Genomic DNA, 112,871 nt, shown 5'->3' with positions numbered 1-112,871 from the left:
CCATCACCGGCAAACTGTAAGCCGCCGGGTACAGGCCTTTGAGGTTCAAACCGAATTGCCCGAGGTGCTGCAAATCCTTGCGCGATACCCAGGCAATCTGCACCTGGCCGCTTTCATTACGAGAACTGTGGGCGATGTGCATCTCGGCGCTGTCGCCGAGCATCAAGGCCTGCGCCGCACACTGCACAGCCGCAGCGGTTTTGTTCGCAGGCAGCGGCGGCAAATCAATGCTCGCCAAGAGGCTGTCCGACGGGTGCAGAAAGCACACCAGCGGCTGTTTCGGCAGTGCATCGAGCCGCACGCGCTCCTGGCGCACGACCTGCCCCTGACGATCCAGCCAAGCACAATCCACTTCACTGTCGAGACTCAGCTCCGCCAGCGGCGGCAAACTCACGCGCAACTGGCTCATACGCCCACCCGCGACCAGATCACTTGCGGCAAGCGGTCTTCACTGCGATGCAACAACGCATCGAGGCTGACCCGCCGCTGATCACGGCGCGCCTGCCCGCGCAGGCGGAACCAGTCGCTGGTGATGCCGACCTTGACGCTGGTGATCTCCAGTTGCGGCAGTCGCAGGCGATTGACGAAATCCCCGCGATTGATGAACCAGCGCCCGGCGTCGCGCTCATTGATCAACGCCTGCGCCCGCTCCAGCGACAGCCCCGGCACATAAGCCGCCAGCACCGGCGCGGTGGCCGTGTTGCCGTTGAGCCAGGTGGTCGCCGGAATCACCGTCAGGTACGGCGCCAGTTTCGCCAACAGCGCATCATTGACCCCGTCGACACTGCGCAGATCGTCAAGCGTGCGCAGCATCGGCAAGGTCGGCGATTGCGGTTTGCGCGAAGCGGACGGCGACGTGGCGCGCCCGCTGTCGAACGTATTTTTCGCCACAGGCTTGTCCACCACTTGGGCATTCAACAGGTGCGGATAAGAGCCGATCACCCGCTGACTGATGCGCCGGCTCAAGCCGCTGCTGACGCCGATCAACTCGCACAAGCGTTCGAACGCCTGCACCTGGGCGTCATCGATCCGCTCGTTAGCCACCAGATTGCGCAGGTTGAACTTGCCCTGCTCGTCCTCCAGCCGCCCCTCGAAACCCTGAGTGTTCAAGCGCTGCGCCCAGGGTTGATCGAGCCGGGTCAACGGATCTCGCTGCCGCGCATCCCACAGCAATTGCCGGCTGATCTCCAACCCGCCGTGCAACAGCCAACGGCCCTGCACGCGCAGTTGCTCGGCTTCCAGCGCCCGGGTCGAAACGCTCTGGCGCGTCAGCATGCCGGCGGCGATCACCGCGACCACCGCCGCGATCAGCAGCGCACTGATGATCGCCATCCCCTGCTGGTTCGATTGGCTGTTCATGACCGGCCTTACAACTGCCAGGAACCGATGTCGGCATTCACGCCGTCGCCGTCAGGCTGGCCGTCGGCGCCGAGGGAAAAGATGTCGATCTCGCCGTTGGCACCGGGATTGAGGTACTGATAAGGACGACCCCACGGGTCATTCGGCAGGCGCTCCAGGTACGAGCGCCAGTTGGTGTTCTTGGCATCGGCCGGCCGCTCCACCAGCACCTTCAGGCCCTGGCTCTGGCTCGGGTAAGTGCCGTGATCGAGGCGATACAGCTTCAGCGCCTGCATCAACCCGCCAATGTCCTGCTTCGCCGCCGTGGCCCGCGCCTGATCCGGCCGGTCGAGCACCTTGGGCACCACCATCGCCGCCAGAATCCCGAGAATCACCACCACCACCATGATCTCGATCAGCGTGAAACCCTGCTGCCCACGGGGCATCCGGCTCGGTCGATTGGGCTGTTTGAATTGCGCGATATCCATCTCGTCATTCCCTGGCTTGATTCGATTCGACGCGCAGTGTTGCAAGAAGATATGTCAGGGATGTTGAAAATCCTCGGGTGTTTTCGTCGTCAAGCCGTCAAGCACGGGCGTTAGCGTCAAGGGCTGCCCGACTGCCCGAGCCCCCGATGCGCACCCCCTCCCCGCAAGCCGGATTCACCCTGATTGAAGTGCTCGTCGCGCTGGCGATCATCGCCGTCGCCATGTCCGCCGCCGTGCGCGTGGCGGGGTTGATGACGCAGAGCAGCGGGGTTTTGCGGGATCGCTCGATTGCGATGATTGCGGCGCAGGGTCGGATGGCTGAACTGCGGTTGGAGGGGCGATTGCCGATGGGGGTTAAGGCGGTGGAGTGTGATCAAGGGCGGTTGTTGTTGCGGTGTGAGCAGGTGATTGGGGGGGTGGAGAATGGGCGGTTGTTGAAGGTGGGGGTGCAAGTCTTTGATCGCAGCAAGGAGGCGCCGCCGCTGGCGAGGCTGGAGACGTTGTTGAGCAGGCCGCAGGAGTAAGGCCAGTGGCGATTTGCCTGTCTAATCGATTTCCTGAGAGCCTGTTTTCTGAAAGTATGTGGGACTACGTTTTCCGTGTCCTATCGACACCTTTTGGATCAGGACGAACCTCATGGATTTTGATCACAACCTGCCTCAGCCCGGTGACATCCTGCTATTGAGAGGAAAGAGCCTGTTTACCAAGCCGAATATGGTGATTCAATCGATCACACGGTTACAAATATCAAGCTATTCACATGTCGCCATTGTTACCGGGCAAAACATGATCATGGATGCAACGCCAGGCATTGGCATAACCATGCGGCAATGGGATGAGGTAAGTCATTCCTACGACGTCGCCAATTCGTTGTTGGTTAGGCATAGAACCGCTGACCCGTTGGCGACTGAGGATCTGGTTCGACGAGCAAATTACTACTACGGCCAGAAGTACAACCTAATTGCCTTTATAGGGAATGAACCGACATTTTCAGACAACAAAGGAATTGTATGTTCACAGTTCGTCGCGCAGGTATTCCAGGACTGCAATCTACGTTGCTCAGAAAAGCCATGCCGTAAAACTCTCCCAACAGATATCCATACCTTTGTCACGTCAAACCCAGAGTGGATTCAACGTCCGCTCTCTGAAGTCGAAATTGGACTAAGCCATTACACTGATGAGATCAGCCACTCCATGGCATATTCGACTCACCAGTTGGATAACTTTGTCGCCGCTTCTGTTAAGCAGGCATTTGATTTTAGCCGGATGTTTCATAAATTAACTGCGCACATAGCGGATCTGACAGACACGGTCAGCTTCAAGAATGGTAGTTTGATACCCGTTACCCTAAGGATGGCCACCTCCTCCAAGACCGACATTTCCATCGAACATCTCACTGCTTCATGGCGCCAATATTTTCTTGAGCCAAAAGCCAAGGCCACATTCCTTCATGAGGACGGTCCGGCTGCTGATAAGCAGATAACTGTCTTTATTAAAGTATGTGAAATTGCAAAGCAGCATAATAATGCAGCGGATGACGCATTGAATCAGCTGAAACTTTTAATAAGCACATTTGAAGAGCTAGCAAAGTCCCTGCCTCCCGACCCTACTGAAATCGAAATTCGCACCTGGATTGCTAACCATCATGAGTTCAGGAGAAATACACAGCATCAAATAGATATTCTGGACTGGATCTTCACCTCCAACCAAAACAATATTGATTTCGCCAAAAATTTTGATTTCCAGGCACTTATGGAGGAATACGGTAAAAATCCGAGACCCGACTACAAGGAAGCGCTAGATACACTCTCTATCATTACCAACTATTGTCTTCTTTGCGATTGCTGGATAAAGCAGCGCCCACACTATTCCCAAGTAATGAGCGCTCACGATGCTGCGGATGATCTGACGAAGCAGTAGATCCTCATTTTTTTGATAAGAATCGAAATAAAACCTCAGAGATCAGCGGAAACGCCGAGGAGATTGGTGGAGTAAAGCGCAAGGGCTGCGAGTAGTTGGCGACCTATAAACAATAGAAAGGGAACGGATCTATTGTCCAAAAAAATAGATCCGTCCACTTTTTTGAAATGAATCAGTCTCCTTTTCTCTTCGGATTCAAATCGAAGGCTGGGCAGAAAAACTTATTTATCGAGCTTTTTGGCAACCGCGATGGATATTGCGGTTGTGACCGCGACCATGCCGAGAGAGCTAACGGTCGACATGATCCCTTTCGTGCATTCAGGGCAAAGCTCATCATCATACAACTTGCCGTTCTTGACATAGTGATCGCAACCAGGCGCTCGACAGACGTACATCGTTTCCTTGCAGCTAGGGCATTTACATTTGTCTCGCCTAAGGGTGTTTTCCTCGATAACGGTCCCGTTTACTAGTTCTTGACAGTAGGGGCAAATTCCTTTCGCCTTGATGGCCATCGTCAATTCTTCCCATAGGTACTGACAGCGCCGCACGCTGTATTTGAACAATGGTTATTAAAAACTGTGAACTTGCTGCACAGGCCGCAGAGTTTCCCCTTCCCCCCTTTGCCTTCGTTGGCTGGCCGGCGGGCGACGAAGCCACATTGGCTGCATTCGCGCTTCATGTCGTTGCCATGGAACGTTAGGCGACTACATTGTGGACACATCTTCCCTGCCATCTTACGACCCCTGCGTGTGTATATATGTGTGTATCTAGGGTGCGGATCATATGGTGCCTATGCGCCACTATCAAGCATCGAAAGCTCAGCTCTGCAAGTAGATCTTTCAGGGTAATGTCCGGAAAGAGTGCCCGAAGGGAGGCGGCTGGCGTGCTTGCGGCGGGGTGTTTGATAACAAAGGGGACTGATTTATTTTATGGAAATATATCAGTCCCCTTTTTTGCGATTGAAGTGCTCATCGCGCTGGCGATCATCGCCGTCGCCATGTCCGCCGCCGTGCGGGTGGCGGGGTTGATGACGCAGAGCAGCGGGATATTGCGGGATCGCTCGATTGCGATGATTGCGGCGCAGAGTCGGATGGCTGAACTTCGGTTGGAGGGGCGGTTGCCGATGGGGGTTAAGGCGGTGGAGTGTGATCAGGGGCGGTTGTTGTTGCGGTGTGAGCAGGTGATTGGGGGGGCGGAGAATGGGCGGTTGCTCAAGGTTGGTGTGCAAGTCTTTGATCGGGGGCAGGAGCGGCCAGCGTTGGCTCGGATTGAGACGTTGCTCAGCAGGCCCGAGAATCCCTAGCCGTCCCGAGGACTCGGACCATTAAGGACACCTACTCCTACAAAAAACCTCTGTATTTCCCGTAATGCCAAAGCACCGCAGTCCCGCCGCATACAAAGTAGCCGACATGAAATGGACGCGTCGCCCAGAACCTGAGTCCTCTGGGAAGGCGTTCAACGGCGTCGATCAGCAACGGTTCCTGCCGTTGGATACTCTTGGAGGTAATCAACCGGCTGACCTCTGCCATTCGAAGAGTTCTCCAGTGAAAACTCCCACCTGAAGAACGCCAGTCCGTAATCAGGTATAGCCACTCGTCAAAGTGGTTTTCCAGCGCTTCGAGTTTTGTATAAACGGCGTAGAAAATCATTGCGCAGTTGATGATGCCCAGCAGGATCAGCGCTCCAAAGGCCCAGGCAAATGCTGATTGGGTGATTTCCATTATTCGGAATACTCGTAGATTTTTTGTCCTGAAAACTCACCACAGTCAGTCATCTTTTTTCTGTCTCAACGGCACGCTACCGACTCGCGATAGCCCTTTTATAGAGGACCGCCTCTCAACGGCGCTTACTCGAGCAGCCCTAGATATTCCGCCCAACCATACAAGGCCAGAATTCCCAGCAGAGAAAATGCATTCAATCGATATGGAATTTCGACCCACCGCCGCAAATTCAGCGGAAGGCGCCGGACATCTTCGAGGGCGTTCGGATTATCCAGCAACAGGCGCGAAGGACGTTTACGAAGCAGAGCAGTGATCAGATTGAGCCTGTACCTGCGCGCCCAAAAACCGGAACGTCCCTTCTGCGGGCAGTTATGGAGCAGATAACAATTTTCAAGGTGCGACTCGATTTCGGAAAGCTTGAAATACCCGACATAGATCATCACCAGAACGTTGGAAATGATCAGCACCAATAACCCAATGCCAGTGGCGGCGAACAGAAGTTTGATTTCAATCATTTGAGGTAGCTTCGTAAACGATCTCACCGAGGACATCGCCAATCTTAGATCCCGTATTACCTGCTACAGAAGCTGTCGCGCCGCTGATGACGAGGACGCAAATAACGCCGCCGATGCCTCGTGTTTTTAGTGCAACACCTGCGCAATACTCCATTGTGAGCGGTGCGGTATATGTGGTTGCCGCGACAGTTGTTCCAACGTTACCTGCCAGTTTGCTGCCTTCGATGAATTTAACCTTCTGGCATTCTTGATCAGTGCCGGTACGGCACACTTCGTTGATTCGTAGAGTTGCCGCCCCTGTTGCTAAACCAATTCCGACGTAACCTCCGATTTGCATGAACTTTGCCGCCCGCGCAACGCCAACGATGTTGGACGCATATCCCGGCAACTGAGTGGGGCCTCCCGCTTTATCCCAACGGTGAATGGTTCTTCGAGTCGACAAACCCAGTGCTCTCTTGAGCTTGGGGTGATCGGCAATTCCGGTTCCCTTGCGTACCAGCGACCCAAGGCCACTATCAAGCTTCGTCAAGATACGTTTGCGCTGTGCAAAAAAATCCGGCGAGCGAAGATGCCCGTACTGCCGATAGTGCTGCTGGTGCAGTTGTTCCATATCCTGCAAAGCTTTTTTCAGCCCATCCAGATGCTGCCCGATCATATAAGAGGCAACCCCCAGTGACCCCGCCGACACCTCCAGAAACGGCTCAATGACTTCGTGATGCTCAACCATGAACGAAGCCTCTTCATCCGAGAGATCTTTCAACGCCTCGTTCACCTTCTCCGCAGCGGCCATCATCTGTGCTTCTTCCCGCCGGCACATGTAGTTGCGAGAGTCGCTGAACAAGACCATTTGCCCAGGCTTGACCTGCGCACCGAGATGTCGATTGAGTGAGCGGAATTCGCGACGCAGTGAGTCGCCGGGCCTGATTTCGTACAACTCCCGTTCAAGCGCTTCGAGCGTTATGGGCTTCTGAACGATGTGAAAACCCGATTCAGTGGGTTGCGGCAAGGTGTAGGCGTGTTCCTCCACCAGGTGTTGTGCGGGAGGTGGCTCGGGTTTGGGGTTGAAGACGTTCCAGGAGGCACCGCCGTTGTCTGTAGCCATGCGTGGCTTCACCAGTGCCCACTCACCGTTACGCACAGCATCGATGAGTTTTCGCTCATTCGCGCCTTGCATGTAGTTCGAACGATGCAGGCCCATGGCGTTTAACAGGTCGTCGAATCCGGGCAGCTCGTCCGGGCGATTCAATGCCTGTCGGAAGTCTTCCATAGCTTGGTAGGAATCGAGGATTTGGTCGCGCTGGCCATGGAGTTCGCTTCGCGGGATGAGTCTGGTCACGTCCGTGTCCCGTTCTGAAAACGGGGGACTTTGGCGAACGGACTCAGGTTTGAATGCAGGATGGATCGGTGTTCGTTGTAGGGGAAATCCGGATTTCTAAACAAAGGGGACCGATATATTTTCTGGAAATAGATCAGCCCTTCTTTTTCCCCTGCCTTTCTAGTCTCCAGTGGTTGAATTACCGGTAGTTGCCAGGACGGCTATGCTTTCGCCTTCCTCGGCCGAAAACTCGTCAGCCGATGCAGTTATAGGAAGCAATGGAGTGCGGGATGAAAATCATCGCTTTTGTAGCTATCTATCTCGCAGGCGGAGTTGCCCTGTTTCCCTTCCTCGACCTATTGCGTCCGGTGGGTATTTCTCTCGACCATTTCTATTCGGAATTTTTCCTGAACTCCGGCGTTGACGTGGCACAACGGCTAAGCCTGAGCTTCATCTACGCAAGCGCGTTTCATATGGTGTGGTCTGCCTTGTTTTCTGAATCCGCAAAAAGCTGGGTGTACACGACCAACGTCATAGACCTCTGCTATCTCGCCTTACGGTGTTTGAGTGCTTTTTGCATCAGCCTGATGAGCCTCGGACTGGTTGGGAAAAGCACACATAAAGCGCCCTATACGGACTTTCATCAGTATTTTACTTTTCTGGTTATCTGCATGCTCGCGGGCGCTTGGGCGTGGGAGCTCAAGCACTTTTTGATAGCCGTCATTTATTACGCCGCAAGAAAAATCAAGGGAACGACTGAATGAAAGAGCGCCGACTTGGTTTCAGACAGGGAAAATGGCTTTGTTTTTTCACCTGTTTAACCACCCCAAAAATCCCCGTTTAAAAGACACCGCCCGTTACGTCCTCAAGGCTACAACGCCTTGCGTCATTGCCTACGACTACGCCAGAATCCGCCGGCTTGTGCGTCTAGGGTGCGGGTCTTATCGTTTCCGGGTCACTGAAAAACAGTGATCGGGTTTGGTAGCCCGCAGCGCTGACGCATCGCGTCACCTCATGCAGTTGCATTTATGCGACTGGATTTATGGTGGCCATGCTCAGGGCTTCTTCGGAAGCGCCGGTTCCAGTGCTCCGGTCTACCAACCTGCGTATGGTCGCCACCCCCTCGTTTGGTAGCGAGAGTGGTTGACTCCAATTCAATCAGTACTGGAGTTACATCAATGATCAAACCAACACCCAACCCACCAGAAACCGATCCGGTTTCACCCTACAAATTCCCCGACTCCCGAACCCTCAACGAAGCCGCCGAACGCGCCCTCGACCACTACCTCACCCCACAACAGCGCATCATGGGCAGCCACACCAAACACGACCCCATGTTCCTGGCCAACCCCGCCTACAACAGCGAATCCCTCCTCGCCAACGCCAGCGAATCCCTCGGCTCCGCCAGCGAAATGCTCAGCAACTTCGCCGCGATCCTGGAACCCGCCCACCGTAAGACAGCGCTGGGTATTGCTCAGGTGGTTATGGTTGCGGGGTTGGCAGTGAATCAGGCGTTGGATCATGTTGAGGTGAATACGTAAGCTGCTGATTGCTGTCGCTCAATAGCCGGAAAGAAAATGGCCGAGGTTGTCAGGTGTGACTGACAGCCTCGGCCAAATGAGCATTTCTATTTTTTGCGGCACATCTCGACGTCATCCTGAGTCTTCAAGTCTGTGTCGATTCCCAAGCGATACTTGCAGTAATCAATAATCCACCCCCGCTCCTCTGCTGTCAGGCGCTCTACATTCCTAATCTCTCCGTCGTTGGCGTGGATGTTGTAGAACTTCATCTGAATCGTGGGGTACTTTTTGATGAAGGCAATCGTCTCGACGCCCCCATTTCGAGGGTTCAGAGGGGGCTGATTTACTCTCAGAACAAATGTCATCCCCTTTTCCACTACTTCAAGCTACGTGCACTGATAGTGCACCTAAAAAAATCTCCACCCTCCTACTTTTTAGTCTTTACTGCCTATCAACTATAAATCGCACTTTTCGGCAATCTCTATTGTTCTACTCGCTCAGACGTCAAAGAGGCTCTCACGATGAGTACATGTGTCGATCATGGACAGTATAACGGGCCATCGTGTCCGTCTTGCGCACCTCAAGGCCAAATCCTGCGTGTCGTCAAGCTGCCAGAATATATGGAAGGGGCTATTGGGGCCGCACTGACTGCTTACAATCTTCCGGCTGCCTTGCGCGTTCGAGTGCTCGGGACGGTGGCTCCGCCAAGCGCCCACCCATCCATACTTGAACGCGGCCTGGTTCCCAAAAGCAAGATTGTGTCGCCCCCGACTGGACTGACGCCGAAGATTGCCGAATTCGTGAAAGATGCTGCGCGACGTGTTTACCTCGGTGGATTCGTGAGTTCTACGGTGTACTCAAACATGCAAATGCAATCCACGCTTAATCCTGACTGGGCCAAATTGGTGAAGAACGCCCGTTTCCAGTATGCGTTTTTGTTCGTTCCATCATTTAAAATACTGCGCACTCCTCTCGTCGCTATTGTTCCTGAGAATTTGTATATCAAGAATTTCATGAAGGACGATTTCTCGATCGTCAAAATTTTTGCCAAACGGTATTTTGGCTTTCAAAACAAGGTGCAAATTCCTGGAGCAGTGAAGAGTGTGGAGGGCTTTGAGCTTGCGCCAAAATACTTTGTCGCATCTACGCACTTTAGCCCAACGACAATCATGTCCGAAGCTATGCGTGGGCAGGCCTTAAATCCCATACGCTTCCTACGCGGACTGACCTTCGCCGGGATCGGCCCTGTCTTGATATACAGAGAATACTCGAGGCGCACAGAGGAAACGGAGTAGAAGCCACAAGCTCAACAGCATTCAAAGGGAACGTATATATTTCCTGAAAATATACCCGCTCCCTTTTTTGCACTGGCTCGACTGGAGACCTTGCTAAACCAACCGAAAACTGACTCAGAGCTTCTTCGAAAGCGCCGGTTCCAGTCCCCTTTGCTTGTTCAGTTAAGCAAACAAAGGAGCAAACAAAGGGGACTGATTTATTTTTTGGAAATAAATCAGTCCCCTTTTTCAGACCAATATGAATTTGCTCAAAGGATTACCCATATGGACATCGAAGCAGAACTCAGCTCCGTTTTTTCCCAAAGATCATCCGGACCATTTTTGTTTTTGGGGTCCGGCTTCTCCCGGCGATACATAGGACTTGAGGATTGGGAAGGGTTGCTCAGTCGATTTTGTTTGACCGGAAAACCCTACGCTTACTACAAAAGCAGTGCTAATAATGACACGCCTAAATCGGCTCAGCTAATAGCTGATGATTTTCACGACTTGTGGTGGAGTCATGACGACTATGGCAAAAAGAGAGAAGACTCGGCAAATCTAATTAACGATAGAACTTCACCACTCCGGCTAGAAATATGTGACTACCTACAGCACAAACACCTCGCTGAAATCTCCCCGGCCATATTAGAAGAAATCAATGCTCTGAAAGAGTGCGACGTCGATGGGATAATCACCACGAATTGGGATATGTTTACTGAGAGCCTATTTCCAGACCACACCGTATACATTGGACAAAAAGAGCTTTTGTTTTCCAACACCATGAACATTGGAGAAATCTATAAAGTCCATGGTTGCTGCAGCACACCGGAATCTCTGGTATTGACGGACTCCGACTACCACGACTACAACAATCGCAATGCGTATCTAGCCTCAAAATTAATCACTATATTTGTAGAGCACCCAGTTGTTTTTATAGGCCACTCGATCTCCGACACAAACATCAGAGAACTTCTAAAATCTATTTCTCTATGTATTGGCAGGGAAAATATTGACAAACTTAGAGACAATTTAATTTTCATTGATAGAAATGAGCCTCTTGGCGGGCCAACAATTGAAACTTCCTACCTTCAATTTGACTCCATTCAGATACCAGTCAAGGTTGTTAAAACAAAAAATTATACTCCCGTTTACGATGCCATTGCACAATTCGAACGCAAACTGCCAGCCCGGGTATTAAGATTTTGCAAAGAACGCGTTTACGAAATTGTCAAAGGGCAGAATCCCGACAAAAAAATTGCTGTCGTCGATTACGACCAAGTCCAAGACAAGAACGACATTGAGATTGTATTTGGACTTGGCGTTATAGGAAAGGTGGGTGAAACCGGCTACAAAGGGATTTCCATCGGAGATATTTTTGAAGACCTCATTTCAAACAACAAGAATTTTGACGCCAGAAAACTAGTTGATACAACCTTATCTCTACTTCCGAGCCAAACAAAATTTGTTCCCGTGTTTAAATATCTGAGAATGCTTGGCATTAATTCTAAAGCCGACTATGACAAATCAGGGCTAAAACTTGATCGACTCGCAAATCGAAAAGCAGAAGATTTCGCAACCGCAAGCGCACTCCAAACTGCGAGATACTCTAAAACACCTTTTGCGGAATTCCTTGCAACAGCAACAGAGTCTGAAATAGTTAGCATGACCCCACTGCTACCGCTCGCAGACCAAAAAATTCTAGGAGAATACCTTCACGCTAACTATGACCATCTAATCAGCTGCAACAACAGATACCATTTTCGTCGATTGATGGCATATTACGACTGGAAGCGTTATGGATTTTAAGAAACTCAAAGGTACTTTACACGAATGGATTTAATCCGGCCTGCGTGAGCCGAGGAATGCGTAACAAAGGGAACTGATCTATTTTCTCGAAATAATCAGTCCCCTTTTCACTTTTGACGATACGAGCGTACTAACGCGTGGATAGATGATCTGAGGTATGCAACTTGCTCGGAAAAGGCAGTCTTCGCTGAGGAGTTGCGCCTGATGTATCTAGGCCGCGATAGCAAACCGTATCTCGAATTGCACGGGCCGCGGCGTCTTCTGCTGCATCACCACAGCTCTTGGTGATACACGATCGCTATGGGCGACGTCGCGCACGCGAAGCTTGATTAAGTCGCAAGCCCGAAGCTTGCTGTCGATGGACAAATTGAAGAGTCCGAGATCACGGGTTCGTTCTGCTATTTGAAGCCTTACCCGGATAGCCCAGATATCTCTCAATTTGAGTGGAGCTTTCTGACCGACCAGTTTTCCTTTGTTCCAGGGCTGATCGCTGCGGGCAGCGATGATGTTCATGACATGTGCTCCACGTATAGAATGACAAGGATGGCTAACCAGAGTGAAGGTCGTTAGTCGGCCAGAAGAGAAGGGAGGAACTCGGCCTCAGTTCCCTGTTCAGAGAAAATTCCCCAATATGCTCAAAAAAGCCAATGGCTATTTATTGACATAAGAAATAATGATGCTTAGCTGTGAGTAATACGTGATTAACCCGAGGGAGCGCCATGGCCGAACAGGGAGTTGAAATCGCACAAATATCTTTTTTTCTCGCAAGAGAAAATAAAACAGCCGACTCAATATTTGATCAAAAAAAAGACGTTTTAAAAAATCTATCAGCAAGAGAGTTTACGTTCTCAATCAATGGCACAGATTGTCAATTTATATATTTTGAAACCTCGACGACAAAATCAAACCCACCATGGCTAAATTTCATCAACGAAAAACTTCCTTCAGGCGAGGGACTACTCTTTAGTGCAAAAAGCAAAAGCCCAAATGGGATTTTATTTTTAACCGTGAACGGTAGAGTTTTTGCTGCAACCTTTGGACGGAGTGCAGTAAGCTATCTTGATCGCGAGGCTTTCGAACCAGACTTTGGTATAAAAACAGCAATGAATATGTGTGGTAACGAAGAAATACGTCAGACAAAAAGTGAGAGCCACGCGATAACCCCAACACATATTGACAGGCAGGTGAATAAGCCGGTTGACTCCTTCGCTTTTGGACTCAGCGAAGCAGAAGACCTGCGGTATATTTCAGCCCATATGAAAGATCACAAAAATATAACCCTTCAAGGTCGGAATAATTTAACAATAAAAATTATCGGAAAAGAGAAGCTAAACTGGCAGACACTAGTCGAGTATTGTGAGGATTTTTTACTGGCTTATGCTAGCAAGGAGTACACCAAGTTATTTCCCAATTACAAGCATTTTGACGAGGCAACGGAAACAGAAAATAACGCACTAGACGAGCTTTTAATCACTCAGTTGCGCTTAAAAAACACGAGCAATATTAGTCTTGGCATTCCAGAAGTCCTAATCGATCCGGATTATGGCTTTACCTATTCGAACCATAAAAAAATCTCTGATAGGACTTATGCATACTTAGACATATGCCAAATTTTTGAACACATGGCATTTGACAAAATAACACCCGCAAAACTTAAATCAAAATTTATTTATGCATACTCATATGAAGAAGATCAGGTGTTAGGGTACAAAAGATGGCCCCTGTACAACTGCCTATCTTTCGAGCAGAGCCTAGGAAGTAAATATTTTGTATTAAGCGACGGAAAATGGCTTGAGGTAGATAATGACTTCTATACTGAAATAACCAACTTCACCAAAAATATACTCCATGAAGAGACAAGCGAGGAGATTTATAGAGGGATAGACATCAGTGATGACGTAAAAATGCAAAATAGAGAGAGCATATTTAACAAAAAAATATGTGCAATACGACCATCATGCGTACTATTTGATCAAGCAAAGCTTCAAATCGGCTCAGGTCGTAAAGACAAAGAATTTTGCGACATTCTAGATCTTACCAACGCTAGTTTTATTCGAATCATCCATTGCAAGCCATATAAAAACACCTGCTCAACAAACTACCTATTCTCACAGGCTCAATTCTACTGTCACGCATTTATTAACGATCAAACTTTCCTGAGCGAGATTAGGGCTCACATAGGCTTGTCCAACAGTACAAAAAAATCAGAATACTTAGATTATATAAAATCAGATATAGCAGACATACATGGCAAGGACTATGTTATTTGCCTTTGGCTGCTATATGATCAACGCTTGACTGCCCCCACTAAAACTGAAATACCACTAATGGCGCAATATGAGTTAAAACTGATGCATGAGCATTTGCGCAACATGTGTAAGTTTCGCGACGTCATAATAAGATTTATTCCAGTTATTAAGAAAAATTATGTCAAGGACATTTCCCATCAGTAAGAGACTGAAGGATTCGATCATTAGAAGTGACCGGAAGGTCGCTATTTACCGAATGCGGAGCCGCTATGAACTTCTGCTAGCCCGTTAGCGGTCGCTTCCGAGTGTCCGCTTATGGCCGAAAGCGTTCAAGGTCATCCCCGGCGATCCATTACTTTCCACCTGCCTGAAACGCCAACATCACGCTCCCTCTTTAAAGTTACGGCCTAACCAACCTAGGCATCTCCACCCCCTCCCCCAACCTCTCCACCCCCAACCGCACCCTCTCCCCACCCTGCTCAATCACCACCCCATCCCCCTCCACCGCCACCAACTTCACCCCAGGACTCACCCGTTCCCCCTGCAAAAAACTCCTCGGCGGTCCGTCGTTGAGGCTGAGTATCGCCACCGCCCCCCGACTCCCCGCCATCACGCCGCTGACCTTGATCTCCACCGGCGCCGTGCGGTTGGAAAACCACTGCAACGCGGGGTTATCGCTGCGTGCGGCGAGCAGTTGCGGCGTAGCAGCCGGGGTGTGGGATTCGGCGGTGGTCAGGAGCAGGGATGACCAGGTGGCGATGCCGACCAGGGCGGCCAGCAGTGCGGCGGCCTGGATGAGTTGGGGGGGTGAAAAGCGTGCGGTGAATCTCATGGGCTGAATCTCCTTTTAGTCCCGGTGACCAGACTACGCGGCAATTCTCACGGTTTTATTTCACACGCCTTACATGTTGGCCGTGCAGGATGGTTTTTTGGGACGGGGCTGGACGCAAGGGAGTGCGCATTCGATGAACCGGTGCAGGCAGCAGGGTTTTACGCTGATCGAGTTGATGGTGGTGCTGGTGATCATCGGCATCGCCAGTGCGGCGATCAGTCTGAGTATCAAGCCCGATCCGTTGCAGTTGCTGCGCAAGGACGCTGAGCGCGTGGCGCAGTTGCTGCAGATTGCCCAGGCCGAGGCCCGCGCCGATGGTCGGCCGATTGCGTGGTTGAGCGATGGCAAGGGGTTTCGGTTCAGTCGGCGCAGTGACAGTGGCAAGGGCTTTGATCATTTCGATCGGGACCCGCAGTTGCGGCCGCGTCCCTGGCAGAGTCCGAAGCTGGAGGTGCGGGTGGAGCCGAAGCAGAAAGTGGTGCTGAACGCGGAGTGGATCAATCCGCCGCTGCAGTTGACGCTGTCTGACGGGCTCAATCGGTTGAGTGTGCTGCGCGATGCTTCGGGCCGGATTAGCGTGCAATGAACAGACAACAAGGTTTTACGCTGATTGAGGTGATGGTCGCGATTCTGTTGATGGCGGTGGTCAGTCTGATTGCCTGGAAGGGGCTGGACAGTGTCACCCGCGCCGACAGCCATTTGCAGGCCAGTGGTGAGCAGAGCGACAGCCTGTTGCGGGCGTTGAATCAGATGCAGCGGGATGTGGAGATGCGCGCCGGGATCGAGCTGACGGAACCGAAGAAGGTCGGCACGGAGGATGAACCGGCGACGGCCCCGCCTGCGCTTACGGTGCGCAGCAGTGACAGCAAGGGGTTTCGACTGGACATCATTCGTAGTGCGGCGGATCAGCCGGGGGCTTTGCAGCGGGTGCGCTGGTGGCTCAAGGGGGACACGCTGTATCGCGCGGTGGCGCCGGCGCGCAGTCGGTATCCGTTGCCGGCGCCGACGGCTGGGGTGGCGGTTTTGGGTGAGGTCAGTGATTTGCAGGTGCGGGTTTGGGAGGCGGACAAGGGGTGGCGGCAGTTGAGTGGGAATCGACGGGAGGATCCGTTGGGGTTGGAGGTGCGGTTGACTCGGCAAACACCGCAAGGGCCGGAGAAGTACCGGCAGGTCATGGGGCCCTTGCAGTGATTAGCTGAGGACGACCACGCCGCCCGGCAACTCGGTGCATTTGACGCCGTAGGCATCGCGGATCAGTGCACCTACGCCGGCCAGTTGATCGAGGGAGAACCGCGCCTGCACCCGGCGCTGGCCGAGATCGCGATTCAGCAGCAACAACATCCCCGGGCGATAGCGGTTGATCTCATCAATCATCTGACTCAGGGTCGCACCGTTGAACACCAGCACTTGCTGACGCCAGTTCATCACCGCCGCCGTGTCGACGCTTTGCACCGTGCCAACCTGTTGCGCGTCATAGGTCAATTGCTGGCCCGGTTCCAGTCGCAGGCTGCGGCCTTCAACTTCCACTTCTACTGCGCCATCCAGGCAAGTCACACAGACCTGTTGATCGAGGTTGCGCAAGTTGAACCGTGCCCTGCTCGCCCGCAGCCAGCCGCCACCCGCCTGCATCGCCATCGGCAACCGCGCTGTCTGCACTTCGACTTCACCGCTGACCAGTTCAAAGCCCTGCACTCCCTCATCCACCGAACGCTGGTTGATGCGGGTCTGGGTGTTCAGTTCCAGGCTCAAGCCATCGGCCGGTTCGACGCGGCGTTGCTGGCCGACTTCGGTGATGTAATCCGCGCCGAGCCCGGAGAACCCGCCCGGGATCGTGCCGCGCACCAGCAGGAACGCTGCCGACGCAGCAATTGCGCCGCCGAGAAAGGCCCGGCGTCCAAACCGGCGTGGTGCCTGCGTCGCTTCGGCCGCCGGTTGCAGCAGGTGCCACAAGGCTTTGCACTCTTCGAAGGCGCGGGCGTGTTCGGGGCTTTGGGCGCACCACTGGCGCAGCGCTCGGGCGTCGGCGACCGTGGCGCGGCCGGAGGTCAGCAGGATCAGCCAGTCGCGGGCTTCGCTTTGCAGACGCTCGGCAGGCGTGGGCTCGGCAGGTGTCAGACGGAAGATGTTCAAACGCGCAGGTACTCGACGGGTTGATCGGGAGCTTCATTCACTAGACGGTTTTCCGGCCCCGCGACCGAACCGCTGAAACACTTTTCTTTCCAGTTTGGCCGCGCAGTGTCCGAGGGCAGCCTTGATTTCCTTCTCGACCATGCGTGTGGAGATGCCGAAACGCTGGGAGATTTCCAGGTGCGGCGCTTCTTCCAGTCGTGCGGCGATGAAGATTCGACGACGCCGGGCCGGCAGTTCGTAGAGGGCGCTGAGCAGCGACTGGATCTCCTTTTGGCCGCCGACCACACGCATCGGGTCGAGCGCTTCGTCGCTGACTTGCAGCAGTTCTTCGACTTCACTGCCGGTGAGCAGCCGCGCATCGGCCTGGCGGCGGTCGGCGGCGATGTTCAGGGCCATGCGATAGAGGTAGGCGTTGGGCCGCAGCAGGTTTGGCGGCGCTTCCATGCGGTCGACCCGCAGGTAGGTTTCGTGCAGCACGTCGTTGGCCAGGTCCTCCGAGCCGAGGCGGCGTCGCAGGCGCACCCGAAAGTCCTCGTAGGACGTCAGGAACAGCTGGACCATCGAACTTTGTCCGGCGTCTTTCATCCCCCGGAAACTCCTTCCCATTGTGTGCATTCCATGCGCTTTCCTGACGATTCGGGTAACAACAGCAAGGTGACTGGCTGGCGCAATGCGCCGGGTGTCGGCCGGTCGATCCTGAGCGTGTGAAAACTGTCTACCAGCGCTGCATCGCGCCGAACATCGCCGGTGGTGGTGACCAACCGGTTGTGCTGCACCACGCCGTCGCGGCCGATCCACAGCTGCAACACCGCGCGAAAACTGCCGGGCCGGGTCAGCGGCGAGCGGCACAGGTTGCGTTCAATCGCAGCCTGCACCGCCGTGGCGTAACTGCGGTTGACCGCTGCGCTGGCGGGGGTTGGTTTCTCCGCCGGCAATGGCACTTCCTCGACTTGCGCCACCTGCAAGGTGAACGCGTCGTCGCGGCTGTACTTGGCCATCAACCCGCTGCCGCCGAGCATCCGGCGCAACGCTTCGGCGGCGGTGAATTCGCCATCCACCGCCAACGAGCGGCGACCGCGACTCAACTGACTGTCGACCAGCACCGCCATGCCGGTGGCGCGGCTGAACTGATCGAGGGCGCGGGCCAGTTCCTGGGCCGGGATGTGCAGCGTCATGCGCATCGACGCCGGCACCGGGTCGGCGCTGGCACGGCTCAGAAACAAGCCAAGCAGCAGCCCCAGACAGAGCTGGCGCACGAGCGCTGAGCGCACAACATCCTCCCTGGCACGGCCTCGCTGCACGGCTGATGTATCCCTGAAAACCGTCATCCTGAGGGCTGTTTATGAATCTGGTGTGACGGCCACTGCAAAAAAACCATCACGGGATCAGTGCCGCCGTTGCACTAGACTCTTGAGCTAGAGCGGCCCCTTCGGGCCGGCCAGGAGGCCAGCATGAAATCACTGTGGACATTGGCGCTGAGCGGGCTGTTGTTGACGCTGTCAGGCAGCGTGCATGCCGAGCAGGCAGTGGGTTGCGTAGAGGTAACCGTCGGCGGTTACAAGGCGCCGAATTACGACTGCCTGAGCCAGCAGATGGGCAACAACCCCGACGGCGCGACGGCTGCGCAGAAGAATCAGGAAGCGATGAATGTGCCGGTCAACAAGCGTCCGCCGAATCAGGTGGGGCTGGCAACGCCGGCGGCTACCAGTACGCGGATGGGCAATACGTTTGGTACGTCGGTGAAACCGCAGCGGCCACCGAACTAGCTTTGATCGTTCCCACGCTCCTGCGTGGGAATGCAGCCCGTGACGCTCTGCGTCACTGGACGCGGAGCGTCCCCAGAGGCATTCCCACGCGGAGCATGGGAACGATCGAGGTCCGGAGTTCAGTCACTGGGAATCTGCCGAAAACTCACCGCCAGACGATTCCAGCTGTTGATGGTGCTGACGGCCATGGTCAGGTCCACCAGTTCCGTCTCGTTGAAATGCTCCCGCGCCTGCTGGTAAACATCGTCAGGCACCCGGCTATCCGCCAGCAGCGTCACCGCCTCGGTCCAGGCCAGCGCGGCCCGCTCGCGCAGGTTGAAGAAGCCGCTGTCGCGCCAGACCGCGATGGCGTACAGCCGTCGATCCGTCTCCCCTGCCCGCCGCGCTTCCACCGAATGCATGTCGGTGCAGAAGGCGCAGCCGTTGAGTTGCGAGGCGCGGATCTTGATCAGGTGCAGCAACGGCGCCTCAATGCTCAGGCTGCTGGTCAGCGCTTCCAGGGCAATCATCGCTTTCATGGCTTTGGGTGAAGCGCTGTAGTAATCCAGACGCGGGGACATGGGCGAGTCTCGGGCAGCAGAAGAGTGATTCCACGGTAAGCGCTGGTGCGCCAGGGTTACAGCCCCAATTCCACGGAAAACCGGCAGACCACTGATCCTTGACCAATTTCCGGTTTTTGCTCCACGCAACTTCTGCCCCGCGTGCATTCGGGAGTAATCTGGCGGGCGCACAATCCGCCTCATTCGCCCCCAGGAGCCCCGTCGGTATGGAACTTCATGTCGTGATCAACGGCCGCAAGGATCTGGCCGGTCAGTTGTATCAGCAACTGCGCGGCGCCATTGAATCCGGGCGTCTGGCCGCCGGCACGCAGTTGCCGCCGAGCCGCTTGCTCGCCGAGCAACTGGGGATTTCGCGCAAGACCATTTCCGACACTTACGCGCAGCTGACTTACGAAAACTTCCTCACCGGGGTGATCGGCAAAGGCACTTACGTCAACGCTCGCGCCACGCCGGTGCAGCGCAAGCAAAGTCATTCCGAGCTGGCCAGTTCCGAGGTGATCGAGAGCTGGTGCAACCTGCCGGTGTTCTTGCGCCATCCGACGCTGGAAGGCTCGCTGCGCTACGACTTCATCGGCGGTGCCACCAGCAAGGGCCAGTTCCCCCACGATGACTGGCGCCGCTGTGTCTCTCACGCCATGCGGCAAATGGCCGGCTCCAAAGGTTTTTACAGCGTGGCGGAAGGCTTGCCGGCGCTGCGCAATGCGATTGCCCGGCACATTGCGTTCTCTCGAGGCGTGAACTGTCAGGACGAAGACATCGTGGTGTGCAACGGCGCGCAACAGGCGCTGGACCTGATCGCCCGGGTGCTGCTGCGTCCCGGCAGTCTGGTGGCGATGGAAGATCCGGGTTATCCGCCGGCGCGGCTGCTGTTCGGCACTCACGGCGCCACCGTGGTCGGGGTGCCGGTGGATGCGGAAGGGATTCAGGTGCAGCACATTCCCGACGGCACGCGGTTGATCTATGTAACGCCGTCGCACCAGTTCCCGCTGGGCATGTCGATGAGTCAGGCGCGGCGCGAGGCGTTGCTGGCCCGGGCCTACGAGCTCGGCGCGATCATCATCGAGGACGACTATGACAGCGAGTTCCGCTACGAGGGCCGACCGACGGATTCGCTGCACAACCTCGATCAGCGCGGCATCGTGGCTTACGTCGGCACCTTCTCCAAGACCCTGCTGCCGGAGCTGCGGCTCGGTTACGCGATTCTGCCGCCAGCGATCCTCGAAGCGGTGATCCGTGCCAAGCAGCTCACCGATCTGCACGCTTCCACCCTGCCGCAATGGGCGCTGGCCAAGTTCATCGCCGAGGGCTGCCTGCTCAAGCACATTCGCCGCTGCCACACCATTTACGCCCAGCGCCGCGAGCGGATCCTGGCGCGCATGGCCACCGACCTCGCGCCGTGGCTGGAGGCTGTGCCGGCGAGCGCGGGCTTTCATATGGCGGTGTTCTGCCGGATGCCGATCGACTTGCCGCTGGTGATCGAACTGGCGAAAAAGGTCGAAGTCGGGCTGTACGCCATCGACGGCTTCTATTACCAGCAGCCGGCCAGAAGCGGAATGTACTTCGGCTTCGGCGCCATCGAGACGCTGGACATCGATATCGCGCTGGATCGCCTGCGCGACATTCTGCAACAGGTCGCCTGATAGATTGGTCTAACGGATTACCCGCCGATTGGTTATTGGTGATCCGGGGGTGCAGGCCTATTCTGCACAGGCGTTATCCCTCAATGAGCAGGATTCGTCCGGCCTGATTCAGGAGTGTGAGCAATGTCCAACGAAGTGATCAACACCGTACAGGTGCAGGCTGCTGCCGGCCGCTCCGAGGAGCTGGGCAAGCAGTTGCAGAAGATCGTCGAAACCCTGCGCGAAACACCGGGCTGCGATTCCTATATGGTCGACCGCTGCCCCGACGACAGCCACCGCTGGACGGTCAGTGCCCATTGGCAGTCGGAAGCGGCGATGCAGGCGCATTTCAACCGGCCTGAGGCGCAGGGGTTTATCGATCTGATCGACAGTCGGCTGGCCAACAGCGTCGATTTCAACTCGTTTCCTATCGTTTGAAACTCAAGAAAATTGCAGCCTTCGGCAGCCTCGGGGAAACCCGCGGCGCTGCCGAAGGCTGTGGTTTTTCTGGTGTGCGGGGAATCCGGATTGGTCACCCGATCTTCCCGAATATTGGCCGTTTGATTAGACCGGCACGCGGACTACTGTGAAGACCGACTCCCCCACTTCACAGGTGACCCACCATGAAACTCCTGCACTGCTTCGCCGCCGCGCTTGCCCTGAGCATCTCCGTTCCAGTTCTGGCCCACGATGCCTCCGAGAAAATCTCGGTCTTGCAGGACCAGATGCTGAAAAATGTCCCGGGCAAAAAAGCCATGATGATTGAAGTCGACTACAAACCCGGCCAGTCCTCCATCGCCCACAAACACGACGGCACGGCCATGGCCTATGTACTCGAAGGCGAAGTGACTTCCCAGGTCAAGGGTGAAGAGGCAATCACCTACAAGAAAGGCCAGTTCTGGTACGAGCCGGCCGGTTCCGAACATCTGGTGTCGAAAAACGCCAGCAAAACCAAGCCAGCCAAGTTGCTGGTGTTCATGGTGCTGTCGCCGGACGAGCAAGTGCTGATCCCATTGAAAAACTGATGGTTGTTTAACCAGCCATAAATAAAAGGCGCAAATCGTTGATTGGCGCCTTTTTTATTTCCCGCGGCAATTAATCAAAAACGCTTACAGCCAATAAAACTATTGCATGACAGTCATTCAGCAAATTGTCAGGTTGTTTTCAGTTTCGCGGGAGTAGTCTGAGGCAACTGTCGCCGGTTCCATTTAATCAACCCCGACACCTCTGACTTTCCGACTGAAGTTGCTTCACGGGAGACTCACCATGAAACTTGCCTTTGCCAGTACCTTGGCGATATCAGTTTTAGCGTTGTCCGCCTGTTCCGTTCCCACCGCTCCAAAAGCGGTTTCTTCCCTCGACACGCTGTTCACCCAACCGGTCGGCCGCAGCAGCGCCGCCCAGGTCAAAAGCGGTCCCGGTGTCTCGCTGGGCGTCGTCTACAGCCCGAGCACCCAGACCAACCGCGAATACCTGCGCGACTATCAGGCCAACGCCGGCACCGGTTTCGGCCAGGGTTTATTGGTGCAGCCGATCCATGACGCCTACGTCGCCACTTCAAAACCGGACATGGCCGTGGACTGGGTGAAAGCCTCGCTGCAACGCCAGTTCGGCTCGGTCACGGTGTACCCGGACATGCAGAGCGTGCGTGCGGCCAACCCGGATGTGGTGGCGATCGTCGACACTCACAGCCAGTTGATTACCTCGCGCAGTTCGGACATCAAGGCGGATGTGAGTGCGGACTTTTATGACGGGAAGTTGAACTACATCGGGACGGCCAAGGGGTCCGAGGCGAAAGAGTTGACGCCGGTCTGGGCGGACTTCAAGCGTTCGGAGGAGATTGTCGCGGATATAAATCAGCAGCAGGAAGTTCAGGTTCGCGCGTTGCAGAAGTTTGACCAGTCGCTCAGTAATTTGTTGACTGGGTCGGCAGGTAAAGTGTCGATGCTTGATAGTAAACAACTACATAAGTTGCAGTGACTGTCAGGCCGCAGCCCTCACCCTAGCCCTCTCCCGGAGGGAGAGGGAACTGATCGAGGTGTTTGTTAGAGTTACGCCGACGTGAAATACCGAGTCGAACTCAAGTTTCAAAAAACACACAAATCGGCTCCCTTTCCCCCTCGCCCCCCCTGGGGGAGAGGGCTGGGGTGAGGGGGAACGGTTTAAGCTACACCACCGCAATACCGCCAAGCACAGGCAAAAAAAAGCCCCCGCATCTCACAATGCAGGGGCTTTTTCATTCAACGGCTACTCAAGCAAGCTCAAGCTCCGCAGTCGCCGCAGCAGGCACAACGGCCTGACCGCTCAGCGCCACGTCGTTCAGCTCGCGGTTGGCCACCGCGTACATGGCGTAGTCGGTGCCGCTGGCGGCACGGATTTCCACCAGCATGGCGCGCCAGCGCTGGATCATCGCGTCGTGTTGCGCCATCCACAGCGCGAGACGCTCTTCCACGTCCAGGTTGCCGCCGCCCGCTTGCAGAACGGCGATGGTGATCGCGCGTTGCTGCCAGTCGACGTCGTCGCGGAACGCTTCACGGGCCAGGGCCTGCCAGTTGTTTTCAACCGGCAAGGCGCTGATCTGCGAAATGTACCAGGTGATGTCCAGCGCGCTGCCCACGGCGAAGTACGCCTTGGCCACTTCGGCTGGGTCCTGACCGGTCACGTCGGCAGCCTCGATGATCGGCAGCAGCGTGTAGAGGTGGGTAGTCCCTGCCACCATACGCGCCAGCAGTTCCGGTACACCGGCTGCGACGTAAGCCTGATAACGCGCCTGCCAGTTTTCGCGGATTTCGCCGCTCAGCAGTTCGTCCAGCTTCAGACCCAGCTCCTTCAGGTGCGGACCGAAATGCGCGACGTCACGGGCAGCGTTCTGCTCGTTGCGACGGGCACGCAGGAACCAGCGCGTAGCGCGACGGCCCAGACGCATCAGCTCGTCCATCAGCTCCAGTTGCACGTCAGCGGAGACCTGATAGTCCAGCGCTTCGATCTGACGGAACCAGTGCGGGAGGTGGAAGATGTCACGCACGATCACGTAAGCGCCAGCCACGTTCGCCGGGGTCATGCCGGTGGACTCTTTGAGTCGCTGAACGAAGGTGATGCCCATGTGGTTGACCAGATCGTTGGCGATCTGGGTGCTGACGATTTCGCGCTTCAGACGGTGACGGCGCATGGCTTCGGCGAACTTGCTGACCAGGGTCGGCGGGAACGCGGTTTCCATGTCGCGGGTCAGGTAATCGTCGTCCGGCACCAGGGAGCCCAGCAACTGCTCCTTGAGGTCGATCTTGCTGTACGAGATCAGCACCGACAGTTCAGGACGGGTCAGACCGTGGCCTTCGGCAACGCGTTCAGCCAGTTGCTCTTCGGTCGGCAGGAACTCGATGGCACGATCCAGCTTGCCACGGCCTTCCAGGTCGCTCATCAGACGCTTGTACTCGGCGATGCGCGCATAAGCGCGACGGGCCGCCAGGGACAGGGCCTGAGTCTGCTTGTAGTTGTTGCCCAGCACCAGACCACCGACTTCGTCGGTCATGCTCGCCAGCAACTGGTCGCGTTGCTTGCCGGTCATGTCGCCAGCCTGAACCACTTCGTTCAGCAGGATCTTGATGTTCACTTCGTGGTCGGAGCAGTCCACGCCACCGGCGTTGTCGATGAAGTCGGTGTTGGAACCGCCACCATTGAGACCGAATTCCACACGACCCAGTTGGGTCATGCCGAGGTTACCGCCCTCGCCCACGACTTTGCAGCGCAGTTCGTTGCCGTTCACGCGCAGCGCATCGTTGGCCTTGTCGCCGACATCGGCGTGGCTTTCGGTGCTGGCTTTCACGTAAGTACCGATACCGCCGTTCCACAGCAGATCCACCGGCGCCTTGAGCAAGGCGTTCAGCAGTTCGGTCGGGGTCAGCTTGTCGGCCTTGATGTCGAAGCGTTCCTGCATCTGCGGGGAGATGGCAATGCTCTTCGCGCTGCGCGAGAAGATACCGCCGCCTTCGGACATGATGCTGGTGTCGTAGTCGGACCATGCCGAACGCGGCAGGTCGAACATGCGCTGACGCTCGACGAAGCTGGTGGCCGGGTTCGGGTTCGGGTCGATGAAGATGTGCATGTGGTTGAACGCAGCAACCAGTTGCAGCTTGTCGGACATCAGCAAGCCGTTGCCGAACACGTCACCGGCCATGTCGCCCACGCCGACCACAGTGATGCTGTCTTCCTGGACATTGATGCCGCGCTCGCGGAAGTGGCGCTGTACGCCAACCCACGCGCCCTTGGCGGTGATGCCCATTTTCTTGTGGTCGTAACCGGCCGAACCACCGGACGCGAACGCGTCACCCAGCCAGAAGCCGTAGTCGATGGCGATGCCGTTGGCGATGTCAGAGAAGGTTGCAGTGCCCTTGTCCGCCGCGACCACCAGGTACGGGTCATCGTCGTCATGACGCACGACGTTGGCCGGCGGTACCAGTTTGCCGTCCTTCAGGTTGTCGGTGATGTCCAACAGACCCGAGATGAAGATGCGGTAGCAGGCGATACCCTCGGCCGCGATCTCGTCACGGCTGCCGCCCAGTGGCAGGCGACGCGGCAGGAAGCCGCCCTTCGCACCCACCGGCACGATGACCGAGTTCTTCACTTGCTGGGCTTTTACCAGGCCGAGGACTTCGGTACGGAAGTCTTCTTCACGGTCGGACCAGCGCAGGCCGCCACGAGCGACGTTGCCGAAGCGCAGGTGCACGCCTTCGACGCGTGGCGAGTAAACGAAGATTTCGAACTTCGGAACAGGCTTCGGCAGCTCAGGGATCAAGTGCGGGTTGAACTTGAAGCTGAAGTACGACTTGTTCTGACCGTTGGCGTCGGTCTGGTAGAAGTTGGTACGCAGGGTCGCTTTGATCAGGTCCAGGTAACGACGCAGGATGCGGTCTTCGTTGAGGACTTGAACGTCGTCCAGCGCGGTCAGGATCGCTTGTTCCAGACGCAGTTGCTTGTCGTCCAGATCATCGCTGCCCAGCTTGCGTGCCAGGTAGAAACGGGTTTTGAACAACCGGGTCAGTTCGCGAGCGATGTCGGTGTGGTTGTTCAGGGTGCTGGCGATGTAGCCGAGGTCGAAGCCCAGACGGATCTGCTTCAGGTAGCGAGCGTAGGCACGCAGCAGCGCGACGTCGCGCCATGGCAGGCCGGCGGTCAGCACCAGACGGTTGAACGCATCGTTTTCGGCGTCGCCGCGCACGATGTGGACGAACGCGTCCTGCAGGGTGTCATTGAGCTGCTGGATGTCCAGGTCCATGCCTTCAGCGGCAGTGAACGCGAAGTCGTGGATCCAGAACTCGCGGCCGTTGTTGTGACGCAGGCGATACGGGAACTCGCCCAGCACGCGCAGGCCGAGGTTTTCCAGGATCGGCAGCACGTCGGACAGTGCCAGCGGGGTATCGGCGTGATACAGCTTGCAGTGCAGCTCGCGCGGGCCGGAAGCCAGCGGCTGGTAGAAGCTCATGGCCAGCGGCTTCTTCTCGCTCAGGTTGAGCAGGTGCTGCATGTCGACCACGGCCGAGTGCGCAGCGAAACGCTCGCGGTAGCCGGCCGGGAAGCCTTTCGGGAAATCGGCCAGCACGTTGGTGCCGTTGGCTTCGCCGAAGGTTTCAACGGTCAGGGCGGCGTAGTCGTCCTGCCAGCTGCGGCAGGCCTGGATCACTTCGTTTTCCAGTTGCAGCGGGTCGATGTCGATGCGGTTTTTCGGGTCTACGCGCAGGATCAGTTGCACGCGGGCCAGCACGGACTCGGAGAAGAAGGTCCAGAACTCGCAGTCGGTCGCCTTCAGGCGCTCCATCAGCACTTGCTGGATTTTCTGACGGACTTCGGTGGAGTAGATGTCGCGCGGCACGTAGGCCAGGCAGTAGCAGAAACGACCGTACGGGTCTTTGCGCAGGAACACGCGGATCTTGTTGCGTTCCTGGATCTGCACGATCGACATCACGGTGCTGAACAGTTCGTCGACCGGGGTCTGGAACAGGTCGTCACGCGGCAACACTTCCAGAACCTGTGCCAGTTCCTTGCCCAGGTGAGCCTTGGACTGGAAGCCGGAACGGCGCTCGATTTCTTCGACCTTGCGGCGGATGTACGGGATGACACGTACGCTTTCGCCATACACCGACGAGGTGTACAGGCCCATGAAGCGGTGTTCCTTGATGACTTTGCCGTCGGCATCGATTTCGCGGATCGACACGTAGTCCGGGTAAGCCGGACGGTGGACGCGGCTCGGGTGCGCAGCCTTGGCAAACGACAGCAGCGTCGGTTCGCGCAGGTAGTTCACGGCGTAGTCTTCGATGTGACGGTCTTCGTTGGTCAGACCGGTGCGCAGCATCCGGGTCAGGCCGAGGAAGGAGTTCTGGTCGTATTCGATATGGCCGCCATCGGCCTGATCGACAACGGTGAACTCTTCGTAGCCGAGGAAGGTGAAGTGGTTGCCCACCAGCCATTCCAGGAAGCTCTTGATTTCGGTCTTCTCGTCGGCTTCGACGGCGAATGCGCTGTTATCGAGCTTGGTGAGGATTTCCTGCACCTTGGCCTTCATCGGCTCGAAATCGGCAACCGCGACGCGGACTTCACCCAGGACCTGTTCCAGTTCCTTGGTCAGCACATTCAGTTCGGCCGCGTTGGCGCAGCGGTCGATTTCCAGGTACATCAGCGATTCGTGTTGTACGCCTTCGCCGGTCGAACCTTTAGGCAGGATTTCCAGCAATTCGCCCTTGCTGCCACGACGCACGCTGAGCACGGTGGTCTGCAGGGTATGGATGCTGTAGCCGCGGCGGTTCAGCTCGGTACGCACCGAGTCCACCAGGAATGGCAGGTCGTGGTGCAGCACTTCGACCGCGGTGTGGGTCGACTGCCAGCCGTGACGTTCGTAATCGGGGTTGTAGACGCGCACTTGCGGTTGCGCGTGATCGAAGCGCTCAAGCAGGCGCCACGCAGAAAGAGTACAGCCAGCGAGGTCGGAGAGGCGACGTTGAGTCAGCTCGTCCAGGGAAATGATGCCGAAGAATTGTTCAGAGAACAGCGCCACTTGTGGCAGTGCCTGTTCACTGATGTGCTGCGCCAGTGCCGCTTGCAGTTGGTGCTGGAAGTCGGCTTTGCTGGCTGCGGTGAAGAACGCCATCTGTGGTACTCCGCTTGGGCTTGTTATTGATGGAAAGCGTCGCGTACAAAACCCCTTTCGGGGCGTTCTGTCGCCCTGTTCCTGAATCTCGGGCAGAGGAAACAGGGTGACAGGTGGGTGAAGCTGGACGAGACACTCAGGTCACATTCACCTTCCATGAATGGGCATCTGCAAAAACGACTGTCCGGGCTGCCGACAATGTCTTTACGGGTGCTCATCCGTTGCGCAGCTTAATGGGTGCGACAATGTGTCTGCTTGCGGTGCTGCGACATATTCGGTCATTGGCACGTAAACCAAGGCAGGCGCATCGGTAAACACTAGCATTCATGGGGCAGAACGCCGGTCTGAATCCCCGGTTTTACGGTACATGCGTGCCAGAAATGACCATTGACCTGCGTCGCGTTCACGACACATCCTCTGACACTCAGGCGAGCAGAAATTCCCGAGGGCTGGCAGAATCGCGCTTTATTGCGACCACCGAGCCCGCCGAGGCAGGAATTTCCCATGCAAATGACCACCGCCCTTTTGATCGTCAACCCGTGCGACGACGAAGAAGACAACATGGCCATGCTCTGCTGCCACAGCGACAAGGGCGACATGTTTCTGATGAGCCGCTATCCGGACGAGGATGAGCTGGAGATCACGCTGGATGGCGAGCCGTCCACCCTCGATGGCGTGAAAGTCACCTTGACCAAGACCCTGCTGAAAATCGAAATCGCGGCGGCGGATGCCGATGCGTTGAATGGCGATGATGTGCTGGAAATCACCTACAACCCGGACATGGTGGATCTGGCCGAGGTCGAGGAAACCCTGAAGAACATTCTTGACGGTACTGGCACCTTTATCAGCCAGATTTGATGGCGTCTGGGCCGGCCCTTTCGCCTGCGAAAGGGCCTCAAAGAACACCGCATCTCCCCCGCCCTACAAAATTCCAACAATTGCCCCGGTCATTTCCCGCACTTTGCGCAAAATGCCGTTAGTCGCCACCCCCTGCGATGGATTAAAGTAACGCCCCCAGCCCCGGCGTTATCCGAACGCCTGTGGCCACCCTTTCCAGGAACAGTCATCGATGGAACATCGTGAAGCGCTGCTGGCGCTGCGAACCTTTCTTTCAACGCAGATTCTCGGCCAGGAAAAACTCATCGAGCGCTTGCTCATCGCCCTGCTCGCCGACGGCCACATGCTGGTCGAAGGCGCTCCGGGTCTGGCCAAGACCAAAGCGATCAAAGAGCTCGCCGAGGGCATCGAAGCCCAGTTCCATCGCATTCAGTTCACCCCGGACCTGCTGCCCGCCGACATCACCGGTACCGAGATCTATCGCCCGGAAACCGGCAGTTTCGTGTTCCAGCAAGGCCCGATCTTCCACAACCTGGTGCTGGCGGACGAAATCAACCGTGCCCCGGCCAAGGTCCAGTCGGCCTTGCTTGAAGCGATGGCCGAACGTCAGGTCAGTGTCGGGCGCAGCACCTATGAGCTGTCGCCGCTGTTCCTGGTGATGGCCACGCAGAACCCGATCGAGCAGGAAGGCACCTACCCGCTGCCCGAAGCGCAGCTCGACCGGTTCCTGATGCACGTAAAAATCGGTTTTCCGGACGCTGCCGTCGAACGCCGAATCCTGCAACAGGCCCGGGGCGAAGCCCTGAACGGCGAAACCAAGCCAGAACGTCGGGTCAGCCAGCAGGCGATCTTCGCCGCACGCAAGGAAATCCTCGGTCTGTACATGGCGGACGCCGTAGAGGAATACCTCGTGCAACTGGTCATGGCCACGCGCAACCCGGCCAAGTTCGACCCGGAAATGGCCGAATGGATTGCCTACGGCGCCAGCCCCCGTGGCTCGATCGCCCTCGACCGCTGTGCCCGCGCTCACGCCTGGCTGGCCGGTCGCGACTTCGTCAGCCCGGAAGACATCCAGGCGGTGCTGTTCGACGTATTGCGTCACCGCATCATTCTGTCGTTCGAGGCCGAAGCCGCCGGTATCGACCAGGATCGGGTGGTGCAACGGATTCTCGACGTCGTAGCCGTCGCTTGACCCCGATGAACGCCTCTCTGCCGTCCGAACCGGGTATTCGCGTCAGCCTCGCCGAGCTGATCGAGATGCGTCACCGCGTGCGCGAAGTGCAGCTGTTTTCCACGCCGAGCCAGCGCAGCCCGCTGATCGGCCTGCACCACTCGAAATTTCGTGGCCGTGGCGTGGACTTCGATCAGGTGCGGGTCTATCAGGCCGGCGACGACGTGCGCACCATCGACTGGCGCGTGACCGCGCGGACTCAGGAGCCGCACACCAAGCTGTTCCATGAAGAGCGCGAGCGGCCGATTTTCATCATGGTCGAGCAAAGCACGCGGTTGTTCTTCGGTTCCGGGCTGATGTTCAAATCAGTGCTCGCGGCGCAGGCGGCGGCGCTGATCGGCTGGGCCGCGCTGGGCCACAACGACCGGGTAGGCGGGCTGGTGTTCGGCGACAACGAGCATTACGAAATCAAGCCGCGCCGCAGCAAGCAGAGCCTGCTGCAACTGCTCAACCGGCTGGTGAAGGTCAATCAGTCGCTGCACAGCGAGCGGGAGCCGGATCGCGATGCGTTTGGCGTGGCGTTGCGCCGGGCTCGTGAAGTGCTGCGCCCTGGCAGTCTAGTGATCGTGATCTGTGACGAGCGCGCACTGACCGACAGTGCCGAGCAGCAATTGAGCCTGCTGTCGCGTCATTGCGACCTGCTGATGCTGCCGCTGTCCGATCCGCTGGATCACGCCCTGCCCGCTGCCGGGCTGCTGAGATTCGCTGAACGCGGCGCACAACTGGAACTCGACACCCTCAACTTCGACCTGCGCCAGACCTATCGCGCCCAGGCCGAAGCACGCATCGCCCGCTGGGAACTGCTCGCGCAGAAACTGCGGGTGTTGCTGATGCCGTTGAGCACCCAAAGCGAAATGGTCGAGCAGATGCGCGAGTTCCTCAACCCGCAGCGCCCGGGGAAGGTTCGATGAACGGCCTCGAACAACTGCAACCGCTGATTTCCCCGCCACCGATTGCCTTCTGGCCGCCGGCGCCGGGCTGGTGGTTGCTGCTTCTGTTGCTGCCGCTGATCGGCATCGTGCTGTGGCGTCTGCGCCGTTTCATTCCGATCAAGAAGAAACCCATCGTGCGCGCTGAATTGCCGCTCGACCCGGTGCGCATCGCCGCACTCGCCGAGCTGGCGCAAATGGTCAAGCCTTACGACGGCGCCCCGGCCGGCGCGTGGCTGCAACAACTCAACGGCCTGCTCAAACGCCTGTGCCGCAACCACTATCCCTACAGCCAGAGTCACACTCTCAACGGGCGCAAATGGCTGGCGTTTCTCGACAACCGCTGCCCTGCCGCTGGCCTGACTCGCTGGATGGTGCTTGTCGAGGGCGCGTACAAACCCGAGTGCAAACTGGACGACAAGGCCATCGCCGGCCTGACGCAAGCCGTCGACACCTGGATCCGCAAGCATGTTTGAGTTCGCCTGGCCGTGGATCTTTGTGCTGTTGCCACTGCCGTGGCTGATGCGCCTTGTGCTGCCTGTCGCCGACAGTGGCGAGCCGGCGTTGAAGGTGAGTTTCCTCGGTGACCTGGAAGGCCTCGCACGCCGCCGTGCCCGCGCCAATCTGCCCGCCTGGCGCCAGCAGGCACCCTTCATGCTGTTGTGGCTGTTTCTGCTGATCGCTGCCGCCCGCCCGCAATGGCTGGGCGAACCGTTGCCGATTGCCGCCAGCGGTCGTGATCTGCTGGTGGCGGTGGACGTGTCCGGCTCGATGGACTTCCCCGACATGCAATGGAACGACGAGGACGTCAGTCGCCTGTCGCTGGTTCAGCATTTGCTCGGCGACTTCCTGGAAAGCCGCGATGGCGACCGGGTCGGTTTGATCCTGTTCGGCAGCCAGGCTTACCTGCAAGCACCGCTGACGTTTGACCGACGCACCGTGCGCGTGTGGCTCGACGAAGCGCGGATCGGCATCGCCGGCAAGAACACCGCCATTGGCGACGCCATCGGTCTGGCGCTGAAACGTCTGCGCATGCGCCCGGCACAGAGCCGTGTGTTGATTCTGGTCACCGACGGCGCCAACAACGGCGGCGAAATCGATCCGCTGACCGCCGCAAAACTGGCCGCCAACGAAGGCGTGAAAATCTATCCGATCGGTATCGGTGCCGACCCCGAAGAAAGCGGCGCCACGGCACTGCTCGGCGGCAATCCGACCCTCGACCTCGACGAGCCGGCACTCAAGGCGATTGCCGACGCTACCGGCGGCCGCTACTTCCGCGCCCGTGACGGCAAAGAACTGCAAGCGATCAAGGACACCCTCGACCAACTGGAACCCGTGGCTCAGCAACCGACCCAGGCACGCCCGGCCCAGGCGTTGTATCAATGGCCTCTGGCGCTGGCGTTGCTGTTGAGCATGTTGCTGGTCACCCGCGAGTTGTGGCCGGACAACCCGTTGCAACGGCTGTTCACCAAGGAGCTGTATCTGCAAAGCCCCCTGCCTGACTGGCGCGCGCGCCTCAAGCGTTTGCGTCTGCGGAGGCGCCGATGATCGCCCTCTGGCCGCACTGGTTCCGTCCGTGGTGGTTGCTGCTGTTGCCGCTGCTCGGCTGGCTGATCTGGCAGCTCTGGCACCGGCAGAAACGCGCCGGACGCTGGCAGATGATTCTGCCGCCAGCGTTCCATGCCGCATTGCTCAGTGGCGGCAGCGGTCGCGACAGCAAACTGCCGTGGGTTGCGTTGGGCGTTGCGTGGTTGCTGACGATCCTGGCGCTGCTCGGGCCGAGCTGGGAGCGCGTCGAACAGACCAGCCAGAAACCGGCGGATCCGCTAGTAGTTGTGCTGGAGCTGACCCCGGAAATGCTCGCCACCGACTCGCCGCCCACGCGTCTGGAGCAAGCCCGGCGCAAGCTGTTCGATCTGTTGAAGGCGCGCAGCGATGCGCAGACCGCCATTGTGGTTTACGCGGGCAGCGCTCATACATTGGTGCCGCTGTCGGATGACCTGGCGACCAGCCGCAATCTGCTCGACGCCCTCAAGCCGTCGCTGATGCCAGAGAGCGGTCATCGCGCCGATCTTGCGGTGAGCAAGGCGCTGGCCTTGCTGGAACAGGGGGCGCTGGGTCAGGGACGCATTCTGCTGATCGGCTCTTCGCTGTCCGATGAGGAACGCCAAGGCATTCGCCATGCGTTGAGCGGGCAATCGGCGCAGTTGCTGATGCTCGGCATCGGCACTGCCGAGGGCGCGCCGATTGCTCAGGAGGACGGCAGTTTCCTCAAGGACGCCCAGGGTGCGATCCGCGTGCCGCAACTCGACAGTCCCGGCCTCGGCGCCTTCCTCAATTCGGTGGGCGGCGAGTACCACAGCGCACGGCTGGATGAGTCGGATCTGGGCAGCCTTGGACTGCTCAATGGCCCGCGTAGCCTGCGCAACGACGGCCAGACCCTGCGCCTCGATACCTGGGCCGATCAGGGTTACTGGCTGCTGTTGCCGCTGTTGCTGCTTGCCGCGTGTGCCGGGCGGCGTGGCTGGTTGTTCTGCCTGCCGCTGCTGTTTTGCCTGCCACAGCCGAGCTACGCTTTTGATTTCGAAGACCTGTGGCTGCGCCCCGATCAACAGGGTTTGCACCTGCTCAAGCAGAAGCGTCCGGCAGAGGCGGCGAAACACTTCGAAGATCATCAGTGGCAAGGGCTGGCGTTGTACGAGGCCGGCGACTACAGTGGCGCCGCCCAGCGTTTCGCCGAAGGCAGCGATGCCCGCGCCCACTACAATCGTGGCAACGCATTGGCGAAAAGCGGTGAGCTGGAAGCGGCGATCGATGCCTACGAACAGGCTCTGGAGTTGCAGCCGGATTTGCGTCCGGCGCTGACCAACAAGGCGCTGGTGGAAAACCTGCTCAAGCAGAAAAACACGCCGCCGCCGACCGAACCCGAGAAGCAACCGACGCAGCAGAACGTGCCGGGCGACGAACCACCGCCCGCCACTGCACCGCCACCGGCGGTCAAGAATGATGCGCCAAGCGAAGCCCAGCCCGCGGAGTCGGCCAGTGAACCACCGCCGGCCACCCCGCCGCAGCCAGGCCCCAACGAAGTGCCCAACAGCGCGCCGGACGAAGAACAGAACACCAGCCCGACGCTGCGCCCCAGCGAAGACAACGTCGAAGGCGAGCAACGCCAGGCACTGGAACAGTGGCTGGGCAAGATCCCGGATGATCCGGGCGAACTGCTGCGACGCAAATTCTGGTACGAACAGCAACAACATCAGGATCAGGAAAACACTCGATGACCCGTTTCACCGCTCTCTTGCTGCCCCTGCTGATCTGCACGGCCACCGCCCAGGCGGCCGGGCTGACGGCCAGTGTGGATCGCAGTCGCCTGAACTCCGGCGAGACGGTCGAACTCACTCTCGAATCCAACGATGTCACGCAGTTCGGCAAACCTGATCTGACCCCGCTGGAACCGTTGTTCGAAGTGCGCGGCACGCGCCAGGTCAACCAGCTGAACACCCTCAACAACGAGAACCGCGCCACCACCCGCTGGATCATCACTCTGTTGCCGAAACAGAACGGCAGCGTGGAAATTCCGCCGTTGAAACTCGGCGAAACCGAGAGCCAGCCGATCACCGTGCAGGTGGTCGAAAGCGACGTTCACGAAGAAAAGAATGCGCTCGACCCGGTGTTCATCGAGTCCAGCCTCGACCAGTCCAGCGTCTACGTGCAGGCCCAGGCCGTCCTGACCCTGCGCATCTACCATTCGGTTTCGCTGTACGACGACAGCAGCGTGACTCCGTTGCAGATCGCCGACGCGCGCATCGAGCAACTGGGCGACACGCGCACCTACGAAAAAGACATCAACGGTGTTCGGCATGGCGTGATCGAGATGCGCTATGCGATCTATCCGCAGCACAGTGGTTTGCTGACCATCACCCCGCAGACCTTCAGCGCCACATTGGTCGACACCCAGCCGGCAAAAGATCCCACCGCCCAAGGGCCGAAAACCGGCAAATTGCTGCGCGTCGCGTCCTCGGAAATCCCGCTGACCGTCAAACCCAAACCGATCACTTATCCGAGCGATGCGCCGTGGTTGCCGGCCCGCAGCCTGAGCCTGAGCGAGAGCTGGAACCCGGAGCCGGATCACACGCAGGTCGGCGACTCTCTGACCCGCAGCCTGACCCTCAAGGTCGAAGGCCTCGCCAGTTCACAACTGCCCGCCCTGCCCGCCACCGAGGCCAATGGCTTGCGCCGCTATCCGGATCAGCCGGTGCTCAACAATCAGAGCAGCGAGCGCGGTCTGATCGGCAGCCGTGAAGAACGCGAAGCGCTGGTGCCGAGTCGCAGTGGTTCGATCGAACTGCCGACCGTGGACGTGGTGTGGTGGAACACCTTCGAAGATCACCTGGAACACACCAGCCTGCCGGCGCGCACTCTGCAAGTGGTGAACAACCCGAGCCTGCAAGTCGACACCCCGGCGGGCAGCGCACAACCACTCAGCGGCGCCGACAGTGAAGCGCTGTGGTGGTGGAAACTCAGCACACTGATTCTGGCCTGTACCACCCTGCTCGGCTTCGGCCTGTGGTGGCGTGCCCGCTGGCAACCGGCGATCCTGCGCGCCGCGCAAACCGGCCCGAGCCCGCGCACCCTGCTCGACGACATCAAACGCGCCAGCCAGGCCAACGACCCCCACGCCACCCGCCAGGCCCTCGACGCCTGGGCCCGTCAGCAGCCGGAAACCCTGGCGGATATGGCGGCGCGATTTGTGCCGCTGTCGGATGCGCTCGACGGTTTGAACGGCGCGCTGTATAGCGAGACCGGGCAGCATTGGCAGGGTGAGGATCTGTGGCGGGCGATCCGGACGATTCCGACGGCGGAGCGGGTGCAGGATCCGGTTGGGGACAGTGGGTTACCGCCGCTTTATCCGAAGTAAGCGAAAGAACACCAGCAAACGACATCAAACGATGCCGCACGTCGCGCTCGAATTCGTTTCTGGCAAGATCAGCAGACCACTCGACGTGGTCTGCCCTCCACCTTCATTTGCTTGTAAGCAGATGCTCGAGATTCAACACCGACACCCGCCCTGCCTGGTTGTTTTCCTGCTTTGCTCGCTCGATGGCCGACGCAATCAGAGCGAATCACTTTCCCGCTTCCACACCTGAGCTTGTCATCGACCTGATAGCGTCCAGCGCCGCATACCTGACGGTTTCGCTTTCGTGAAACATGAGATCCAGCAATACAGCCAGGGCGCGCTCATCAGCAACACTCCCCATGGATTCGCACATGCGCAAAATCCAGAATTCACTCTTGCCATTGACGGCCGCCAGCAGTTCCGACCAGTCGGTGTCGGAAAACTCTTCAAGTATCCCGGACGCGTTCACAACTTCGACATCCGACCAGTAATCGGTCGGAACCTCATCATCAGCGTATCGGCTTATACAAACATCAAACCTGGAATACATACTCATAGGTCATCTCCGGCTACGCTCAGTCGACACCAGTAAAGTCCACATAAACAGCCTCGACGATAGCGTCCTCTTCACCCGTTTCAGGTGCGTAGAACCGCAGGCCCAGACGGGCCACATTGAAGCCTGAGTTATTGAAAACCAGAAACTCGCCTTGCTCTATCAGAAACTGTTGAACGACAAGCACTTCTTCGCCTGCCAACCGCTGACCGCGCCAGGCGAATTGAGCCCATTTCAAAAACTCAACGCCGACGACCATCAAGGCATTATCGAAGTAGACATGAAGTCCCAAATCATCATATGCATCGGTTGGGATAGCGGAATCCGGACTTTTCAAAAACTCGTCAAAGGGGCTTTCGAGGGCCGACCTCGAATCTTCACGGGTCATACCTGCGCGAATCAGTCCAAGGTCTCCTGGGCCAAGCAAGTCAAAATCAATGGTCATTCATTAAAGCCTTTCGAGTTATTGATCGATTACTCACTAAACGGGGACGGATTTATTGGCACTAAAAGGGGACAGATTTATTAAATCAAATAAATCCGTCCCCTTTTAGGAGTCCCCTTTTAGTGTTTCCATAAATGAAACCATCTGGAATCTCTGGCCAGCCTGGACCTAAAAGCAGGGCCTCCAGATCGTCACGGATATCCCGGAAAAACCCCGATAAATTCATGAGATGTATACATGAGTGCATCAACGCCGCTTGCAACATGACGTCATCTCCTCTCTCTCTGGCGGATGCTGCTTTAGACATATTGAAGAGGACGAGCTCCAGCATTTCCGACAGTTCGTCCTTCCAGTTCAGCTTGTAATCAGCCTCCAGACCATCACCATCGAAATCACCTGTCTTCTCCTTCACTGTCTGGATGATCAGGTTTTTCACCGACTCAAGATCATTCATCTCAGCTCACTTTCATTGATCTTACTTGTTGAAAAGCTCATACACCCATTTAGCCAATATTTCCGGTGATGTTGATTCTTTCCTGAAACATTCTTCACCGCGATCTTTCGCAACAATGGCCAGCGTCCCCGATGCAGAAATTTCAATATAGGGCGCACCAAACTCCTCTATCTCGGCTCCCAAAGTGCACAAATAGGGGACTGCACAAAAAAGGGGACAGATTTATTTAATAAAACAACCCCTCCTTTTTTGCTCTTCGCGCCCCCCCCTACAAATCTTCCGAAACAACTTCCAATTCATCCCACAGCATGGAAAGCCCAATGCCTTTCATATAAGTCCCGTAATCTACAAAACCGGGAAACCCAATATTTTCGATCGAGAACCACGTCGCATCGCACTCTGGGCAAATAAAAATAATCGTCTTATTCGCCTTAATCATCGCCTTGACAACATTATCCTGCTGACATCTTGGGCAGATCATATAAACCTCTCCATCATCAAAAAAGGAACAATCAAAAAAAATGGACAAATTTATGGTCGGGTTGGCACTGATTGCGGAGGTTGAAGCCCGGCGGACCGCTCGATCAAAAAAATGATATCAATATAGTGGCCAGACGGTCGATACCCGGTATATGGCCGTCAATTAAAGGATTCGCCGAGATCGTCCCACCCCACCTCCCGGACAAGCCTGCCCGTCGCAATAATCTGTAAACTCTCCCCTCTTTCGCCGCCCTCTCCTTCCAGGCGGCCATCACCTCTTTATATTGCGGAGTCAGCCTTGCGTCTGTTTCACACCTCCGACTGGCACCTTGGGCAAAACCTGCACGGCCAGGAGCGCGATTTCGAGCATGCATGCTTCCTCGAGTGGCTGCTGCGCCAATTGAAGCTGGCGCAGCCGGACGTGCTGCTGATCGCCGGCGACATCTTCGACACGGTGAACCCGCCGGTCAAAGCCCAGGAACGCCTTTACGATTTCATCGTCAGCGCCCACGAGCAGCAGCCGTTGCTGACCATCGTGATGATCGCTGGCAACCACGATTCCGGCTCGCGGATAGAGTTGCCCGCGCCGCTGATGCGGCGTTTGCGCACCCATGCGTTGGGTCGGGTATTGTGGCTCGATGACGGCCAGCTCGATGCGGAACGCTTGTTGTTGCCGCTGCCGAATGCGTCCGGCGAGATCGCCGCGTGGTGCCTCGCGCTGCCGTTCCTGCGGCCTGCCGAAGTGACCGGCGCGCATCTGGGTGACAACTATCTGCGCGGTATTGGCCAGGTGCATGAATGGCTGATCGAAGCGGCCAACGCCAAGCGCCAGCCGGGCCAGGCACTGGTCGCCATCAGTCATGCGCACATGGCCGGTGGGTCGGTGTCGGAAGACTCCGAACGCAGCCTGATCATCGGCAACGCCGAAGCCCTGCCGGCCAGCCTGTTCGGGCCGAGCATCAGCTATGTCGCCCTTGGCCATTTGCACAAGCCGCAGAAGGTCAACGGTGAAGAACGGATTCGCTACAGCGGCTCGCCGATCCCGTTGTCGTTTTCGGAAATCAGTTATCAGCATCAGGTGCTCGACGTCGTTCTGGACGGCGAAACCCTGGTCAGCGTCGAGCCAATGCTGATTCCCCGCTCCGTCAACCTGCAACGTCTCGGCCCTGCGCCATTGGCCGAAATCCTGCTGCAACTGGCCGACCTGCCAAACATCGACCTGCTGGCCGAAACCCAGCGCCAGCCGTGGCTGGAAGTCCGTGTTCGTCTCGATGAGCCACAGCCAGACTTGCGCCATCAAGTCGAAAGCGCCCTGCAAGGCAAAGCCGTGCGACTGGTGCGGATCGCGGCGGAGTACGCGGGCAACCGTGGCGCTGACGGCACAGAAGACAGCAGCGCGCTGATCGAACTGGACCAACTCACCCCGCAGGAATTGTTCAGCCGCGCGTGGCTCGACAATTACGGCAACGAGGTCGATGAGCAAACCCTCAAGGACTTCGCCGAACTGCTGCAAGACGTACAAATGGAGGGCGAGCAGCCATGAAGATTCTCGCCATTCGTTTGAAGAACCTTGCTTCGCTGGCCGGCCCGTTCGAGATCGACTTCACCGCCGAGCCGCTGGCCAGCGCCGGTCTGTTCGCCATCACCGGCCCGACGGGCGCCGGCAAAAGTACCTTGCTCGATGCCCTGTGCCTGGCGTTGTTTGGCTCTGTGCCGCGTTTGAACAACACCAGCCGTGACGCCAAGGTGCCGGACGCCGACGGCGAAATCGCCACTGGCGACCCACGCACACTGCTGCGGCGCGGCACGGGTGAAGGTTTTGCCGAAGTGGATTTTGTCGGCGTCGATGGCCGCCGTTATCGCGCTCGCTGGGAAGCCAACCGCGCCCGGGAAAAGGCCGGCGGCAAGTTGCAGGCCAGCCGCCAGAGCCTGCGTGACATCGATCAGGATCAACTGCTCGCCAGCCAGAAAGGCGAATACAAGGTTCAGCTCGAAGCGGCGCTGGGCCTGAATTTCGAACAGTTCACCCGCGCCGTGCTGCTGGCCCAGAGCGAGTTCAGTGCGTTCCTCAAGGCCGATGACAACGACCGCAGCGAACTGCTGGAAAAACTCACCGATACGGCGCTCTACACCCGCCTCGGCCGACGCGCGTTCGACAAGACCAAAGAGGCGCGCGAAGCCCACAAGCAGTTGCAGGATCAAGCCACCGGCGTGACTCCGCTCCCGCCCGAGGCTCGCGCCGAACTCGACGAGCGCTTCAACGCTGCCCAACAGCAACTGAAGTTGCAGCAGGCCCAGCTCAAACAGCTTGAGCAACAACACACCTGGCTCAAGGATCTGCACCTGTTGCAGGACGCGCAGCAGGCGGCCGCCGAGCAACTGCAGAGCGCCGAACACGAGCGCGAAACGCTGGCCGGCGAACGCCTGCGATTGACGCGTCTGGAACAACTCGCCCCGCAACGGCATCAGTTCGCCCGCAAGGCTGAGATCGATTCACTACTGACGCCATTGGCGGCGCAAATCAGCGCGCACACCCAGCAACAAGGCGAGCTGACTGAACGCCAGACTCAACTTGAGCAAGACCTCAGTGCCGCACAAATCGCCCTGACCCAGGCACAGACGCAACAGAGCGAAAGCGCGCCGCTGTTGCGTCAGGCCTTCGATGAACAAAACACCCTCGGCCGCCTCGCCAAGGAAGTCGCGTCCGGCGCCGAAGCGAAGCAAAACGCCGAACAGGCCTGCACCCAGGGCCAGAGCGCAATCCAGACCCTGCTCGACCAACAGAAAATGGTCGCCGAACGCTTGCAACGTATTGCCACCGATCTTGAGCAAAGTGCTCACCTGGCACCGTTGAGCGAAGCGTGGAATGCCTACCGCGACCGCTTGCAGCAACTGATGCTGATCGGCAACCGGTTGAACAAGGGCGAGAGCGAACTGGCGAATCTCGAACAGAACGCCGCCCGCGCCACCGAAGAACTGGCCACGCAAAAGCAGCAGCTTGAAGTGCTGTTCAAGGAGGCCGGCGCCGAGCCTGATGCCGTCGCCGAGCAGATCGGCATCCTCGGCACTCTGTTGCAGGACAACCGCAAGCAACTGCGCGCCGTCGAAGACCTGACGCGACTTTGGGCCAGTCAGCAGGACCTGGACAAGCGCAGTGCCGAGCTGCAACAGCGTCAGCTCGATGCGCAACAGGAGCGCGAGCGCCTGACCCAGGACGGGGTGAAAACCAAGTCTGAACTGACCGTCGCCGAGCAGACCTTCAACGTCACCCGCGAACTGCTCGAACGCCAGCGTCTGGCTCGCAGTGCCAGTGTCGAAGAACTGCGTGCGCAATTGCAGGACGACCAGCCGTGCCCGGTCTGCGGCAGCAACGAGCATCCGTATCACCAGCCGGAAGCTTTGCTGCAAAGCCTCGGCCGTCACGATGAAAGCGAGCAGGCCAGCGCGCAGCAAGCGGTCGATCAACTGAAGGAAAAACTCACCGAGCTGCGAACCAGCGTCGGTGGTGTGATTGCCCAACAGAAAGAGTTGCTGCAACAACAGGAACAACTGGCGACACAACAGCAAACGCTGACGCCGAGCATCGAGGCTCATCCGCTGGCAGCTCAGTTGCTGAATCAGGACAGCGACAAACGCGCTGCCTGGCTCACTCGCCAGAACGATCAACTGAACCAGAGCATCACGCAGGACGAACAGCGTCAGACGGCCCTGCTCACGCTGCAAAAGGACGCGGCGCGCCTGACCCAGCAATTGCGTCACGCCGAAACCGCACACCAGCAAGCGGCGCAGCACCTGAGCAATCAGCAGCGCGAGCTGAGCGCTGACCGGCAGCGTCTGGACGAAGAGCTCGCAGCCTTCGCCACGCTGCTGCCCTCCGAGACTCACGAAGCCCTGCGCGCCGAGCCGGCCGCGACCTTCATGCAGCTTGACCGGCAGATCGCCGAGAGACTGGCGCAAGTCGATCAGCAAAAGGAAGAACTGGCTGAGCAACAACAACGCCAGCAGACGCTTGAGAAGGAACAGGATCGTCAGCAAAGCCGCGTGCAGCAACTGCAAAACGCTGAACAGCAACTCAACGCGCTGACCGCTCAGCAACAGGCCAGCCAAGAGAAACTGACGCAATTGCTGGGCGATCACAACTGCGCCGAGCACTGGCAGCAGCAGCTTGAACTGGCGGTAGAACAGGCACGCAACGCCGAATCCACCACGACTCAGGCACTGCAAGGCGTGCACACGCAACTCGTGCAAATCGCCGCCGAACTCAAAGCGCAGCAGGAGCGTTTGCAGGCGCTGGAAACCGAAGAGCGCGATCTGGCCGGCAAGATTGCCGACTGGCGTGCTCGCCATCCGGAACTGGATGACGGCGGCCTCGAAGATCTGTTGCGGGTCGATGACGCCCAGGTCGGCGAGTTGCGCGAGCGTTTGCAGCGCAACGAAAAAGCCCTGGAACACGCCAAAGTGCTGTTGCAGGAACGTGATCGCCAGTTGCTCGAACATCAGGCGCAGCACAACGGCAATCTCGAAGCCGAGCAACTCACCGCCGCCCTCGCCGACTTGCAGAACCAGTGCAGCGCCAGCGAACAGCTCTGCGCCGAACTGCGCGCCGAGCAAGTCGAAGATCAGCGCCGGCAGAACGCCAACTCCGCGCTGGCGCAGCAGATCGCCGACGCCTATGCCGAGTATCAGCGCTGGGCGCGACTCAATGCCTTGATCGGCTCGGCCACCGGCGACACCTTCCGCAAGATCGCCCAGGCCTACAACCTCGACCTGCTGGTGCATCACGCCAACGTGCAGCTGCGGCAACTGGTCAAGCGCTACCGCCTGAAACGTGGCGGCAGCATGCTCGGCCTGCTGGTGATGGACACCGAAATGGGCGACGAACTGCGTTCGGTGCATTCGCTGTCCGGCGGTGAAACCTTTTTGGTGTCGCTGGCCCTCGCATTGGGGCTGGCCTCGATGGCGTCGAGCACGCTGAAAATCGAATCGCTGTTCATCGACGAAGGCTTCGGCAGCCTCGATCCGGAATCCCTGCAACTGGCGATGGACGCCCTCGACGGCTTGCAGGCTCAGGGTCGCAAGGTCGCGGTGATTTCCCACGTGCAGGAAATGCACGAGCGGATTCCGGTACAGATTCAGGTACAGCGCCAGGGCAATGGTTTGAGCACACTGGAGGTGAAATGAACACGCTGTATTCGTTCCGCCGCTGCCCGTATGCGATGCGCGCGCGGATGGCCCTGCGTTATTCGGGCGTGCCGGTGGAGATCGTCGAAGTCAGCCTCAAGGCCAAACCGGCCGAGATGCTGGCGATCTCGCCCAAAGGTACGGTGCCGGTGCTGGATGCGGAGGGTCAGGTAATCGATGAGAGTCTGGAGATCATGCGCTGGGCACTGGCGCAGAACGATCCGCAGGGCTGGTTGCTAGGTGGGGACTCACGGATTGCCGAGTTGATCGAAACCAACGATCAAGTGTTCAAGGTGCACCTGAATCGCTACAAGTACGCCGAGCGTTATCCGGAACAACCGATGGAGGTTTATCGCGCCGAAGGTGCGTTGTTCCTGCAGAAGCTGGATGAGTTGCTCGAAGGCCGCGACTACTTGTTGACCGATCATCCTTGCCTGGCCGATATCGCGCTGCTGCCCTTCGTTCGCCAGTTCGCCCATGTCGATCGCGAATGGTTTGCTCAGACACCTTACGTGCGGTTGCAGGGTTGGTTGCAGCGGTTCCTGGAATCAGATCTGTTCACCGCCATCATGAAAAAGTAAGCGCTTACGCCAACACTTCGCACATCCCTATCGCCGAGCAATCCACCTCGAACGGCCCGAAGAACTCGGCCGAGGTTTTCACGGGTGGATTGCCGGCCAGCAGCCCCAACGCATTGGCGCGTTCGATGTTGTGGGCGATGGTGTGGTTGGCTTCTATGGCACGGGCCAGACCGCCGACCGAGCCCTGACCGAATCCCAGAAGAGACGTGCCGTTGGTCATGATCGCCAGACCGGCGATGATCCAGAATCTGTAGCCTTTCATGCTCCGACGGCTCCCGCGAGTTCAACTGAATCCACCGCTGCGCTTTGCGAGCGGAGTTCGAACTGGGCGCCGGGATGCGCGATCTGGATCGGTGCATCGAAGCTGTGTTGCGATTGGGACGAGAGGCTGACGAACAGCACCATGACCAGGTACAGACCGATGGCCAGGTAGGCGCCGCGTTTAGCGGAAGTGATGATTGAACTGGCCATGATGTGTGCTCCGTGGACAATGTTTCGACGTCCACAGAATCAATCAAAAAAGCCGGGGTAACCACTCAGGGTTTGGCATAGTAACCATCAGCTTCGTTGATTATTTAGCCGGTCTATCCCGCCGTTTGAAAATACCTATTACCTGTCGGTGCGCACGCAAAAAACTGCCCAAGGCTGCGATCTTTTGATTTTGCTTTTGATAAACAAGATCAAAGGATCGCAGCCTTGGGCAGTTCCAGGACGTGACGGAAATTTCAGTGTTGAGCTTTGTGATCCAGGGCGGCGTAGAAGTTGGCGCTCTGTTGCAGATATTTCTGGGTGTAGCTCTGGGTGTGGGATTTTTTGTCGCTGATTTCAACGTTGGCGCTGGCTGGCAGAGCAACGGTGGCGGAGATAGCGGAAGCGGCGATGATCGAGAAGAGATTGAAGTTCATGGCGGTAACCCTCGTGTTCGGTTGGCTTGCTTGCCCGGTTGGGCCGTGAAGCAAACTTAACGCTCGAGGGTCGCTCGCTTGAAATGCTTTGCACCATTACCTGTTATCAGCAGGATTAATACAAAGCTTCAGGCCCCGTAGACCGGGGCCTGCGGCTTATTGACGCAGCAGAAACTTGAGGTCGCTCGGGGCGTCCATCGGCAGTTTTTGCACGGTTTTGCCGAGCAGACCGGTCTTGCCGTCACGTTCAACCACGACAATCTGGTTGCTTTTCTGGTTGGCGATCAGCAGGAATTTACCGCTCGGATCGAGGCTGAACTCGCGCGGGTGATCGCCTTCCACCGAACGCCGTTGCAGCTCCTTGAGCTGGCCGGTAGCCGGGTCGATGGCGAACACCAGCAGCTGATTGGCAGTGCCACGGTTGCTGACGTAGAGGAATTTGCCATCGGCAGACGCGTGCAGCGCCGCAGCGGCTTTGTCCGAGGTCGGCTGGCCGGCTGCCAGGTCGACCATTTGCGTCTGGGTCAGCACGCCGTCGTTGTAGTCGAACACCGCAACCTGCGCGCTCATTTCCATGGTCAGCCAGGCATGCTTGCCGTCAGCGCTGAACAACAGATGACGCGGCCCGCTGCCCGCTGGCAATTGCACCGAAGCGGTTTTCGCCGGGGTCAGCGGCAGGTCCGGATTGGCTTTCGGGTCGAATTGGTAGACAAAGACTTTGTCTGCGCCCAGGTCGTTGGAGAACACATAACGACCGTCCGGCGAGGAAATCGTCGAGTGCACATGGTTCGAGGCCTGACGTTCAGGGTTGACCCGGCTCGCCGGGTGAGCACTCATCTGCACCACCGGTTTGAGTTTGCCGTCGCTGCCGACCGGCAACACCGCGAGGGTGCCGCCCGGATCTTCGACTACCGAATAGTTGCTGACGAACAGATGGCTGGCGTCGCCGCTGAGGCTCGAATGGGTCGGCTCGTTGCCCAGGCTCTGGACCTGATTGATCAGGGTCAGGGCGTGGGTCTTCGGATCGATCGAATAGCTGCTGACGCGACCGACCGGGTCTTTCTGGCCAGGGCCGTTTTCATTGACCACGAACACCCGGTGCTGATCCTTGGACAGGGTCAGCCACGACGGGTTTTCGCTCTTGATCACTTGCAGCGGCTTGGCGTCGATCTGGCCGGTGGCGCTGTCGAAGTTCATCCGGTAGATGCCCTGGCTGGTGCCGGCGGTGTAGGAGCCAACCAGCAACTGGAAGCTCTCGGCTGACGCGCTGGAAAGGCCCATCGCACCGACGCTGCCGGCCATCAACAATGGCCAGAATTTACGCATGTTCATTCGGCTTCATCCTCGTCGTCGGCGCTGCTGAGTACATCGCCGAGGCACACCAGACGGTGTTCGCCGACGGTTTTGGTGTCGCTGGCAAAACCGACGATCAACCAGCTCTGCAGGTCCTGGTCAAACGTCGCTGCTTCAACCTGAGCCGGCGTGAACTCCCAATGCCTGGCCGTTCGGCCATCGATGCACTCGATGTGCAGATTGTCGTCTTCATCGAGGGCGAATTCGAAGGCGTGCAGACCGTCGATTTCGACCATACCGCAGTGTTCGAGGGCGTTGAGAAGGGTGTCGGTTACGGCAGTCATGGCAATCATGTCTTTCAGGGGGAAAGTGGCAATGATAGCTCAAAGCCCCGCTCTTGATCGTTCCCACGCTCCGCGTGGGAATGCCTCAAGGGACGCTCCGCGTTCCAGCTCTCGAATGGGACGCAGAGCGTCCCGGGCTGCATTCCCACGCAGACGGTTCGACGCCTCGACGTGGGAACGATCGATCCAGTTCGGCTTAGAGAGCCTCGCGCGAGGGTTTGCCATCCACCAGCCGCTGAATGCGCAGCGGGTTGGCATTTTTCAGCGGTTCCGGCAGCAGGCTGTCGGGATAGTTCTGGAAGCACACCGGGCGCAGGAAACGGTCAATCGCCAGGGTGCCGACCGAGGTGCCGCGAGCATCGGACGTCGCCGGATACGGTCCGCCGTGGACCATCGAATCGCACACTTCGACACCGGTCGGGTAACCGTTGAGCAGGATCCGCCCGACCTTCTGTTCCAGCAACGGCGTCAGTTCCGGGAACTGCACGAAGTCCGCCGGCTCGCCGATGATCGTCGCGGTGAGTTGCCCATGAAGCCCCTTCAACGCCGCGTTCAGTTGCGCCTGATCCGCCACTTCAACGATCACTGTGGTCGGGCCGAACACTTCTTCCTGAAGCACTTCATCGCCGTCGATCAACAGGCTGGCATCAGCCTTGAACAGCTGCGGCTGCGCCTGATTGCCCTGCTGCGGATTACCGGCCAGATGCTCGATGCCGGCATGCGCCAACAGTTTTTCCAGGCCCTTGCCATAGCTGCCGAGGGTGCCGGCATTGAGCATCGTTTGCGCCGGTTGGTCGCCGATCAACGCCGCGACCTGCTCAATGAATGCCGTGAACTGCGGTGAGCGAATGCCGATCACCAGGCCCGGATTGGTACAGAACTGACCGCAGCCCTGCACCACCGACGCGGTCAGATCACGGGCAACAGTTTCCGAACGAACTGTCAGGGCCTGGGGCAGAACGATTACCGGGTTGATGCTCGACATCTCGGCGAACACCGGGATCGGTTGCGGACGCGCTGCGGCCATGTCACACAGTGCCCGTCCACCCTTCAGCGAACCGGTGAAGCCCACGGCCTGAATCGCCGGATGCTTGACCAGCCACTCGCCGACTCCGCCGCCGTAGATCATGTTGAACGCACCGGCCGGCATCGCGGTTTTCTCCGCCGCCCGAATCACCGCATCGGCCACAAGTTCGGCCGTGGCCATGTGGCCGCTGTGAGCCTTGAACACCACCGGGCACCCGGCGGCCAGCGCCGACGCGGTGTCGCCGCCAGCGGTGGAGAATGCCAGCGGAAAGTTACTGGCACCGAACACCGCCACAGGCCCGAGGCCGATGCGGTATTGACGCAGATCGGGGCGCGGCAGCGGCTGACGATCCGGCAGCGGCAGGTCGATGCGCGCACCGTAGAAATCGCCACGCCGCAGCACTTTGGCGAACAGCCGCATCTGGCCGCTGGTGCGCCCTCTTTCACCTTGAATCCGTCCGGCGGGCAATGCGGTTTCGCGGCAGACCACGGCGACGAAATCATCGCCCAGCGCATCCAGCTCATCGGCAATCGCATCGAGAAACTGCGCACGGCGCTCGGCGCTCAGGCTGCGATAGGTGGGATACGCAGCAGCCGCCGCTTTGGCAGCGGCGTCCACTTCCTCTTGCGTCGCCTGGATGAAATCGTGAGGCAATGCCTCGCCCGTCGTGGCATCGATGCTGTGCAGTTTGACACTACCCGCCGCGCTGCGACGCCCGCCGATGTAGTTGTGACCGAGAATCTGAGTCATGGGATCTCCTTAAAGGGTGCCGATGCTGTCCGGTTGGAAAACGGCTTCAACCGGGGCGATGCCATTGACCAGCGGCGCACCGAATTCGGCCTGGCTGATCTCGAACACATCGCCCGGCTGAGTGCGGATGCCATCGGCGAACGACAGGGTCGCCGTGCCGAAAAAGTGAATGTGCACGTCGCCGGGACGCAGGAACTGGCGGTACTTGAAGTGGTGGTATTCGAGGTTCGCCAGGCTGTGGCACATGTTGGCCTCGCCGCTGAGGAATTCGTTCTGCCACAGCACTTCGCCGTCGCGCAGGATGCGGCTGGTACCGGCCAGGTGCTGCGGCAATTCACCCACGCGCAGCTCCGGGCCGTAGCTGCAACTGCGCAATTTCGAGTGGGCCAGGTACAGGTAGTTCTTGCGCTCCATGACGTGATCGGAGAACTCGTTGCCCACCGCGAAACCGAGGCGATACGGCTTGCCGTCGTGACCGATGATGTAGAGGCCGGCCATCTCAGGCTCCTCGCCGGCGTCTTCGGCAAATGGCGGTAGCGGGAACGGCTGACCGGGGCGCACAACGATGCTGCCGTCACCCTTGTAGAACCATTCCGGTTGCACCCCGGCCTGCCCCGCTGCCGGTTTGCCACCCTCCACGCCCCACTTGAAGATGCGCATGGTGTCGGTCATCGCCGCTTCATCGCCGGCCTGCTGGTGCATCTTGTCTCGGGCCGACGCGCTGCCGAGGTGCGTGAGACCGGTGCCGCTGACCAGCAGGTGCGCCGGGTCCGGGTGATCCAGCGGCGGCAGGATACGCAGCTTGGCCAACAGTTCGGCGTAATCGTGGCTGATGCCGAGACCGAGGGTCTGCACCTGTTGCGCCAGCGTGCCGCCAGCCTCGATCGCCGCCAGTGCCAGATCGCGCACCGTGCGCGCATCCTGCACTTCACGCACCAGACCGCCCTCGACTACCCCGACGCGGCGCTCGCCGTTACTCAATTCGAATTGAACCAGATGCATGATGTTCTCCTGTTAAGACAAATCCTGGATCGATATCAGGTGCGGGTCGCACCGCGAGCACTGGCGGCGAACTGATCAACCGGCAATACGTGTTTGCGCTCCAGCAAGCGATAGACGATGCCCGTCAGAACCAGCCCGAACACCATCACCCCGGACAGGAAGTACAGGCCCGAAGCGAGGTTGCCGGTGTATTCCTTCAACGCGCCGATCACGAACGGGCCGATGTAGCCGCCGAGGTTGCCCACCGAGTTGATCAAGGCAATCCCCGCCGCCGCACTGGCGCCGGCAAAGAAGCGCCCTGGCAAGGTCCAGAACACCGCCGTGCAGGAAAACAGCGCGAACGCCACCAGACACAACGCCGCCAGTTGCGCCACCGGCAAGGACAACCAGGCACTGAGGAACAGGCCGATGGCGCCCAGCACATAGAGCACCGCCAGATGCCCGTAGCGATCATTCATGCGATCGGAACTGCGCGGCACGATCAGCAGCCCGACAATGCCGAAGATGTATGGCACCGACGACACGAAACCGGTCACCAGATCGCTGCCGCCGAACTGTTTGATCAGGGTCGGCAGCCACAGGCCAAGGCCATAAATGCTCAGGGTCACCGGCAGATAGAACAGCGCCAGCAGCAACACGCGTTTGTCCTTGAGCGCATGCAGCGGATTGCCGTGGCGGGTCTGGCCGTATTCCTGCAGATCCTTTTTCAGCTCGCCGGTCAGCCAGTCCTTCTCGGCCTGATCCATCCATTTCACTTGCTGCGGGCCGTCCGGCAGCCAGCGCAGCACCGGCCAGGTCAGCAGGATCGCCGGAGTGCCGATGACGATGAACAGCCACTGCCAGCCATGCAGACCGAGAATGCCATCCATGCCCAGCAGGCCGCCGGACACGGGGCCGGTGATCATCATCGCGATGGGTTGGGAAAGGATGAACAGCCCGAGGATCTTGCCGCGATGGCGCACCGGGAACCATTGGGTGATGTAGTACAGAACGCCGGGAAAGAACCCCGCCTCCGCCGCGCCGAGCAGAAAGCGCATCACGTAGAAACTGTGCGGGCCCTGGACGAACGCCATGCCGATGGTGATCGCGCCCCAGGTAATCATGATCCGCGCGAACCAACGCCGTGCACCAAAGCGTTCGAGCATCAGGTTGCTGGGGATCTCCAGCAGAAAGTAGCCAATGAAAAACAGCCCGGCGCCGAGGCCGTAGGCGGCATCGCCGATACCGATGTCGGCGCCCATGTGCAGCTTGGCGAAGCCGACGGCGGAGCGATCCACATAGGCGATCAGGTACAGCAGGATCAGGAAGGGAATCAGTTTCAGCGTGATGCGCCGGACAAGCCGCAGTTCCTGGCTCATGAGATCGGTCTCCGATTGTTGTTTTTATGGAACCTCGGGGGACGCCTCTCGCGGAAAACCGCCAGGGCCATCCCTCCGTCGAAAAGGACTATATAGTAATACTAATTACCCAACAACACTTCCAAACCGTCGATTTTGCGCTTATGTTTAGCTGAAGCTCGCAAACAATAGTCTTACAATAAGAGAATCGATCATGTCTGATAAGCAACCCACCCTGCGCTCCGCCCAATGGTTTGGCACGGCCGACAAGAACGGCTTCATGTACCGCAGCTGGATGAAGAATCAGGGCATCGCCGACCATCAGTTCCATGGCAAACCGATCATCGGTATCTGCAACACCTGGTCGGAACTGACGCCGTGCAACGCGCACTTCCGCCAGATCGCCGAGCACGTCAAACGCGGTGTGATCGAGGCCGGCGGCTTCCCGGTGGAATTCCCGGTGTTCTCCAACGGCGAATCGAACCTGCGCCCGACCGCCATGCTCACCCGCAATCTGGCGAGCATGGATGTCGAGGAAGCGATTCGCGGTAACCCGATTGATGGCGTGGTGCTGCTGACCGGTTGCGACAAGACCACCCCGGCGCTGTTGATGGGCGCGGCCAGTTGCGACGTGCCGGCCATCGTCGTCACCGGCGGGCCGATGCTCAACGGCAAGCACAAGGGCAAGGACATTGGCTCCGGCACGGTGGTCTGGCAGCTCAGTGAACAGGTCAAGGCCGGCACCATCACCATCGACGATTTCCTCGCCGCCGAGGGCGGCATGTCCCGCTCGGCCGGCACCTGCAACACCATGGGCACCGCCTCGACCATGGCCTGCATGGCCGAAGCGCTGGGCACGTCCCTGCCGCACAACGCGGCAATTCCGGCGGTGGATGCGCGGCGTTATGTGCTGGCGCATATGTCCGGCATGCGTGCGGTCGAGATGGTTCGTGAAGACTTGAAGCTGTCGAAGATCCTGACCAAGGAGGCTTTCGAAAACGCGATCCGGGTCAACGCGGCGATTGGCGGCTCGACCAACGCGGTGATTCACCTCAAAGCCATCGCCGGGCGCATTGGCGTCGAGCTGGATCTGGACGACTGGACGCGCATCGGTCGCGGCATGCCGACCATCGTCGACTTGCAACCGTCCGGGCGTTTTCTGATGGAAGAGTTCTACTACGCCGGGGGCTTGCCGGCCGTGTTGCGCCGCCTCGGCGAGGCCAATCTGATTCCGAATCCGAACGCGCAGACCGTCAACGGTAAATCCATCGGCGAGAACACCAAGGACGCGCCGATCTACGGTGAAGACGAAGTGATCCGCACCCTCGACAATCCGATCCGCGCCGACGGCGGCATCTGTGTGTTGCGCGGCAATCTCGCGCCACTGGGCGCAGTGCTCAAGCCATCCGCCGCCACGTCAGAACTGATGCAACACCGTGGCCGCGCGGTCGTGTTCGAGAACTTCGATATGTACAAGGCACGAATCAACGACCCGGAGCTGGACGTCGATGCGAACTCGATTCTGGTGATGAAAAACTGCGGGCCGAAGGGTTATCCGGGCATGGCCGAAGTCGGCAACATGGGGTTGCCGGCCAAACTGCTGGCACAGGGCGTGACCGATATGGTGCGTATCTCCGACGCGCGAATGAGCGGCACGGCGTATGGCACTGTCGTGTTGCACGTCGCCCCGGAAGCGGCGGCCGGCGGGCCTTTGGCGGCAGTGAAAGAAGGCGACTGGATCGAACTGGACTGCGCCAGTGGGCGTTTGCACCTGGATATTCCGGACGCCGAACTGGCGGCGCGCATGGCGGATCTGCAACCGCCGCAACAGCTGTTAGTGGGGGGTTATCGTCAGTTGTACATCGACCATGTGTTGCAGGCGGATCAGGGGTGTGATTTTGATTTCCTGGTGGGTTGTCGAGGTGCGGAAGTGCCCCGCCATTCCCACTGACACCGTCACCCTGATCGTTCCCACGCTCTGCGTGGGAATGGCCTCAAGGGACGCTCCGCGTTCCAGCTCTCGAATGGGACGCAGAGCGTCCCGGGCTGCGTTCCCACGCAGAGCGTGGGAACGATCATTGCCTCACTCCAGATTACGCCGTGCCTGCTATGATGCGCGGCATCCCCATCGCTCAGGATCGCGCCACTCCCCATGGATTACCGCAAACCTTCCGACCGCAAAAGCATGCACTCGCGCATCGTCCAGGAACTGGGCATGCAGATTGTTTCCGGACGCTTTTTGCCTTGCGACAAACTGCCCGCCGAAGCCTTGCTCTGCGAGGAGTATGCGGTCAGTCGGCCGGTGTTGCGCGAAGCCACGCGGGTGTTGGTGGCCAAGGGGCTGGTGTACTCGAAACCGCGCGTCGGCACCGTGGTCAAGCCGCGCCGCGAATGGCACATGCTCGACCCGGACGTATTGCACTGGCTGATGCAAAGCAGCCCGCAAAATGAATTCTTCAATGTGCTGACCAGCGTGCGCAGCATCATCGAACCCGCCGCTGCCGCCCTCGCCGCCCAACACGCCACCGATGCCGACATCGCCGCCATCGGCGAAGCCTACCAGCGCATGGAAGCCGCGCCGACGCCGGAAGCGTTGCTGCAACCGGATCTGGATTTCCACAGCCGCATCGCCGATGCGACCCATAACGACTTGCTGGCGAATCTGTGCAACATGCTGTCGGTGGCGATTGCCGAGGCGTTGAAGCATTCGAATCAGCGACCGAATCTGCATGAACTGGCGTTACCTCGGCACAAGGCGATTCTCACCGCGATCGAAAATCGTGATGCGCTGGGGGCTCGGCATGCGACGTTGGTGCAGCTGGATGATGCGCGGAGTGCTTTGAGTGTGGTGCTTGGTACTGAACTTTCGTAAGACTTGAGACCGCTTGCCCTCACCCTAGCCCTCTCCCGGAGGGAGAGGGAACCGATCGGGGGATATTGGAGAGATACACCGACTTGAACGATCCTCTTTGAATCCATAATCGACTCGGTTTTTCAGGTCGATGTATCACGCGAGACATTGCGGTCAGTTCCCTCTCCCTCCGGGAGAGGGCTAGGGTGAGGGGCTTTTGATCTTGACTCACAAAAAAGCCGCAACCCTAAGGTTGCGGCTTTGTCGTTTCAGAAGCCCGGATCAGTGAGCAAACAGAGAATTCCCCTTCTGCCCCGCCAGTTTCTCCGGCTTGATCAGGAACTTGGCCAGTGCCGGCAGCAGCCACAGCGCACCGAACATGTTCCACAGCAGCATGAAGGTCAGCATCAGGCCCATGTCGGCCTGGAACTTGATCGCCGAGAAGATCCAGGTGCACACACCGATGGCCAGGCACAGACCGGTGAACAGCACCGCTTTACCGGTGGACTTCAGGGTCTGGTAATAGGCTTCCTGCAATGGCAGGCCGGCACGCAGGAAACTTTCCAGACGGCTGTAGATGTAGATGCCGTAGTCCACGCCGATCCCTACACCCAGCGCCACCACCGGCAGCGTCGCAACCTTCACGCCGATGCCCATGAACGCCATCAGTGCGTTGCCGAGTACCGAGGTCAGTACCAGCGGCAGCACGATGCACAGGGTCGCCGCCCAGGAACGGAAGGTGATCATGCACATCACCGCCACGCAGATGTACACCAGCACCAGGATGGTCAGTTCGGCCTGTTTGATGACTTCGTTGGTCGCAGCTTCGATCCCGGCGTTACCGGCCGCCAGGATGAATTCCAGACCTTCTTTGTTGTTGTCCTTGGCGAATTCCTGCACCGCATGCACCGCACGATCCAGGGTTTCAGCCTTGTGATCGTTGAGGAACACCAGCACCGGCGCCAGCGAGCAACTGTTGTTGTACAGGCCGTCGGCACGGGCGATGGAGTTGTTCAGCACGTCCGGGTTGCGCGACAGGGTTTCCCATTTCAGGTTGCCCTCGTTCATGCCCTTGATCATCTGCTTGGACACGGTCACCAGCGAGATCGCCGACTGCACGCCCTCGGTGTTCTGCATCTTCCACATCAGCTCATCGATCGGCGCCATGGCTTCGTAGCGCGAACAGCCTTCGGACTTGGTCTTGACCATCACCACCAGTACGTCGGAACTGGTGGAGTAGTTGTTGATGATGAAGTTGTTGTCCTTGTTGTAGCGCGAGTCCGGACGCAGTTCCGGCGCGCCCTGGTCGAGGTCGCCGATCTTCAGGTTCTGGCTGTACCAGAGGCCGCCACCGAAGGCGATCAGAGCGAGCGCAATGGACACCGGTGCGACTTTCGGGCTGGCAAAGTTCGACAGCAGGCGCCAGAACGGGTGTTCGCGGTTGGCGTCCTTCTTGCTCTTGGCCACCGCACGCTTGCTGATGCCGACATAGGAAATCGCCACCGGTAGCAGAATCAGGTTGGTGAACACGATCACCGCCACGCCGATGGACGCGCCGATGGCCAGTTCACGGATCACGCCGATGTCGATGATCAGCAGCGTGATGAAGCCCACCGCATCCGCCAGAATCGCGATCATCCCCGGCAGGAACAGTTGCCGGAATGTGCGCCGCGCGGCGGTCAGGGCATTGTCCGCCTCGCTCGATTGCAGGGCGATACCGTTGATCTTCTGCACGCCGTGGGAAATCCCGATGGCGAAGATCAGGAACGGCACCAGCATCGAATACGGATCGAGGCCGAAACCGAAGAAGTGCATCAACCCCAGTTGCCAGACCACCGCCACCAGCGTGGTGCTCAACACCGCCACCGTACTGCGCAGGCAGTTGGTGAACCACAGCAGCAAAATCAGGGTGATGACGAAGGCGACGCCGAAGAACATCACCACCATCACCAGACCGTCGATCAGGTCACCGACCTTCTTGGCGAAACCGACGATGTGGATCTTGACGTTGGGGTTCTGCGCTTCGAACTTGTTGCGGATCTTGTCTTCCAGTTCATGGGAGAACTGGCGGTAGTCCAGCGCCAGCAACTTGCCCTGGTCCTGTGGATCCGGGTAGGACTCCAGCAGCGGGATGTCGACGATGCTCGACTTGAAGTCGTTGGCCACCAGACGCCCGACCTGACCCGACTTGAGCACGTTGTTGCGCAGCATGTCGAGGCTGTCCTGGGAACCGTCGTAGCTCTGCGGGATCACTTCGCCGCCGGCAAAGCCTTCCTCGGTCACTTCGGTCCAGCGTACGCTCGGGCTCCACAGCGATTTCAGGCCAGAGCGGTCGACGCCGGAGATGTAGAACACCTCGTCGTTGATCTGGCGCAGGGTCTCCATGTACTCCTTGGAGAAGATGTCACCGTCCTTGGCCTCCACCGAAATGCGCACGGTGTTGCCCAGGTTCGTCAGATCGTTGCGGTGCTCCATCATCTTCTCGATGAACGGATGCTTGAGCGGGATCATTTTTTCGAAACTGGTGGACGGCCGGATCAGCGTCGCCTGCCAGAACAGGAAAATACTGACCAGCAGGCAGATCACGATTACTGCCGGGCGGTTGTTGAAGATCAGGCGTTCGAGAAACGTCGCCTTGTCCTGATGATGAGTGCTCAAGGAAGTCATAGCCCCGCCTTCTTATTATTGATTCGGCTCATTTGCCCAGCTCGGTGCCGTTGGGCGTGGTGGTGTGGACGCCACCCTGCCCGCTCAGGATCAGATTGCCGTTGCCGGCGGCGGTGACCGACGACAGCGAGATGCGATCCGGGCGGTTGAACACGCTGAAGGTTTCACCGTTGTCGCTGCTGCTGATCACCGTGCCGCCGTTGCCGACGATGACGATCGAGCCGTCTTCGAGGAGCGTGGCGCCGGACAGGCCGAATTCCAGCGCACCGCGCGCCGCCTTGAGTTCGACTTGCTGCCAGGTGCTGCCGAAATCAGTGGAGCGGTAGAGGTTGCCGCGCAGCCCGTAGGCCAGCAGCGTGGAAGGCTGGGCGGTGCCGATCACACCGAACAGCGAGCCCTGATACGGACCTTCGATTTTTTCCCAGGTCTGGCCCCAGTCGGCGGAGCGGAACATCGCGCCCTGTTCACCCACGATGAACAGCCCGGCGTCTTTCACGGCGGCGATGGCGTTGAGGTGGAACTGATCCTGGTTGTCGAGGCGGTCGCTGACGTCTTGCCAGTTCTTGCCGCCGTCGGTGGTCTCGAGCAATGCGCCGTAGGCACCCACGGCCAGGCCGTTGTTGACGTCCTTGAACCAGAGGTCGAGCAGCGGCGATTCGCGCTTGAGGTCTTCGAACTGTTTGGTCCAGGTCAGGCCGCCGTCTTCGCTGGCGAGGATCTGTGCGTCATGGCCGACGGCCCAGCCGTGTTTGTCGTCGACGAAATACACGGCCGTCAGCAACTGGCGGCTTGGCACCTTGGCCTGGGTCCAGGTCTTGCCCTGGTCGTCGGAGTAGAGAATGTGCCCGCGATCACCGACCGCCACCAGCCGTGAACCGGCGTGAACGACATCGAGCATCAGGCTTTTCGGGGCCTTGGCCGATTCGATGGCGTAGACCACGTCGGCTGGCGCTTCGGCGGCCAGTACAGGCGCCGACAAGGTGGCAAAGCCCAGCAGAGAGAGTGCTGTGGCCAGCAACGCGGTGTTGCGAAACGCCGGCGGGCGGCAACGACTCATAGACCTTCCCCTATTTATTATTGTTAGGCCATTCGGCCTTCAAGGGCGCCGCAAGTGTGCTCCAGCGACGGTTGGTCAGAAGCATAGTCCTGAAACCCGCAATCCAGAGCCACTTCGGAAGCTGGCTCATCCTATCGGGCATTCGAAACGTCTGACAATCGGCGCAACGTTATCTTTTGTTAACCGAAAGGGATTACAGCAGCGGCTGAATGCACGGGCATTCGTCCGACTGATGGGCGGGAATCTTGCGTGGGGGACTTGCACGATCGGTATTATGGTATACCATCAGACGCACAGACACTCTTTATCCCCTTACGGAGCAGCTCATGAGTTTCGAAATTCGCAAGATCGTCAGCTATGTCGAAGAGACCTTCATCGAAGGCGGCAAGGCTTCCGACACCCCGGTGACCATGGTGGGCCTGGCCGTCGTGATGAAGAACCCGTGGGTCGGCAATGGCTTTGTCGAAGACCTCAAGCCGCAGATCCGCGCCAACTGCTCCGACCTCGGCGCGATGATGGTCGAGCGTCTGGTGGGCATCATCGGCGGCGCCGAGAAAATCGAGGCTTACGGCAAAGCGGCAGTCGTCGGTGCGGACGGCGAGATCGAACACGCCTCGGCGGTGATCCACACCCTGCGCTTCGGCAACCACTACCGCGAAGCGGTCAAGGCAAAGAGTTACCTGAGCTTCACCAACAAGCGCGGCGGTCCGGGCACCTCGATCCAGATCCCGATGATGCACAAGGACGACGAAGGCCTGCGCTCGCACTACATCACCCTGGAAATGCAGATCGAAGATGCCCCACGCGCCGACGAAATCGTCGTGGTACTCGGTTGCGCCGACGGTGGCCGTCTGCACCCGCGCATCGGCAACCGCTACATCGATCTGGAAGAACTGGCCGCCGAAAAAGCCCAGTAATCACAATAAAAAGGCATTGCAGGAGCGCTCCATGATTCGGCATACCGCTGAACTCACCCCGGCCGGCACCAGTTATCTGGCGACCGGCCAGGGCCACCCCGTGGTGTTGATCCACGGCGTGGGCCTGAACAAAGAAATGTGGGGCGGCCAGATCGTTGGCCTGGCCACGCAATACCGGGTGATCGCCTACGACATGCTCGGACACGGCGCCAGCCCGCGACCGGCCAGCGGTACCGCCCTGCTCGGTTATGCCGATCAGTTGCTGGAGCTGCTCGACCACCTGCAATTGCCGCTGGCATCGGTGATCGGTTTTTCCATGGGCGGTCTGGTGGCGCGGGCCTTTGCCCTGCATTACCCGCAGCGCCTGAAAAGCCTGGTGGTGCTCAACAGTGTATTCAACCGTAGCGAAGAGCAGCGCGCCGGGGTCATCGCTCGCACCGCGCAAGCCGCCGAACATGGACCGGACGCGAATGCCGTAGCGGCGCTGTCGCGCTGGTTCAGCCGTGAATACCAGGCGGCCAATCCGGCGCAGATCGCCGCGATCCGCCAGACCCTCGCCGGCAATGATCCGCAGGGCTACCTGACCACCTACGAATTGTTCGCCACCCAGGACATGTACCGCGCCGACGACCTGGCCAGCATCCAGGCGCCGACGCTGATCGCCACCGGCGAGCTGGACCCCGGATCGACCCCGGAAATGGCCGAGCAACTGGCCGCGCGCATTCCCGGCGCGAAGGTTGCGGTGCTGCCCGAGCAACGGCATATGATGCCGGTAGAGTCGCCGCGACTGGTCAATCAGCTGCTGCTGGAATTTCTCGAAACCGCACACGCCCGACAAAACCCTATAAAGGGGATCGTTGCATGACACTCGCACGCTTCCAGATGTGCATCGGCGGAGAATGGGTCGACGCCCTCTCCGGCAAGACCTTCGAAAGCCTCAACCCGGCACTGGCCGAGCCCTGGGCCGAACTGCCCGACGCGGATGAAGCCGACGTCGAACGCGCCGTGCAAGCTGCGCAAACCGCTTTCGACAGCCCGGCGTGGCGCGGCCTGACCGCCACCGCGCGCGGCAAACTGTTGCGTCGTCTCGGTGACCTGATCGCTGAAAACAAGGAACAACTGGCGCAGCTGGAAAGCCGCGACAACGGCAAACTGATCCGCGAAACCCGGGGTCAGGTCGGTTATCTGCCGGAGTTCTTCCACTACACCGCGGGCCTTGCCGACAAGCTTGAAGGCGGCACCCTGCCGCTGGATAAGCCCGACCTGTTTGCCTACACCGTGCACGAAGCCATGGGTGTGGTCGCCGCGATCATTCCGTGGAACAGCCCGCTCTATCTGACCGCGATCAAACTGGCGCCGGCGCTGGCGGCGGGCAACACCATCGTGATCAAACCGTCCGAGCATGCCTCGGCGACCATTCTGGAACTGGCGCGCCTGGCCCTCGAAGCCGGGATTCCACCGGGCGTGGTCAACGTTGTCACCGGTTACGGCCCTAGCACCGGCGCCGCCCTCACCCGCCATCCGCTGATCCGCAAGATCGCCTTCACCGGCGGCGCAGCCACGGCGCGGCATGTGGTGCGCAGCAGTGCCGAGAACTTCGCCAAGCTGTCGCTGGAACTGGGCGGCAAGTCGCCGAACATCATCTTCGCCGACGCTGATCTGGACAGTGCGATCAATGGTGCGATTGCCGGGATCTACGCGGCGTCCGGGCAGAGCTGTGTATCCGGTTCGCGACTGCTGGTGCAGGACGAGATCTACGACGAGTTCGTCAGCCGACTGGTGGAACGCGCCCGGCGCATCCGCATCGGCAACCCGCAGGACGACAGCAGCGAAATGGGCCCGATGGCCACCGCGCAGCAACTGGCCGTGGTGGAAGGTCTGGTGGCCGACGCCATCGCTGAAGGTGCGCGTCTGCGGCTGGGCGGCAAGCGGCCGAGTGGCGTGGGCGACGGCTGGTTCTACGAACCGACGCTGTTCGAGTGCGACCGCAATTCGATGAAGATCATGCAGGAAGAAGTGTTCGGCCCGGTGGCCTCGGTCATCCGCTTCAAGGATGAAGCCGAAGCGCTGGCGATTGCCAACGACTCGCAGTTCGGTCTCGCCGCCGGCATATGGACCCGCGATCTGGGCCGTGCCCATCGACTGGCCCGGGACGTGCGCTCGGGGATCATCTGGGTCAACACCTACCGCGCGGTGTCGGCGATGGCACCGATCGGAGGCTTCAAAAACAGTGGCTATGGACGCGAAAGCGGCATCGATTCGGTGCTGGCCTACACCGAACTGAAAACGGTGTGGATCAACCTCTCTCAGGCGCCGATGCCTGATCCGTTTGTGATGCGCTAGGAGTCCTGCGACATGATCGAACCCGGCATTTACAAAGACGTCATGAGCTCGTTTCCGTCCGGGGTCACGGTGGTCACCACCCTCGACCCGGACGGCGGCATCGTCGGCATCACCGCCAGCGCCTTCAGTGCGCTGTCGATTGACCCGGCGCTGGTACTGTTCTGCCCCAACTATGCTTCCGACACCTACCCGGTGCTGCGCGACAGCAAGCGTTTCGCGATCCATTTGCTGTCCGCCGACCAGACCGCCGAGGCCTACGCCTTCGCCGGCAAAGGCAAGGACAAGGCCAACGGCATCGACTGGCATTTGAGCGAGCTCGGTAACCCGATCCTCGCCAAGGCCACGGCGATCATCGAGTGCGAACTGTGGCGCGAATACGACGGTGGCGACCACGCGATCATTGTCGGCGCAGTGAAGAACCTGATCCTGCCGGCGCAACCGGTGACGCCGATGATCTATCACAAGGGCAAGCTCGGCGCCCTGCCGACACTGGGTTGAGCGGAGGACACATGAGCCACGAAAAATATGAGCAGGGCTTGAAGATCCGCACCCAGGTGCTCGGCGAAGCCTATGTGCAGCGCTCGATCGAGAACGCCGACGACTTCACCCGCCCGCTGCAGGAAATGGTCACCGAATACTGCTGGGGCCATGTCTGGGGACGCGAGGGCCTGTCGCTCAAGGAGCGCAGCATGATCAACCTGGCGATGATCTCCGCGCTGAACCGCCCGCACGAACTGAAACTGCATGTGCGCGGCGCCTTGCGTAACGGCCTGAGTCGTGAGCAAATACGCGAAATTCTGCTTCAGGTCGGTATTTATTGCGGCGTCCCGGCAGCCGTGGACAGTTTCCGGCTCGCCCGTGAAGCCTTCGCCGAAGCCGACGCCGAGGCCTCCAGTTAACCCCTCGGCTGTTTGAATGCCCGTCTGGCATGGACAGCCACACTAAAGAGCGGACCCCATGAAACGCCTGCCACTCGACGACAGCTTCAAGGTCAATCGCAACCCCGTCACCCTGCGCGAAATCGTGCTGGATAAACTGCGAAGCGCCATCATGAACTTCCAGCTGCTGCCGGGCGATCGCCTGGTGGAGCGCGATCTGTGCGATCGCCTGGGTGTCAGCCGTACGTCGGTGCGTGAAGCCTTGCGTCACCTGGAATCCGAAGGCCTGGTGGAGTTTGCCGACGCCAAGGGCCCGCGTGTGGCAATCATCACCCTCGCCGATGCGGTCGACATCTATGAACTGCGCTGCGTGCTCGAAGGCCTGATCGTCCAGCTGTTCACCCTGCGCGCCAAGGCCAAGGACATCAAGGCCCTGGAAAAAGCCCTCGACGAGAACCGCAAGGCGCTCAAGGACGGCGAACTGCAACAGGTAATCGACTCGGTGCAGGGTTTCTACGACGTGCTGCTGGAAGGCTCCGGCAACCATGTCGCGGCTACTCAGCTGCGCCAGTTGCAGGCACGCATCAGCTACCTGCGGGCGACGTCGGTGTCCCAGGAAAACCGTCGTGGTGCGAGCAATCAGGAAATGGAAAAAATGGTCGAGGCGATCAAGAGCGGCGATCCGCTGGCGGCGCATCAGGCGTGCGTCGATCACGTTCGCGCCGCCGCTGCGGTGGCCCTCGATTATCTCAAGCGCAAACAGGAAGAAACCGGCACCGTACTCAAAGGCACGCCGCCGATCACCCTGCCCATTCCGCTGAAAGAACCGCGCATAGGTCACTGACATGTTCAGCCCGAGCTTTTGCCCGAAATGCGGTGGCGCTGACCTCGGTCAGCAGGTGCCGCCGGGCGATACGCACGAGCGCCTGATGTGCCGCGGCTGCGGCTACATCCACTATGTGAACCCGAAGATCATCGCCGGCTGCATCATCGAGCAGGACGGCAAATACCTCTTGTGCCAACGGGCGATCCCCCCGCGCGCCGGCACCTGGACTTTGCCCGCCGGTTTCATGGAAAGCGGCGAGACCACCGAACAGGCGGCCCTGCGCGAAGTCTGGGAAGAAAGCGGTGTACGCGCGGAAATCGTCTCGCCGTACTCGATCTTCAGCGTGCCGAAGATCAGCGAGGTCTACATCATCTTCCGCGCCCTCGCGCTGGAGATCACCGGCCAGTACGGCCCGGAAACCCTCGACTACAAATTCTTCGCCCCCGAAGACATTCCGTGGGACCAGATCTACTACCCGGCGATCCGGCAGATCCTCGAACGCTACATCGAGGAACGCCAGGCCGGGGTGTATGGCATGTACATGGGCAATGACGACAGCGGCAAGATTCATTTCATGCGCTGATCGTGCTGCTTACGGCGCCATTCCTTCTACGATGATGATTTCCGCCCTAGCCCACTCCTCGCGGTAGCTCTTCGCTTCCTGATACGCCGCCGAGCGATAGCACGCCACTGCCTGCTCGTAGCTATCGAACTCGATCACCACGCTGCGCTGAGGCGTCGTCCGCCCTTCCATCGCTTCGCTGCGCCCGCCTCTGGCTAAAAACTTCGCGCCGAACTCGGCGAACGCTTTTGGCGCGCGCTCGGTGTATTGGCTGTAGTGATCGGGATCGGTGATGTCCACGTGTGCAATCCAGTACGCCTTCATAGTGACCTCTCAGTTGAATTTGTATTATGGTATACCACGAATTTCATCCACATCGAGAGTCCAGCATGGCCTTCAACAGCATCGAAGAAATCATCGAAGATTATCGCCTCGGCAAAATGGTGTTGCTGGTCGATGACGAAGACCGGGAAAACGAAGGCGACCTGCTGCTGGCCGCTGATCGTTGCACGCCCGAGGCGATCAGTTTCATGGCCCGTGAGGCTCGGGGGCTGATCTGCCTGACGTTGACTGACGATCATTGCCAGCGCCTGGGGCTGGAGCAAATGGTGCCGAGCAATGGCAGCGTGTTCAGTACCGCGTTCACCGTCTCCATCGAAGCGGCGGTCGGCGTGACTACGGGCATTTCCGCTGCTGACCGCGCTTGTACGGTGGCCGCTGCGGTGGCGCCCAATGCTCGCGCAGAAGACCTGGTGCAGCCCGGCCATATCTTTCCGTTGCGCGCCAAGGAAGGTGGCGTGCTGACCCGTGCCGGTCACACCGAGGCAGGTTGCGACTTGGCGCATCTGGCGGGGTTCACGCCCGCCTCGGTGATCGTCGAAGTGATGAACGACGACGGCACCATGGCCCGCCGCCCGGATCTGGAAGTTTTTGCGCGCAAGCACGGGATCAAGATCGGCACCATTGCAGACCTGATCCACTATCGCCTGAGCACCGAACACACCATTGAGCGCATCGGCGAACGGGAGTTGCCGACGGTGCATGGCACGTTTCGCTTGATCACTTTCGAAGATCGCATCGAGGGTGGTGTGCACATGGCGATGGTCATGGGCGAATTGCGTCGCGAAGAACCGACGCTGGTGCGCGTGCATGTGATCGATCCGCTACGGGATCTGGTCGGCGCCGAGTACAGCGGGCCGACGAACTGGACGCTATGGGCAGCGCTGCAACGTGTCGCCGCCGAAGGGCATGGCGTGGTCGTGGTGCTGGCCAATCATGAGTCTTCCCAGGCTTTGCTGGAGCGGGTGCCGCAACTGACTCAGCCGCCACGGCAGTTCAGTCGTTCGCAATCGCGGATCTATTCCGAGGTGGGAACCGGGGCGCAGATTCTGCAGAACCTGGGCGTCGGCAAGCTGCGTCACCTGGGCCCACCGCTCAAATACGCCGGTTTGACCGGCTACGATCTTGAGGTGGTCGAGAGCATTCCGTTCACCGAATAACCCCGTTTGCCAGATAGCCGGTAAGGCAAAGTGCTTGCACAATGTTTGGAATACCATAATATGATATTCCATAGACCGGACGACCTGAAAAGCCGTCCAGCTACTGCTCCCGACAGGCGGGCAACAACGCAAGCCCGCTCAAAAACACAACAATGAGGGCGTAAAAATGGTGTTGAACAAAGCTGCAACCGCGATCTTTCTTGCGGGACTGCTGAGCGTGACCGGTCAGGCCGCGATGGCCGCCGAGAGTGTGAACTTTGTCAGCTGGGGCGGTAGCACCCAGGATGCGCAGAAACAGGCCTGGGCCGATCCATTCAGCAAGGCCAGCGGCATCACCGTTGTGCAGGACGGCCCGACCGACTACGGCAAACTCAAAGCCATGGTCGAAAGCGGCAACGTGCAATGGGACGTGGTCGACGTCGAAGCCGATTTCGCCCTGCGCGCCGCCTCCGAAGGCCTGCTCGAACCCCTCGATTTCAAACAGATCCAGCGCGACAAGATCGACCCGCGTTTCGTCAGCGACTACGGCGTCGGTTCGTTCTTCTTCTCCTTCGTCCTCGGCTACAACGAGGGCAAACTCGGCGCCAACAAACCGCAGGACTGGAGCGCGCTGTTCGACACCAAGACCTTCCCCGGCAAACGCGCCCTGTACAAATGGCCGAGTCCCGGCGTGCTTGAACTGGCGTTGCTCGCCGACGGCGTACCCGCCGACAAGCTCTATCCGCTGGACCTCGATCGCGCCTTCAAGAAACTCGACACCATCAAGAAAGACATCGTCTGGTGGGGCGGCGGCGCGCAGTCGCAGCAACTGCTGGCCTCCGGTGAAGCGAGCATGGGGCAGTTCTGGAACGGCCGGATTCACGCCCTGCAAGAAGACGGCGCACCGGTCGGCGTGAGCTGGAAGCAAAACCTGGTCATGGCCGACATTCTGGTGGTGCCAAAGGGCTCGAAAAACAAGGACGCGGCGATGAAGTTCCTGGCCAGCGCCAGCAGTGCCAAGGGCCAGGCCGACTTCTCCAACCTGACCGCCTACGCCCCGGTCAACGTCGACAGCGTGGCGCGTCTGGACTCGACGCTGGCCCCGAACCTGCCGACTGCCTACGCTAAGGATCAGATCACTCTTGATTTCGCGTACTGGGCCAAGAACGGCCAGGCCATCGCGACACGGTGGAACGAATGGCTGGTCAAATGAAAATGGCGGCCACCGCGTCCCGTCCCTCCACTGCCACCGGGAGCGCCGCCAGCGCTGCCGGGTCGGCCGCCGGAAAAAAGGCGAGTGCAATGGCGCAAGCCCCGTCCCTGAAACAACGCTGGCGCGGCGCCGGCAATCTGCTGCCGGCACTGCTGTTCCTCGGTCTGTTCTTTCTTGCGCCGTTGATTGGCCTTCTGTTGCGCGGCGTGCTGGAACCGGTGCCGGGCCTTGGCAACTATGAACAATTGTTCGCCAACTCGGCGTACGCCCGGGTGCTGTTCAACACCTTCTCAGTAGCGGGACTGGTGACCGTGTTCAGCCTGCTGCTGGGTTTTCCGCTGGCCTGGGCAATCACCCTGGTGCCACGGGGCTGGGGCCGCTGGATCCTCAACATCGTGCTGCTGTCGATGTGGACCAGCCTCCTCGCCCGCACCTATTCGTGGCTGGTGCTGTTGCAGGCTTCGGGCGTCATCAATAAAGCGTTGATGGCCGTGGGCATCATCGATCAGCCACTGGAAATGGTGCACAACCTGACCGGCGTGGTGATCGGCATGAGCTACATCATGATCCCGTTCATCGTGCTGCCGTTGCAGGCGACCATGCAGGCCATCGACCCGATGATTCTGCAGGCCGGTTCGATCTGTGGCGCCAGCCCGTGGACCAACTTCTTCCGGGTGTTCCTGCCGCTGTGCCGGCCGGGGCTGGCGTCCGGCGGGTTGATGGTGTTCGTGATGTCGCTCGGTTACTACGTCACCCCGGCACTGCTGGGCGGGGCGCAGAACATGATGCTGCCGGAATTCATCATTCAGCAGGTGCAGTCGTTCCTCAACTGGGGCCTGGCCAGCGCCGGCGCCGCGTTGCTGATAGTCATCACCCTGGTGCTGTTCTACTTCTACCTGAAGCTTCAACCGGAATCCCCGGTTGGCGCCAGTAACGCGAGGTAAGCCGAAATGCTCCTGACTCCCAACGCCATGAGCCGCCGGATGCGCTTCGGCCTGTACGCCACCACCGGGCTGATAGCGCTGTTTCTGCTGCTGCCGATCGTCTTCATCGTGCTGCTGTCGTTCGGCTCGTCCCAGTGGCTGGTGTTCCCGCCGCCGGGCTGGACGCTGAAATGGTATGGCCAGTTTTTCTCGAATGCGGACTGGATGAGCGCAGCACTGGCCAGCCTCAAGGTTGCGGTACTGACCACGATCTGCGCCGTCGCCCTCGGTTTGCCGACCGCATTTGCCTTGGTGCGCGGGCGCTTTCCCGGCCGGGAAATGCTCTACGGCCTGTTCACCCTGCCGATGATCGTGCCGCTGGTGATCATCGCCGTGGCGGTGTACGCGCTGTTCCTCAAGCTCGGTTATACCGGGACGATGTTCGCCTTCGTCGTCAGCCATGTGATCGTCGCGCTGCCGTTCACCATTATCTCGATCATCAACTCGCTGAAGCTGTTCGATCAGTCGATTGAGGACGCGGCAGTGATCTGCGGTGCGTCACGCTTGCAAGCGGTGTTCAAGGTGACCTTTCCGGCGATTCGTCCGGGGATGGTGGCCGGCGCCCTCTTCGCCTTTCTGGTTTCGTGGGACGAAGTGGTGCTCAGCGTGATGATGGCCAGCCCGACCCTGCAAACCCTTCCCGTGAAAATGTGGACCACCCTGCGCCAGGACCTGACGCCCGTGATCGCCGTCGCCTCGACGCTGCTGATCGGCCTGTCGGTGTTGGTCATGGTGATCGCCGCCGCCCTGCGTCGGCGCAACGAAATCAGCGCCTGAGCGCCAGGAGTACGACATGAGTGCCGTGATCAAAGACGCATCCCAGCAGAACGACAAACCCCTGGTCAGCCTGCGCAACCTGAACAAGCACTACGGCGATTTCGCGGCCGTGGACAACATCTCGCTGGACATCAAGGACGGCGAATTCCTGACCTTCCTCGGCTCCAGTGGCTCGGGCAAAAGCACCACGCTGTCGATGCTCGCCGGCTTCGAAACCCCGAGCAGCGGCGAGATCCTGGTCAACGGCCAGTCGCTGGTCAACGTGCCGCCGCACAAGCGCGACATCGGCATGGTGTTCCAGCGTTATTCGCTGTTCCCGCATCTGTCGGTGCGCGACAACATCGCGTTCCCGCTGGCGATCCGCAAACTCGCGGCTGCCGAGCGCGACAAACGTGTCGATGCGATGCTGAAACTGGTGCAGCTCGAGCAATTCGCCCATCGCCGCCCTTCGCAACTGTCCGGCGGCCAGCAGCAGCGAGTCGCCATTGCACGAGCGTTGGTTTACGAACCACGCATCCTGCTGATGGACGAACCTCTTGGTGCGCTGGACAAGAAACTGCGCGAAGACTTGCAGGATGAGTTGCGCCAGCTGCACCGTCGCCTCGGCATCACCATCGTCTACGTGACCCACGACCAGGAAGAAGCCATGCGCCTGTCACAGCGCATCGCGATTTTCAGTCACGGCAAGATTGTCGGGCTCGGCAGCGGTTATGACCTGTACCAGAATCCGCCGAATGCGTTTGTGGCGTCGTTCCTTGGCAACTCGAACTTCCTCAAGCTCAAGGCTCAGGGCAACGGGGCGGCGAATTTTGAAGGGCAGTCGCTGGCGATCCGGCTTACCGCTGGATTGCAGACTGGTCAGGATGTGCTGCTGATGGTGCGTCCGGAAAAGGCGTTGGCGTTGAGTGCGCTACAGGCGAATGACGAGCCGTTGGCAGCGAGTTGGAACGAGGTTTCGGCGAAGGTGGTTGAGGTGTTGTTTCTGGGTGAGAGCCAGACGTGCAGTGTGGTGACTTCGGGCGGGACGTCGATGACGGTGAAAGCATTGTCGGCGGCGGGGATGCCGTTGAAGGCTGGGGATCCGGTGCAGGTGCGCTGGGCGACTGCTGATGCATGCGTCTATACCGAGTGGGCGGAGAGTGATTTGAACAAAGCTGCTGGCGCTCATTAAGAACGCGTCACCTGCCCGCCCTCACCCCAGCCCTCTCCCGGAGGGAGAGGGAGCCGACCGAGGTGTCTTGCGCTGTACATCGACCTGAAAAACCGAGTTGATTATGGATTCGGCACAGCATTCTGGTCGGCGGCGGTTATGGATTCACTGCGGAGCTTTCAGGTCGGCGTAATTCTCCAATATTCCCCAATCGGCTCCCTCTCCCTCCGGGAGAGGGCTGGGGTGAGGGCCAGCGGCCGACGCGGTCTCATTTGATAGCCGCAAACCCCTCAATCTGATCAGGCCAAGCCGTCAACACTTCAAACCCGTCTTCCGTCACCGCAATCATGTGCTCCCACTGTGCCGACAACGATTGATCCTTGGTCACGACAGTCCAGCCATCAGCCAGGCTCTTCACATGGCGCTTGCCGGCGTTGAGCATCGGTTCGATGGTGAAAATCATCCCCGCCTTCAGCTTCAGGCCCTGCTCGGGATAACCGTAATGCAGCACTTGCGGCTCATCGTGATAGACCTTGCCGATCCCGTGTCCGCAATACTCGCGCACCACGCTGAACCCTTCCTTTTCCGCCAGGCTTTGAATCGCATGGCCGATGTCGCCCAGCGTCGCGCCCGGCCGCACCATGCGGATGCCGGCGCACATGGCGTCGTAAGTGGTCTTGATCAGGTGCCGCGCCTCGGGTGTTGGTTCGCCGACCACGTACATGCGGCTGGTGTCGCCGAACCAGCCATCCTTGATGACGGCGATGTCGAGGTTGACGATATCGCCATCCTTCAGCACCCGACCCGATGGAATGCCATGGCAGACCACTTCGTTGACCGACGCGCAGACGGTTTTCGGGAAGCCGTGATAACCGACATTGGCCGGAATCGCTTTCTGCACGTTGACGATGTAATCGTTGCACAAGCGGTCGAGCTGATCCGTGGTAACGCCAGCCTTGACGTGCGGCACCAGCATCGCCAGCACCTCGGCGGCCAGTTTGCCGGCCTCGCGCGACTGGGCGATTTCTGCCTGGGTGTTGATCTTGATCGGGTTTCTCATGCCTTGGCTGCCTCTTGAACCGGGATGTTCTGCGCGGCATCGGCCAGGGCACAGATTTGTTGCAGATCCAGACCACCCGCCTGCTCGGCGCGAATCAGCAACCGGCAGATGGCGTGGTGATCAAGGTCGGGATAGAGCTCGGCGAGCATGCCGATGCGCATCCAGTGCTCGGCCTGCGCGTTGATCGAGCGGCTGAGTGCGTTGCTGGAGATGCGCAGATTCTCGTGCATGTCCTCTGAAATCTTCACAATGCCCATGGCAATTTCCGATACGAAGTGTATATGGTTCGTATATTAATCGTACGCCGCCACGGATTGCAAACTTTGCTCGTCCACTAAATCGCAGGCAAAAAAAAGCTGCCGAAGTTGGCAGCCAAATCATGAAAAGCACGCGATGTATTGGGGGCAAGAATAGGCGGCCGATAATGACAGTGTCATGACAGCGATGAATTCATTGAACCGCCCCGCCCGCGTCATCAGGTTGTCATCGAACCCACGGCAGAATCCTCGCAAACCGTCCCGAGCCTCCCGACGGAAGATTTGCAAGGACTCCCATGAAAGAAGACACCTCGCTGTTTGCTGCCATCGACCTGGGCTCGAATGCGTTTCGCATGATGATTGGCCAGTCGGTACGCAGCAGAAAGGGCTTCATGATTCAGGAGGTCAAAACCTTGCGCGAGCCAGTGCGACTGGCCGAAGGTTTCGACGGCCGGGCATTGGACGAAATGGCGCTGGATCGCGGTTGGCAGGCCTTGGCGCGGTTCGGCAAGAAGCTGCGCGGTTTCGAGCCCGGTCGTGTGCGAGCAGTCGCTACGAGCGCCGTGCGCGAGGCAGACAACGCGCAGTTGTTCCTGGCCAGCGCGGAACGCCATCTGGGATTTCGCATCGATGTGATTTCCGGGCATGAAGAAGCGCGTCTGGTCTATGCCGGTGTGGCCCACACCCTGCCGGTCGCCGATGACATGCGCCTGGTGGTCGATATTGGCGGTGGCTCCACCGAACTGATTCTCGGCCAGGGCTCGCAGCCGCTGCTGACCGAAAGCATTGCCATCGGCAGCGGCACCTTGAGCGCGCGCTACTTTCGCAATGGCGAGATTTCCGCCGGCGCCCTGCAAGAAGCCGAACGGGTGGCCATCCTGCAATTCGAAAAAGTCGCCCGTCGCTATCGTGCCCAGGGCTGGCAGCAGACGATCGGCTCTTCGGGCACCGCGCGGATGCTCGCCAAAGTGCTCAAGGCCAATCGCCTGAACGATTACGGCCAAAGCGGCATCACCTACGGTGGCCTGCTGCGGCTGTCGTTGCGCCTGCTGGAAGTCAGCAATGTTCAACAGCTGAAACTGGCCGGCCTGCAACCCCATCGCCAGAGCATTCTGCCCGGCGGCCTGGTCGTCATGCTGGCGGCATTCAAGGTGTTCGGGATCGCGCAAATGGTGCCGTCCGAGCCTGGATTGCGGCTGGGCGTTCTGCACGGCCTGATGAGCAATCACTGAGCGATTTTCGCTGCAGGATTTTCACTGCCGAATCAAGCCATCCGTGACGCTGAAGACGCCCTTTGAATACTCAATGACGCCTCTGTGTAAACCTCTGTAAATCGCTCCCTTCCCCTCTCTGATTTCGTTCTATCGTTAGATCGAAATGGCTGAATTGCACGCTGACTAAAGGTTGCGACAGTTGATGTCTGCGCCTATGTTGCACGCGAGCTTTTCCCCCGCGAATGGAACGCGATCAACACCACAAAGAGGTGAAGAAATGTCAAAGGAATCACGCCCTGCCGTACTTGGGCTGATCGGCAATACTCCGCTGGTACAAGTCACCCGCTTCGATACCGGCCTGTGCACCCTGTTTCTCAAACTTGAATCCCAGAACCCCGGCGGATCGATCAAGGATCGTATCGGCCTGGCGATGATTGACGCCGCCGAACGCGACGGTCGCCTGCAACCCGGCGGCACGATCGTTGAAGCCACCGCCGGCAACACCGGCCTGGGCCTGGCACTGGTTGGCCGCGCCAAGGGCTACCGCGTCGTGCTGGTCGTGCCGGACAAGATGTCCACGGAGAAAGTCCTGCACCTCAAGGCCATGGGCGCCGAAGTGCACATCACCCGCTCCGATGTCGGCAAGGGTCACCCCGAGTACTACCAGGACGTCGCCGCCCGTCTGGCGAAAGACATTCCCGGCGCCTTCTTCGCCGACCAGTTCAACAACCCGGCCAACCCGCTGGCCCACGAATGCAGCACTGCGCCGGAGATCTGGGCGCAGACCGAGCATGACCTGGACGCCATCGTGGTCGGCGTCGGCTCGGCCGGCACGCTGACCGGCCTGACCCGCTTCTTCAAACGCGTGCAGCCGGATCTTGAAATGGTCCTGGCCGACCCGGTCGGTTCGGTGATGGCTGAATACAGCCGCAGCAAACACTTGGGCACCGCAGGTTCGTGGGCGGTGGAAGGCATCGGCGAAGACTTCATTCCGTCGATTACCGACCTGTCGAGCGTGCGTAGCGCCTACTCGATCAGCGACGAAGAAAGCTTCGATCACGCCCGCCAGTTGCTGAAAGCCGAAGGCATCCTCGGCGGTTCGTCCACCGGCACCCTGCTCGCCGCCGCGCTGCGTTACTGCCGTGAGCAGACCGTGCCGAAACGTGTGGTCAGCTTCGTCTGCGACACCGGCACTCGCTACCTGTCGAAGGTCTACAACGACCAATGGATGACCGATCAGGGCCTGTTGCAGCGCAAACGCTACGGCGATCTGCGCGACCTGATTGCCCGACGTTTCGAAGACGGCAAAGTCGTCAGCGTTGGCCCGGACGACACGCTGATGACCGCGTTCCAGCGCATGCGCCTGGCCGATGTCTCGCAGTTACCGGTGCTGGTGGATGGCAAAAAATTGGTCGGCGTGATCGACGAATCGGACATTCTGGTGCGCGTACACGAAGACGCCTCGCTCTTCAGCAAACCCGTCGCCCATGCGATGACAGACAAGTTGCAAACCCTCGCCCCCGGCGCCACGCTGGCTGAACTGGAAGCAGTCCTCAGCAGCGGCCTGGTGGCGATCATTGCCGACGCTTCCGGCTTCCACGGCCTGATCACCCGCGTCGACATGCTCAATCAGTTACGGAGATCCCTCGCATGAGTCAGCACGACAAGAACGCCCGCCCTCAGGGCTTCGCCACCCGCGTGATCCACGCAGGGCAAACGCCGGACCCGACCACCGGCGCGCTGATGCCGCCGATTTACGCCAACTCCACGTACCTGCAAGACAGCCCCGGCGTGCACAAGGGTTTCGACTACGGCCGCTCGCACAACCCGACGCGTTTTGCGCTGGAGCGTTGCGTGGCGGACCTGGAAGGCGGCACCCAGGCCTTTGCCTTCGCTTCCGGGCTGGCGACGATTTCAACCGTGCTCGAACTGATCGACGCCGGCTCGCACATCGTGTCCGGCAATGACCTGTACGGCGGCACGTTCCGTCTGTTCGACAAGGTGCGCCAGCGCAGTGCCGGGCATCGTTTCAGCTACGTCGACCTGGCCGATCTGTCGGCGTTCGAAGCGTCGCTGCAGGACGACACGCGCATGGTCATGGTGGAGACGCCAACCAACCCGCTGCTGAGCCTGTCCGACCTCGCCGCCATCGCGCGCATCTGCAAGGCGCGCGGGATCATCTGTGTGGCCGACAACACCTTCGCCAGCCCATGGATCCAGCGTCCGCTGGAACTGGGTTTCGACATCGTGCTGCACTCGACCACCAAATACCTGAACGGCCACTCAGACGTGATCGGCGGCATCGCGGTGGTGGGCGACAACCCAGCACTGGCCGAGCGCCTGGGCTTTCTGCAGAACGCCGTCGGTGCCATCTCCGGCCCGTTCGACGCCTTCCTCACCCTGCGCGGCGTGAAGACGCTGGCACTGCGCATGGAGCGTCATTGCAGCAACGCACTGGAGCTGGCGCGCTGGCTGGAGCAACAGCCGCAGGTCAAACGCGTCTACTACCCGGGCCTGGAATCCCATCCACAACACGAACTGGCCAAGCGTCAGATGCGTGGTTTCGGCGGGATGATTTCCCTGGATCTGAACAGTGATCTGGCAGGCGCACGCCGCTTCCTGGAGAACGTGCAGATCTTCGCGCTGGCCGAAAGCCTCGGCGGTGTGGAAAGCCTGATCGAGCACCCGGCGATCATGACCCACGCGACCATCCCGGCCGAAACCCGTGCCAAGCTCGGCATCGGTGACAGCCTGGTGCGTCTGTCGGTGGGCGTCGAGGACATCGAAGACCTGCGGGCGGATCTGGCGCAGGCGCTGGCCAGTATCTAACTCGCAAAAACGTCAAAGCCCGCACGATGCGGGCTTTGGTGTTTGAGTAGGCGGCCAGTGCTGGTCTCTGGCTTACGAGGTTTATCAGGACTCTCACAGTACAGGCAATGTGCTCTGCTGCTTCACACGGCATAAGGGCTGGAACCCAGCGCGGGGTTCTTTCTAACCGTGTACCCTTCGGAACGCGCCCAACGCTTCCTCGCTATCCGCTTGCGCATCAGTCTGCGTCTTCGCCTACATTCTTGAGCCTAGCAAAGGCACTGCAATCCGCTGCGTGGTTTTTAGATTGATTTTCTTCTAGCGCCTGCCTGCAAGGAAGTTAACCGACTATCGCCTGCAAGGCCCTTAAGCCTGCCACCCGCCGAGGGCGAACTATACTTTTTAGTTCGCTGTCCGGATTTCATGTAAACCGTCGACACCTGTGCGCCTTGGGGTGCGCCCGTGCCAATCGCCAATCTGGTTAACCCCGGGCCAACGAGCCTTCCGTCGAGGATCCAATGACGGGCAATGCTCGGATGCTTTGTGGCTGATGGGTCGTGGAGAAAATCATGAAACACAAGCTTTGGTCAGGCGTTGTCCTGGCGGTCGCTGCATCGGTTGTGGTGATGCCCAGTGTCTGGGCTGCGCAGGCTCAGGCGCTGGCGTCTGATGGGGCGGATCATGTCAAAGCCGGGGCGGTTGCTTCGGATGGTTCGGATCATGTCGGCGCCGGGGCTGTGGCTTCTGACGGCTCGGATCATGTCGGCGCCGGGGCCGTAGCTTCTGACGGCTCCGACCATGTTGGCGCTGGAGCGGTGGCTTCGGATGGGGCGGATCATGTGGGCGCTGGGGCTGTGGCCTCCGACGGTTCCGATCACGTCGGTGCTGGCGCGGTGGCTTCTGACGGTTCCGATCACGTTGGCGCTGGCGCGGTGGCTTCTGACGGCTCCGATCATGTTGGCGCTGGCGCGGTGGCTTCTGACGGCTCCGATCATGTTGGCGCTGGCGCGGTGGCTTCTGACGGCTCTGATCATGTCGGTGCCGGCGCTGTAGCTTCTGACGGCTCTGATCATGTCGGTGCCGGCGCTGTAGCTTCTGACGGCTCTGATCATGTCGGTGCCGGAGCGGTAGCCTCTGACGGCTCCGACCATGTTGGCGCTGGCGCTGTAGCTTCTGACGGTTCCGACCATGTCCGCGCGGGCGCCCTCGCCTCCGATGGCGGCGATAAAGTGGGGGCCAGTCGATTCGCGTCCACTCGCGTTGGCGTAGGCTCTGACCAGGTCGCTTCCGCCCTCATGACGGGCAGCTATTCGGATCAGTTCAACAGCCCTCAGTGATGCTTTTCGGCGCAATCGGCAGCCTGCCGATTGCGCCGCACTAGCACATTTGTGCTAATCGACCACCTCGTTCCCTGGCGTTATAGTCCCTCGCAACCCCCGACACTCCCCAACATTGCCGCCGCGCAGTGCGCGGGATCGTTGTGCCTGGAAAAACAACAACACCAAGGAAGAAACACCATGAAACTGCACCTCAGCCTCGCCAGAATTACGGTTCTCGGCGCCCTGCTCATCGGCGCCACCGGTTGCCAGACAGCAAAACCCACCGAAGACAGCATGCGCGAACGGGCCCAGACCGTCATCGGCAAGCCGGTCTCCAAAATCGGCAACATCCGCAACGACAGCACGCTGACCTACTACACCGCCTACACCGCCGCCGGCGAATACAACTGTGAGCTGCCCAGCGGCGCGATCATCGCGGTGGCCAGCATGGGCATCATGACGCCCCCACTGTCTTGCCTGCCCAAAGGCGCGTCACCGATTCCGGTCCAGTAAACCGTTACAACGCCCTCTCATCCGGTAAAGGATTCCGTTCGATCATGAAAACACTCATCGCCACCCTCAGCCTCACAGCCATGGTTCTCACTGGCTGCGCCACCCCCAAGCAATGGGAAGCCACCGGCGGCAGCAAGACCGACGGCGTTGTCCAGGTTTCCTATGAGCTGGGCCAGTTCGAGAGCGGGCAAACCTCCGCAACCCAGGGATTGGCCACAGCTGAAGGCCGCTGCAAGGTCTGGGGCTACAAGAGCGCCGAAGTGTCGGGCTCGGAGAAAAACATCTGCCGCACCATGGGTCAGTACAACTGCCTGCAAACCACCATCACGCAGGACTATCTGTGTAAGCGCTGACCGCTTCGGTCTGCCGGTCGCGCAGCGCACGCAAGGTCGCGCGCAGCTCGGCCGGGCGTACCGGTTTGGACAGAATGGCGATCTGGCGGTCATGCAGGGCCGCCTGGATCTTTTCGATGTCATGCCCGGTGATGATCATGGCCGGCACCGCATAACCGCGCTGGCGGCGAACCTCATCGATGCACTCGATGCCGGTACTGTGCGAACCGAGGTCATAGTCGGCGACGATCACATCGCAATCCGTGACCAGCCCCTGCCCCGTCAACTCGGCCTGCACGATGCAGCCCCAGCGCTCCAGCAACGCAGAAGTCGCCAACAGAACGTTGCGATCATCCTCCACCAGACACACCTTCAACCCCGTCAGCAAACCGATTTGCCGAGCCTCCTCCCGATTGACCGGCATCTGCGGCGGCGCCAGTGGCAACCCATGCAAAGTCACCGCCGTGCCATGCCCCAGCCGTGAGCGGATCGCGACATCGACACCGATCAATTGCCCAAGGCGCCGGACAATCGACAGTCCAAGCCCCACCCCTTCAACGTCCTTGTCGCGCAACTGGCGAACCCGATAAAACTCCTCGAAAACCTTGGGCAAATGCTCTTCGGCAATCCCGCTGCCCCGGTCATACAGCGCGATGGCCAGCCCCGCGCCGCGCTTGCGAACACCGATCAGAACCGGCCGGTGCGCGCCGTATTTGAAGCAGTTGGAGAGCACGTTCTGCACCATAGTCGCCAGCAGCGCCGGATCGGTGCGCACCCAATGTTCACAAGGCCGAAGGCGCAACTCCACACCCGCCCATCGCGCGGCTTCTGCATTCTGGCGCACCAGATCCGCCAGCCACTCGCCCAATTCAAGCGTCTGCAATCGAGGCAGTATCCGCCCGTTGTCGAGGGTGTAGAGATCGAGAATCGAACGAAACAGCTGCGAAACGTTGAGCAGCGAGCGGTCGATGCTGTCCACCAGCCGCCGCTCCTCTTCGCCCAGCCTCGATTCGCGCAGGCACGCGGTAAACAGCCCGATGGAATGGATCGGCTGACGCAAGTCATGGCTGGCCTGAGCCAGGAATCGCGACTTTTCCAGATTCGCCGCGACCGCCTCTTCGGAAGCCTTGCGCGTGCGTTCCAGCAGCAAGTGCGCATACACCGGAATCACCGTGCTGGTGATCATCAGCATCAGCACCATGAACGGTTGCGCCTGCCAGTACGGCGTCAGCCGATAGACCGCCAACAGCGCCAGCAACGCCAACACCGTGGCGATCGCCAGGTAGCGCGAGCCATAGCGCATGCCATTACCGAGATTGACCCAGACCATGACCGCGTAGATGGGCAACGCCGCCTCGCCGCCGACCACCAGCCCGAAACTGGTGCCGGTGTAATCGTGGATCATGCCGAAAATCCTCCGCGCCGGATAATGCCCCGGCCAGCGCACGATGGCCTGGCGCAGCCCGACGGAGGCCAGCAAAAACAGGGAAATGTAGGTGACCACCGGAAGGTAAGTATCGAAGCGCTGGCCCGGCAGGAAACCGAGCACGCCCATGTAAACCAGCGCGATACTGGCGATGATGATGCGCAGATTGGCCTGATCGAGCTCGGTGTTTTTCTCGAACTTCATGGGGGAACGTCCTTGTGCGGCAGTCGTCATAAACAACACGAACCAACAGGCAATGCCTTCGCCCGGTGCTAAGGTGCATGCCGTGAGAAATGCTGACCCAGGGAGGGTTGTGTCATGACATGCCGAATCATCATAGCCGACGATCATCCGCTGTTTCGCGAAGCACTGCTGCGTACTGTCCAGCGTCTGCTGCCCGAAGCCCTGATCGAAGAGGCCGGCGACCTCGACACCGTGCTCGCCCTGCTGCCGTCCGGCGATGAGCCCGATACCTTGATTCTCGACCTGCGTTTTCCAGGCCTGACCTGTGTCAGCCAACTCTCGGAACTGCGCCGGCGCTTGCCGCGAACCACCTTGATCGTGGTGTCGATGGTCGATGACGAGGCGCTGATCAGCGAGGTCATGGCCGCCGGCATCGATGGATTCATCGGCAAGAACATCGCCCCCGACGAGATCGGCCAGGCGATCCTGGCGATCCGCGAAGGTGAAGTGCTGGTGAGGTTCGCTCCGTCCGGCCTGCTGCCACTGGAAACCGGCGCCGCCCTCACCCCGCGACAGCAGGATGTCCTGCGACTGATCGCCCAAGGCAAGACCAACAAGGAAATCGCCCGTGAACTGGATATTTCACCGTTCACGGTGCGGATTCATGTGTCGTCGTTGTTGCGTGCGCTCAACGTGCCGTCGCGTGCTGCGGCAGCAGTCAAGTATTCCGGTGCGGGTTAGCCTTTGAAGCCGTGATCAAGGATCAACCTGCGCCATCAGCTCAGGCACCGATTCCTGCCGTTTCGCATAACGCTGCGCCAGCACCGCGCAGACCATCAATTGAATCTGATGGAACAGCATCAATGGCAGGATCAACACGCCAATCGTGCTGCCGGCAAACAGCACCTGCGCCATCGGCACTCCAGTGGCCAGGCTCTTTTTCGAGCCGCAGAACAAAATGGTGATGCGATCTTCCTGGCTGAAGCCGAATGCCTTGCCCAACACCGTCGACGCCAGCAGTACCAGCCCCAGCAGGATGCAGCAGGCCACCACCAGACCGAACAGATCGATCACCGGAATCTGATGCCAGATGCCTTCGTTCACCGCCTCGCTGAACGCGCCGTAGACCACCAGCAGAATCGAACCCTGATCGACGAATTTCAGCCAGTTCTTGTTGCGGCCGACCCAGGCGCCGATCCAGCGGCGGGCGATCTGCCCGGCGATGAATGGCAGCAACAGTTGCACGCTGATTTTCAGGATCGCGTCGACGGTCGAACCGCCGTCACCATGCACATTCAGCAACAGCGTCACCAGCAACGGCGTAAGAAAGATCCCGAACAGACTGGACGCCGCCGCACTGCAGATCGCCGCCGGAATATTCCCCCGGGCCAGCGACGTGAAGGCAATCGCCGACTGCACCGTGGCCGGCAGAGCGCAGAGGTAGAGCATGCCCATGTACAGGTTGTCGCCCACCAGCGGCGACAGCAGCGGTTTGAGCGCCAGCCCCAACAGCGGAAACAGGACAAAGGTCAGACCGAACACCAACAGATGCAGGCGCCAGTGGCCGGCGCCGGCGATGATCGATTCGCGCGAAAGCTTGGCGCCGTGCAGGAAAAACAACAGCGCAATCGCGATATTGGTCAGCCAGCCGAAGCCGACCGCGACCTGACCACTGGCGGGCAGGAAGCTGGCGAGCAGCACCACGCCGATCAGGGTCAGGGTGAAGTTGTCGGGCAAGAATCTTGGGCGCGTCATGGTTTGCTCATCCGGGGGTTGCCAGTACGTGGAAGCGACTCTAACGTGACTGGAAATTACCGACTAACGCCGAAGAGCCTCAAGATGCCGCCAAAAGGACACGACAAGAGCGTCAGACGCAGTATTCCCGGGTTGCCGAGCCTGCCGCGTCCGTTGTATGGGCGCACCGAATCGCTGCCCAATCGCGCCCTGACCCGCCGCCACAGTCATCCGTGGGTGCAATTGTCTTACGCGATCCAGGGCGTACTCGAAGTGCAGACTGCCGCCGGTCGTTTCGTTGCGCCGCCGGAGCGAGCCGTGTGGATTCCGGCGGGTGTGCCGCATCGGGTATTCAGTTCCCCGCACACGGAAATGCGCAGTCTGTACATCGATTGCAGCGTGGCGAGCTGGGCGCTGGAGCGTTGCCATGTGCTCGGCGTCAGTGATCTCTTGCGCGAGCTGATTCGGGCCTTCAGTCAGATTCCTGTCGAGTATGACCAGAGCGGTCCTCACGGACGCCTGGCGCAGGTGATCCTCGATCAACTGGCCGAAGCCCCGCAAATCGACCTGATGCTGCCACTGCCCCAGGACCTTCGTTTGCGGCAGATCTATCAAAGTCTCGAGCAACATCCGGAACAGCAGACCACACTCAGTCATTGGAGCGAAAAGTTCGGCGTGACCGAGAAAACCCTGAGCCGGCTGTTCCTGCGCGATACCGGCCTGACTTTTCGCGCCTGGCGCCAGCGCTTGCGTCTGCTGGGTGCGCTGACGCCGCTGGAACGTGGCGAACGTGTCACGGAAGTGGCTCTAGCCTGCGGTTATGATTCGACGTCGGCCTTCATCGCAGCCTTTCGCCAGCAGTTTGGCGAAACGCCCGGAGAATTTTTTCGATGAGTTTTGTCGATATTTATCGAATTAAGACATGCCATTCGGCAAACTTCAGGGTAGAGTTTCGCCCATCAAGAATCTTTGACATCTTTCGACGATAACAATGATCAACAACCCTTTAGCGAACCTGTCGGCGGTAACAGCATGATCGAAGTCACTGAAGTCTCCATTGCCCAACTGCGCGCCGCGCTCGAATCCGGTCAGACCACCGCAGTTGAACTGGTGCAGGCGTATCTGGCGCGCATCGACGCCTTTGACGGCCCGGACACCGCCACTGCCTTGAATGCAGTGATTGTGCGTAACCCCGAGGCCTTGAAAGAGGCGCAGGCCTCCGATGCCCGTCGTGCCAAAGGCGAAACCCTTGGTCCGCTGGACGGCATCCCCTACACCGCCAAGGACAGCTATCTGGTCAAAGGCCTGACCGCTGCGTCCGGCAGCCCGGCGTTCGCCGATCTGGTGGCCCAGCGCGATGCATTCACCATCGAGCGCCTGCGTGCGGGCGGCGCGATCTGCCTGGGCAAGACCAATATGCCGCCGATGGCCAATGGCGGGATGCAGCGCGGGGTCTACGGTCGCGCTGAAAGTCCTTACAACGCCGCGTATCTGACTGCGCCGTTTGCTTCCGGCTCGTCGAACGGCGCCGGCACCGCCACCGCCGCAAGCTTCTCGGCATTCGGTCTGGCGGAAGAGACCTGGTCGAGCGGTCGCGGCCCTGCATCCAACAATGGCCTGTGCGCCTACACGCCGTCCCGTGGGGTGATTTCGGTACGCGGTAACTGGCCGCTGACGCCGACCATGGACGTGGTGGTGCCGTACGCCCGCACCATGGCCGATCTGCTGGAAGTCCTCGACGTAGTTGTCGCCGAAGACACCGACACCCGCGGCGACCTGTGGCGTCTGCAACCCTGGGTGCCGATCCCGAGCGTCGCCTCGGTGCGCCCGGCTTCCTATCTGGAATTGGCAGTGAAAAGTGATGCGCTGGCCGACAAACGCCTGGGCGTGCCGCGCATGTACATCAACGCCGACCCTAAGGCCGGCACCAGCGAAGCACCGGGCATCGGCGGGCCGACCGGGCAACGCATCAACACCCGCGCCTCGGTGATCGATCTGTGGAAACAGGCACGCCAGGCCCTCGAAGCGGCCGGAGCCGAAGTGATCGAAGTGGACTTCCCGCTGGTTTCCAACTGCGAAGGCGATCGTCCGGGCGCACCGACCGTGTTCAATCGCGGCATCGTCTCCAAAGAGTTCCTGCACCACGAACTGTGGGACCTGTCGGCCTGGGCGTTCGATGACTTCCTGCGTGCCAACGGTGATCCGAAACTCAATCGACTGGCGGACGTCGACGGGCCGAAAATCTTCCCGCACGACCCGGGTACCCTGCCCAACCGTGAAGGCGACCTCGCCGCCGGGATGGACGAATACGTGCGCATGGCCGAGCGCGGCATCACGCCGTGGGATCAGATCCCGACACTGCCGGACGGCCTGCGCGGCCTGGAGAAGACCCGCAAGCTCGACCTCGAAGACTGGATGGATCGCCTCGGCCTAGACGCGGTGCTGTTCCCGACCAACGCTGACGTGGGCCCGGCCGACGCCGACGTCAACCCGGCCTCGGCGGATATCGCCTGGAGCAACGGCATCTGGGTCGCCAACGGCAACCTCGCAATCCGCCACCTCGGCGTACCGACCGTCACTGTGCCGATGGGCGTGATGGCTGACATTGGCATGCCGGTGGGGCTGACCTTCGCTGGTCGTGCCTATGACGATTCGACTCTGCTGCGCTTGGCAGCGGCGTTCGAAGCGACCGGGTCGAAACGTTTGGTGCCGCCACGTACGCCGGCCCTGGCGGCAGGCAAGTAAATGCAAAACGGCGGGATCATTTGATCCCGCCGTTTTTTTAACGCTCTGCCAGTTCTTCCAGCAAATCCGCCGAAGGCACAAAGAACAGACTGCCCGTGACCGCCGTGCTGAAGTCCAGCAACCGGTCGTAATTGCCGGGTGGCTTGCCGACAAACATGTTCTCCAGCATCTGCTCCAGCGGTTCCGGCGAACGCGCATAACCAATGAAATAAGTGCCGAACTCACCTGCGCCGGGCCGGCCGAACGGCATGTTGTCACGCAGGATCTTCACTTCCTCGCCGTCCTTGGTGATGGTCGTCAAAGCGCTGTGGGAGTTGCTCGGTTTGACCGCGTCATCCAGTTCGATATCAGACAGTTTGGTTCGCCCGATCACCCGTTCCTGCGCCTCGACCGGCAATTCGTTCCATGCCTTCATGTTGTGCAGATACTTCTGCACCAGCACATAACTGCCGCCGCTGAACGCCTGATCTTCATCGCCTACAAGGGTGAAATGCTCGGCCTTGCGCCCGACCGGATTTTCCGTGCCGTCGACAAATCCGATGATGCTGCGCATGTCGAAATAGCGGAAACCCTGCACTTCGTCAGTAACCGTCACGGCGCCGTCCAGCGCCGACATCAACTGCGTCGCCAGCTCAAAACACAAATCCATCTGATCGGCGCGAATGTGCAGCAGCAGGTCGCCCGGCGTGGAGACGGCGCGCCGCCCTTCTACGCCGAATTCGCGAAAGTCATGCAAGGACGCCGGTCGCGGACTGCCGAACAGGCGATCCCAGGCGCTGGAAGAAAAACCACAGACGCAGGACAGGCTTCCCGAAGGAACGCGCTTGCCGACCGAGCGCGTCAAACCCGCGATATCGGCGCACCAGCCACGGACTTTTTCGGCCGCCTCGGCTTCGGCGTTGAGGGTCGCCACGATGAATATTGCAGCGCTGGTGATCGGGCTGCAGACGGCTTGAGGATCTGGCGTGTCGATGATCGTCGCTCCTGGCGTGATGGACTGGTTCGACAGCGAGGTTAGCAAAGAAGTGTTGAATGAAGTATTACCCGTGCGCTGCCCGTGTCGTCCGACACTTCGCTTTTAACGAACAATACCCGCGAAATAAACGATTTTTCTTCGTCGGAATTCTCCTACTAGCATGGCCCCGTCTACCCCGAAAAACACAAAGACAGGGAGAACGACATGCACCCCATCAACATCGGCGAACCCTGGATGTGGGTCGCCTTCATCGTTTTTGTCCTCGCCATGCTGGCTGTTGACCTGTTTGTCTTCGGCGGGCGCAAGGCGCATCGGGTCTCGGTGCGCGAAGCCTCATCCTGGGTCATTGCCTGGTGCATGCTGGCGCTGGCCTTCGCCGGATTGCTCTGGTGGTATCTGAACGGCGAGTTCGGGCCCGAAATCGCCCAGCGCAAGACCCTGGAATTCCTCACCGGCTATCTGATCGAGCAGTCGCTGTCGATCGATAACATGTTCGTCTTCGTGATGATCTTCGGCTACTTCGCCGTGCCGCCGGAGTTGCAGCGGCGGGTGCTGTTGTACGGCGTGCTCGGCGCGATCGTGATGCGCGCGGCGATGATCTTTGCCGGGGTGTGGCTGGTCTCGCAGTTCACCTGGCTGCTGTATGTGTTCGGCGTGTTCCTGATCATCACCGGGATCAAGATGCTGGTGTTCGCCGAACAGCAACCGGACCTCGATAACAATCCGCTCCTGCGCTGGGTGCGCGGACATCTGCGGATCACCAACGGCTTTCATGGCGAGCGCTTTTTCGTGCTGCAGAACGGCGTGCGCTGGGCCACACCGATGTTTCTGGTGCTGGTGCTGATCGAGGCCAGCGACCTGATGTTTGCGGTCGATAGCATCCCGGCGATTTTCGCGGTGACGACCGATCCGTTCATCATTTTCACGTCGAACATCTTCGCGATCATGGGCCTGCGGGCGCTGTATTTTCTGCTGGCGGACATGGCCGACCGCTTTCATTTGCTCAAGTACGGACTGGCGCTGGTGCTGGTGTTCATCGGCGGGAAGATGACGGCGATGCCGTGGTTTCACATGCCGGTGGAGTGGTCGCTGGCGATTGTCGGCGGACTGATTCTGGCGTCGGTGTTGCTGAGTCTGATCCTGACGAAGGACAAGTCGCCTGAAGAAAGTCGGGCAAAATAAAAGCCGAGGGAGCGAACAGGATTCGCTCCCTCAGCTTTGAATTTACTTATCGGACTTGATGCTGGTCCAGACCCGCGTCCGCACCCGCTCCAGTTTCTGCGGCAGTGGCTGCACCACGTACAGCGTCTTCAGCGCTTCGCTGGTCGGCGTCAGGTTCGGGTTGCCGGTGATTTCCTTGTTGATCAGCGGCAGCGAATCCTTGTTGGCATTCGGATAGCCGAGGAAGTCACTGATCGACGCGATGACTTTCGGTTCAAGCAAAGTGTTGAGGAACTCGTGGGCCTCTTCAACGTTCTTCGCGCTCTTCGGTATGGCGAAGGTGTCGAACCAGATCGGCGCGCCTTCCTTCGGCAAGCGCCAGTCGACCACCACGCCGTTACCCGCCTCTTTGGCTCGGTTGCCGAACTGGTAGAAACTGCCGGAGTAACCGATGGCCACGCAGATGTCGCCGTTGGCGATGTCGGTCATGTACTTGGCCGAGTTGAAGTAGGTGACGTAAGGGCGAACCTTGAGCATCAGGTCCTTGGCTTTCTCATAGTCGGCCGGGTTCTGGCTGTTCGGGTCCAGGCCCAGGTAATGCAGGGCCAGCGGGAGGATTTCCGACGGCGAATCAAGCATCGCCACGCCGCAGGATTTCAGTTTTTCCATGTTCTCGGGCTTGAACACCAGGTCCCAACTGTCCACGGGCGCATTCTCGCCAAGTGCAGCCTTGACCTTGGCCGGGTTGAAACCGATCAGCACCGTGCCGACCATGTACGGCACGCCGTACTGATTGCCGGGATCGTTGGAGTCGAGCAACTTGAGCAGCGCCGGGTCCTGGTGACTCCAGTTTGGCAGCTTGGACTTGTCGAGTTTCTGGAACACGCCGGCCTTGATCTGAGTATCGAGGAACTGGTTCGACGGCACCACCAGGTCATAGCCAGAGTTACCGGTCAGCAGTTTGGCTTCGAGGGATTCGTTGGTGTCGAAGGTGTCCCAGGTCACTTTGATGTTGCTTTTGGCGGCGAAGTCCTTGGGCACCGCTGGCAGGATGTAATCCGCCCAGTTGTATACCCGCAGTTCGCGCTGTTCGGCTTGCACGGCGCTGGCCAGCAGCGTCAGCCCGCACACAGTGGCACCCAGAATGCGTTTCATCGTGACCATATTGTGTTTCCCCGAATGCAGCGTGAGTCGATGGTTTTTATGTTCTGTACACGGCAGCGGCTGTCAGATCAGCCAAGGGCAAGGAAGGTGCAGCGTTTAGTTATGGCTTCGATTCTTGCCGACAGCGTAGTCGGAGCACAGTGGCCGGTTGGCCAAAAGGGGATCGATATGGCCAATTTGAGTGACCGCCAGAATACTGAAACGACAATGCCCGGCGATTGGCCGGGCATTGTTTGAGTAGCGTACGCAGGATCAGTCGGTAAAGCCCAACCGCGTCGCCCTGCTCTCCTGCGCCTGCCCACGCGTCGCCAGGCAGTAATACAACGGGCAGGTCACGATCAGGCCGACCAGCCATGACAGGTCTGCGCCGTCCACCAGATTGGCGTAAGGGCCGACATAAAGTGAGGTATTGGCAAACGGCAACTGCACGATGATGCCGATGAAATAGGCAATGATCGCGTGCAGATTGTAACGCCCGTAGATCCCGCCATCGGCGCGGAAGATCGAGGCGATGTCATAGCTGCCGCGCTTGATCAGATAGAAATCGATCAGGTTGATCGACGCCCAAGGCACCAACACCAGAAGCAGCGCCAGAATCAATCCGATGAACTCGGAAATGAAATCCGCCGACGCGCCCAACGCCACTACGCAGCAACCCGCCAGCACCACGCTCGACAACATCACTCTCACTTTGATACTCGGCGTCCATTGGCTGGCAAAGGTCTGGATCGAGGTGATGATCGACAGCACCGCGCCGTACAGATTCAGCGCGTTGTGGCTGATGATGTTGAGCAGGAACAGCACCATCAGAATCGGCCCCAGCCAACCCGTGGACTGCTTGACCGCCGCCATCGCCTCGGTCCCTTCGGGTGTCGCCAACACCGCCACCGCGCCGAATGTGAACGACAGAATCGTGCCCAGCGTGGCGCCCAGATAAGTTGCGATAAATGGCTTGGCGATGCCGATGTCCGCCGGCAGGTAACGCGAATAGTCAGAAACGTACGGCGAGAAGCTGATCTGCCAGATGATCCCCAGAGACACCGTCGCCAGCCACCCGGACAGGTTGAAGCTGCCGCGGGTGAAGAAGTCTGCCGGCAAGTCATGGGCAAAGATGTAGATGAATCCGGCCAGCAGCGCGCTGCCCATCACCCAGGTGCCGATGCGATTGAGCGTATGGATGAAGTTGTAGCCGATCACGCCGATCGCCGTGGCGCTGAGGGCGCCGATCAGGATGCTCAACGGCGCCGGCACCGACGGCGCAATGCCGACGATGGACTTACCGGCCAGCACGATGTTGGAAATGAAAAAACCGATGTAGATGATCGCCGCGAAGAACACGATCAGCAGCGCACCGTAACGCCCGAACTGACCACGACTCTGCACCATCTGCGGAATGCCCATGCGCGGGCCCTGCGCCGATGCCAGGGCGATCACCACCCCGCCAATCATGTGCCCCAACACAATCGCCAGCAGCCCCCAGAACAGGTCGAGATGAAACACCTGAACCACCATGGCGCCGGTGACGATGGGCAGTGGCGCAATGTTGGTGCTGAACCAAAGAGTAAAAAGGTCGCGGGCCTTCCCGTGGCGTTCCGCGAGTGGGACGTAGTCGACCGTGTGATTCTCGATCAACGGATCTTGCCGGGACATCTGGGACATAAAAATGAACTCGATTGGGTCTGTTCTTATCGTTGTATGAAGCCAAACCGGGGGTGCTTCGTGGCCGCCCCTCAGATGGAGACCATATTATGGTATTCCAACATTTTCACAAGACTGATCCGCTGTTTGCGACGGCATCTGATCCGGCATCCTCCCTGATCGCCAGGCTTTACAGCTAGACAAAAGCCCCGTAAATGCTGAGTTTCCGACGGATGAACCACGTTTATCGTTTCACCAAAAAAGCACTTGCAATCGATGTATTACGGTATACCATCAGACCCACAAACACATAAAAACACGCTTCACCGCACTCGAGGATTGACCAATGATCGATGCTGCCGTCTACAAACAAGTCATGGGCTCGTTCCCGTCCGGCGTCACCGTCATCACCACGCTTGATGACGACGGCCAGATCGTCGGCCTCACCGCCAGCGCCTTCAGCTCGCTGTCGATGGACCCGGCCCTGGTGCTGTTCTGCCCCAACTACAGCTCCGATTCCTACCCCGTCCTGATCAAGAACAAACGCTTTGCCATTCACGTGTTGTCCGGCGGCCAGCAGAGCGAAGCCTATGCGTTCGCCCGCAAAGGCAAGGACAAGGCGCAGGGCATCGAGTGGACGTTGAGCGAACTGGGCAACCCGATTCTGGCCAACGCGACAGCTATCATCGAATGTGAGTTGTGGCGCGAATACGAAGGCGGCGACCACGCGATCATGGTCGGCGCGGTGAAAAACCTCATCGTCCCTCAGCAGGACGCCGGCCCGCTGGTGTATTGCCACGGCAAGATGGGCGCCCTGCCCGCCTTCGCCTGATCCGCACGATCGCACTTAAACAGGCCTGCAAGCGACCGGCCGACCACAAGAGATTCGAGGTAGCGTCATGAAATTTTCCCTGTTCGTACACATGGAGCGCTGGGACGAAAGCGTCAGCCACCGTCAACTGTTCGAAGACCTGACCGAACTGACGTTGATGGCCGAGGCCGGCGGTTTCAGCACCGTGTGGATCGGCGAACACCACGCCATGGAATACACCATCTCGCCGAGCCCGATGCCGCTGCTGGCCTACCTCGCTGCCAAGACCACCACCATTCACCTGGGCGCCGGCACCATCATCGCGCCGTTCTGGCACCCACTGCGGGTCGCCGGCGAATGTGCGTTGCTCGACGTGATCAGCAACGGCCGGATGGAAGTCGGTCTGGCCCGTGGTGCTTATCAGGTGGAATTCGACCGCATGGCCGGCGGCATGCCTGCCTCATCCGGCGGCCAGGCCCTGCGGGAAATGGTCCCCGTGGTCCGCGCCCTCTGGCAAGGCGACTACACCCACAATGGCGACATCTGGAAATTCCCCACGTCGACCAGCGTGCCGAAACCGATCCAGAAACCCAACCCGCCAATGTGGATCGCCGCCCGCGACCCGGACTCGCACAACTTCGCTGTGGCCAACGGCTGCAACGTGATGGTCACGCCGTTGATGAAGGGCGACGAAGAAGTCCTCGACCTGAAAAACAAATTCCAGAACGCGCTGGACAACAACCCTGATGTGCCGCGTCCGCAATTGATGGTGCTGCGCCATACCCACGTGCATTCGGTGGATGATCCGGAAGGCTGGAAAGTTGGCGCAAAAGCCATCTCACGTTTCTACCGCACCTTCGATGCGTGGTTCGGCAACAAGGAAGTGCCGGTGAACGGCTTCCTCGCCCCGAGCCCGGAAGAGAAGTTTGCCGGACGTCCGGAGTTTGAACTGGAGAGCCTGCACAAGACGGCGATGATCGGCACGCCGGAAGAGATCATTCCGCGGATCAAGTACTACCAGGAACTGGGAGTGGATGAGTTCAGCTTCTGGTGTGATAACAGCTTGCCGCACGCGGAGAAGAAAAAGTCGCTGGAGCTGTTTATCAAGCATGTGGTGCCGGCGTTTCGTTAACGACTGTGCTGATTGTATCTGCCCAATAAAAACGCCCTGATAATCCAGGGCGTTTTTTGTGCCCACGCTTCCAAAACCCATTCTTTTTTCTGGCGTTCAATTTTGCGTTTGGCAAGAAATGTACATATCAGCGAGGGCGCGACAGGGACCCTTTCATACAAATCTGAGTTTCCAGTAATCGTTCCCTGCTACTACCCAGTACCGCTCACTTGCCGGAATCAGAAAGCTGAAATCAGCATTCTCTGCAGCCCAGCCCGGCTCGACCAGATCCTCATGAACACGCACATCATCCATGTGCATGAATATTTTCCGATCAAAATTGATATAAAAACTTGGGAGGCGTGAGCTAATAACATTGGCACGCTTGTACACATCAGGCGTCAAGCCCTCGCCTGTCTGGTAGTAATGCTCAACCCTTTGAAAAACCTCTGCATCTGCCCCGATAAAATCCTGCAGATCGTGGGAAGACAGAATTTTTTCGCTTGAGTCGTGGAGGTACTTGGGGAAATTATCCGCAGTCATTTTGAGGACACCCCCTCTGAACGCCTTGCAAGCGAGTTCATATTGCTCCCGGCTTATACTCCCGGCGTCCAGGTAAGCACGGTAGTCTTTTTCCGCATCAAGGGTGAAGTTGCATTTTTCGTCTACGACCCAAAAGCTCTCGCCTGAACAAACAAAGAAGCAAATGTTTTTTCACCGTTCCAGAGTTCATCAAAAATTGCTTGATTGACTTTCATTCCTTGAACTCCGTTAAGAAGCACTAACCGCCCTGGCGGATATCAGTCTCCAGCTCTGTCGGATCAGGCAGGAAGAAACGGGCAGTCAACCAGCATGTCGCCATTGAAGTGACAAAGAGTACGACCATTCCGAAAATCTCATCGGAAAACCTCGCACTCTCTACATCCCGTACAACGGCGACGATAAACGGAGTAACCCATAAAGTGGCCAGCACCGCGCCCGAAAGCGCTATCACGGAACAGGCTCGACTTGTCCTTTTGACTTTCATCGATGCGATCACCAATGAAAACAGCAGAAATGGCACGAGAAATACCACTTGAGCCAGAACAGGTCCGAGGAATGGCATCAACATCAATTCCGCCCCTGCGACCTCCCCCATCAACCGTGGGTTCATGGCCAGATGGGCGACGGTCGCAATCGTCTTGAAGAAGCCGGCGATAAAACCCGGCGCCAACGGGCAAAGAAGAAAAGCCAGGAAAACCTTCAGACGCGGATAATTCACATCACTCACAGGCAAATTCTTCCTCACGCATTGATGGGCTCTCTGAATTCAGCAGGTCAGCTCTTTACAGGAATGCGCTGCTCGGGCTGAGTAACGTCGTAGACGTGCTGCTCGCAACTGCCGCCCACAAACTCAAACTCAACCAGATAGGCTTTGCCACGCTCTGGCGTAAACGAATTGCTCACTGGCCCGCAGGTATGGAGAACTCCGGTGCGAGGGCCATTCGCATAGCCCGACACTTCAATTGTCTTATCGGCATCGGCCTGGGTTTCCAGTTGCGGGAAGCGTTTGGCCACCGCGCTGTTGCCCACTTCATTGAGCTTGGCAATCCAGCCGAACACCTGGCCTCGCCCCGAATCCACCACGGTTCCCAGTTCTTCCATGCGGCGGTCGGGATCGTCTGCACGACGGATCGAAAACTCTACCGGAATCGTCGAGCCCGACGCTTTCATCACAACCTTGGCGTGCTGCGCATCGACCGCCACCGTATTCTGGTGCAGTTGGACACCGTCTTTCAGCAGATTGGGAGAAGAATCCCGAACGTTGGAATGGCAACCTGAAAGCGCGAACGCCAAGGTCAAAGTGACGAGTGCAGGTTTGTTCACGTGTGAATCTTCCCTAATGAGCGCAACGAGACCGAAGTGATATCAAAATAGAGGCGCGATATTAGGTGGCCACTATTTTGACGTCAATCCATCGATTCGGCGTTCTGGTCATGCTCATGTGCAGCGTCGGAAGGATCAGCGGCTCGATTAGTGTTCGACACCCAGCTTCGTCGCCACATCTTCCGAAGCCAGCAACCTTCCATCGGCCGAGCGCAGCTCCAGTTTCTTGATCGGCTGACGCTTCTGTGCATCGACCATCACCGACCCCGGTTCGCCAGGCGCGTACAGGTGTTCCCCGCCCCATTGCGACAGCGCAACGATCACGGTTTGTAACGCCCGACCCTTTTCCGTCAGCACGTACTCCTTGTAGGCGCTGCCATCGGACGCCGGCACCATGCGCAGGATGTCGCGCTCCACCAGCCCTTTGAGCCGGACACTCAACATGTTCTTGGCGATCTCCAGGCTCTTCTCGAAATCGCCGAAACGACAAATGCCATCCAGCGCATCGCGGATGATCAGCAACGACCACCAGTCGCCGATCAGGTCCAGTGTCCGGGCGATCGGGCAGGCATTGCCGGCAAGGCTTTTGCGCTTCATTTCGGGGGTCTCCAGCAAATCGGCAGGTTCGATGCGGTTGCATCTTACAACCCGCGCTGCAAAACCGATAACGCCGTGCGCCTCGAACTTAGCACCTGCGTACAAGTGGCCGATGTACTTTGCCGCGATAGTGAACGTTGCCAACACGGCATCCACGCAGGCCCACACCCAAGGAGTTTCCATGAGCACGTTCACGACTCAAGACGGCACCGAAATCTATTTCAAGGACTGGGGCAGCGGCCGGCCCGTACTGTTCAGCCACGGTTGGCCGCTGGACGCCGACATGTGGGAATACCAGATGGAATACCTGAGCAGCCGCGGCTACCGCACCATCGCGTTCGACCGTCGTGGTTTCGGCCGTTCCGAGCAGCCATGGACCGGCTACGACTACGACACTTTCGCCGACGACATCGCGCAGTTGATCGAACACCTCGATCTGCGTGACGTGACCCTGGTCGGCTTTTCCATGGGTGGCGGCGATGTCAGCCGCTACATTGCGCGCCACGGCAGCGAGCGCGTCGCCGGGCTGGTGCTGCTGGGCGCGGTGACGCCGCTGTTCGGCAAGAAACCGGACTTCGCCGAAGGTGTCGACACGTCGGTGTTCGACGGGATCAAGGCCGGCCTGCTGAAGGACCGTGCGCAGTTCATTGCTGACTTCAACGCCCCGTTCTATGGCACCAATCAGGGTCAGAAAGTCTCCGACGGCGTGCTGACGCAAACCCTGAACATCGCCCTGCTCGCCTCGCTCAAAGGCACCGTGGATTGCGTCACGGCGTTCTCGGAAACCGACTTCCGCCCGGACATGGCGAAAATCGATGTGCCGACGCTGGTGATTCACGGCGACGGTGATCAGATCGTGCCATTCGAAACCACCGGCAAACGGGCCGCTGCACAGATCAAGGGCGCTGAGCTGAAAGTCTACGCAGGCGCGCCACACGGCTTTGCGGTCACCCATGCGCAGCAATTGAATGAAGACCTGCTGGCGTTTCTGGATCGCTGAGTTCGCTGTGAACTGAACATGCGCGAAAAAGGGCCGCCGACTACCCTGTCGGCGGCCCTTTTTTTTCGTTGTCCCGGATTCCGGTGTCATGGCGAAGCCCCGTGTTTACAGACCTTTCAGGCCTCTGCATCACGTTTTTATCTTCACATCCCAGCTTAATAATATTTTACCGATAACCACCCCCTCCCTAGTCTGATCCCAAGCACAGAGAACAGGTCGACAGCGGCCTGAATCCAACGGCCTCGTGAGAAGGGATCAGAGATGACCACTGAAATAATAAAAACAGACACGCTTGTTGTCGGCGCCGGTCAAGCGGGTGTGGCCATGAGTGAACACCTGAGCAAACTCGGTGTGCCGCACCTGGTGCTGGAGCGCAACCGCGTTGCCGAGCGCTGGCGCACCGGGCGCTGGGACTCGCTGGTGGCCAACGGTCCGGCGTGGCATGACCGGTTTCCGGGGATGGAATTCGATGATGTCGATCCGGATGGTTTCGCCCACAAGGAGCGCGTCGCCGACTACTTCGAGGCCTATGCGAAGAAATTCAACGCACCGATCCGCACCGGCGTGGACGTGAAAAGCGTGCTGCGCAATGTCGGTCGCCCGGGCTTCACCGTCGAGACCTCCGAGGGCGTGATCGAAGCCGCCCGCGTCGTCGCCGCCACCGGCCCGTTTCAACGTCCAGTGATCCCGGCCATTGCGCCGAAGGATGAGCGTCTGTTGCAGATTCACTCGGCCGACTATCGCAACCCGCAACAACTGCCGGCCGGCGCCGTGCTCGTGGTCGGTGCCGGTTCGTCGGGCGTGCAGATCGCCGATGAATTGCAGCGCTCGGGCAAGCAGGTGTTTCTCTCGGTCGGTGCCCATGACCGCCCTCCTCGTGCTTACCGCAACCGCGATTTCTGCTGGTGGCTCGGCGTGCTCGGCGAATGGGATCAGGCCGCCATGAAACCTGGCCGCGAGCACGTGACAATCGCCGTCAGCGGCGCCCACGGTGGCCGCACGATCGATTTCCGTGGCCTGGCCCATCGCGGTATGACCCTGGTCGGCGTCACCGAATCGTTCAACGACGGCGTGGTGACCTTCAAACAGGACCTGCGCGACAACCTCAAGCGTGGCGACGAGAACTACCTCGCACTGCTGGATGCCGCCGATGCCTACATCGAACGCAACGGCCTCGATCTGCCGCTGGAACCGGAAGCCCGCGAGACGTACCCAGACCCGGAATGCGTGAAGAACCCGCTGGCCAATCTTGATCTGGCCGCCGCCGGCATCACGTCGATCATCTGGGCCACCGGGTTTGCCGTGGACTATTCCTGGCTGAAAGTCGCGGCGTTCGACGACAACGGCAAGCCGCAACATCAGCGCGGTGTGTCCAGCGAATCGGGTGTGTATTTCCTTGGGCTGCCATGGCAGTCACGACGCGGTTCGTCGTTCATCTGGGGCGTGTGGCACGACGCCAAGCACGTGGCCGATCACATCGCCACCCAGCGCAAATACCTGGCCTATCGCGATGCCGAACAACGCGAAGCCGTGCTGCATAGCAACGCTGTCGACACCGTCGACGCTTGATCCCCCATTACCGCTCCGGCGCCCATCGCGCCGGGCCCGAATTCGTCAGGAGTTTCACATGAGTCAGCCAACCCACACCCGCATTCGCATGTTCAACACCAAGGACACTTACCCGAACCAGACCCTGGACAATGACTTGTGCCAGGCCGTCCGCGCCGGCAATACCGTGTATGTCCGTGGTCAGGTCGGCACCAATTTCGATGGTGAACTGGTCGGCCTCGGCGACCCGCGCGCACAGACCGAACAGGCGATGCGCAACGTCAAGCAACTGCTCGAAGAGGCCGGCAGCGACCTGAGCCATATCGTCAAGACCACCACTTACCTGATCGACCCGCGCTACCGCGAGCCGGTGTATCAGGAAGTCGGCAAATGGCTGAAGGGTGTTTTCCCGATCTCCACCGGGCTGGTGGTGTCGGCGCTGGGCCAGCCGCAGTGGCTGATGGAGATTGATGTGGTTGCGGTGATTCCCGAGTAATTCGACCTTAGCGAAAGGAGGCCACACATGACATTTTCCATCGCCGCCCGCTGCCCCGAAACCGGCCAGTTCGGCATCGCCATCAGCTCCTCCAGCATTGCCGTCGGCGCCCGTTGTCCATGGCTGTTGCCGGGTGTCGGCGCGGTGTCGAGCCAGAACATCACCCTGCCGTCCCTCGGCCCGGAAGTGCTCGCCTTGATGGAGCAAGGCCTGGCGCCCGAGGCAGCGCTGGACAAGGTGCTGACCCGCAACGGCTACAGTCAGTACCGGCAGATCACCGCGATCAACCACCTCGGGCAGACCGCGCATTTCAGCGGCGCACAAACCTTGGGCGTGCACAACGCCGTGTCGGGCGAACAGTGCGTAGCGGCGGGCAACATGCTCGCCGGGCGCTCGGTGATCGAAGCCATGGTCAGCGCGTTCGAAGAAGGCGAAGGCCAATTGGCCGACCGCCTGATCAAGGCCTTGCACGCCGCCCAGGCCTTGGGCGGCGAAGCGGGACCGGTGCATTCGGCAGCCGTGGTCGTGGTCGGCGAACTGACCTGGCCCATCGTCAACCTGCGGGTGGACTGGGCGGATGAAGACCCGATCGGTCAATTGCAAAAACTCTGGGACGCCTATCGCCCGCAGCTTCAGGACTATATCGACCGCGCCCTCGATCCGGCCAAGGCGCCGGGTTACGGGGTTGCCGGAGACGACCGATGAGCGACAGCGTCGCGTTGCTCAAGACGCTGGTGGGGTTCGACACCACCAGCCGCGAGTCCAACCTGCAATTGATCGACTTCGTGCGTGACTACCTCGAAGGTTTCGATGTGCCGTGCGAGTTGATCTACAACGAAGACCGCAGCAAGGCCAACCTGTTCGCCACGATTGGCCCGGCAGATCGGCCGGGGATCGTGTTGTCAGGGCACACCGACGTGGTGCCGGCCGACGGTCAGCCATGGACGCTACCGCCGTTCGCACTCAGCGAGCGCGACGGCAAGTTGTACGGTCGCGGCACGGCGGACATGAAGGGCTACATCGCCTGCGTGCTGGCGCTGGTGCCGTCGTTGATCGAAGCACCGTTGCGCATGCCGGTGCACATTGCGCTGTCCTACGACGAAGAGGTCGGTTGCCTCGGTGTGCGTTCGCTGCTCAAGGTGCTGGAGCAACGTCCGGTCAAACCGTTGCTGTGCATCATCGGCGAGCCGACCGAACTCAAACCGGTGCTCGGGCACAAGGGCAAACTGGCGATGCGCTGCGATGTCCAGGGTCACGCCTGTCATTCGGCCTACGCGCCACTCGGGGTCAATGCCATCGAATGCGCCGCCGAGCTGATCGGCGAGCTGGGGCGCATCGGTCGGCAGCTCAAGGATGAACACCTCGACCCGCGCTTTGACCCGCCGTATTCAACGGTGCAAACCGGCGTGATCAGCGGCGGCAAGGCGTTGAACATCGTCCCTGCCGATTGCCGTTTCGACTTCGAAATCCGCGCCCTGCCCTCGCAGGATCCGACGGTCGTCGCGCAGCAACTCAAGACCTATGCCGAACAGCAAATGCTGCCGCGCATGCGGGCCGTCAGCGAGCAGAGTGATATCCGTTTCAGCGAACTGTCAGCGTATCCGGGGCTGGCGACTGATGCTCGGAGCCAGGCGGCGGAATTGATCGCCACGTTCTGTGGCTCGGACGATTTCGGCACTGTTGCGTTTGGGACCGAAGGCGGCTTGTTCGACGCGGTGGGGATTCCCACGGTGGTCTGCGGCCCTGGGAGCATGGACCAAGGTCACAAGCCGGACGAGTTCGTCAGCCGCGATCAGCTCAAGGCCTGCGATGAGATGCTGCAACGGATGCTGGCTTCGATTCGCCTTTGAAAAAACGGTCTGGCTGCAGGATTCAAGTCCGCAGCCGAGCCGCAGGTTCACCGACAGACAGCTGCTCCGATGGAGGTCAGCTGCGTTGTCGCTCATGGCGCTGAAACACCCGAAACAGAGCGCTTTCAGCTGACCGGAGAACCTCGTTTTTTTAACGCCTGAAGCAACAAAACTACTAATTTATCTCTCCCCTTTCCTTGCCCATGATCGACCCCAACAAGAAATGCGCCGTCCGTGCCGGCGCTCACTGAAGTACGTCCACGTACTCGTCCTTGCCTTGGAGTTCGTCATGGCCACCTCTGCAACAACGTCCGCACCGCTCATTGAAAAACATACGATCGGCTATGTGCCGCCCGAAGATCGCCACGGAAAGGTTCGGGATCTGTTCACCCTCTGGTTCGGCGGCAACATCGCGCCGCTGCCCATCGTCACCGGCGCCCTCGGCGTGCAGCTGTTTCACTTGAATCTGGTGTGGGGCATCGTCGCCATTCTGGTCGGCCATCTGGTCGGCGGTGTGCTGATGGCGCTGCACTCGGCGCAAGGCCCACAGATGGGCATTCCGCAGATGATCCAGAGTCGTGCGCAATTCGGTTCCCTCGGCGCGCTGCTGGTGGTGTTGATTGCCGGCGTCATGTACATCGGTTTCTTCGCCTCCAACATCGTGCTCGCCGGCAAGTCCCTGCATGGCGTGGTTGACAGCGTTCCGGTACCGGTCGGCATCGTGATCGGCGCGCTGGGCTCGGGAATCATCGGGATCATCGGTTACCGCTTCATCCACGTGCTCAACCGCATCGGCACCTGGGTGTTGGGGATCGGCATCGTGGTCGGCTTTGGCTACATCCTGACTCACGTGCAGACGGCTGACTTCCTCACCCGTGGCGGTTTCAACCTTTCGGGCTGGCTCGCCACCGTGTCGCTGGCAGCGTTGTGGCAGATTGCGTTTGCACCCTATGTGTCGGATTACTCGCGTTACCTGCCAGCTAATGTGCCGGTGGCCGCGACGTTCTGGACCACTTACCTCGGTTCCGCGCTGGGCTCCAGCCTGTCGTTCATCTTCGGTGCGGTTGCCGTGCTGGCAACCCCGGTGGGCATGGACACCATGGATGCGGTGAAACTCGCCACCGGCTCGATCGGCCCGTTGATGCTGGTGCTGTTCCTGCTCAGCGTGATCAGCCATAACGCGCTCAACCTGTACGGCGCGGTGCTGTCGCTGATCACTCTGGTGCAGACCTTCGCCTACCGCTGGATTCCGACCGCCAAGAGCCGCGCGGTGATTTCGCTGATCGTGCTGCTCGCCTGCTGCTTCGCTGCCGTCGGCGCGTCGTCAGACTTCATCGGCCACTTCGTCGACATGGTGCTGGTGCTGCTGGTCGTACTGGTGCCGTGGACAGCGATCAACCTGATCGACTTCTACGCCATCCACAAAGGCCAGTACGACATCGCCTCGATCTTCCAGGTCGATGGCGGCATCTACGGCCGCTACAACCCGCAGGCCTTGCTGGCGTATGCGATCGGGATCGCGGTGCAGATTCCGTTCATGAACACGCCGCTGTACGTTGGCCCGGTGTCGGCGCACATCAACGGCGCGGACCTTTCCTGGCTGGTGGGGTTGCTGGTGACGTCGCCGCTGTATTTCTGGTTGGCCAGTCGTGACAGTGCTTATCGTCGGCGGCTGATGACCGGGAAGCTGGCGGGCAGTCTGTAAACGATCAGTTCTGCAGTGACACACGAAGGCCCTCGAAGCGAGGGCCTTTTGCTTTGGCTGGAACCGCCTATTTCGCCTTGAACGCCTCGCGCCGCGCCTGCCGTTCAGCGACATAGGCTTCTTGCGGCTGGCTGATCAGATCCTCGCGCCGCAACAGTTCCCCGCAGTGATCGCACAGCGGTCCGAGGCCGGCACTGTGATTGCAGTGCTTGTGGATCATGTTCACGGCCAGCCCCTCCTCCGGCGACTTGCACCAGGTCTCTCCCCAGGCGCGCAACGCAATCACCACCGGGTAGAACGCCTCGCCCTTCGCGGTGAGGTGGTACTCGTAGCGTTTCGGCCGCTCGTTGTACAAGCGACGCTCGACCAGTCCGTCTGCTTCCAGGCTTTTCAGACGAGCGGCGACCATCTGCGGCGTACCGCCGGTCTGGGCCTGAATCTCGTCGTAGCGATGGCTGCCCATGAACAACTCGCGCAAAACCAGCACCGTCCAGCGGTCGCCGACGATCGCCTCGGCCCGGGAAATCGGGCACAGCGTATCGGGAAGACTATCGTTTACAGCCATCAGGGCTTGCCTCTTTCACAGCTACTATGATTATCATATCATCACGATGCAGGAACAAGCCCTGAGCATCGATCACTCTCATTGCCGGAGTACATCGTCATGTCGAAACCTCTCTATCCACTCGACAGAACCGCCTACCTGCTGGTCGATCCGTACAACGATTTTTTATCGGATGGCGGCAAGATCTTTCCGCTGATCAAACCGATCGCCGACCAGAACGGTCTGCTCGACAACCTGCGCAAACTCGACCGCGCCGTGCGTGGCCTGCAGATTCCGGTGGTCATCGTACCGCATCACCGCTGGGTCAAAGGCGACTACGAGAACTGGGATCACCCAAGCCCCACCCAACAAAAGATCATGCACATGCACCACTTCGCCCGTGGCGAATGGGGCGGTGAATGGCACCCGGATTTCGCACCGAAGGACGGCGACATCGTCGCTCAGGAGCATTGGGGCTCCAGCGGTTTTGCCAACACCGACCTCGATTTTCGCCTCAAGCAGAAGAGCATCACCCACGTGATCATCGTCGGCTTGCTGGCCAACACCTGCATCGAAGCCACCGCCCGCTACGCCAGCGAACTGGGTTACCACGTCACGCTGGTGCGCGACGCAACGGCGGCGTTCAAACCGGAGATGATGCATTCCGCCCATGAGCTGAACGGCCCGACCTTCGCCCATGTCGTCACGACCACCGACGAGTTGATCGCCAGCCTCAACACACAGGGTGAGTCGAAATGAGTCTGACTGGCCACCTGCTGATCGGCGCCTCTGACATCCCCGCCACCGAGGGCACGATGAAAGCGCTTAATCCGGCAACCCATCAACTGATCGAACCAGAGTTCGCCTTTGGCGGCGCGGCCCAGGTCGATCAGGCTGCAACCCTTGCCGACGCGGCATTCGACAGCTACAGCCATACCTCGCTGGCCGAACGCTCGGCGTTTCTGGAGAGCATCGCCGATAACCTCGACGCCGTTCGTGAGGAACTGGCCGCCCGCGCCGCACTGGAAACCGGTTTGCCTCAGGCACAGCTCGAAGGCGAAGCCGCCAAGGCCGCTACCCAGTTCCGCCAGTTCGCCGACGTGGTGCGCAAGGGTCGCTTCCTGCAACTGGCCATCGACCCGGCGCAACCTGAACGTCAGCCCCGGCCACGGATGGATCACCGGCTGCAAAAGATCGCGATAGGCCCGGTGGCGATCTTCGGCGCCAGCAACTTTCCGATTTCCTATTCGGTGGCCGGCGGCGATACAGCCTCGGCACTCGCGGCCGGTGCGACGGTGATTCTCAAGGCCCACAACGCCCACCCCGGCGCCTCGGAAATCCAGGCCCGCGCCATCCGCAAGGCCGTACAGGCGCATGGCTTGCACGAGGGTGTGTTTTCGATGGTGCGCGGCGGCGGCAATGCCATCGGTGAGGCGCTGGTCGATCACCCGCTGATCAAAGCGGTGACCTTCACCGGTTCGGAACTGGGCGGCATGGTGCTCTATCGCCGCGCACAGCTGCGTCCCGACCCGATCCCGGTGTTCACCGAGATGACCAGCGTCAACCCGACCTTCATCCTGCCCGCAGCCATGGCGGCACGCGGCGCGGAAATCGGTGACGGTTTCGCCGAGCGGATGCTGGTCAATGTCGGGCAAGCCTGCCTGTGTCCGTCGATCCTGATCGCGGTCAAGGGTGATGGCCTGCAAGCATTGCGCAGCGCCATGATCAAACGGATCAGTGATGCACCGGCACGCACGATGCTGACCCCGGGGATTCACGGTTCATACGTCAAAGGTCTGGTGGCGATGGAAAGCGTGGGGGCGAATCTGGTGGCAGTCGGCGCACCAGCGGATGGCCAATTTGAAGGCCGCTCGGCGCTGCTGGAAGTTGACGGTCAACGCCTGCTCGGCGAACCGGCGCTGGCCCATGAAGTGTTCGGCCCGGCAGCGCTGCTGGTGACGGTCAACGATGAGGAAGAATTGCTGGCGGTCGCCCGCTCGTTCAAGGGCCAACTGAGCTCGGCCATTCACCTTGAAGACCGCGATCTGGACCTGGCTCGGCGTCTGTTGCCAATCCTTGAACGTCGCACCGGGCGCATCGTGGTCAACGCCTTCGCCCATCCGCAGGAAGTGACTTTCGCCACCGTGCACGGCGGGCCGTTCCCGGCCACTTCGGACAGTCGCTTCACCTCGGTTGGCATGACCTCGATCGAGCGCTTTTTGCGTCCGGTGGCGTATCAGGGCTTTCCGGATGCGTTGTTGCCGGAGGTGTTGCGCGACGGTAATCCGCTGCAGCTACCGCGTCTTGTCGATGGCCAATAAACCCGTCCCGGTTCGGCGCAATACCGAACCGGGACGTAGTTTTCAGATTCGCGCCAGCCATTCATGCTCTGGATGTACCAAGGCCAGGTGCTCCATCAACCATTGCCGCTCCCCGGCCAAAAGCCTGGGCAAGGTGAGATTGAAGTCGGCTTGATCCTTTGCCCGGAGGTGTTTGGCCTTGAACAACAGAATGGCCGCAGGCCTGAGGTAGGGAATGCCCGCATCGTTGGTGCAGACCATTTCACCGCGCTCGCCAGTGATCGACGTATCGCGCTTGTAAACCCATCTGTCTGGCGTTCCGGGTTCGATCATCATGTCGACCCGCCAGACTTGCGCCTCGGTATCAAAACACCAGACCTGGAATATGTCGGAAGCAGGTTCGCGATTGGATGCCAGTAGCTCGAAGACGCCGTCCTTGACCGCATAGAAATCCAGATGCCCCAGCGCCTCGCGAAAAACCGGGAAGTCTTCGCGCAGGATGGTGAATTCAAGATCTTCATGCGCTCGGGTTTGCCGCCCCTGCCAGACATCAAGTGCCCATCCGCCGACGATGCACCAAGGGCGATCGACGTATTCGAGTTGCTGGAATAAATCAGTGGGTGTCCAAGGGTTCCATGCCGCTTGATCCGGCAGGTGTTCCTGAGCCGTCATTCGCCGTTCTCCATGTCCTTGGCTTTATCCGGACATTGAAACAAAAAAGTGCCGGGCTCGCTTGAGCCCGGCACTTCTTTTTTACAGCCATTGACCTGACAGATTGATCAGGCCGGCACACCCAGAATGATGTGCGAAGCCTTGATCACCGCCGTCGCGCTCACGCCAGCCGCCAGGCCCAGTTCGTTCACCGCGTCGCGGGTCACGATCGAATAGACCTTCGAACCGCCGGCCAGCTCGATCACTACTTCAGCGTTGACGGCGCCATCGGTCACGCTCAGCACCTTGCCTTGCAGGCAGTTGCGGGCCGACAGGCGAATGCCGTCGGATTCGGTCATCAGCATCACCCAAGGCGCCTTGACCAGCGCAACGGCTTCTTTGCCCACCGCGATGCCCAGGCTCTTGAGGCTGGCCAGGGTCACGACAGCAACGAGCTTCTCGCCGCCCGGCAGGGTCAGGACAACTTCCGCGTTGACCGAGCCTTCCTGAACCTGGCTGACCTGACCTTTAAAAACGTTGCGGGCACTGACTTTCATGATGGACGTCCTTTTTTTGACTTTGGAGTTAGGAAACGGCCTGCATCATCTGAGCAAGCGCTATGTAGTTACAACTACAGCGCTGCACCTGAATGAACATCGACTCCTGACTCTAGCACCGCCAAAGTGAATCAGATCAACAGGTCTTCATAGAAGGCGCCGTACGGAAGTTCAGGGTGCTCGATCTGGATTTCCAGAATCCACACACCGGCATTCGGAGCCTGATCGAAATCCCCCAGATTGCCGCCCCGATAGATCGCATGGGGAAAATCACTGACCCGGTGGCCCTTGATGTCCAGATTCAGTTTCCAACCCATCGCCTCAGCCTGATCGGTGGCGTAGCGATACAGTTCGACACCGGTTACGCCTTGACGCCAAAAGGCCTCGACCTTGTCGAAAAGTGCTTTGGAGGCCGCCGCGCAAGCGATCATTTGCGGATCGGAACCGGTGACGAACGTCGCCCCGGCATCGCCTTCATGGCCTTCCCAGACCACGCCCATGTCGATGAAGAAAATGTCTTCCTCGCCCAGCACCGGATCGCCTTCGGAGCGCTCCTTGAAGGTCTTCAGCGTGTTGGCACCGAAGCGGATCAGCAGCGGATGCCAGATCCGGTCCATGCCCAGTTCGACAAGGATTTCCTTGCCCCGAGCATGGGCTTCGGATTCGCGCATGCCGGGTTTGATCACCTTGGCGATCTCGTCCACGGCCTTCCAGGTCAACTGCTGGGCGTGGCGCATGGTTTCCAGCACAAAACGTTCACCTACCGCTTCTTTACCGCTCAGGGCTGTGGTCATCGCTGATTCCTTCTGGCTAATCGCGCATCGCTTGCGCTGTATAGTTTTTTATATTGCGAAACAGGACGCCTAAGATACAACCATGACACAAAGTGTCAATTCTCTTCTGCACGCACCACGCCGCGCTCCTCAAGCAATCGCACGAACATGCTCAGACTGCGCGACACCGTGCCCCGGCGCCACACCAGCCATGTCGTCAGAAAGCGAAAATCCGCCGCCAGCGGCCACACACTCACCGTCGCGCAACCGGGCATGCTCTGCAGCATGCTGCGCGGCATCAGGGCCAGACCGGCGCCCGCACTGACGCAGGCGAGCATGCCGTGATAGGACTCCATCTCGAAGATCTTGCCGGGTACGGCTGCGTCGGTGCTGAACCATTTTTCGAAGTGATGGCGATAGGAACAGTTCGAGCGGAACGCGTAGATATTCTCGCCATTCACGTCCGCAGCGCGCTGGATCGGCCCGTGATGAAGCGGCGAGATGATGACCATTTCCTCCTCGAACGCCGGGATGCCTTCCAGCGCCGGGTGCAAGACCGGGCCGTCGACAAATGCGGCCGCCAGGCGCCCGGAGAGGACACCGTCGATCATCGTCCCCGACGGCCCGGTCGACAGGTCCAGATCGACCTTGGGGTGTTGCTGGTTATACGTCGCCAGCAAACCGGGAATCCGTACCGCCGCCGTACTTTCCAGCGAGCCCAGCGGAAACGCGCCTTGCGGTTCCTCGCCGGCCACCGTGGCGCGCGCTTCCTGCACCAGGTCGAGAATCCGCCGTGCGTACTCCAGAAAACTCCAACCGGCCGGCGACAGACGCAAGCGGCTTTTCTCGCGGATGAACAGGTCGACGCCCAGATCCTCCTCCAACTGCTTGATGCGCGTCGTCAGGTTCGACGGCACGCGATGGATCTGCGCCGCCGCCGCGCTGATGCTGCCGTGCTCGGCAACGGCCTTGAAGATTTCCAGTTGCACCAGATCCACAGTCATTCTCCAATCGTGAAAGAAACGCTCTTTATTATTCAGTTTCCAGAAATCAAACGCCACCCTACTCTGAGCGCATCCACTGACCTCGCAGGACGATGCCATGAGCCCGATTTCCAGCCAGACCCACGCCATCTCGATCAATCCCGCCACTGGCGAGCAGATCGGTCACTACGCCTTCGAATTCGCCGAGGCCCTCGATGCCGCGCTGACCCGTGCCGCGTTCGGTTTCGGCAAATGGAAACGCAAACCGCTGCAGGACCGCTCCCGCGCCCTGACCGCGCTGGCCGGCGCCCTGCGTGACAGCAGCGAAGCCATGGCGACCATGATCACCCAGGAAATGGGCAAGCCGATCGCCCAGGCCCGTGGCGAAATCGAGAAATGCGCCAAACTTTGCGAGTGGTACGCCGAACACGGCCCGGCCATGCTCAACGCCGAAGCAACACTGGTCGAAGGCGGCAAGGCGCGCATCGAATACCGTCCGCTGGGGCCGATCCTCGCCGTAATGCCGTGGAACTTCCCGATCTGGCAAGTGCTGCGCGGCGCCGTCCCGGCGTTGATCGCCGGCAACACCTACGTGCTCAAGCATGCGCCGAACGTGATGGGCAGCGCCTATCTGTTGCGTGATGCCTTCACTCGCGCCGGTTTTGCCGATGGCGTGTTTGAAGTGATCAACGTCACCCCGGAAGGCGTGTCCACTGCCATCGCCGACCCGCGCATTGCCGCCGTGACCCTGACCGGCAGCGTCCGCGCCGGCATGGCCATCGGCGCACAGGCTGGGGCCGCGTTGAAGAAATGCGTGCTGGAGTTGGGCGGTTCCGATCCATTCATCGTGCTCAACGACGCCGATATCGACGAAGCCGTGCAAGCAGCAGTGATCGGTCGTTACCAGAACTCCGGCCAGGTCTGCGCCGCTGCCAAACGCCTGATCATCGAAGAAGGCGTGGTCGAAGAGTTCACCCGCAAATTCGTCGAAGCCACTCGCCAGTTGAAGATGGGCGATCCGTTGTCCGCCGACAACTACATCGGCCCGATGGCCCGCTTCGACTTGCGTGACGAACTGGATCAGCAAGTGCGCGACACCCTGGAAGAAGGCGCCACCCTGCTGCTCGGCGGCAGCAAAGTAGAGGGTTCGGGCAACTACTACGAGCCGACCGTATTGGCCGACGTCACCGACCGCATGACCTCGTTCAAACAGGAATTGTTCGGCCCGGTAGCCTCGATCATCACCGCACGCGACTGCGCTCACGCCGTGGCCCTGGCCAACGACAGCGAGTTCGGCCTGACCGCCACGATCTACACCGCCAATGTCGCCCTGGCCCAGCAGCTGACCAGCGAACTGGAAACCGGTGGCGTGTTCATCAACGGCTACTCCGCCAGCGATCCGCGCGTGACCTTCGGCGGCGTGAAGAAAAGCGGTTTCGGTCGCGAGCTGTCGCACTTCGGTGTACGCGAGTTCTGCAATGCGCAAACCGTGTGGCTGGATCGCCACTGATCCAATTAACAAAGCCCGGAAGCGTTTTGCGCTTCCGGCGCTTTTTCATTTCAAGCCGCCGCCTGTTGTGGCTCCGATACCGTCCGTTCCTTGCTCAACAGCCCCAGCACCACAGCCGCCGACGCCAGCGTGATGATCGTCAGGATGTGCAGCAGATACTGGAACGCCGAAGCGTAACCTTGCACCAGACGTTCGTTGGCCAACCCTGGAATCGTGTTGATCGCGTGAGCCATGTCGCCAATGGTCACCCGGTGCGCGGTCTCGGCAATCAGCGCTGCATCGGCACCAGCAACTACCGTTTGCAGATCGGTATGCAGCAGCGAGGCAAGAATCGCCGCCACGCTGGCCAGCGCAATTCCCTCGCCCGCCACCCGCACCGTGTTGAAGATCCCGGCCGCCATGCCGGCGCGTTCTTTCGGCACTACGCTGACCGACAATCCGTCCATCAACCCCCACGGCAAACCTGCGCCAATCCCGATCAACACCATCGGCACCACCAACGCGAATGTCGACTCGCCGACGTTGTAGAGGCTCAACCAGTGCAGCCCCACGGCGGCAATCAAGAAACCCAAGCCCGACAAAATACCGGCCGAGACAAAGCGGGTCATCGAAGCCGCAAGCATCGGCACCACCAGCATCGGCGCCGACAACGCCAGCAACAGCAGGCCGGCATCGATTTCACTCAAGCCTTCGACGCCGATAAACCGCAGCGGCAGCATGACCACCAGCACGATGTAGCAAAAGCAGGTGCCAATCGGCAGCATCTGCACACCGATGAAGCGCGGAAAACGGAACAGGGTCAGATCAAGCATCGGGCGCTTGACGCGCATTTCGATAAGGACGAACAGCGCCAGCAACAACGCCGAAGCGCCCAACAGCCCCACTACCAACGGACTGCCCCAACCGCTTTCGGGGGCCTGGATCACACCGAACGTGAACAGCGCCAGCATCGAACTGAACGTCACACTGCCCGGCCAGTCGAGACCGCTGGCGTCTGGGTCGCGGGTCTCACGCATGCGCGGCAGACCGAAGACCATCGCGATCACACCGATCAGCGCGGTGAAGACAAAGATCGCACGCCAGTTGAACGCCTCGATCAGCGCCCCGGCCACCAATGGGCCGAACGCCAGGCCGATGCCAAACGTGGTGCCCAGCATGCTGTAGGCACGGGTGCGCGCATGGCCTTCGAACTCCTGCGCCAGCGCTGCCGAACCACTGGCCAGCGCCGCCGCCCCGGCCACGCCCTGTATCGCCCGCAACACATCCAGCCAGAACACCGAAGGCGCCAGGCTCTGGGCAATCGACGCAGCGGTAAATAGCAGCATGCCGCCCGTGAACAGGCGCTTGCGCCCATAGACATCGGCCAACGCCCCCGCCGCCATCAGCAGACTGCCGAACGACAACATGAACGCATTGGTGATCCAGGTCAGCGCCACCGGGCTGCCGCCCAAGTCACGGCCGATGGCCGGCGTCGCCACCGCGCCACCGGTAAAACTTAACGGAAGGACCAGTGCCGACAGGCAAATGGCCGCGAGGATCAGCAGTTTGTCGCGCGCGCCATGGGGCTGGGAGACGGTTGTCATGATTTCGTCCAATGAAAAGAAAAATAAGGCTGCGATCAACAGAGCGCAGCCTGCGATTGCTGAGTCGGGCGGCGTGTCAGTCCTTGAAATCCGTGGACAGCGCCAGCGCATTCCACTCGGCCAGTTCCTGCGCCACCAATCGATTTTTCGCTTCGATCCGCGCGACGGTGTCGCTGCCCAGCGCCAGCCGCTGCGGCGGGTTCGGCGCATTGACCAGCGCCAGCATGGCTTCGGCAAACTTCACCGGATCACCCGGCTGCGCATGGTTGGCGGCTTCGGCGAAGGTGCGCATCTTGCCGACGGTTTCGTCGTAGTCCGGCAGCACCAGCGCGGTCTTGACCAGCGATTGTTCATCGAGGAAATCAGTGCGGAAGAAGCCCGGCTCGACCACCGTGGCATGAATGCCCAGCGGCGCCAGTTCCTGCCGTAGCGCTTCGCTGATGCCTTCCACCGCGAACTTGGTGGAGCCGTAGACACCCCAGCCCATATAGGCCTGATAGCCGCCAATCGATGAGATGTTGATGACCCGCCCGCTACGCTGGGCGCGCATGTGCGGCAGTACGGCGCGAGTCACGTTGAGCAGGCCGAAGACGTTGGTGGCGAACAGGCGCTCGGTTTCGCTGGCGCTGGTTTCTTCCACCGCGCCCAGTACGCCGAAGCCGGCATTGTTGATCAGCACATCGATGCGGCCGAAACGCTTGATGCCTTCCGCCACCGCTTGGTGGGCCTCTTCTTCGCGGGTGACGTCCAGGCGCACCGCCAGCAGGTTCGGGTGCTCGCCGAGGCGGTCGGTAATGTCTTGCGGTTTGCGGGCGGTGGCAATCACGGCGTCGCCGGCACGCAGGGCATGTTCTGCGATGAGGGTGCCAAAACCACGGGAAGCTCCGGTAATCAGCCAGGTACGCATAGCAACTCCTCCTGTCAGTGACCCTGGCGTTATTGCCGGGCCTTATCGATGAGTTGATGCGACTTTAAAGCCGTGCTACTGATGTGATAATCCCAACAAAATTACATGACTTTGTGAAAGGCGCTCATCAATGAAAAACCCGTCCACGGCGGATCTGTCGATCTTTCTGAGCATCGCGCAGCATCTGAATTTCAGTCGTGCAGCGGTGGATCTGAGCCTGACACCGTCGGCGCTGAGTCACTCCTTGCGCGCTCTGGAAAACCGCCTCGGCGTGCGTCTGTTCAATCGCACCACCCGCAGCGTGGCCCTGACCGAGGCCGGCGAACGGCTTTATGCCCGGTTGAAACCGGCGTTTCGCGATATCGAAGATGCGCTTGAAGACCTCAACCATTTTCGCGACAAGCCCTCGGGCAACCTGCGCATTACCTCCGGCCGCCAGGCTTGTGAACTGGTGCTGCTGCCGATTGCCAGCGAGTTCCTGCAGGCCTACCCGGACATTCGTCTGGAGGTGGTCGAAAGCGATGCGCTGCTGGATATCGTCGCTGCGGGATTCGATGCCGGTGTACGTTTCGGCAACCGGTTGGAGGCGGATATGGTGTCGCTGCCCATCGGGCCGAATCTGCGGTCAGTTGTGGTCGGCTCGCCGGCGTTTTTCCAGCGGCATCCCGCGCCACAGAAACCGGAAGACCTGCATGCCCTGCCCTGCATCCGCCATCGGTTCCCGAGCGGTTCGATGTACCGCTGGGAATTCGAACGTGGTGGCATTGAACAGGAAATCGAAGTCAACGGTCCGCTGACCCTGGGCGATGTCAGCCTGATGGTCGGCCCGGCGTTGCAAGGTTTGGGGCTGGCCTATGTGTTCGAAGACATGGTCAGCGAGCACCTCGCGGCCGGGCGTCTGGTGCAGGTGTTGGCGGACTGGTGCCCGTACTATCCCGGCCTGCATCTGTATTACCCGAGCCGGCGCCATGTACCGGCGCCGCTCAAGGCTTTAATCGACTTTGCCCGCAACGTTCGCGACGGCAAAACGAGTTAGCTACAGATATTTCAACCAGGCGATGTCCCGTCGCCGGGCCTTCAATGCCGAGAACCAGCGCACGGCCGGAAACAACGCGACCGCCAGCACCATCGCCGCCAGCCACACCGCCGCCACCGACGAGAAGCCGAAATAACTGCCCTGATTGAGCCCCACCAACGCCACGCCAATCAGGTACAGCACCTTCAGCGCATACAGGTGCAGCAGATAGAAAAACATCGGTGCCGAACCGAACACCGTCAGCCAGCGAATCCAGCGTCGATCCTGCGCGCGCTCGAACACCAGCAACAGCAGCAGCCCGACGCTCACCGTCAGCGTGATGAACAACAGCGATGGCGGGTATTTGGTGATGTTGAAAAAACTCATCAGGGTTTGCAGGCTGCTGTCATTGAGCGACCACGGTTTCTCGCCGTAACCGTTGACCAGCCGCAGCGCCACGAAACCCAGCAGCCCGGCGATGCCAACGATCAGCAAACGTCGCTGGCGCACACCCGCATCGGCCATTCGGGCAAACCATGGCCCCAGCGCGTAACCCAGACCGATTACACCGATCCACGGCAGCAGCGGGTACGACGTGCGCAAGCGCAAGCTCTCGCTGACTTCGATCCAGCCCCGGTCATGCAGGATTGCCCAAGGTACGTGCAGCGCCGAATCCATGGCAAAGTGCAGACCGTCGAGCAGGTTGTGCCCGGCGATGATCGCCAGGTTCAACGTCAACAACAGCCAGCGTGGCAGCCAGACCAACAGCGACAGCGCGATCATGCTCAGGCCGATCGCCCAGATCACTTGCAGGTAGATCACGCTCGGCGGCAGCTGGAACGTCCAGGCGAAATTCACCAGCGTGAATTCGAGCACCACCAGGAACAGACCACGCTTGAACAGAAAGGCACTGACATCAGCCTTGCCGTCGTACTTTTCCCCGAACAGCCATGCCGACAATCCGGTCAGCAGCACGAAAACCGGCGCGCACAGATGCGCCAGAGTGCGGCTGAAAAACAGCGCCGGCTCGGTGCTGGCGATGTCCATCGGATCGGAGACCTGACGATGCAGCAGAAAGGTTTCGCGCACGTGATCCAGCAACATGAACAGAATGACCAGGCCGCGCAGCGCATCAATGGACAGCAGCCGGCCAGTCGCCGGCGGGACGTTTCGAGGAGCAGCAACGGTCATGAAAGGTTCGCAATCGAGTGAAGAGTTCGATCGGGCCGCGTACAAACGGCCCGACTATTTGCGTTACCTTATAACATGAAAAGCCGCTTCAATTGCTAACGGTTCTCAAGCCGTGCGCAGTTGCTCAAGCAGCACCTGCAACGGATGACGCACCGCTCGGTCGGCCTGACGCTTGACCTGGCTGCGGCACGAATAGCCGGTCGCCAGTGCTTCGCCCCGCTCTGCCGGTGCCTCGATCTGCTTCGCCCAGGACTGCTCGTAAATCACCGCCGAGGTGTCGCGATTGCGCGCTTCGTGCCCGTAGGTGCCGGACATCCCGCAGCATCCGGTGGCCTGGGTCGTCAGTTTCAAGCCGACACGTTCGAACACTTGCTCCCATTGCCGGGTTGCGGCGGGCGCGTTGGTTTTTTCGGTGCAGTGCGCGAGCAGGCGGAAGCTTTCGCCATTCTGTGAATCCGTCCGTTGCGGCATGACTTTCAGCAGCCACTCCTGCACCAGCGCCACTTCGGGGCATTGCTCCATCCCCGGCACCTTGAGGTATTCCTGGCGATAAACCAGAGTCATCGCCGGGTCCAGCCCCACCAGCGGCACGCCAACCTCGGCCAGTGCGCGCAGTTGCCCGGCATTGCGCAGCGCCGCGCGATTGAACGCCGACAGGAAACCCTGCACATGCAGCGGCTTGCCGTTGGCGCTGAACGGTGCCAGATAAACCTGATACCCCAGTCGCGAAATCAGTTCGATCAGATCCGCCAGCAATGGCGCCTCGAAATACCGGGTGAACGCGTCCTGCACCAGCACCACACTGCGTTCACGTTGCGCCTGAGTCAGCGCCGAAAGCACCTCGACCGACGCCGGTTGCACCTGCCAGCGACGCATGGCCGCGTGGAAATCGAAACGGCTGAGCAACGGCACATCGACCATGCCACCAAGCCGCTCGATCAAGCGACGGCTGAACGAAGCCCCCATCAAACCGTTGTAGAGAAACGGAATACGCGCCATGTACGGAATCGTGTATTCCAGCGAGGCAATCAGATAATCCCGCGCCGGCCGCAGGTAACGCGTGTGGTACAGCTCGAGAAACCGCGAACGGAAATCCGGCACGTTGACCTTCACCGGGCACTGCCCCGCGCAGGACTTGCACGCCAGGCAGCCGGCCATGGCGTCGTACACCTCGTGGGAGAAGTCTTTTTCCTGCGCACGGCTGTTGCGCCAGCGCTGCAGCAATGTGCTGAAAAACGGCGGGCGACGACTGGCATCGGACAACACATCCACCCCCGCCTCGCCCTGCAACCGCAGCCATTCGCGAATCAGCGAGGCGCGGCCCTTGGGCGACTGCGCACGCTGGCGGGTGGCTTTCCACGACGGGCACATCGCATCGTCGGGATCGAAGTTGTAGCAGGCACCGTTGCCATTGCAGTGCATGGCCGCGCCGTAGTCCTGCCAGACTTTCTCGTCGATCTGCCGATCAAGTTCGCCGCGCAGGGTCACTTCGTCGATCTTCAGCAATGCCGCGCCGGGAATATCCGGCGTGGCGATCTTGCCGGGGTTGAACTGGTTGAACGGGTCGAACGCCGCCTTCAAGGCTTGCAACGCCGGGTACAGCTCACCGAAAAAGGCCGGGGCGTATTCCGAGCGCAGGCCCTTGCCGTGCTCGCCCCACAGCAGGCCGCCGTAACGCTGGGTCAGCGCGGCGACGCCATCGGACACCGGTCGCACCAGTGCGGCTTGTTGTGGATCTTTCATGTCGAGAATCGGCCGCACGTGCAGCACACCGGCATCGACGTGGCCGAACATGCCGTACTGCAACTGGTGGCTGTCGAGCAGCTCGCGCAGTTCGGCGATGTATTCGGCCAGGTGTTGCGGCGGCACGGCCGTGTCTTCGACAAACGGCTGCGGTCGCGCTTCACCGGCGACGTTGCCGAGCAAACCCACCGCACGCTTGCGCATGCCGTAGACGCGGTTCACCGCTGCATGCCCGACGGCCAGCGTATGGCCCAGCCGTTCGACCGTGGCATCGTTGCCCAAGTGCTGGACAAAGGCCTCGACCCGACCTTGCAGCTCCTCGGGATCGTCGCCGCAGAACTCCACCAGGTTGATTCCCAGCGTCGGCCGCTCGGCGCTTTCCGGGAAATACTCGGCGACGCCATGCCAGACGATGTCCTGCATCGCCAGCAACAGCACTTTGGAGTCGACGGTTTCAATCGACAGCGGCTTGAGCGCCATCAACGCCCGCGCATCGCGCAACGCGTCCATGAAGCCGGCGTAGCGGATGTTCACCAGCATCGTGTGCTTGGGGATCGGCAACACGTTGAGCTTGGCCTCGACCACAAACCCCAGCGAACCTTCGGCACCGCACAGCACGCTGTTGAGGTTGAAACGGTTGTCGGCCTCGCGCAGGTGCGCCAGGTCGTAGCCGGTCAGGCAGCGGTTGAGGTCGGGGAACGTTTCCCGGATCAGTTCGCCCTGCTCATCGATGATCTGCCGCGCGCAACGGTACACCTCGCCGGCCCACCCCTCACGGGCGCATTCCGCTGCCAGCTCACTTTCTTCCAACGGGCGGCCGTGCAATCGCTCGCCACCGCGCAGGACCATGTGCAATTCCAGAACATGGTCACGGGTCTTGCCGTAGGTGCAACTGCCCTGGCCGCTGGCGTCGGTGTTGATCATGCCGCCGACGGTGGCGCGGTTCGACGTCGACAGTTCCGGGGCGAAAAACAGCCCGGCGGATTTCAGTGCCGCGTTGAGTTGATCCTTCACCACACCGGCCTGCACCCGCACCCAACGCTGTTCAACGTTGATTTCGAGAATGCGGTTCATGTGCCGCGACAGGTCGACAACGATGCCATCGGTCAGCGATTGCCCGTTGGTGCCGGTGCCGCCGCCGCGAGGCGTGATCACCACTTTCTGGTAAGCCGGTTCGGCGATCAGACGCGCCAGTAGCGCCACGTCATCGGCGTCGCGCGGGAATACCGCCGCTTGTGGCAAGCGCTGATAGATCGAGTTGTCGGTGGCCAGCACCACGCGGCTGGCGTAATCGGCACTGATTTCGCCACGAAAACCGCTGGTTTCAAGGGCTTTGAGAAACTGCTGGTAATCGGTGTTCAACGCGGTGGAAGGCGACAGCTGGGCAATCATCGGGGGGGCGATCTCGGTCAAAAACGGGCCGTGTAGCGGTGAACAGTTGTGCGCAATGAATGATTGCGT

The 112,871-nt window shown here is 59.7% G+C and carries 109 protein-coding genes and 1 pseudogene (1 of these 110 cut by a window edge); 60 read left to right on the top strand and 50 right to left on the bottom strand.

Annotated elements, in window-relative coordinates; genetic code table 11:
• The 3 genes in view from gspL to gspG are tightly spaced (at most 8 nt apart) and all read right to left on the bottom strand, a layout consistent with a single transcriptional unit that may run on beyond the window.
• Window positions 1-409: the 5' end (the start) of a type II secretion system protein GspL gene (gene gspL / locus AC1RR7_RS03660; protein ID WP_493156157.1), read on the bottom strand. 737 nt of this gene lie to the left of the window's left edge; the window shows 409 of its 1,146 coding nt (coding positions 1-409); it begins with the start codon at window positions 407-409; its stop codon lies off the left edge, out of view.
• On the bottom strand, window positions 406-1,359 hold the full coding sequence (gspK, locus tag AC1RR7_RS03655; RefSeq protein ID WP_493156155.1) for a type II secretion system minor pseudopilin GspK: 954 nt from the start codon (window positions 1,357-1,359) through the stop codon (window positions 406-408). The genes gspL and gspK overlap by 4 nt, the downstream gene beginning before the upstream one ends.
• Window positions 1,360-1,367: 8 nt before the next feature.
• Window positions 1,368-1,826 (bottom strand): type II secretion system major pseudopilin GspG, encoded by a 459-nt coding sequence (gene gspG / locus AC1RR7_RS03650; RefSeq protein ID WP_007959380.1) that lies wholly within the window; start codon window positions 1,824-1,826, stop codon window positions 1,368-1,370.
• Window positions 1,827-1,972: 146 nt separating this feature from the next.
• Here gspG and gspI (AC1RR7_RS03645) point away from each other — a divergent pair, with 146 nt between their 5' ends.
• From gspI (AC1RR7_RS03645) to gspI (AC1RR7_RS03635), 3 genes are all read left to right on the top strand, one after another.
• Entirely contained in the window at window positions 1,973-2,350 is a 378-nt protein-coding gene (gene gspI / locus AC1RR7_RS03645; protein WP_493156152.1) for a type II secretion system minor pseudopilin GspI, read from the top strand.
• A gap of 112 nt (window positions 2,351-2,462) precedes the next feature.
• Window positions 2,463-3,746 (top strand): hypothetical protein, encoded by a 1,284-nt coding sequence (locus AC1RR7_RS03640; protein WP_493156150.1) that lies wholly within the window; start codon window positions 2,463-2,465, stop codon window positions 3,744-3,746.
• 937 nt (window positions 3,747-4,683) lie between these two features.
• Window positions 4,684-5,049 carry a type II secretion system minor pseudopilin GspI gene (gene gspI / locus AC1RR7_RS03635; protein ID WP_493156961.1) on the top strand — a complete coding sequence of 122 codons (366 nt, stop codon included), beginning with the start codon at window positions 4,684-4,686 and terminating at the stop codon, window positions 5,047-5,049.
• 37 nt (window positions 5,050-5,086) lie between these two features.
• Here gspI (AC1RR7_RS03635) and AC1RR7_RS03630 read toward each other — a convergent pair whose 3' ends face one another.
• The 3 genes from AC1RR7_RS03630 to AC1RR7_RS03620 form a co-directional block, all read right to left on the bottom strand.
• Window positions 5,087-5,467 carry a hypothetical protein gene (locus AC1RR7_RS03630; RefSeq protein WP_493156148.1) on the bottom strand — a complete coding sequence of 127 codons (381 nt, stop codon included), beginning with the start codon at window positions 5,465-5,467 and terminating at the stop codon, window positions 5,087-5,089.
• 125 nt (window positions 5,468-5,592) lie between these two features.
• Entirely contained in the window at window positions 5,593-5,982 is a 390-nt protein-coding gene (locus AC1RR7_RS03625) for a hypothetical protein (RefSeq protein ID WP_493156146.1), read from the bottom strand.
• The gene (locus AC1RR7_RS03620) at window positions 5,975-7,318 is read right to left on the bottom strand and encodes a hypothetical protein (protein WP_493156144.1); all 1,344 of its coding nucleotides are present in this window, start codon (window positions 7,316-7,318) and stop codon (window positions 5,975-5,977) included. The genes AC1RR7_RS03625 and AC1RR7_RS03620 overlap by 8 nt, the downstream gene beginning before the upstream one ends.
• 269 nt (window positions 7,319-7,587) lie before the next feature.
• Here AC1RR7_RS03620 and AC1RR7_RS03615 point away from each other — a divergent pair, with 269 nt between their 5' ends.
• A complete protein-coding gene (locus AC1RR7_RS03615) occupies window positions 7,588-8,061 on the top strand; it encodes a hypothetical protein (RefSeq protein ID WP_493156142.1) in 474 nt (157 codons plus the stop codon).
• Window positions 8,062-8,475: 414 nt separating this feature from the next.
• The gene (locus AC1RR7_RS03610; protein ID WP_192558198.1) at window positions 8,476-8,838 is read left to right on the top strand and encodes a DUF6124 family protein; all 363 of its coding nucleotides are present in this window, start codon (window positions 8,476-8,478) and stop codon (window positions 8,836-8,838) included.
• Between the two features lie 86 nt (window positions 8,839-8,924).
• On the opposite strand, the gene AC1RR7_RS03605 is transcribed toward AC1RR7_RS03610, so the two are convergent.
• Window positions 8,925-9,182: a hypothetical protein gene (locus AC1RR7_RS03605; protein ID WP_244142397.1), complete on the bottom strand. Its 258-nt coding sequence runs from the start codon at window positions 9,180-9,182 to the stop codon at window positions 8,925-8,927.
• A 156-nt stretch (window positions 9,183-9,338) separates the two neighbouring features.
• Between AC1RR7_RS03605 and AC1RR7_RS03600 the strand changes: the two genes are divergently transcribed.
• On the top strand, window positions 9,339-10,112 hold the full coding sequence (locus AC1RR7_RS03600) for a hypothetical protein (protein WP_192558199.1): 774 nt from the start codon (window positions 9,339-9,341) through the stop codon (window positions 10,110-10,112).
• Between the two features lie 264 nt (window positions 10,113-10,376).
• Window positions 10,377-11,897 carry an SIR2 family protein gene (locus AC1RR7_RS03595; RefSeq protein WP_493156139.1) on the top strand — a complete coding sequence of 507 codons (1,521 nt, stop codon included), beginning with the start codon at window positions 10,377-10,379 and terminating at the stop codon, window positions 11,895-11,897.
• 133 nt (window positions 11,898-12,030) lie between these two features.
• Here AC1RR7_RS03595 and AC1RR7_RS03590 read toward each other — a convergent pair.
• A pseudogene (locus AC1RR7_RS03590) lies at window positions 12,031-12,410 on the bottom strand (site-specific integrase); the annotation flags it as partial.
• A 206-nt stretch (window positions 12,411-12,616) separates the two neighbouring features.
• On the opposite strand from AC1RR7_RS03590, the gene AC1RR7_RS03585 reads away from it, so the two are divergent.
• Complete coding sequence (locus AC1RR7_RS03585) at window positions 12,617-14,350, top strand: DUF6119 family protein (RefSeq protein WP_192558201.1); 1,734 nt, start codon at window positions 12,617-12,619, stop codon at window positions 14,348-14,350.
• Between the two features lie 196 nt (window positions 14,351-14,546).
• Here AC1RR7_RS03585 and AC1RR7_RS03580 read toward each other — a convergent pair whose 3' ends face one another.
• Complete coding sequence (locus AC1RR7_RS03580) at window positions 14,547-14,978, bottom strand: type II secretion system protein N (RefSeq protein ID WP_096820023.1); 432 nt, start codon at window positions 14,976-14,978, stop codon at window positions 14,547-14,549.
• A 133-nt stretch (window positions 14,979-15,111) separates the two neighbouring features.
• On the opposite strand from AC1RR7_RS03580, the gene gspH reads away from it, so the two are divergent.
• The gene (gene gspH, locus AC1RR7_RS03575) at window positions 15,112-15,564 is read left to right on the top strand and encodes a type II secretion system minor pseudopilin GspH (RefSeq protein ID WP_011334577.1); all 453 of its coding nucleotides are present in this window, start codon (window positions 15,112-15,114) and stop codon (window positions 15,562-15,564) included.
• Entirely contained in the window at window positions 15,561-16,169 is a 609-nt protein-coding gene (locus tag AC1RR7_RS03570) for a type II secretion system protein GspJ (protein ID WP_039773261.1), read from the top strand. Before gspH ends, AC1RR7_RS03570 begins: the two co-directional genes overlap by 4 nt.
• Here the strand turns inward: AC1RR7_RS03570 and AC1RR7_RS03565 are convergent, their stop codons facing one another.
• From AC1RR7_RS03565 to AC1RR7_RS03555, 3 genes are read right to left on the bottom strand one after another with little or no spacing between them, the layout of a single operon-like run.
• Entirely contained in the window at window positions 16,170-17,108 is a 939-nt protein-coding gene (locus tag AC1RR7_RS03565) for a FecR family protein (protein WP_102620987.1), read from the bottom strand. It lies immediately after the preceding gene.
• A gap of 33 nt (window positions 17,109-17,141) precedes the next feature.
• Entirely contained in the window at window positions 17,142-17,693 is a 552-nt protein-coding gene (locus tag AC1RR7_RS03560; protein WP_011334580.1) for an RNA polymerase sigma factor, read from the bottom strand.
• Window positions 17,690-18,436, bottom strand: a complete 747-nt coding sequence (locus tag AC1RR7_RS03555; RefSeq protein WP_493156136.1) for an STN domain-containing protein — start codon at window positions 18,434-18,436, stop codon at window positions 17,690-17,692. The genes AC1RR7_RS03560 and AC1RR7_RS03555 overlap by 4 nt, the downstream gene beginning before the upstream one ends.
• Before the next feature lie 123 nt (window positions 18,437-18,559).
• On the opposite strand from AC1RR7_RS03555, the gene AC1RR7_RS03550 reads away from it, so the two are divergent.
• Window positions 18,560-18,874, top strand: a complete 315-nt coding sequence (locus AC1RR7_RS03550) for a hypothetical protein (RefSeq protein ID WP_493156134.1) — start codon at window positions 18,560-18,562, stop codon at window positions 18,872-18,874.
• A 119-nt stretch (window positions 18,875-18,993) separates the two neighbouring features.
• On the opposite strand, the gene AC1RR7_RS03545 is transcribed toward AC1RR7_RS03550, so the two are convergent.
• Window positions 18,994-19,434, bottom strand: coding sequence for a carboxymuconolactone decarboxylase family protein (locus tag AC1RR7_RS03545; RefSeq protein ID WP_493156132.1), 441 nt, complete (start codon window positions 19,432-19,434; stop codon window positions 18,994-18,996).
• 206 nt (window positions 19,435-19,640) lie between these two features.
• Between AC1RR7_RS03545 and pdxR the strand changes: the two genes are divergently transcribed.
• The 4 genes from pdxR (at window position 19,641) to AC1RR7_RS03525 (ending at window position 23,033) form a co-directional block, all read left to right on the top strand.
• A complete protein-coding gene (gene pdxR / locus AC1RR7_RS03540; protein ID WP_493156130.1) occupies window positions 19,641-21,074 on the top strand; it encodes a MocR-like pyridoxine biosynthesis transcription factor PdxR in 1,434 nt (477 codons plus the stop codon).
• A gap of 123 nt (window positions 21,075-21,197) precedes the next feature.
• Window positions 21,198-21,491 carry a putative quinol monooxygenase gene (locus tag AC1RR7_RS03535; protein ID WP_096820028.1) on the top strand — a complete coding sequence of 98 codons (294 nt, stop codon included), beginning with the start codon at window positions 21,198-21,200 and terminating at the stop codon, window positions 21,489-21,491.
• 185 nt (window positions 21,492-21,676) lie between these two features.
• Window positions 21,677-22,078: a cupin domain-containing protein gene (locus AC1RR7_RS03530; RefSeq protein ID WP_493156128.1), complete on the top strand. Its 402-nt coding sequence runs from the start codon at window positions 21,677-21,679 to the stop codon at window positions 22,076-22,078.
• Window positions 22,079-22,319: 241 nt separating this feature from the next.
• The gene (locus tag AC1RR7_RS03525; protein ID WP_493156126.1) at window positions 22,320-23,033 is read left to right on the top strand and encodes an ATPase; all 714 of its coding nucleotides are present in this window, start codon (window positions 22,320-22,322) and stop codon (window positions 23,031-23,033) included.
• Window positions 23,034-23,304: 271 nt separating this feature from the next.
• Here the strand turns inward: AC1RR7_RS03525 and AC1RR7_RS03520 are convergent, their stop codons facing one another.
• Window positions 23,305-28,191, bottom strand: coding sequence for an NAD-glutamate dehydrogenase (locus AC1RR7_RS03520; RefSeq protein WP_493156124.1), 4,887 nt, complete (start codon window positions 28,189-28,191; stop codon window positions 23,305-23,307).
• Between the two features lie 504 nt (window positions 28,192-28,695).
• Here AC1RR7_RS03520 and AC1RR7_RS03515 point away from each other — a divergent pair.
• The 7 genes from AC1RR7_RS03515 (at window position 28,696) to AC1RR7_RS03485 (ending at window position 36,106) form a co-directional block, all read left to right on the top strand.
• Window positions 28,696-29,049, top strand: a complete 354-nt coding sequence (locus AC1RR7_RS03515) for a hypothetical protein (RefSeq protein WP_096820032.1) — start codon at window positions 28,696-28,698, stop codon at window positions 29,047-29,049.
• A gap of 211 nt (window positions 29,050-29,260) precedes the next feature.
• Window positions 29,261-30,220 (top strand): AAA family ATPase, encoded by a 960-nt coding sequence (locus tag AC1RR7_RS03510; RefSeq protein ID WP_007913915.1) that lies wholly within the window; start codon window positions 29,261-29,263, stop codon window positions 30,218-30,220.
• A gap of 5 nt (window positions 30,221-30,225) precedes the next feature.
• Complete coding sequence (locus AC1RR7_RS03505) at window positions 30,226-31,170, top strand: DUF58 domain-containing protein (protein ID WP_096820033.1); 945 nt, start codon at window positions 30,226-30,228, stop codon at window positions 31,168-31,170.
• Window positions 31,167-31,664, top strand: a complete 498-nt coding sequence (locus tag AC1RR7_RS03500; RefSeq protein WP_102620975.1) for a DUF4381 domain-containing protein — start codon at window positions 31,167-31,169, stop codon at window positions 31,662-31,664. Before AC1RR7_RS03505 ends, AC1RR7_RS03500 begins: the two co-directional genes overlap by 4 nt.
• Window positions 31,657-32,736 (top strand): vWA domain-containing protein, encoded by a 1,080-nt coding sequence (locus AC1RR7_RS03495; protein ID WP_493156122.1) that lies wholly within the window; start codon window positions 31,657-31,659, stop codon window positions 32,734-32,736. The genes AC1RR7_RS03500 and AC1RR7_RS03495 overlap by 8 nt, the downstream gene beginning before the upstream one ends.
• A complete protein-coding gene (locus AC1RR7_RS03490; RefSeq protein WP_493072422.1) occupies window positions 32,733-34,469 on the top strand; it encodes a tetratricopeptide repeat protein in 1,737 nt (578 codons plus the stop codon). Before AC1RR7_RS03495 ends, AC1RR7_RS03490 begins: the two co-directional genes overlap by 4 nt.
• Window positions 34,466-36,106 carry a BatD family protein gene (locus AC1RR7_RS03485; RefSeq protein WP_102620972.1) on the top strand — a complete coding sequence of 547 codons (1,641 nt, stop codon included), beginning with the start codon at window positions 34,466-34,468 and terminating at the stop codon, window positions 36,104-36,106. Before AC1RR7_RS03490 ends, AC1RR7_RS03485 begins: the two co-directional genes overlap by 4 nt.
• 205 nt (window positions 36,107-36,311) lie before the next feature.
• On the opposite strand, the gene AC1RR7_RS03480 is transcribed toward AC1RR7_RS03485, so the two are convergent.
• The 4 genes from AC1RR7_RS03480 to AC1RR7_RS03465 all read right to left on the bottom strand — a co-directional run bounded on the left by AC1RR7_RS03480 (window position 36,312) and on the right by AC1RR7_RS03465 (window position 38,018).
• On the bottom strand, window positions 36,312-36,641 hold the full coding sequence (locus tag AC1RR7_RS03480) for a HEAT repeat domain-containing protein (protein ID WP_493156120.1): 330 nt from the start codon (window positions 36,639-36,641) through the stop codon (window positions 36,312-36,314).
• Between the two features lie 19 nt (window positions 36,642-36,660).
• Window positions 36,661-37,083: a hypothetical protein gene (locus tag AC1RR7_RS03475; protein WP_493064977.1), complete on the bottom strand. Its 423-nt coding sequence runs from the start codon at window positions 37,081-37,083 to the stop codon at window positions 36,661-36,663.
• Between the two features lie 85 nt (window positions 37,084-37,168).
• Window positions 37,169-37,537, bottom strand: a complete 369-nt coding sequence (locus AC1RR7_RS03470; RefSeq protein ID WP_493156118.1) for a hypothetical protein — start codon at window positions 37,535-37,537, stop codon at window positions 37,169-37,171.
• 268 nt (window positions 37,538-37,805) lie between these two features.
• Window positions 37,806-38,018, bottom strand: a complete 213-nt coding sequence (locus AC1RR7_RS03465) for a zf-TFIIB domain-containing protein (RefSeq protein ID WP_273536439.1) — start codon at window positions 38,016-38,018, stop codon at window positions 37,806-37,808.
• Between the two features lie 297 nt (window positions 38,019-38,315).
• On the opposite strand from AC1RR7_RS03465, the gene AC1RR7_RS03460 reads away from it, so the two are divergent.
• Genes AC1RR7_RS03460 through AC1RR7_RS03450 form a run of 3 tightly spaced genes read left to right on the top strand, consistent with a single transcriptional unit; the run spans window position 38,316 to window position 43,779 of the window.
• A complete protein-coding gene (locus tag AC1RR7_RS03460; protein ID WP_102620966.1) occupies window positions 38,316-39,560 on the top strand; it encodes an exonuclease SbcCD subunit D C-terminal domain-containing protein in 1,245 nt (414 codons plus the stop codon).
• Window positions 39,557-43,198: an AAA family ATPase gene (locus tag AC1RR7_RS03455; protein ID WP_493156116.1), complete on the top strand. Its 3,642-nt coding sequence runs from the start codon at window positions 39,557-39,559 to the stop codon at window positions 43,196-43,198. The genes AC1RR7_RS03460 and AC1RR7_RS03455 overlap by 4 nt, the downstream gene beginning before the upstream one ends.
• Window positions 43,195-43,779: a glutathione S-transferase gene (locus AC1RR7_RS03450; protein ID WP_493156114.1), complete on the top strand. Its 585-nt coding sequence runs from the start codon at window positions 43,195-43,197 to the stop codon at window positions 43,777-43,779. Before AC1RR7_RS03455 ends, AC1RR7_RS03450 begins: the two co-directional genes overlap by 4 nt.
• A gap of 4 nt (window positions 43,780-43,783) precedes the next feature.
• On the opposite strand, the gene AC1RR7_RS03445 is transcribed toward AC1RR7_RS03450, so the two are convergent.
• The 8 genes from AC1RR7_RS03445 to AC1RR7_RS03410 form a co-directional block, all read right to left on the bottom strand.
• On the bottom strand, window positions 43,784-44,041 hold the full coding sequence (locus tag AC1RR7_RS03445; protein ID WP_096820052.1) for a hypothetical protein: 258 nt from the start codon (window positions 44,039-44,041) through the stop codon (window positions 43,784-43,786).
• Window positions 44,038-44,250: a hypothetical protein gene (locus AC1RR7_RS03440; protein WP_493156112.1), complete on the bottom strand. Its 213-nt coding sequence runs from the start codon at window positions 44,248-44,250 to the stop codon at window positions 44,038-44,040. The genes AC1RR7_RS03445 and AC1RR7_RS03440 overlap by 4 nt, the downstream gene beginning before the upstream one ends.
• Before the next feature lie 254 nt (window positions 44,251-44,504).
• A complete protein-coding gene (locus AC1RR7_RS03435) occupies window positions 44,505-44,684 on the bottom strand; it encodes a hypothetical protein (protein WP_011334602.1) in 180 nt (59 codons plus the stop codon).
• 156 nt (window positions 44,685-44,840) lie between these two features.
• On the bottom strand, window positions 44,841-46,016 hold the full coding sequence (locus tag AC1RR7_RS03430; protein WP_493156110.1) for a lactonase family protein: 1,176 nt from the start codon (window positions 46,014-46,016) through the stop codon (window positions 44,841-44,843).
• Window positions 46,013-46,321: a DUF5629 family protein gene (locus tag AC1RR7_RS03425; protein ID WP_102620986.1), complete on the bottom strand. Its 309-nt coding sequence runs from the start codon at window positions 46,319-46,321 to the stop codon at window positions 46,013-46,015. Before AC1RR7_RS03425 ends, AC1RR7_RS03430 begins: the two co-directional genes overlap by 4 nt.
• A gap of 196 nt (window positions 46,322-46,517) precedes the next feature.
• Window positions 46,518-48,098 carry an aldehyde dehydrogenase (NADP(+)) gene (locus AC1RR7_RS03420; RefSeq protein ID WP_493156108.1) on the bottom strand — a complete coding sequence of 527 codons (1,581 nt, stop codon included), beginning with the start codon at window positions 48,096-48,098 and terminating at the stop codon, window positions 46,518-46,520.
• Window positions 48,099-48,107: 9 nt separating this feature from the next.
• On the bottom strand, window positions 48,108-49,100 hold the full coding sequence (gene araD1 / locus AC1RR7_RS03415; protein ID WP_273536455.1) for an AraD1 family protein: 993 nt from the start codon (window positions 49,098-49,100) through the stop codon (window positions 48,108-48,110).
• Window positions 49,101-49,135: 35 nt separating this feature from the next.
• Window positions 49,136-50,458, bottom strand: coding sequence for an MFS transporter (locus tag AC1RR7_RS03410; RefSeq protein WP_096820057.1), 1,323 nt, complete (start codon window positions 50,456-50,458; stop codon window positions 49,136-49,138).
• Window positions 50,459-50,651: 193 nt separating this feature from the next.
• Between AC1RR7_RS03410 and AC1RR7_RS03405 the strand changes: the two genes are divergently transcribed.
• Both AC1RR7_RS03405 and AC1RR7_RS03400 read left to right on the top strand, forming a co-directional pair.
• Window positions 50,652-52,388, top strand: a complete 1,737-nt coding sequence (locus tag AC1RR7_RS03405) for an IlvD/Edd family dehydratase (protein WP_493156106.1) — start codon at window positions 50,652-50,654, stop codon at window positions 52,386-52,388.
• 201 nt (window positions 52,389-52,589) lie between these two features.
• Complete coding sequence (locus AC1RR7_RS03400) at window positions 52,590-53,309, top strand: FadR/GntR family transcriptional regulator (protein ID WP_169430692.1); 720 nt, start codon at window positions 52,590-52,592, stop codon at window positions 53,307-53,309.
• A gap of 261 nt (window positions 53,310-53,570) precedes the next feature.
• Here the strand turns inward: AC1RR7_RS03400 and AC1RR7_RS03395 are convergent, their stop codons facing one another.
• Entirely contained in the window at window positions 53,571-55,955 is a 2,385-nt protein-coding gene (locus tag AC1RR7_RS03395) for an efflux RND transporter permease subunit (protein ID WP_096820060.1), read from the bottom strand.
• A gap of 28 nt (window positions 55,956-55,983) precedes the next feature.
• A complete protein-coding gene (locus AC1RR7_RS03390) occupies window positions 55,984-57,012 on the bottom strand; it encodes a WD40/YVTN/BNR-like repeat-containing protein (RefSeq protein ID WP_096820061.1) in 1,029 nt (342 codons plus the stop codon).
• A 326-nt stretch (window positions 57,013-57,338) separates the two neighbouring features.
• Here AC1RR7_RS03390 and AC1RR7_RS03385 point away from each other — a divergent pair, with 326 nt between their 5' ends.
• The 7 genes from AC1RR7_RS03385 to AC1RR7_RS03355 are packed head-to-tail and all read left to right on the top strand — an operon-like array spanning window position 57,339 to window position 62,559.
• Complete coding sequence (locus AC1RR7_RS03385; protein WP_007957412.1) at window positions 57,339-57,929, top strand: amino acid synthesis family protein; 591 nt, start codon at window positions 57,339-57,341, stop codon at window positions 57,927-57,929.
• A 31-nt stretch (window positions 57,930-57,960) separates the two neighbouring features.
• Entirely contained in the window at window positions 57,961-58,794 is an 834-nt protein-coding gene (locus AC1RR7_RS03380) for an alpha/beta fold hydrolase (RefSeq protein ID WP_493156104.1), read from the top strand.
• On the top strand, window positions 58,791-60,272 hold the full coding sequence (locus tag AC1RR7_RS03375; RefSeq protein WP_096820063.1) for an aldehyde dehydrogenase: 1,482 nt from the start codon (window positions 58,791-58,793) through the stop codon (window positions 60,270-60,272). The genes AC1RR7_RS03380 and AC1RR7_RS03375 overlap by 4 nt, the downstream gene beginning before the upstream one ends.
• A 12-nt stretch (window positions 60,273-60,284) precedes the next feature.
• Entirely contained in the window at window positions 60,285-60,770 is a 486-nt protein-coding gene (locus AC1RR7_RS03370; protein ID WP_085711335.1) for a flavin reductase family protein, read from the top strand.
• Between the two features lie 11 nt (window positions 60,771-60,781).
• Complete coding sequence (locus AC1RR7_RS03365) at window positions 60,782-61,171, top strand: carboxymuconolactone decarboxylase family protein (protein WP_096820065.1); 390 nt, start codon at window positions 60,782-60,784, stop codon at window positions 61,169-61,171.
• Window positions 61,172-61,229: 58 nt separating this feature from the next.
• Window positions 61,230-61,994 (top strand): GntR family transcriptional regulator, encoded by a 765-nt coding sequence (locus AC1RR7_RS03360; protein ID WP_096820066.1) that lies wholly within the window; start codon window positions 61,230-61,232, stop codon window positions 61,992-61,994.
• Between the two features lies 1 nt (window position 61,995).
• Window positions 61,996-62,559, top strand: a complete 564-nt coding sequence (locus tag AC1RR7_RS03355; protein WP_096820067.1) for an NUDIX hydrolase — start codon at window positions 61,996-61,998, stop codon at window positions 62,557-62,559.
• A 9-nt stretch (window positions 62,560-62,568) separates the two neighbouring features.
• Here the strand turns inward: AC1RR7_RS03355 and AC1RR7_RS03350 are convergent, their stop codons facing one another.
• Window positions 62,569-62,862: a DUF1330 domain-containing protein gene (locus tag AC1RR7_RS03350; RefSeq protein WP_493156102.1), complete on the bottom strand. Its 294-nt coding sequence runs from the start codon at window positions 62,860-62,862 to the stop codon at window positions 62,569-62,571.
• Window positions 62,863-62,927: 65 nt separating this feature from the next.
• Between AC1RR7_RS03350 and ribBA the strand changes: the two genes are divergently transcribed.
• From ribBA to AC1RR7_RS03325, 5 genes are all read left to right on the top strand, one after another.
• Entirely contained in the window at window positions 62,928-64,037 is a 1,110-nt protein-coding gene (gene ribBA, locus AC1RR7_RS03345) for a bifunctional 3,4-dihydroxy-2-butanone-4-phosphate synthase/GTP cyclohydrolase II (RefSeq protein ID WP_493156100.1), read from the top strand.
• A gap of 166 nt (window positions 64,038-64,203) precedes the next feature.
• Window positions 64,204-65,229 carry an ABC transporter substrate-binding protein gene (locus tag AC1RR7_RS03340; RefSeq protein ID WP_096820069.1) on the top strand — a complete coding sequence of 342 codons (1,026 nt, stop codon included), beginning with the start codon at window positions 64,204-64,206 and terminating at the stop codon, window positions 65,227-65,229.
• Complete coding sequence (locus tag AC1RR7_RS03335) at window positions 65,226-66,173, top strand: ABC transporter permease (RefSeq protein WP_493156959.1); 948 nt, start codon at window positions 65,226-65,228, stop codon at window positions 66,171-66,173. The genes AC1RR7_RS03340 and AC1RR7_RS03335 overlap by 4 nt, the downstream gene beginning before the upstream one ends.
• Before the next feature lie 6 nt (window positions 66,174-66,179).
• The gene (locus AC1RR7_RS03330) at window positions 66,180-66,989 is read left to right on the top strand and encodes an ABC transporter permease (RefSeq protein ID WP_096820071.1); all 810 of its coding nucleotides are present in this window, start codon (window positions 66,180-66,182) and stop codon (window positions 66,987-66,989) included.
• A gap of 16 nt (window positions 66,990-67,005) precedes the next feature.
• Window positions 67,006-68,160 (top strand): ABC transporter ATP-binding protein, encoded by a 1,155-nt coding sequence (locus tag AC1RR7_RS03325; protein WP_493156098.1) that lies wholly within the window; start codon window positions 67,006-67,008, stop codon window positions 68,158-68,160.
• A 247-nt stretch (window positions 68,161-68,407) separates the two neighbouring features.
• On the opposite strand, the gene map is transcribed toward AC1RR7_RS03325, so the two are convergent.
• Complete coding sequence (gene map / locus AC1RR7_RS03320; RefSeq protein WP_493156096.1) at window positions 68,408-69,199, bottom strand: type I methionyl aminopeptidase; 792 nt, start codon at window positions 69,197-69,199, stop codon at window positions 68,408-68,410.
• Entirely contained in the window at window positions 69,196-69,456 is a 261-nt protein-coding gene (locus AC1RR7_RS03315; protein WP_085711344.1) for a ParD-like family protein, read from the bottom strand. The genes map and AC1RR7_RS03315 overlap by 4 nt, the downstream gene beginning before the upstream one ends.
• Window positions 69,457-69,752: 296 nt before the next feature.
• On the opposite strand from AC1RR7_RS03315, the gene AC1RR7_RS03310 reads away from it, so the two are divergent.
• The 3 genes from AC1RR7_RS03310 (at window position 69,753) to AC1RR7_RS03300 (ending at window position 73,499) form a co-directional block, all read left to right on the top strand.
• The gene (locus AC1RR7_RS03310; protein ID WP_096820075.1) at window positions 69,753-70,688 is read left to right on the top strand and encodes a Ppx/GppA family phosphatase; all 936 of its coding nucleotides are present in this window, start codon (window positions 69,753-69,755) and stop codon (window positions 70,686-70,688) included.
• 259 nt (window positions 70,689-70,947) lie between these two features.
• Window positions 70,948-72,324 carry a pyridoxal-phosphate dependent enzyme gene (locus tag AC1RR7_RS03305; protein ID WP_493064991.1) on the top strand — a complete coding sequence of 459 codons (1,377 nt, stop codon included), beginning with the start codon at window positions 70,948-70,950 and terminating at the stop codon, window positions 72,322-72,324.
• A complete protein-coding gene (locus tag AC1RR7_RS03300; protein ID WP_085711347.1) occupies window positions 72,321-73,499 on the top strand; it encodes a cystathionine gamma-synthase in 1,179 nt (392 codons plus the stop codon). The genes AC1RR7_RS03305 and AC1RR7_RS03300 overlap by 4 nt, the downstream gene beginning before the upstream one ends.
• A 566-nt stretch (window positions 73,500-74,065) precedes the next feature.
• On the opposite strand, the gene AC1RR7_RS03295 is transcribed toward AC1RR7_RS03300, so the two are convergent.
• Window positions 74,066-74,668, bottom strand: a complete 603-nt coding sequence (locus tag AC1RR7_RS03295) for a hypothetical protein (protein WP_493156094.1) — start codon at window positions 74,666-74,668, stop codon at window positions 74,066-74,068.
• A 327-nt stretch (window positions 74,669-74,995) separates the two neighbouring features.
• On the opposite strand from AC1RR7_RS03295, the gene AC1RR7_RS03290 reads away from it, so the two are divergent.
• On the top strand, window positions 74,996-75,310 hold the full coding sequence (locus tag AC1RR7_RS03290) for a hypothetical protein (protein WP_273540855.1): 315 nt from the start codon (window positions 74,996-74,998) through the stop codon (window positions 75,308-75,310).
• A gap of 44 nt (window positions 75,311-75,354) precedes the next feature.
• Window positions 75,355-75,663 carry a YecR family lipoprotein gene (yecR, locus tag AC1RR7_RS03285; RefSeq protein ID WP_273540857.1) on the top strand — a complete coding sequence of 103 codons (309 nt, stop codon included), beginning with the start codon at window positions 75,355-75,357 and terminating at the stop codon, window positions 75,661-75,663.
• Here the strand turns inward: yecR and AC1RR7_RS03280 are convergent.
• Window positions 75,635-77,272 carry a hybrid sensor histidine kinase/response regulator gene (locus AC1RR7_RS03280; RefSeq protein ID WP_273540858.1) on the bottom strand — a complete coding sequence of 546 codons (1,638 nt, stop codon included), beginning with the start codon at window positions 77,270-77,272 and terminating at the stop codon, window positions 75,635-75,637. The genes yecR and AC1RR7_RS03280 overlap by 29 nt on opposite strands.
• 114 nt (window positions 77,273-77,386) lie before the next feature.
• On the opposite strand from AC1RR7_RS03280, the gene AC1RR7_RS03275 reads away from it, so the two are divergent.
• Entirely contained in the window at window positions 77,387-77,992 is a 606-nt protein-coding gene (locus AC1RR7_RS03275) for a LuxR C-terminal-related transcriptional regulator (RefSeq protein ID WP_493156091.1), read from the top strand.
• A 15-nt stretch (window positions 77,993-78,007) separates the two neighbouring features.
• Here AC1RR7_RS03275 and AC1RR7_RS03270 read toward each other — a convergent pair whose 3' ends face one another.
• Window positions 78,008-79,006, bottom strand: coding sequence for a bile acid:sodium symporter family protein (locus tag AC1RR7_RS03270; RefSeq protein WP_102620948.1), 999 nt, complete (start codon window positions 79,004-79,006; stop codon window positions 78,008-78,010).
• An 84-nt stretch (window positions 79,007-79,090) separates the two neighbouring features.
• Between AC1RR7_RS03270 and AC1RR7_RS03265 the strand changes: the two genes are divergently transcribed.
• Both AC1RR7_RS03265 and AC1RR7_RS03260 read left to right on the top strand, forming a co-directional pair.
• On the top strand, window positions 79,091-79,879 hold the full coding sequence (locus AC1RR7_RS03265) for an AraC family transcriptional regulator (protein WP_096820079.1): 789 nt from the start codon (window positions 79,091-79,093) through the stop codon (window positions 79,877-79,879).
• A 138-nt stretch (window positions 79,880-80,017) separates the two neighbouring features.
• On the top strand, window positions 80,018-81,730 hold the full coding sequence (locus tag AC1RR7_RS03260) for an amidase (RefSeq protein ID WP_493156088.1): 1,713 nt from the start codon (window positions 80,018-80,020) through the stop codon (window positions 81,728-81,730).
• A gap of 37 nt (window positions 81,731-81,767) precedes the next feature.
• Here AC1RR7_RS03260 and AC1RR7_RS03255 read toward each other — a convergent pair whose 3' ends face one another.
• Window positions 81,768-82,751, bottom strand: coding sequence for a Dyp-type peroxidase (locus tag AC1RR7_RS03255; RefSeq protein WP_259332140.1), 984 nt, complete (start codon window positions 82,749-82,751; stop codon window positions 81,768-81,770).
• A gap of 159 nt (window positions 82,752-82,910) precedes the next feature.
• Between AC1RR7_RS03255 and AC1RR7_RS03250 the strand changes: the two genes are divergently transcribed.
• Complete coding sequence (locus AC1RR7_RS03250; protein WP_102620946.1) at window positions 82,911-83,888, top strand: TerC family protein; 978 nt, start codon at window positions 82,911-82,913, stop codon at window positions 83,886-83,888.
• A gap of 42 nt (window positions 83,889-83,930) precedes the next feature.
• Here the strand turns inward: AC1RR7_RS03250 and AC1RR7_RS03245 are convergent, their stop codons facing one another.
• Together AC1RR7_RS03245 and AC1RR7_RS03240 are read right to left on the bottom strand one after the other, a co-directional pair.
• Window positions 83,931-85,031, bottom strand: a complete 1,101-nt coding sequence (locus AC1RR7_RS03245) for a polyamine ABC transporter substrate-binding protein (protein WP_096820082.1) — start codon at window positions 85,029-85,031, stop codon at window positions 83,931-83,933.
• 252 nt (window positions 85,032-85,283) lie between these two features.
• A complete protein-coding gene (locus AC1RR7_RS03240; RefSeq protein ID WP_493156085.1) occupies window positions 85,284-86,690 on the bottom strand; it encodes a purine-cytosine permease family protein in 1,407 nt (468 codons plus the stop codon).
• 325 nt (window positions 86,691-87,015) lie between these two features.
• Here AC1RR7_RS03240 and AC1RR7_RS03235 point away from each other — a divergent pair, with 325 nt between their 5' ends.
• Window positions 87,016-87,501, top strand: a complete 486-nt coding sequence (locus AC1RR7_RS03235; RefSeq protein ID WP_007950450.1) for a flavin reductase family protein — start codon at window positions 87,016-87,018, stop codon at window positions 87,499-87,501.
• 67 nt (window positions 87,502-87,568) lie between these two features.
• A complete protein-coding gene (locus AC1RR7_RS03230; protein ID WP_493156083.1) occupies window positions 87,569-88,612 on the top strand; it encodes an LLM class flavin-dependent oxidoreductase in 1,044 nt (347 codons plus the stop codon).
• A 153-nt stretch (window positions 88,613-88,765) separates the two neighbouring features.
• Here AC1RR7_RS03230 and AC1RR7_RS03225 read toward each other — a convergent pair whose 3' ends face one another.
• The 4 genes from AC1RR7_RS03225 to AC1RR7_RS03210 all read right to left on the bottom strand — a co-directional run bounded on the left by AC1RR7_RS03225 (window position 88,766) and on the right by AC1RR7_RS03210 (window position 91,054).
• Window positions 88,766-89,134, bottom strand: coding sequence for a hypothetical protein (locus AC1RR7_RS03225; protein ID WP_493156081.1), 369 nt, complete (start codon window positions 89,132-89,134; stop codon window positions 88,766-88,768).
• Window positions 89,135-89,372: 238 nt separating this feature from the next.
• Window positions 89,373-89,861, bottom strand: coding sequence for a hypothetical protein (locus AC1RR7_RS03220; protein WP_493156079.1), 489 nt, complete (start codon window positions 89,859-89,861; stop codon window positions 89,373-89,375).
• Window positions 89,862-89,908: 47 nt separating this feature from the next.
• On the bottom strand, window positions 89,909-90,457 hold the full coding sequence (locus AC1RR7_RS03215; protein WP_102620940.1) for a hypothetical protein: 549 nt from the start codon (window positions 90,455-90,457) through the stop codon (window positions 89,909-89,911).
• A 147-nt stretch (window positions 90,458-90,604) separates the two neighbouring features.
• A complete protein-coding gene (locus AC1RR7_RS03210; RefSeq protein ID WP_493156077.1) occupies window positions 90,605-91,054 on the bottom strand; it encodes a winged helix-turn-helix transcriptional regulator in 450 nt (149 codons plus the stop codon).
• A 181-nt stretch (window positions 91,055-91,235) separates the two neighbouring features.
• Here AC1RR7_RS03210 and AC1RR7_RS03205 point away from each other — a divergent pair, with 181 nt between their 5' ends.
• The 6 genes from AC1RR7_RS03205 (at window position 91,236) to AC1RR7_RS03180 (ending at window position 97,653) form a co-directional block, all read left to right on the top strand.
• Window positions 91,236-92,054: an alpha/beta fold hydrolase gene (locus tag AC1RR7_RS03205; protein ID WP_493156075.1), complete on the top strand. Its 819-nt coding sequence runs from the start codon at window positions 91,236-91,238 to the stop codon at window positions 92,052-92,054.
• 261 nt (window positions 92,055-92,315) lie between these two features.
• Window positions 92,316-93,623 carry a flavin-containing monooxygenase gene (locus tag AC1RR7_RS03200; protein ID WP_493156073.1) on the top strand — a complete coding sequence of 436 codons (1,308 nt, stop codon included), beginning with the start codon at window positions 92,316-92,318 and terminating at the stop codon, window positions 93,621-93,623.
• Between the two features lie 58 nt (window positions 93,624-93,681).
• Window positions 93,682-94,098, top strand: a complete 417-nt coding sequence (locus AC1RR7_RS03195) for a RidA family protein (RefSeq protein ID WP_007950460.1) — start codon at window positions 93,682-93,684, stop codon at window positions 94,096-94,098.
• Window positions 94,099-94,125: 27 nt separating this feature from the next.
• Window positions 94,126-94,803 carry a DUF1028 domain-containing protein gene (locus AC1RR7_RS03190; protein WP_039766940.1) on the top strand — a complete coding sequence of 226 codons (678 nt, stop codon included), beginning with the start codon at window positions 94,126-94,128 and terminating at the stop codon, window positions 94,801-94,803.
• Entirely contained in the window at window positions 94,800-95,948 is a 1,149-nt protein-coding gene (gene argE, locus AC1RR7_RS03185) for an acetylornithine deacetylase (RefSeq protein ID WP_493156071.1), read from the top strand. The genes AC1RR7_RS03190 and argE overlap by 4 nt, the downstream gene beginning before the upstream one ends.
• A gap of 289 nt (window positions 95,949-96,237) precedes the next feature.
• The gene (locus AC1RR7_RS03180; protein ID WP_102620933.1) at window positions 96,238-97,653 is read left to right on the top strand and encodes a purine-cytosine permease family protein; all 1,416 of its coding nucleotides are present in this window, start codon (window positions 96,238-96,240) and stop codon (window positions 97,651-97,653) included.
• A 67-nt stretch (window positions 97,654-97,720) separates the two neighbouring features.
• Here AC1RR7_RS03180 and AC1RR7_RS03175 read toward each other — a convergent pair whose 3' ends face one another.
• Window positions 97,721-98,218 carry a winged helix-turn-helix transcriptional regulator gene (locus tag AC1RR7_RS03175; protein WP_096820098.1) on the bottom strand — a complete coding sequence of 166 codons (498 nt, stop codon included), beginning with the start codon at window positions 98,216-98,218 and terminating at the stop codon, window positions 97,721-97,723.
• A gap of 99 nt (window positions 98,219-98,317) precedes the next feature.
• Between AC1RR7_RS03175 and AC1RR7_RS03170 the strand changes: the two genes are divergently transcribed.
• Entirely contained in the window at window positions 98,318-98,956 is a 639-nt protein-coding gene (locus tag AC1RR7_RS03170; protein WP_096820099.1) for a cysteine hydrolase family protein, read from the top strand.
• Window positions 98,953-100,518, top strand: coding sequence for an aldehyde dehydrogenase (NADP(+)) (locus AC1RR7_RS03165; protein ID WP_493156069.1), 1,566 nt, complete (start codon window positions 98,953-98,955; stop codon window positions 100,516-100,518). Before AC1RR7_RS03170 ends, AC1RR7_RS03165 begins: the two co-directional genes overlap by 4 nt.
• A 42-nt stretch (window positions 100,519-100,560) precedes the next feature.
• Here the strand turns inward: AC1RR7_RS03165 and AC1RR7_RS03160 are convergent, their stop codons facing one another.
• From AC1RR7_RS03160 to ptrR, 4 genes are all read right to left on the bottom strand, one after another.
• The gene (locus AC1RR7_RS03160) at window positions 100,561-101,169 is read right to left on the bottom strand and encodes a nucleotidyltransferase domain-containing protein (RefSeq protein ID WP_493156067.1); all 609 of its coding nucleotides are present in this window, start codon (window positions 101,167-101,169) and stop codon (window positions 100,561-100,563) included.
• Window positions 101,170-101,276: 107 nt separating this feature from the next.
• Entirely contained in the window at window positions 101,277-101,705 is a 429-nt protein-coding gene (locus AC1RR7_RS03155) for a TOBE domain-containing protein (RefSeq protein ID WP_102620931.1), read from the bottom strand.
• A gap of 131 nt (window positions 101,706-101,836) precedes the next feature.
• On the bottom strand, window positions 101,837-102,499 hold the full coding sequence (locus AC1RR7_RS03150; protein ID WP_096820102.1) for a M24 family metallopeptidase: 663 nt from the start codon (window positions 102,497-102,499) through the stop codon (window positions 101,837-101,839).
• A 95-nt stretch (window positions 102,500-102,594) separates the two neighbouring features.
• On the bottom strand, window positions 102,595-103,476 hold the full coding sequence (gene ptrR, locus AC1RR7_RS03145; protein ID WP_064600875.1) for a putrescine utilization regulator PtrR: 882 nt from the start codon (window positions 103,474-103,476) through the stop codon (window positions 102,595-102,597).
• A 103-nt stretch (window positions 103,477-103,579) separates the two neighbouring features.
• On the opposite strand from ptrR, the gene AC1RR7_RS03140 reads away from it, so the two are divergent.
• Complete coding sequence (locus tag AC1RR7_RS03140) at window positions 103,580-104,971, top strand: aldehyde dehydrogenase family protein (RefSeq protein ID WP_493156065.1); 1,392 nt, start codon at window positions 103,580-103,582, stop codon at window positions 104,969-104,971.
• Between the two features lie 50 nt (window positions 104,972-105,021).
• On the opposite strand, the gene AC1RR7_RS03135 is transcribed toward AC1RR7_RS03140, so the two are convergent.
• Together AC1RR7_RS03135 and AC1RR7_RS03130 are read right to left on the bottom strand one after the other, a co-directional pair.
• Window positions 105,022-106,554, bottom strand: coding sequence for an MFS transporter (locus AC1RR7_RS03135; RefSeq protein ID WP_493156063.1), 1,533 nt, complete (start codon window positions 106,552-106,554; stop codon window positions 105,022-105,024).
• Window positions 106,555-106,630: 76 nt separating this feature from the next.
• Window positions 106,631-107,461 (bottom strand): oxidoreductase, encoded by an 831-nt coding sequence (locus AC1RR7_RS03130; RefSeq protein WP_493065015.1) that lies wholly within the window; start codon window positions 107,459-107,461, stop codon window positions 106,631-106,633.
• A 130-nt stretch (window positions 107,462-107,591) separates the two neighbouring features.
• On the opposite strand from AC1RR7_RS03130, the gene AC1RR7_RS03125 reads away from it, so the two are divergent.
• Complete coding sequence (locus AC1RR7_RS03125) at window positions 107,592-108,497, top strand: LysR family transcriptional regulator (RefSeq protein ID WP_493156061.1); 906 nt, start codon at window positions 107,592-107,594, stop codon at window positions 108,495-108,497.
• Here the strand turns inward: AC1RR7_RS03125 and AC1RR7_RS03120 are convergent, their stop codons facing one another.
• Together AC1RR7_RS03120 and ydiJ are read right to left on the bottom strand one after the other, a co-directional pair.
• Window positions 108,498-109,667 carry an acetyltransferase domain-containing protein gene (locus tag AC1RR7_RS03120; protein WP_493156059.1) on the bottom strand — a complete coding sequence of 390 codons (1,170 nt, stop codon included), beginning with the start codon at window positions 109,665-109,667 and terminating at the stop codon, window positions 108,498-108,500.
• 105 nt (window positions 109,668-109,772) lie between these two features.
• Window positions 109,773-112,802 (bottom strand): D-2-hydroxyglutarate dehydrogenase YdiJ, encoded by a 3,030-nt coding sequence (ydiJ, locus tag AC1RR7_RS03115; protein WP_493156057.1) that lies wholly within the window; start codon window positions 112,800-112,802, stop codon window positions 109,773-109,775.
• Between the last annotated feature and the right edge of the window lie 69 nt (window positions 112,803-112,871).

It is taken from the genome of Pseudomonas sp. GW821-FHT11G12, assembly GCF_058808055.1.
The sequence above is the reverse complement of the archived record's forward strand: the minus strand, read 5'-3'. Positions and strand labels throughout refer to the sequence as shown.

Coding starts and splice junctions, on each gene's coding strand:
- AC1RR7_RS03560 (WP_011334580.1), bottom strand. CDS start 17,693: ATGAAAGACGCCGGACAAAGTTCGATGGTCCAGCTGTTCCTGACGTCC.
- AC1RR7_RS03365 (WP_096820065.1), top strand. CDS start 60,782: ATGAGCCACGAAAAATATGAGCAGGGCTTGAAGATCCGCACCCAGGTG.
- AC1RR7_RS03515 (WP_096820032.1), top strand. CDS start 28,696: ATGCAAATGACCACCGCCCTTTTGATCGTCAACCCGTGCGACGACGAA.
- AC1RR7_RS03310 (WP_096820075.1), top strand. CDS start 69,753: ATGAAAGAAGACACCTCGCTGTTTGCTGCCATCGACCTGGGCTCGAAT.
- yecR (WP_273540857.1), top strand. CDS start 75,355: ATGAAAACACTCATCGCCACCCTCAGCCTCACAGCCATGGTTCTCACT.
- AC1RR7_RS03300 (WP_085711347.1), top strand. CDS start 72,321: ATGAGTCAGCACGACAAGAACGCCCGCCCTCAGGGCTTCGCCACCCGC.
- araD1 (WP_273536455.1), bottom strand. CDS start 49,100: ATGCATCTGGTTCAATTCGAATTGAGTAACGGCGAGCGCCGCGTCGGG.
- AC1RR7_RS03615 (WP_493156142.1), top strand. CDS start 7,588: ATGAAAATCATCGCTTTTGTAGCTATCTATCTCGCAGGCGGAGTTGCC.
- AC1RR7_RS03480 (WP_493156120.1), bottom strand. CDS start 36,641: ATGAGTATGTATTCCAGGTTTGATGTTTGTATAAGCCGATACGCTGAT.
- AC1RR7_RS03405 (WP_493156106.1), top strand. CDS start 50,652: ATGTCTGATAAGCAACCCACCCTGCGCTCCGCCCAATGGTTTGGCACG.
- AC1RR7_RS03430 (WP_493156110.1), bottom strand. CDS start 46,016: ATGAACATGCGTAAATTCTGGCCATTGTTGATGGCCGGCAGCGTCGGT.
- AC1RR7_RS03235 (WP_007950450.1), top strand. CDS start 87,016: ATGATCGATGCTGCCGTCTACAAACAAGTCATGGGCTCGTTCCCGTCC.
- AC1RR7_RS03530 (WP_493156128.1), top strand. CDS start 21,677: ATGAAACTCCTGCACTGCTTCGCCGCCGCGCTTGCCCTGAGCATCTCC.
- AC1RR7_RS03290 (WP_273540855.1), top strand. CDS start 74,996: ATGAAACTGCACCTCAGCCTCGCCAGAATTACGGTTCTCGGCGCCCTG.
- AC1RR7_RS03370 (WP_085711335.1), top strand. CDS start 60,285: ATGATCGAACCCGGCATTTACAAAGACGTCATGAGCTCGTTTCCGTCC.
- AC1RR7_RS03500 (WP_102620975.1), top strand. CDS start 31,167: ATGAACGGCCTCGAACAACTGCAACCGCTGATTTCCCCGCCACCGATT.
- AC1RR7_RS03595 (WP_493156139.1), top strand. CDS start 10,377: ATGGACATCGAAGCAGAACTCAGCTCCGTTTTTTCCCAAAGATCATCC.
- AC1RR7_RS03610 (WP_192558198.1), top strand. CDS start 8,476: ATGATCAAACCAACACCCAACCCACCAGAAACCGATCCGGTTTCACCC.
- AC1RR7_RS03505 (WP_096820033.1), top strand. CDS start 30,226: ATGAACGCCTCTCTGCCGTCCGAACCGGGTATTCGCGTCAGCCTCGCC.
- AC1RR7_RS03640 (WP_493156150.1), top strand. CDS start 2,463: ATGGATTTTGATCACAACCTGCCTCAGCCCGGTGACATCCTGCTATTG.
- AC1RR7_RS03180 (WP_102620933.1), top strand. CDS start 96,238: ATGGCCACCTCTGCAACAACGTCCGCACCGCTCATTGAAAAACATACG.
- AC1RR7_RS03240 (WP_493156085.1), bottom strand. CDS start 86,690: ATGTCCCAGATGTCCCGGCAAGATCCGTTGATCGAGAATCACACGGTC.
- AC1RR7_RS03555 (WP_493156136.1), bottom strand. CDS start 18,436: ATGACGGTTTTCAGGGATACATCAGCCGTGCAGCGAGGCCGTGCCAGG.
- AC1RR7_RS03550 (WP_493156134.1), top strand. CDS start 18,560: ATGAAATCACTGTGGACATTGGCGCTGAGCGGGCTGTTGTTGACGCTG.
- ydiJ (WP_493156057.1), bottom strand. CDS start 112,802: ATGATTGCCCAGCTGTCGCCTTCCACCGCGTTGAACACCGATTACCAG.
- AC1RR7_RS03585 (WP_192558201.1), top strand. CDS start 12,617: ATGGCCGAACAGGGAGTTGAAATCGCACAAATATCTTTTTTTCTCGCA.
- AC1RR7_RS03375 (WP_096820063.1), top strand. CDS start 58,791: ATGACACTCGCACGCTTCCAGATGTGCATCGGCGGAGAATGGGTCGAC.
- AC1RR7_RS03225 (WP_493156081.1), bottom strand. CDS start 89,134: ATGACTGCGGATAATTTCCCCAAGTACCTCCACGACTCAAGCGAAAAA.
- AC1RR7_RS03275 (WP_493156091.1), top strand. CDS start 77,387: ATGACATGCCGAATCATCATAGCCGACGATCATCCGCTGTTTCGCGAA.
- AC1RR7_RS03385 (WP_007957412.1), top strand. CDS start 57,339: ATGAGTTTCGAAATTCGCAAGATCGTCAGCTATGTCGAAGAGACCTTC.
- AC1RR7_RS03155 (WP_102620931.1), bottom strand. CDS start 101,705: ATGAAAGTCAGTGCCCGCAACGTTTTTAAAGGTCAGGTCAGCCAGGTT.
- AC1RR7_RS03625 (WP_493156146.1), bottom strand. CDS start 5,982: ATGATTGAAATCAAACTTCTGTTCGCCGCCACTGGCATTGGGTTATTG.
- AC1RR7_RS03340 (WP_096820069.1), top strand. CDS start 64,204: ATGGTGTTGAACAAAGCTGCAACCGCGATCTTTCTTGCGGGACTGCTG.
- AC1RR7_RS03455 (WP_493156116.1), top strand. CDS start 39,557: ATGAAGATTCTCGCCATTCGTTTGAAGAACCTTGCTTCGCTGGCCGGC.
- pdxR (WP_493156130.1), top strand. CDS start 19,641: ATGGAACTTCATGTCGTGATCAACGGCCGCAAGGATCTGGCCGGTCAG.
- AC1RR7_RS03205 (WP_493156075.1), top strand. CDS start 91,236: ATGAGCACGTTCACGACTCAAGACGGCACCGAAATCTATTTCAAGGAC.
- AC1RR7_RS03230 (WP_493156083.1), top strand. CDS start 87,569: ATGAAATTTTCCCTGTTCGTACACATGGAGCGCTGGGACGAAAGCGTC.
- AC1RR7_RS03380 (WP_493156104.1), top strand. CDS start 57,961: ATGATTCGGCATACCGCTGAACTCACCCCGGCCGGCACCAGTTATCTG.
- AC1RR7_RS03390 (WP_096820061.1), bottom strand. CDS start 57,012: ATGAGTCGTTGCCGCCCGCCGGCGTTTCGCAACACCGCGTTGCTGGCC.
- AC1RR7_RS03175 (WP_096820098.1), bottom strand. CDS start 98,218: ATGGCTGTAAACGATAGTCTTCCCGATACGCTGTGCCCGATTTCCCGG.
- AC1RR7_RS03525 (WP_493156126.1), top strand. CDS start 22,320: ATGAAACTTGCCTTTGCCAGTACCTTGGCGATATCAGTTTTAGCGTTG.
- AC1RR7_RS03260 (WP_493156088.1), top strand. CDS start 80,018: ATGATCGAAGTCACTGAAGTCTCCATTGCCCAACTGCGCGCCGCGCTC.
- AC1RR7_RS03440 (WP_493156112.1), bottom strand. CDS start 44,250: ATGGCCAGTTCAATCATCACTTCCGCTAAACGCGGCGCCTACCTGGCC.
- gspI (WP_493156152.1), top strand. CDS start 1,973: ATGCGCACCCCCTCCCCGCAAGCCGGATTCACCCTGATTGAAGTGCTC.
- AC1RR7_RS03130 (WP_493065015.1), bottom strand. CDS start 107,461: ATGCGTACCTGGCTGATTACCGGAGCTTCCCGTGGTTTTGGCACCCTC.
- AC1RR7_RS03570 (WP_039773261.1), top strand. CDS start 15,561: ATGAACAGACAACAAGGTTTTACGCTGATTGAGGTGATGGTCGCGATT.
- AC1RR7_RS03245 (WP_096820082.1), bottom strand. CDS start 85,031: ATGGTCACGATGAAACGCATTCTGGGTGCCACTGTGTGCGGGCTGACG.
- AC1RR7_RS03200 (WP_493156073.1), top strand. CDS start 92,316: ATGACCACTGAAATAATAAAAACAGACACGCTTGTTGTCGGCGCCGGT.
- AC1RR7_RS03210 (WP_493156077.1), bottom strand. CDS start 91,054: ATGAAGCGCAAAAGCCTTGCCGGCAATGCCTGCCCGATCGCCCGGACA.
- argE (WP_493156071.1), top strand. CDS start 94,800: ATGAGCGACAGCGTCGCGTTGCTCAAGACGCTGGTGGGGTTCGACACC.
- AC1RR7_RS03450 (WP_493156114.1), top strand. CDS start 43,195: ATGAACACGCTGTATTCGTTCCGCCGCTGCCCGTATGCGATGCGCGCG.
- AC1RR7_RS03315 (WP_085711344.1), bottom strand. CDS start 69,456: ATGGGCATTGTGAAGATTTCAGAGGACATGCACGAGAATCTGCGCATC.
- AC1RR7_RS03305 (WP_493064991.1), top strand. CDS start 70,948: ATGTCAAAGGAATCACGCCCTGCCGTACTTGGGCTGATCGGCAATACT.
- gspG (WP_007959380.1), bottom strand. CDS start 1,826: ATGGATATCGCGCAATTCAAACAGCCCAATCGACCGAGCCGGATGCCC.
- AC1RR7_RS03330 (WP_096820071.1), top strand. CDS start 66,180: ATGCTCCTGACTCCCAACGCCATGAGCCGCCGGATGCGCTTCGGCCTG.
- AC1RR7_RS03150 (WP_096820102.1), bottom strand. CDS start 102,499: ATGACCACAGCCCTGAGCGGTAAAGAAGCGGTAGGTGAACGTTTTGTG.
- gspK (WP_493156155.1), bottom strand. CDS start 1,359: ATGAACAGCCAATCGAACCAGCAGGGGATGGCGATCATCAGTGCGCTG.
- AC1RR7_RS03165 (WP_493156069.1), top strand. CDS start 98,953: ATGAGTCTGACTGGCCACCTGCTGATCGGCGCCTCTGACATCCCCGCC.
- AC1RR7_RS03475 (WP_493064977.1), bottom strand. CDS start 37,083: ATGACCATTGATTTTGACTTGCTTGGCCCAGGAGACCTTGGACTGATT.
- AC1RR7_RS03545 (WP_493156132.1), bottom strand. CDS start 19,434: ATGTCCCCGCGTCTGGATTACTACAGCGCTTCACCCAAAGCCATGAAA.
- AC1RR7_RS03350 (WP_493156102.1), bottom strand. CDS start 62,862: ATGAAGGCGTACTGGATTGCACACGTGGACATCACCGATCCCGATCAC.
- AC1RR7_RS03410 (WP_096820057.1), bottom strand. CDS start 50,458: ATGAGCCAGGAACTGCGGCTTGTCCGGCGCATCACGCTGAAACTGATT.
- AC1RR7_RS03630 (WP_493156148.1), bottom strand. CDS start 5,467: ATGGAAATCACCCAATCAGCATTTGCCTGGGCCTTTGGAGCGCTGATC.
- AC1RR7_RS03600 (WP_192558199.1), top strand. CDS start 9,339: ATGAGTACATGTGTCGATCATGGACAGTATAACGGGCCATCGTGTCCG.
- AC1RR7_RS03170 (WP_096820099.1), top strand. CDS start 98,318: ATGTCGAAACCTCTCTATCCACTCGACAGAACCGCCTACCTGCTGGTC.
- AC1RR7_RS03420 (WP_493156108.1), bottom strand. CDS start 48,098: ATGACTCAGATTCTCGGTCACAACTACATCGGCGGGCGTCGCAGCGCG.
- map (WP_493156096.1), bottom strand. CDS start 69,199: ATGAGAAACCCGATCAAGATCAACACCCAGGCAGAAATCGCCCAGTCG.
- AC1RR7_RS03135 (WP_493156063.1), bottom strand. CDS start 106,554: ATGACAACCGTCTCCCAGCCCCATGGCGCGCGCGACAAACTGCTGATC.
- AC1RR7_RS03160 (WP_493156067.1), bottom strand. CDS start 101,169: ATGACGGCTCAGGAACACCTGCCGGATCAAGCGGCATGGAACCCTTGG.
- AC1RR7_RS03280 (WP_273540858.1), bottom strand. CDS start 77,272: ATGAAGTTCGAGAAAAACACCGAGCTCGATCAGGCCAATCTGCGCATC.
- AC1RR7_RS03535 (WP_096820028.1), top strand. CDS start 21,198: ATGTCCAACGAAGTGATCAACACCGTACAGGTGCAGGCTGCTGCCGGC.
- AC1RR7_RS03495 (WP_493156122.1), top strand. CDS start 31,657: ATGTTTGAGTTCGCCTGGCCGTGGATCTTTGTGCTGTTGCCACTGCCG.
- AC1RR7_RS03325 (WP_493156098.1), top strand. CDS start 67,006: ATGAGTGCCGTGATCAAAGACGCATCCCAGCAGAACGACAAACCCCTG.
- AC1RR7_RS03580 (WP_096820023.1), bottom strand. CDS start 14,978: ATGAGATTCACCGCACGCTTTTCACCCCCCCAACTCATCCAGGCCGCC.
- AC1RR7_RS03510 (WP_007913915.1), top strand. CDS start 29,261: ATGGAACATCGTGAAGCGCTGCTGGCGCTGCGAACCTTTCTTTCAACG.
- AC1RR7_RS03125 (WP_493156061.1), top strand. CDS start 107,592: ATGAAAAACCCGTCCACGGCGGATCTGTCGATCTTTCTGAGCATCGCG.
- AC1RR7_RS03190 (WP_039766940.1), top strand. CDS start 94,126: ATGACATTTTCCATCGCCGCCCGCTGCCCCGAAACCGGCCAGTTCGGC.
- AC1RR7_RS03360 (WP_096820066.1), top strand. CDS start 61,230: ATGAAACGCCTGCCACTCGACGACAGCTTCAAGGTCAATCGCAACCCC.
- AC1RR7_RS03355 (WP_096820067.1), top strand. CDS start 61,996: ATGTTCAGCCCGAGCTTTTGCCCGAAATGCGGTGGCGCTGACCTCGGT.
- AC1RR7_RS03140 (WP_493156065.1), top strand. CDS start 103,580: ATGAGCCCGATTTCCAGCCAGACCCACGCCATCTCGATCAATCCCGCC.
- AC1RR7_RS03470 (WP_493156118.1), bottom strand. CDS start 37,537: ATGAATGATCTTGAGTCGGTGAAAAACCTGATCATCCAGACAGTGAAG.
- AC1RR7_RS03425 (WP_102620986.1), bottom strand. CDS start 46,321: ATGACTGCCGTAACCGACACCCTTCTCAACGCCCTCGAACACTGCGGT.
- AC1RR7_RS03490 (WP_493072422.1), top strand. CDS start 32,733: ATGATCGCCCTCTGGCCGCACTGGTTCCGTCCGTGGTGGTTGCTGCTG.
- AC1RR7_RS03605 (WP_244142397.1), bottom strand. CDS start 9,182: ATGACATTTGTTCTGAGAGTAAATCAGCCCCCTCTGAACCCTCGAAAT.
- AC1RR7_RS03445 (WP_096820052.1), bottom strand. CDS start 44,041: ATGAAAGGCTACAGATTCTGGATCATCGCCGGTCTGGCGATCATGACC.
- AC1RR7_RS03295 (WP_493156094.1), bottom strand. CDS start 74,668: ATGGTCGGAACCGTCAGAAGCTACAGCGCCAGCGCCAACATGGTCGGA.
- AC1RR7_RS03520 (WP_493156124.1), bottom strand. CDS start 28,191: ATGGCGTTCTTCACCGCAGCCAGCAAAGCCGACTTCCAGCACCAACTG.
- AC1RR7_RS03465 (WP_273536439.1), bottom strand. CDS start 38,018: ATGATCTGCCCAAGATGTCAGCAGGATAATGTTGTCAAGGCGATGATT.
- AC1RR7_RS03270 (WP_102620948.1), bottom strand. CDS start 79,006: ATGACGCGCCCAAGATTCTTGCCCGACAACTTCACCCTGACCCTGATC.
- AC1RR7_RS03435 (WP_011334602.1), bottom strand. CDS start 44,684: ATGAACTTCAATCTCTTCTCGATCATCGCCGCTTCCGCTATCTCCGCC.
- AC1RR7_RS03250 (WP_102620946.1), top strand. CDS start 82,911: ATGCACCCCATCAACATCGGCGAACCCTGGATGTGGGTCGCCTTCATC.
- AC1RR7_RS03485 (WP_102620972.1), top strand. CDS start 34,466: ATGACCCGTTTCACCGCTCTCTTGCTGCCCCTGCTGATCTGCACGGCC.
- AC1RR7_RS03195 (WP_007950460.1), top strand. CDS start 93,682: ATGAGTCAGCCAACCCACACCCGCATTCGCATGTTCAACACCAAGGAC.
- AC1RR7_RS03395 (WP_096820060.1), bottom strand. CDS start 55,955: ATGACTTCCTTGAGCACTCATCATCAGGACAAGGCGACGTTTCTCGAA.
- ribBA (WP_493156100.1), top strand. CDS start 62,928: ATGGCCTTCAACAGCATCGAAGAAATCATCGAAGATTATCGCCTCGGC.
- AC1RR7_RS03400 (WP_169430692.1), top strand. CDS start 52,590: ATGGATTACCGCAAACCTTCCGACCGCAAAAGCATGCACTCGCGCATC.
- AC1RR7_RS03335 (WP_493156959.1), top strand. CDS start 65,226: ATGAAAATGGCGGCCACCGCGTCCCGTCCCTCCACTGCCACCGGGAGC.
- gspH (WP_011334577.1), top strand. CDS start 15,112: ATGAACCGGTGCAGGCAGCAGGGTTTTACGCTGATCGAGTTGATGGTG.
- AC1RR7_RS03120 (WP_493156059.1), bottom strand. CDS start 109,667: ATGACCGTTGCTGCTCCTCGAAACGTCCCGCCGGCGACTGGCCGGCTG.
- AC1RR7_RS03265 (WP_096820079.1), top strand. CDS start 79,091: ATGCCGCCAAAAGGACACGACAAGAGCGTCAGACGCAGTATTCCCGGG.